We start from the raw sequence: 115,343 nt of genomic DNA on the forward strand, positions 1-115,343 counted from the left end.
AAGAAAGTTACCGAGAAAATAATGACTGAGTTTTCGGATTTGAATCTATGCCCAATTAACAACCGTCAGGGAATTGTAATTGATGGTGAAGATTCAAAGGTTATTTGCAAAGACTAATTTGAAAATTCCAGTTTGCCGATGCTAAAAGGTTAAAACAGAATATCGCGGAGACGATGGACTATACGATTTATTAAAATATATTATCTATGCGAGTTTCTACATAATTGTGATTAAAACGGGTATGGATTTCTATGGGTATAAGCGCTTTCCGAAACTATACGAATCGTATTCTGCACCGTGGTATACAGAAGCATTACTGTATATCGCTGCCTCGCTTTTCGTGATTGTCGTATGTTTTGTGCTCAGAGTAATCATTGGACGAAAGATGAAGAAGAGGTGAGCTATATGTTTATGCTGTTTGAGTTTATGTTTCCGATTATCTTCGTAATGGTTTTTGGCATGATCATCTTCCAGTTTGTGACAGGAATCGGAACATGGCATAAAAACAATCAGTCACCGCGTTTGTCGGTGAGTGCAACCATCGTCGCAAAGCGTGAAAATATCACACATCATAGCCATGCAAATGCGGGTGACCTGTCTGGAACTCATGGCTACCATTCGACTTCAAGTACCAGCTACTATGTCACGTTTCAGGTAGAGAGCGGTGACCGGATGGAACTGTCGGTTTCTGGCAGAGAATATGGAATGCTGGCGGAAGGCGACATTGGGAAACTTACGTTTCAGGGAACGAGATATCTGTCATTTGAGCGCGTGTGATTCTGGAGGTGATAGTGTGAAAGGAAGTAGACGAGGAGGTGATTTTAAGAAAAAGTTTATGTCAATTCAAGTTAACGAATCCAGAATTAATGTCGCGATGGTCTTCTAATAATGAAGAACCAATGTCACATTATTTAAATAATTCATGTTACCGAGCACTTTGGAAATGCCCTGATTGTGGTGGCGAATATATAAGTTCTATTCGAGATATGGCAACGGGAAACGTGGATTGTGTGTATTGTTCAATGAAAGAAGTTCTTCCGGGTGTTAATTCCTTTGCCGTATTGCATCCGGATTTAATGAATGAGTGGAACCATTTGGATAACTATTTGTTATGTGATCCTGATCAGATTTTGGATAATTGCATAACACCTGTTTGTTGGACATGCCCAGTGTGTGCACACGATTATAAGTGCTCACCAAAGCAACGGATTCTTTATCAAAAACGAAACATGGATGCTTGTACTTTCTGTAAAGGTTTGCGAAGAAAGGAACGGCATTATATTTGACTAAGAGAAGGTCACTTTACATCCCTCAAAATGGGTAAAGCGACCTTTAACATCAATTATGCGACGGGGGACAGCTCGGCTTCTGGAACAAACAAGACGGCAGAAACAGAGCAGGCCACACAGGCTGTTACGCAGGCAGCTTCTCAGCAGACCAACACGGAATCCTATATCCTCAATACCAATACAAAGAAATTTCATCGGCCGTCCTGTTCATCGGTCAAACAGATGAAGGAGAGCAATAAAAAATCCTCATCAGAGAGTAGGGATGCGCTGATTGCTGCAGGTTATGATCCGTGTAAAAAATGCAATCCGTAAAAATGTGTCAGATATTTAAAAAATATGGAAGAGGAAGGTTGTAGTTCTATATTGCAATACTTCTTCTTTGCGCATATTGGATATGCTGTTGAGGGCGACTGTTGCACGCAGAAGATAAGTTGCGCCGGTCTGCGATAATGTGCTGTTTGTATAAGGAAAAGGACAAGGAGTTATGATGAATTTTAGTGGGATATTGATTGGTGTGCTTACCTTTTTTCTGATTGGATTGTTCCATCCTATTGTTATATATGCGGAGTATTACTTTGGAAGCCGCTGTTGGCCGGTATTTTTGCTGGTGGGCATTTTGTGTATGATTCTATCCGTAAGAATGCAGGAAATACTTTGGTCGGTTTCCCTGGGTGTCTTGGGCGTCAGTTGCTTTTGGAGCATTAAGGAACTGAAAGAACAGGAAAAAAGAGTGGAAAAAGGATGGTTCCCGAAGCGGAAGGTGGATAAGCACTAAAGAAGAAAGCGGGGAGATGAGAAGATGGCGGTATGGAGATTACAGGTGAATACTGGAGGAGCGAACGTTGCGGATTATTGCTTGCAAAACCATGTTGCAGCACTTTGGGCTGGCAAGGTACTTGCTATGGAGCGTTTACGAAATGAGAGATAGAGCGTATGGAAATAATCTATACGTTGTCAACGCACCATAGCGTTTACTATACGTTCTATTTTTTTCCTTTTTAAGAAAAGTGATTAAAAAACTATTGACAATTTGTTACTGGGAGAGATAGAGAGTGCGTTTTGATGAACTTTTTGAAATGAGAAAACTGACAGGAATAAAATTAAAGGACTACATCAGTGGCAATGGATTCTCTAAGGTATCGTTCTGCAAAAAGGCAGAAATTTCTCGACCTACTTTAGATAAAATTTTAAATGGCGAGATAGATAGTAAAAGCTCATTCGATAAGCATTTGAATAAAATTTTTACCAGTTTGGGCATTGGCCCGGATACTTTGATGGAATTTTCAACGAAAACGCAAAGCGTAGATGCGATGTACTCGCAAAATGCTCTGATAAATTATCAAATGAATGATAAGGCAAAGATGGAGTATGATCTGTTGCAGGATATTTTAAACCTTTGCAGTGTTTATTATTAGAGGCAGAAGGCTATGAGTGAACAAACTACAGCAGCCAACTTAGACGAAGTTATTGAGACACAGATGAAGCAGAGTGAGAGTGCTTGAACTAGGAAAACCGATGGCATAGACTATAAGCAGTCGAGGTCATCGGTTTTTACTTGGCAAATATGAATTTTGAACTTTATTTTAGCAAAATACTATTTTCACTTTACACGGAAATAAAGTACGAAATTAGCCTTTTTTACCTAAAAAATTTTTTTACTTTTCTTACTTTTTACTCTTTTTCTCTCAGCTGCACCTTATTCCTTGCGCTTCGCCGCCGTTCATCCTCCAGCGCCGCATAATGCTTCTTCGTCGTATTGACATCACTGTGTCCCAAAACATCCGCGACGAGGTAAATATCGCCGGTTTCACGGTACAGATTCGTGCCGTAGGTGCTGCGGAGCTTATGTGGCGTGATCTTTTTTAGCGGTGTGACGAGCTGTGCGTATTTTTTGACCATTTTTTCCACGCTGCGTACGTTAATGCGCTTACGCTGCATGGAGAGGAAGAGTGCTTCTTCGCTGCCTTCCTCTGGGACAATATGTTCACGCTCGCTGAGATAGTCCTGAAGCGCATATTCTACCTCGGCACCAAAATATACGATGACTTCCTTTCCGCCTTTTCGATGAATCCTAAGACCACCGTTTCGGAAATCAACATCGTTGATATTCAGTCCGACACATTCTGATACACGAAGCCCCGTACCAAGCAGAAGCGTCATCATCGCCAGATCTCGCAGCTTGGTCTTTGCATGGTAGGCTTTCTGTTTTTCAGTCAGACATTCTCCATCCTCAACCTCATCCAGGAAACGCGCCACCTCGTCAACATCAAGGCGTATAATTTCTTTTTCATGAATCTTGGGAAGCTGCAGAAGAGAAGCGGGGTTATTCTGAATCCGTTCGGTCCGGTAAAAGTAGTTGTAAAAGCTCTTAACCGTCGAAACTTTCCGCATGATACCCCGCTCTGTATTCATCAGATCCTCACGTTTTTCGGTCGAATAACATTTCAGATACTCCATATATTCTTCCAGATCCATCAATTTGATTTCATCCAGAAGAGAGAGCGGCAAATCGCGCAGCTTCTTTGATTTAAGCTCTGGATTTGCTTGTTTCAAGAAATCAAAAAATGTCTTTAAATCATAGGCATACGCAAGCCGGGTGCGCGCTGATGTACGAGGTTCAATGCCGCGGAAGAAATCGGTACAGAACGATGGCAGCTCTTTCAGAATGCCTCGGATTCGTTTTGTGTTTTCGATGTCTTCCTGTTCGTGGTAGGAGAGTGCAGCCATATCACAATTCCTCCTTTGGTGATGATGAAAGGTCCGAATGTATCAAATTTTTCAGGTGTCGATCGGTCCGTTCCGGCCATCCGGGATTGTTTCCATCAATAATCGCATGGAAAAATCGATCCTTTACCCCCGGTGAATCATGGTTGAGTTTCCTTGTTAATTGTTTCACATACTCGCGTTTTGTTTTTCCATCTACGGGACATGGATTTTTACAGACAGGAAGATGATATTTGTTTTTAAATCCGATCACATCGGCTTCCTGGACATATATCAGCGGGCGGATCAGCGTCAATCCCGTTTTGTCCAAATGGGTTTTCGGCGAGAAGGAATAGAAACGCCCCTCATAAATCAAGGATAAAAGCATGGTTTCGATCAGATCGTCACGGTGATGTGCATAGGCGATTTTATTACAGCCAAGTTTCAGAGCCGCTTCATTTAAAGCGCCTTTTCGCATCTTGGCACAGAGCGCACATGGATTAGATTCCTGACGGGTTTCAAAGAGAATCTTGCCGATTTCCGTCGGAACGACCGTGTAGGGCACGTTTAATTCATCACAAAGCTCCTGAACCGGTTTTAAATCAAATGCAGCCGCATCCGATGAAAGCGTCGGCGACAACCGGTTCGAAACCTCCGGAGAAAGTGCCTGAAAGCCCAGATCAACTGTAATAGCACAAAGTTCAAATGGTTCCGGGTAAAACCGGCGAAGCCCCTGTAAAGCATATAAAAGTGTCAGGCTGTCTTTACCGCCAGAAATACCGATAGCTATTTTATCGCCGGATTGAATCAGACGATAGTCATCAACCGCCTGGCGGGTTAAACTTAGAAGACGTTGAAGTTTCATGAGAACATCCTTTCAAATATAACGAATGAATAGTTTAGCAAATAGATTAAGTGCATATGCATATTTATATTTCAAACTATTCGATAAAGTAGGCTTTCACGAATAGTTATGTCCATCTCCCTATCATACCATGTTTCCCTTTATTTGTAAATAAATCTTTTTACGAATTATTCAATATCGTATTTCAGCATAAAAACAAACCTAAACACAAAATGGATGGATGCCGCCTTTGCCATTTACCAGCAAACACTCCAGCAAAAAACAAAGGCAACATCCATCCAGCTCAAAATCCCTTATGACTAATTCATATTCATTTTATTCTTTATTCACTTCTTAATCCAAAAACGCCCGGTAATACGGCCAGACCGCATGGACCTTTCCGACCGTTACATTGCGTGCACTGCCGGATTCATGTACGCCCAGTATGGTTCTGTCTGCGTTCCAGCCTAAAAACATTACAACGTGCGAATCACCGCCAAGCTGGACAAGCAAGTCGCCCGGCTGAAGCTCTGCGCTGTTGATCGCCCGTCCTGTCCGCACAATCTCGTAGGTGCTGGCGGCACCCATTCTATTGCCAAGCGCGGTCCAGTATACCCAGTTGACCCATCCAGAACAGTCAAGCCCTGACAAAATCCGTCCCTTGTAATCCGGGCTTGTCACGCTGGCAAAATGATTGCCGGAAAGTCCTGCTGTACTCGGTTTTCCTCCATAATAATATGGAATCTTGCCAACGGAATTGAGCGCGCATGTGATAACGGCACGCCGCTCCGGTGATAAATCCTCTGGAAGTAAATCCAGGTAAGACGCAATTTCTGCCGGTGTCAGCGGATTCCCGAGTGCAAACTCTGAACTGGCAAGCCCGTACATTCCCTGCCAATCCTGAGCAGCGAGTGTCTGGGCGGCTGTCTGTTTTTCTTCCGTCCAACCCTGCCAGTTCCCGACAGCCTGATTTCCCGTTCCATCGAGTGCAAACAGATTATGCTTCTCTTTCAGACCGGTTGTCTTAACGGTAATAGTCAGATCAACGTGTCCCGGGCAATATTTTCCGTTTTCATTTAATGTAACTGCCGCAGCGCTCTCCGCACTGAACGTCGCCTCTGACGGGGACGCAACCGCTTTTGATTCGGCTGCCTGCTCCTGTGTGGAAGCCCCCGGTCCCTGTGCCGGTTTGACATAATTATTTGCTGTGGATGCCGCCTCGCTCTCCGTTAACGGCTCTTCTGCCGCTGTCTGACTGTCTCCTGCGCCCTGGGCATCTAAAGCCTCCGAGGATGCCTCTCCTGCTGCACTGCCGCTCTCCACATCGTCATCTGCTGTTTCCTCTGTTACCGGCTCGTCCGGCAGTTCTGTACAGCCCTCACAGTAATACACATTGCTAATGCTCACGTGGTACTGGTGGGAACTGGTCCAGAGCTGATTGATATAGGTATTGAACAGATCTGTATTTTTCCAGTCAAGGCTGTATGTATATACATTTGCCATAGACAAAATATCGGTCGCATTGGATGCCAGGGACGTCGGCTTTCCGTCTCCGTCGCATATCTGGAAACGGATATTTTTCCAAGTTGGAACTACCCAGCTCGCCGGGTCCTGCGCGTTATGCTCTGGATTGGAGGGATCATAGCTGCCGAGTACCTGTGCAGCTGGCAGCCCCATTTTCTGGGAAGCCGTAAGCGGTGTCGTCTGGATCCACCCGTAGATCTCCGATATCCACTGTGCATCCCGCGTTCCAAGCGCTTCGTACATCTTCGCGCCCCAGGTATCTTCTGTCCCCATACTCCGGAATCGTTTTGCAAGTTTATACCATGGAAGAGACTCAAATGCCGCCAATGGATCAGACAGATCAACAGCGCTCTCTTCCGTCCGGAGCGTCATCAGGTTATACTCCGTTTCCGACGGAACATATTCTTCCGAGTCTGCTCCCAGACCATTTAAAAATCGGGATGCCATGTGAATCGGGTGTACCATTTTCTTCATCAGACGGTCGCAGAAGGATTCGTCTGTATCATTTTGTGTCTCCTGGTCTAAAATCCCATCTGCAATCACAACTTTATCAGCAGGCACACCGACTGATAAATCCACCTCCGGGCGCACTGTTTCGGCAATCCCGCACAATAAAATACCCGATGCCGCCATGAGCGCCGTTCGGATTATATAAGAATGTTTTTCTTTCATCATCATTTTCTTCATGTATCTACATTCAAAATCTTAAGTAACTATTTTGTTTTTATACCCCAACGCAATCTCATCTTCAAAGCATCCAGGCGCAAAAAACCGGTGCGTCCTTTCTGATTCTTCACCAGAAATTCAAACACACCGGTTTTAATTATACTTTTATGCGTTCTCGTTTACCTTAAGAAATTCTTGTTTCTTTTTGGCGAATTCCTTAATAATTTCTACGGCACCGTCGACGCCTACGACACTGCTGTTGATGCAGAGGTTATAGCTCTTGGAGCTGCCCCAGCGTTTGCTGGAATAATAGTTATAATAACCAGAACGCTGCTTATCGGTCTTGATCATCACATCTTTTGCCTTATCGCGGGTAATATTGTGACGTTTCATCAATTCCTGAATCTTCACTTCCTCATCTGCACAGATGAAAACAGACACTACGTTCGGATAATCTGCCAGCGCATAGTCCGCACACCGTCCTACAATGACACAGGATTCTTCATCTGCCAGTTTCTTGATCGTGTCAAACTGTGCCAGGAAAATCTTGTGGTTGATCGGCATATCCATATAAGCCGATGTATTATAACCCATTGAATAGGTGTCCATTACCAGTGAATATAAGAAGCTGTTGGTTGGTTTCTCATCATGCGTCTTAAAAAGCTCTTCACAGAGACCGCTGTTCTTCGCTGCCAGTGCAAGAAGCTCTTTATCATAGCACTTGATTCCCAATGATTCCGCCAGTTTTCGTCCAATCGCTCTTCCGGAGCTGCCGCATTCGCGACCGATTGTAATTACTAAATTTCTTTTCATGTCTCCCTCAACTCCTTTCAAGTTCTGCCTTTATTATAACACAAGCTATCTGAAAAGTCATCATTTTTTCGGAATAAAAGGTATTTCTTAGCGACACAGAAATAAACTATCTGAAAAGAATGTGTATACGAATCAGAACGATCTTACTATTCACGTTACTTTTACTTTCCAGCTTTTTTCCGCAGCTTCTCCAGCAGTTCTTCAAAATACGCTGGCAGCGGCGCAGAAAACTCCACATACTCCCCGGTCCGCGGATGGATAAAGCCTAAGACTCCCGCATGCAGGGTCTGCCCTTCCAGTGAAAATGGCTGCCGCGCCGGACCGTACACCTCATCGCCCAGAAGTGGATGACCGATGCTTGCCATATGGACGCGGATCTGGTGTGTGCGTCCCGTCTCCAGGCGACACTCGATAAATGTATACGCCCCGAAGCGTTCCAGTACGCGGTAATGCGTGATCGCATCGCGCCCCTGTTTGGAGTGGATGCTCATTTTCTTGCGATCCGTCGGATGACGCCCGATCGGTGCATGGACAGTGCCCTCATCCTCGCGCAGATTGCCAAATACGATGGCATAATACACGCGGGTGATCGAATGCACCTTGAGCTGTTCTGCAAGTGAATTGTGGGCGAAATCATTCTTGCACACCACCAGCACACCGGTCGTGTTCATATCGATCCGGTGGACGATCCCAGGGCGCATGACTCCGTTGATGCCGGAGAGCTGATCCTTGCAATGGTACATCAGCGCATTGACCAGAGTCCCCGTATAATGCCCTGCCGCCGGATGGACAACCATCCCCTTCGGCTTATTGACTAAAATTATATCCGAATCTTCATACAAAATGTCCAACGGGATATTTTCCGCCTCGATCGCCGCCTCCTGCGGTTTTGGAACTTCAAAGGCGATAGTTTCCCCACCATTTACCTTGAAACTGCTTTTAACCGCTTTTCCGTCTGCTGTAACGCTGCTCTCTTTCAGAAGTTTCTGCAAAAAGGAACGGGACAGATCCGGGCAGGCGTCCGCCAGAAATTTATCGATGCGGGTTCCAGCCGCCTCTTCTGGAACCAGATATTCCTGCATCATCGCCCCGACTCCTTTTTCGCACCTTTAAAAGAAAGAAATTCCAGTTCCTCATCCGAATAGAAGAAGAAAAACAGAAGGATCAGCGAGAAAGTCGCGATCACCACATAGCAGTCTGCCACATTAAAAATCGGGAAATCAATCAGCTTAAAATACAGGAAATCCACCACATATTTCTGTGTCAGACGGTCGATCATATTGCCAACTGCGCCTGATACGAGCAGAAACAAGCTGCACATCAGCGGCAGATACCGTCTCCCTGCCGGCATCCGGTAAACCGCCCACAACACTGCCAGAATGACTGCCGCTGCAATCAGGAAGAAGAATCCCTGCCGTCCCTGCAGCATTCCAAAAGCAGCGCCGCGGTTTTCAGAATAATAAAATTCAAACACACCCTTAATGAGCACAAATGGCTTCTGCCCTTTCAGATGGACAACTGCCAGATGTTTTGTAAACTGATCCAGTCCGATGCTGACTCCCAGCCCGATAAAAAAGATAAAGAACTGTCGTAATTTCGTGTTCATGCACCTGATTCCTTTCCTGCTATTATACCAGCACCTGATCGAGTGCCTGTTTCATCTCGTCCTCGGTTACCGTGCGATCCACGTAGGCGTCGCCGATGGAATGAATAAGAATAAATTTGATGATGCCGGAATCCATCTTCTTGTCGTTCTTGGACGCTGCCACAATCGCATCTTTTTCAAGCCCGGATACCTGCGTACCGATATGGAATTCTCCCAGTGCTTCTTTGAAGCGGTTTGTTTCCTCCGGTTTGATCATGCCGCGGTTTTCCGACAGTTTCATCGCTGCCAGCGAGCCGAGTGCCACGCATTCACCGTGCAGAAGTTCAAAGTTTTTCAGCTTCTCGATCGCGTGTCCCAGCGTATGACCAAAGTTTAAAAGCATACGGTCGCCTTTTTCGGTCGGATCCTTCTCTACCACAGCACGCTTGATCTCATTGCTCCAGGTCACTGTCTTGCGGAGTGCCTCCGGCTTTCTCGCCCAGATATCTGCCGCATTTTCAAGCAGCCACTCATAATATGCCGCATCCTTGATCAGACCATGTTTGATAACCTCGCCCATACCGGCGGAAAACTGGTTGTCCGGAAGCGTCTGAAGCGTATTGATATTGGTAAATACCAGCTTCGGCATATGAAACGCGCCAACCATATTTTTGTACGCGTCAAAATCAACGCCCGTCTTGCCGCCAATGCTGCTGTCCACCTGGGAAAGAAGCGTCGTCGGAATCTGCATGAAGGCAACGCCGCGCAGATAGGTCGCCGCCGCGAATCCGCAGAGATCGCCCACAACTCCGCCGCCGAGTGCTGCCAGCATATCGTTGCGGTCAAAATGGTTCAAAATCAAGGTCTCATATAAATCCCGGACGGTGTCGAGGTTTTTGTGCTCCTCGCCCGCCGGAAATACGAACGAAATTACCGTCTTGCAGCACGGCGCCAGAAGTTCTTTTACCTCATTCAGATATAATTTTTCTACGTTCGAATCCGTCACGATGCAGAGACGGCGGTTTGAAATGGAGAGTTTTTCGATTTCACCCGGAAGTGCCGAAAAATCTTCGGTCATCACAATATCATAGATCGGCTTCTCGTCCAGGTGAACGGTTACGCGATTCATTTTCTCATTCTTTACAGCTGTCATTTGTTTTCAGTCCTTTCTTTTTTACACATATTTATCCGCATAAACATACAGACGTCCCTTTTTCGACAATCCCCCGCTCCCGGCAAAGCGGAATTTTCCCATGCCGCGCACAGATACAATCTCGCCCTCTTTAAGCTGCACCGCCGGGGAAGTCACCTGTTTCCCGTCAATAAACACCTTTTCGCCCTCAATGAGCGGCAGTATCTTCGTGCGGGAGGATGAAAATACCATCGCGATCACACTGTCAAGACGCGGTGATGCAACGCTTCCACTCACGCGCTCCATCTTCGGTGTGATCGGCTCCGTCGCGTCCGCCTTGCGGCAGATCACGGAGGTGTGGCGCACCATCGTGAGTTCCTGGCAGAGATAATCCACCATCTTTTCCTGGCAGAAGACGCAGCAGCCATTTTCCTTCATCAGAATATCCCCGATGCAGCTGCGCTCAATCCCCAGGTTCATGAGCGCCCCGAGATAATCCCGGTGCGTCAGCGCCTCACTGTAGCGCAGGTTTGCCGGAATGACCTCCAACACGGCGATCGGAAGTCCAAACTCCTCATCGTCATACGAAGCCAGAAAACAAAGAAGTTTGCGCTCTGCGCCCTCAAAGCCGCCCGTCAGGCAAGTCCGCACCGGCGGCAGCGTCTTCTCGATCGAGTGAAAGATCGTCTGTTCATTTAACGACAAAAAGCCGGTACTTGTCTGTATATCGCGCTGATAACAGAGTCCGGCCAGTTCTATCATTCTCTTTTTTAAAAGCTGTTCTTCTTTTTCCTGCAGCATCGCGTGTTTCTACTCCTGTTCGAAAGTGCTTATATAAAGTGTGCTCCTGCCCGAAAGGCCTGTATACAATCAGAAATCACACAAATTTCCGATTGTATAATAAATACTCCCAGGTTCAGATATATAGCGAACCTGGGAGTATATCAGTATCAGAAGTGGAGATTCATCCCGGAAACATTCATGGAACCGTCTGCTAAGAGTTCGGGAAAGTCGCCGGACAGCTCAACCGATGACGGTGTCGCAATAAAAATGTAATTGGAAATCTTCTGGAGATTTCCATCCATCGAATAGGTCGCGCCACAGGTAAAATCAATGATACGCTGTGCAACCTCCATGTGGATTCCTTCCATATTTAAAACAACAGCTTTTCCAGCCAGCAGGTAATCGCAAATCTCTCTCGTATCCTCCATGGAAGTAGGTTTGATCAGAGATACTTCCATGCTGCGGCGCATCTGCACTACCTTGTTGTTAGAGGAACGTGGCAGAAAACGCGGCTTAGATTCCTCCTCGTGGCGGTAATCATCCATCTCTTCGTCCCTCTTGCCGAAAGAACGCTTCTTAATCACCGGTTTTTCTTCTTCGTAATCTTCCTCATCGAAGTAATCGTCATCATTCTCTGTGAGACGCATTGTATCCATTAATTTGTTCAGAATACTCATAACCCTATTTCTCTCCTATCTTTGCCCTGGTTCCAAAAATGCCCGTACCGACTCTTACCATAGTTGCACCTTCTTCAATCGCTGTCTGATAGTCTCCGGTCATTCCCATCGAAAGGACATTCATAGTAACATTATCAATGTTTTTCCGTTTCATGTCAACATATAATTCATATAATTTTTTAAAAACACCACGATTTTCTTCCGAATTCTCTACAAATGGTGCAATCGTCATAAGTCCCTGTATGTGGACATGCGGGTACTTTGCAATTTCGCGTGCCGCTTCCTCGACTTCTTCCGGGGCAAAACCAAATTTGGACTCTTCTCCGGCGACATTGACCTCCAGAAGAATAGAAACGTCCAGATCACGTTTGACCGCTTCTTTTTCGATCTGCTCTGCCAGTCCCACCGTATCGACGGAGTGAATCAAAACTGCCTTGTCAATTACCTGACGGACTTTATTTTTCTGTAAATGTCCAATCATATGCCAACGGATATCAGACGGCAGCTGCGGTTCCTTCTCCAGAATCTCCTGCACCTTGTTTTCGCCGAAATCTCTGGCGCCGGCATCATATGCCTCTTGAAGCATCGGCACCGGTTTTGTCTTACTGACCGCGATCAGCGTGACATCCTCCACCTTCCGTCCACTCCGCTCGCAGGCGTTCCGTATATTCTGACGTACTTCTTCTAACTGTTCCTGAACCATATGTGATACACCTTCCTTATCTCTATATTTTGGAAATATCATTACTGATATACGATCTGACCATCCGATACGGTACTGGCATCCAACACGATATGGTCATAAACCGATAATCCATATTTGGTTCCTTTTTCTACAATGTAATATTCACCGCTATTTGCAAGTTCTTTCACCTGCTTGAACACCGCGTATCCCTTATTAATATTGTAAGCACCTGTCAGCTTTGCCGTCGGTCCTACCTGGAAGCGCTCGTTTGAATCCGGCTTCACCAGATAATCGCCGCTCTTTAACAGCCCATCGTCGCTCTTCTCGACATAATAATACTCATCGGTCGAGCTGTAAATCTCCGGCGTGACAAATTCAATCGACGCCTTTCCGCCTTCGCCGTAAACTTCTTTATTGAAGCCAACCTCATCTTCAGTAGCGTTGCCGCCCGTTGTCATATAATCAACTGGAATGGTATAAAATTCCTTCTCCATCACCGATGATACCGGAATTTTAAGTCCCTGCGTTTCCTCGCTGGAGATCTCGAAGGTCATAAAACGCTCGGATTCAAACTGGATCATGTAACGGTCCAGATCCAGGCGTCCATACAGATTGCCATCGGAACCGGTAAACATCGAATAATTTCCCCGGAATTTCATATCACTTCCCAACGGCTCGATCGTCAGTGTATCTTGATCGGCAAACTGCTCTTTATCCTTGTCATCCATCTGAAACACGATACTCCAGTTCTCCGATGTGATGATCTTGTACACCGGCGTGCCCGCCTCGATCAGCTCCCCAGCTCGTCCCACCTGCCGCGTATATTGACTCCGGTCAAACGAATCCGCCGTCACCTCCTCCGGCGCGACTCCCTCAAAAGAATCGGTCACATAGGAAATAATACCCGGCTGGGGCGTCGATATCTGTTTGTAATTGATCCCCTGTGCCTGAAGCTGTGCATCCATATCGCCCAGCGCATTGAAATTCATATACTCTGCAACCGAAGCCTGCAAAGAATATTTGGCGTCGTAGACGCTTTCAAAGCGCTGATCGTTGTAGGATAAACAGAACGAACTGAGTTGTTTCTTCAAATCAGCCAGATTTTCTGCTGACAGGGACACCCCAGAGGACTGATTTTCTTCCAAAAATTTCCCCAGCTCGCCGGTCTCATCTAGCGAATAGACGCGCGATCCAGCGCCTGCCCGCTTTCCCTCGCGCACATAATAGTTGACGTACCCGGTCTGCGGTGCATTTTCCACTGTCTCATCCCGAAACAGGATTCCGTTGTATTCTTTATTATTTACAATACTTCCCTCGACGACCTCATAAAACTGGACGTGATCCCGCCTGAGATATGTGTAGACACTGAAAGAAAGATAGACGAAAATCATGGCAAAAATGATCATGCCTACATTGATATTCAATGGCTTTCTGTAGCGTACAATTTTCTTGTTTTTGGCCATGCAACTCTATCCTCCCTTTTCCCGATGTACTTTTCTGGCAGCTGTTTCTGCAGTTTCACAGTTACCAGACAAAAATCCACGCAAATTTGTCTCCGGCCATGGACTTTTGCAATATTCTGTATAGCCCAACGTACAGCCTTTATTATACGAGTGAATTGTCCAAATTTCAAGATCAATTCATCCCGTCAATTATACAGAATCATCCATAATCTGCAGATGCCAGAAGGAGCGGCAGGGAGTATCGCCCGCATTCCGCATCGTGTGATAGAGATTCGGCTTGATATAGATCGAATCGCCCGGTCCTAAGAGATAAACCGTTCCATCCAGATTGACCTCCATCTTGCCTTCCAGAATGACTCCGACCTCCGCGTATGGATGCAGCCCCCAGGACGGCGGTGTATCTTTTGTCTCTGGATCATAGGTTGAAAACTCATAAATACCGCGTTTCTTTCCAAAATCCAGACGGCGGATTTGAAGCTTGTACTCATCATATTCATATAACTGCTGCTCCTCCTGGCGAATCAGGGTTCTCTCCTCGCCGGAAGGACTGAGCAGATCCCGGATCGAAATACCAAGCGCCACGCAGATGCGCTGCAAATTGTTCAGCGTCGGGCTTGCCTGGTTCCGCTCCAGATTGCTCAGATATCCCACTGACAGATCGGTAAACTGGGACAGCTTCTGGATCGTGATAGATTTACTCTTGCGAATCTCCTTGATCCGCTGTCCAATATTCTCCACTTCTTCAAATTCCATGCAATCCCTCCGAACGTTTTATTTTTACGGTTCTGCTATTTTTCATTATGCGTTCCGTTTTTTCCATGCCGCCTCGATCTGATCGAGCGCCTGTGCAATCACACTGCGCGAACTGCCCAGATTAAAGCGCATAAATCCAGATCCCTGTTCACCCGAATGCGTGCCCGGATCCAGCCATACCTTCGCTTCATTCGAGAAGAATGCCATCAATTCATCATCCGTCATCCCCAGTTCACGGCAATCCAGCCATGCCAGATACGTTCCCTCCGGTTCTACCAGTTGAATCTGCGGCACACGGTTTTTACAGAAATCGCGCACCAGTGCCAGATTGCCAGCCAGATAGCCGATAAGCTGATCCAGCCATTCCCCGCCGCCTTCATACGCTGCACGGCAGGCGAACAATCCCAGACGGTTCATATTTTCCTGACCAACATCCAGCAGCTCCGACCGGAATTTACGCCGCATCTCCGGATCCGGGATAAAGAGGTTTGATGTCGCCATGCCAGCCAGATTGAAGGTCTTGCTCGGCGCTGTACACATCATCGAATGAAGGCATGCTTCCTCTGAAATCGACGCATACGGAGTCTGCTCATGCCCCTGCCATACAAAATCGCCATGGATCTCGTCGCTGATCACGTATACATGGTGGCGCAGGCAGATGTCAGCCAGTGCGGTCAGCTCTTCCCTCGTCCAGACACGGCCAACCGGATTGTGCGGATTGCATAAAATCATCAGTTTGACATGCTCATCCAGCACCTTCTGCTCCAACTCTTCCAGATCCATCTCATAATGTCCATCTTTTAAAACCAGCGGATTCTCCACCAGCGTCCGCTTATTGCGGAGGATCGCCCGGCTGAATGGATGGTAGACCGGCGGCTGGATCAACACCGCATCGCCCTCCTGGGTAAAAGCCCGCACTGCGATCGAGAGTGCAAACACGATACCTGGCGTGCAGGTCATCCACTCCGGCTGCAGAGTCAGATGATGGCGTTTCTGATACCACGCTGCCACCGCATCAAAGTACGACTCATCTGCCCGGCTGTAACCGAAAATCCCGTGATCTACTGCCTTTTTCAGCGCTTCAACCACGCTGTCCGGCGATCGAAAATCCATATCCGCCACCCAGAGCGGCAGAATATCATCCGCTTTCCCATTTTCTTTCTTAAAATCATGCTTGATCGACCAAGTATGGGTCCGATCGATCGGTGTATCAAAATCGTACTGCATAGAAAATCCACCTTTCTGTTATATATCGTTAAAATTTTCCAAATTCAGCCATAATTTTAAAAAAATTCTAACTAATATTTTACACCAGTCGGCGATCAATGTCTACAATTACTCCCTCAATTAGCCAAAAAACTAAGAAGCTGACGAGGACAGGGCGGTCTGGCTTTCAGCTTATCAAATTGTACGCATTTTGAGCACAGATGTCCGAATGAAGCAGATGTAAGTCCGCATCAGGCGAGCATCTGTAGCGAAAGCAAGCGAACAATGATAAGTCTGAGAAGCCAGGCTGTCCTGTCCCCGTCAGCTTCGACGCCTTCACGAATCTATTTAATTTACTTTACCATATGACAAGCCACAAAATGCCCCGGCGTCACTTCCCGGAGTTCCGGCAGCTTCGCCCTGCACTCCTCCGTCGCATACGGACATCTCTCGGCAAAACGGCAGCAGTCCTTCGGGTTGATCGGGCTTGGAATCTCGCCCTTAACCATGATACGCTTCTTCTCACGCACCAGCCTCGGATCCGCAACCGGAATCGAGGACAGAAGCACCTGCGTGTACGGATGCAGCGGATGTGCATACAGCTCTTCGGAATCGGCAAATTCAACCATCGTTCCCAGATACATAACGATAACACGGTCGGAAATGTATTTGACGACGCTCAAGTCATGTGCGATGAAGAGATAGGTCAGTCCCATTTCTTCCTGCAGTTCCTTTAACATATTTAAAACCTGCGCCTGGATTGAAACATCCAGTGCGGAGATTGGCTCGTCGCAGATCACAAACTCCGGTTCGACCGCTAATGCCCTGGCAATACCAATTCTCTGTTTCTGACCGCCGGAGAACTCATGCGGGAAACGGGACATATGGTCGCGGTTCAGACCGACGCGCTTCAGGATCGCCTCTACCTTCTGATCCACATCCTTGTCCGTCGCCAGTCCATGCAGTTTCATGCCGGAACCGATGATATCCTTGACCGTCATACGCGGGTTCAGGGAAGAATGCGGATTCTGGAAGATCATCTGCACATTCTTGCGGAATGCTTTTTCCTCTTCACGGGTGTATTTAAAAATATCTTTTCCTTTATAGGTGATCGTGCCTGCTGCCGGCTCATACAGCTTTACCAGGCACCGTCCCGTCGTGGACTTGCCGCATCCGCTCTCACCTACCAGTCCCAACGTTTCCCCTTTATAAATCGTAAAATGCACGTGATCAACTGCTTTCAGCACTTTTCCCCTGCCGACGTTGAAATACTGGCAGAGATCGGTGACCTGAAACAAGGGTGTGCTCCTATCAATTCGTTTTGCCATGGTGTCCCCTCCGTTTCTCTTCCGGCAGTGCCGCAACATTTTCCTCTTCTTCCTGTTTCTGCGCCTCAGTCAGCCCCTTCATGATATCCACCTTCGGCGCATACTCATGCTGCAGCCAGCATGCACAGGTATGTTCGTCTGAAAGCCTGTGAAATTCCGGCTGTTCTTCATAACAGACCTTCATCGCAAACTCACAGCGCGCTGCAAACGGGCATCCTTTCGGCGGTGCAAACAGATCCGGCGGTGTTCCGTCGATGGGCACCAGCTTCTGATTCTTGGAGGTATCCAGCGTAGCGATTGATTTGATAAGACCTGCCGTGTACGGATGTGCCGTCTCATAGAAGATCTCATCAACCGTTCCTTTTTCAGCCACCTTGCCGCCGTACATAACAAGCACGCGGTCGCACATCTTGGCGATAACTCCGAGATCGTGGGTAATCAAGATAATCGAGGTGTTCATCTTATCGCGCAGTTCCTTCAGAAGATCCAGGATCTGTGCCTCGATTGTTACATCCAGCGAGGTCGTCGGCTCATCCGCGATGATGATGCTTGGCTTGCCAACCAGCGCGATTGCGATCATGACACGCTGTTTCATACCGCCGGACAGCTCATGCGGATACTGTTTATAACGGCGCTCCGGCTCATTAATGCCGACCAGACGCAGGATCTCCAGCGCCCGTTCCCTGACTTCTGCCCGGGTCATCCCCTTCCGTCCGACAAAGACCTCCTCGATCTGTTTTCCAACCGTCATGGTCGGGTTTAACGAGGTCATCGGATCCTGAAAGATAAATCCAATCTCCACACCGCGGATTTTCCGCATCTCGCGGTCTGTCTTGGTGATGATCTCCTCGCCTTTATATTTGATCGAACCGCCCTCAAAAAATCCCGGCGGCTCCGGGTTGAGCTTTAAAATGCACTGGGAGGTAACACTCTTGCCACATCCGCTCTCGCCTACGATTCCAAGAATCTCGCCTTCGCGTACATTAAAACTAACATCCCGGACGGATTTTACCACGCCGCCGTATGTATGGAACGAAAAGGTCAGATTTTTGATTTTCAATATATTTTTAGCCATTGTCTCCTACCTCCTATTCCGTTCCTCTCAGTCTCGGGTCAAATGCATCCCGCAGACCGTTTCCGAGCTGGTTGAGCGCCAGTACAGTTGTACAGATAAAGAATGCCGGCACGTACAGCATATGCGGCGCTGCCGTCATCATACGGGTTCCCTCTTTTGCCAGAACGCCCCAGCTTGCCTGCGGCGGGGAAATGCCGAGACCGATATAACTCAAGAACGCCTCCTGGAAGATGGCGCTCGGGATTGCCATTGTCAGGTTTGTGATCAGAAGACCCATGATATTCGGGATGATCTCACGCACGATGATTGTGAACGCCGACTCGCCCATGACGCGGGCTGCCAGTACGAAATCCTGCTCTTTCAAGCGGTATACTTCGCCTCTGGTGAAACGGCAGGTTCCCGTCCATCCAACAATAACCATTGCAATGATTAAGCTCTTAACGCCGGAACCTAATACTACCATAACCAAAATACAGACGATCAGGGATGGAATACCATAAATAACATCAATGATACGCATGACGATCATATCAAACTTGCCGCCATAATAGCCGCAGAAACCGCCCAGCACTGTACCAATTACAGTATTTAAAAGGGCTGCCAGAAGACCGATCGTCAAAGAAACACGCGCGCCCATCCAGACACGTACCCAGAGGTCACGCCCCAGAGAGTCGGTTCCCAGCCAATGAGCTGCTGAAATCCCCTTGCTCATCGAGTAGGCATCCTGCTGGTCAAATCCGTAGTGGCTGAACATCGGTGCAAAGATCGCTAACAGTCCATATGCAATCAACAGAATCAGACTGAAATATGCCGCCTTATTTGTCCGGATTCGTCTCCACGCCTCCTGCCAGAAGGTCAGGCTTGGCCGGGAGATCGATTCCATTTTTTCAATATTTTTACCTACCATCTCAAACTTGTCGCGGGTAATCGCGCGTCCATCTGTCAAGTTTTCGGATGTACCCGCTGCTGCGCCGGAATTCTCAGAAGGCAGCACATTTCCATCTTTCATTTTCATCTCACCCATACTGCCACCTACTTTCCACCGATCCGCACTCTCGGATCGATCACGCCATACAGAATATCAACTACCATGTTGCAGAATACCAGGAATGTGCCGTAAAACGCCGTCATGCCTAGGATCAGGGAGTAATCGTTGTTCTGCACACTCTCAACATAATATTTACCCATGCCGGGGATAGCAAACAGGGACTCGATAACGAATGTACCGGTCAGAACGGCTGCTACCGTCGGACCAAGGATTGTGACAACCGGCATGATCGCGTTCCGGATCTGATGCTTCCAGGTCACACGGAACTTCGAAATGCCCTTCGAGCGCGCTGTCTTGATATAATCCTGCTGGACTACCTCCAGCATACTCGCACGCATGATACGCGAGACGGACGCCATCGTGTAGAATCCCAGTCCGATCGACGGCAGGATCGTGTAGGCGAAGCCCTTGTACTGCGCGATCGGGAACAACCCCCATTTGACTGCAAAGAAATGCTGCAGCAGCGCGCCCATGATAAAATCCGGGACACTTGTACCAAATACAGCTACAATCACAAAGATTAAATCAATTTTATTGCCACGGTTTAATGCAGAGATAATACCAAATACAAGACCAAAGGAAATCGCAAAACATAATGCGCGGATACCAAGGTCTGCCGAATACGGAAATGCACCTGCTAACAGGTCATTGACGGTACGGCTCGGATATTTGGTAGAAAAACCGAAATTTCCATGAATCAGATTATTCAGATATGTCAGATACTGCTGGAGTAAGGGTTTATCGAATCCGTAGTAGGCACTTAAATTGGCCTTTGCGGTTGCTGACATTTTCGGATCATTGAACGGTCCGCCCGGCATCAGCCTTGCCAGGAAAAATACAACGGATACGAGAACAAACACAGTCACAATGGATATTCCCACCCGCTTCAGTATATATTTTTTCATAGGTTCACGCTCCTTTAACTACGGGAACATCCCAAATCCGGTTGTTCCGGCCGCCGGTTACGGCTCATTCATCCGCCAGGCAGCCACCGGATATGTACTGCGCTTCAGAAATCCAGCCGCTTTGCCGGATCCTGAAGCGCAGGTGCTTCAATCATCTTCTAAGGTTTTTCAATATGTTTTGGATAGATGATGGATTAGTTTGTGATGTCCACATACATATAGTCATAGTTCAGTCCAACAAAGTATGCGCCCAGATTCTGTACACGGTCAGATACCATATACGGAACCTCTCTTAACTGAAGCGCTACCAGTGCGCCGTCTTCCAGGAGTGTCTTCTCTGCATTGAACAGATTGTCCATACGCTCTTTACCGGAAGTTGTCTTGGAAGCGTCGATGTACTTATCGTATTCATCACTGTGGTAATTTAAGTAGTTGTAGCCGGAGGTGCTGTACCAGAGCTCCAGGTAGCTGTACGGGTCAGAGTAATCCGGTGCCCAGCCGCTCATGATGATATCGTACTCATCACTGTCCGGAACCAGGAGTGCGTTTTTCGTTGCGTACGGAACCATGTTGATATCTACGTTGATACCCAGGTTGTTCTTCCACTGGTTTGCAACAACCTCTGCCTCTTTCTTCGCTGTGTCAGAATCGGATACAACCAGTTTCAGGGAAATATCAGAAGCACTGGAAAGACCTAATTCAGATAATGCCGTATCCAGATACTCTTTTGCCTTATCCATATCACCCTGAAGTGGGAATGCCTCTAACGGATACTCGGTGCCGTACTCGCCGTCCACGCCGCGAACCTGCGGAAGCACATATCTCTGGTTAGCCTGATATAAGCCATTGTGGGTCAGAAGAATGTATTCTTCACGGTTGACTGCGTAGTTCATCGCCAGACGCAGGTTCTTGTTTGCCAGATATTTATTCCGGTGATTCAGTGCCGCATAATCGTCTGCGCCGTTGTAGTAGGACTGTGTCTTGCCCTCATACTGCGCTGCCAGCTCGGTTGGAACCTCTGCCAGATCCAGCTCGCCTGCATCGAACATCGAAACAGCAGTAGTCTGATCGGCTACGGTCAGAATCTCAACGCCGTCCAGACTGATCTTTTCATTGTCATAGTAATCCGGGTTCTTCGTCAGTTCTACCTTGCCGTTACTGTATTCACTTACAACGAACGGTCCATTGTAAACCTGTTTGTCGGCACTTCCGCCGAACTCATTGCCATATTTCTCAACCAGGTCTTCACGTACCGGCATGAATGCACTCATGCTTGTCATGCTGACAAAGTAATCAGCCGGATTTTCAAGCGTAATCTCCAGGGTAAAGTCATCCAGTGCCTTGACTCCCAGTTCATCCACCGGAAGTTCACCCTCACTGACCTTGGCGCCGTTCTTTAAAACAGCACCCAGATAGCTGGCAGGGCAGGCTGCTGCCGGATCGCAGAGACGCTTCATACCGTACTCATAATCCTTAGCCGTAACAGTCTGTCCATCACTCCACTTTGTATCCTGACGGAGTTTGAAAGTATATACGAGACCATCATCGCTGACTTCATAGCTCTCAGCGGTTGCCGGCTGAAGCTCACCCTGTACATTGCGGTACAGACCATCATAGATATGATAGGAGACGGTCGCGTCTGCTACAGAGTTTGTCTTATCAGGGTCAATCGTCGCGATATCCGCCGTGTTGGAATAACGGAAAATCTTTTCGCCCGCTGCTGCGCTCTGGGAACTGTCACTTCCCGATTCCGCTGCCTTCGTATCATCCACCGAAGCGCTCGGAGTGGAACAGCCCGCTACACTCGCTGCCATCAGTGCAGCTAATCCCAGTGCAAGTAGTTTGTTTTTTCTCATAATATTCCTCCTTGTCCTTTTTTATTAAAGCTCAATCAGTTCCTTTGTGGCGCTGATCAGGTTTTCATTGCCTGTCTCCGTGATGAGAAGCTGATCCTCAATGCGGATACCGCCCCATCCTGGAATATAGATACCCGGTTCCACGGTCATGACATTATTGGCATGCACGATATTTTTAGAAACAGGGCTCATAAATGGAATCTCATGGACAAACATGCCGACGCCGTGTCCGATTCCTGTGTAGTGATATGGAAAATACTCGCTCCCCTCGATGATCTTCGTAGATTCATAATATGCATCCGATGCCGAAACACCGTCTTTTAAGAATCCTTCCACCGCGGCAACCATCTGCTGCTCAATCCTGTATACTTCCTTCTGCTTCGGCGTTGCGCGTCCGACTACCAGGGTACGCGTCATATCAGATAAATAACCGTGATACTGGCATCCATAATCCATCAGGACCAGATCGCCGTACTCAATCGCTTTCTGAGACGGGATTCCATGAAGCAGGGATGTTCTCGCACCGGAGATGAGGATATTGCCATATGGCTGTGTATCCGCGCCCTCCAGAACCATATAGAGGCTTAAACGCGCCGCCAGCTCTTTCTCGGTAATGCCGACCCGGATATCCTTCTGAATCTTCTCATATGCCCTTGAAGCAATGTCACAGGAGATACGCAGGCACTCAATCTCTTCCGGCTTCTTGATGGAGCGGAACTCCTCGATGATACCGTCCGCCGGTACCAGCTCTGCTTTTACCTCCGACTGGAGGTTCTGGTACTGTTCAACGGTCAGGTGGGCTGCTTCAAAGCCGATCGTCTTTGCCCCAACCTTTTCCGCTGCGTAGGCAAGTGCCTTTCCGATGGAACCGTAGGTGTCTCTCCAGTTCAAAATCGTGTAATCCGGGCATTCATAGGAAACCTGCTCGGTGTAGCGCGGATCTGTCAGAAAGAATTTTTCCTGCTCCGTGATAAAAAGCCAGGAATCTTCGCCGGTATAATGGCTGACATACTTTACATTGACCGGACGACTGATGAACATGCCATCCAGGTGCTCTTTCTGCATATACGCAAGTAACTGTTCCATGCTTACTCTCCTCCCATCACTGATTCTATTTCCTCTATCGTTCTGGGGATGGATGCTGTCAGATTCTCACAGCTATCCTCCGTTACCAGGCAGTTATCCTCGAGGCGGAAGCCGATGCCCCATTCCTCGCAGTAGATGCCGATATCCACGCAGAAAACCATACCCGGCTCTACGATATCGACATCGACCAGATCATGTGTGTCCCAGCCAACATGGTGGGCGCCGCCGTGCCAGATATATCTGCCGACATCCTCATACCGGTCACATAAGCCGATCGCTTTGAGCTGTTCGAAATTGTATTCCCTCGCCAGCCGGTCCACGTCTGCCATCTTCATTCCCGGCCGGATGATAGAGAACATGTGCTGCGAAGTCCGGTATGCACATGTGTAAAGAAGTCGCTGCCGTTCGGAAAACTTTCCGTTGCACGGCCAGCCGCGCGATACATCATTGAAGAGGTGGTCGTACTGGGCGCCTACGTCGTTGAGAATCATATCGCCGTCCTTCGCCTGCCCTGTGTACTCATAATAGTGAATACAGAAATTATTGGCTCCCGCGGAAATGATACTCGGAAATGCCGGTGCAAGGCATCCGTGCTGCGCCAGTGCGTAGTCGAATTCGGCTTTATACTGGTATTCGTACATTCCCGGCTTTGATGCCTTCATCATCGCCAGAATGCCGTCCCTTGTAATCTTGACTGCCTCCCGCATCGCCTCGATCTCACACGGCTGCTTGATGGTGCGCTGGCGGCGTATCTGACGGGAAATATCCGTGAGTGTGGCTGCCGGGTACCACTTTCTAAGTTTCCGTGCCATCCGGATACTCTCGGTATCTGCATCCTCCGGATCGTGCCGGTACAGATCCATCGCAATCCGCTCAAACCGTCCGCTCCGCATCAGAAGTTTCAGACGGTTTTCCCACTCGCCGCTCGATGCGATCTGCGCGGCCCCGGATCGCGCCTTGGCCTCCTCCGGTGTGAACCGTTTCCCGGTCCACCGCTCGGCCAGCATATCCGGCGGAAGTATGTAAAGTGTTTCCTGTACCTCTTCTCCGTCCTTCTCTGCCATCAGGACTGTGTGTTCCTGCCCGATGCCGGTCAGATAGAGAAAACTCCGATCGGCATAAAACGGATAATTTTCATCGGCTGTTTTTCGGATGGAAGAACCGGAAAACAGGAGAAGCAGGGTGTGATCCGGAAGGCTGTCATACAGCCGCTGTCGGTTCCCCTGGTAGAATTCTGCATTCATAGTATTTTCCTTCCTGTCTTTTAAATGATTTCCGCATACTTTTGTATCTGTCTCACAAATAGACGCATCGGAATCTTTTGTCTCCCGACACGTGTCATTATACCGTATAAATCGAAATTTTACAATTATTTTTCAGTATATTTTGTAATTTTTTTATCCAATACAAAAAATTTCATATGCATGATAGGAAATACTTATAATTTTGAAAAAAATGTAAAAGCATATCTATTTTTTCCCAAAGGTGGTACCTGCAAAAGAAGCATTTCAATGAAAATGTGGAAAGATGGTTTTGAGCCCAAACTAGAAAATTAGGAAAAAAAAGAGACCATCCAATTCTCCTTTTTCAGATGAATCGGACAGTCTCCTGTCTCCGCCCTGCGCTGACAGCTGCGGTTTCGTTCATTTTGAATCTCTTATAAAGATACTACAACACTTTCTTTCGCGCACTCTGGAAGATCGGCTGCATTCATGGATATGCTTAAAACGAATTTTACATGATATTTCTCACTGATGGTCTCCAGCGTCTTGTAGGTCTCTTCAATATCCGCTCCCTCGAGGCAGGCAAGTTTCAGGAAGCTGTCAAGATACATCTGCTCCAGATCGTGATCCTGGCAGATAATACCACAAATAAATCCGATAAATCCATCGCTGGTATCAATCGGATATTCCTGTACATTGATAAGGCGAATCTGGTTATTCAACTCATACATATGTTTGGAACTCTTATCCAGATAGACAACGGAACCCTTGGCTTCTTTGACAGCCGTGTTCGCCATATCGAGTAAATATTTAGTTTTTCCTTTTCCCTTTGCTCCTGCGATGATCTGAACCATAACAATCTCCTCCTTGAGTTTATTTAAGTTGTATGTAAAATCTTTTATTGTATAAATAATTATAGTATAAATTTATAAATATTGCAATCACTTATTTGAAATTTTAGTCAAAATTTCCGTCATATTGTCATAAAGTGACGGACGATTTGCAGATTTTAGCACAACCGATATATATTCCTTGCCATCGTCCCCATCGCTCGCCATGATCAGGCAGTAGCCAGCCGCCTGTGTGGTGCCGGTTTTGCCGCCTAAGACAGTCACTCCCTCCGGTGCCTCGCGGTCTCCCTTCAGATACCAGTTGCCAACCTTCCAGACCTGCTGTTTTGCGGCTCCATTTGCATCGGTATAATCAGCTGTATAAGACTGCGCGTTGATGATCTCACAAAACAGCGGCAGTTTAAGCGCCTCGTTGAAAATCAGGTAGAGATCATATGCCGTTGTATAGTGGTCGGTGCTGTGCAGACCATTTGCATTGACAAAATGCGTGTGGGTCGCACCGAGTTCCTTCGCTTTCGCATTCATCTTCTCCACAAACGCATCCGTGCTTCCGGCGATATGATCCGCAATCGCATTGGCTGCATCGTTGCCGGACGGAATCATCAGTCCGTATAAGAGCTGCTCCAGCGTAAAGGTATCGCCCGGCTTGATGCCTGCCATCGAAGCGCCTGCCTCGCGGATCACGACGTCATCATTTGCCGTCACCGCATCGGAAAGATTGCCTTCCTCGATCGCGATGATCGCCGTCATTACCTTCGTGATGCTCGCCGGGTACATCTGGTCATAGATGTTCTTACCATATATAACGCTGGAGTCGGTCACATCAAACAATGCGCCCGCCTGCGCCGTCACCGCATCATCTGGAGCAATATCGCCGTCTGCAGATTCCGGTACGCAGAGAGAAGAGGCAAAAAAGGGCGCCAGCCCGGCACCTGCCGCTGGCGTCATCTGCGCTTCCCGTTCTTGAAATGAATATGCCTGTTCCAGACCGCGGGCACCACAGCCGATCAGCATGCTGATACCGCAAAGCATCAGTGCGCCCGCAAGTCCGATTGTCTGTTTTCTCATTTGTACATCTCCCGCCATTCCATATCGCCGCGGTCAAGCGCCTTAACGAGAAGCTCTGCCGTCGCCAGGTTTGTCGCCATCGGGATATTGTGAATATCACAGAGGCGGACAACATCATTAACATCTGGCTCATGCGGCTTCGGCGCCAACGGATCGCGCAGGAAAATCAGCAGATCGATCTGATTGTGTTCGATCTGTGCGCCGAGCTGCTGGGAACCTCCCAGATGACCCGGCAGATATTTATGGAGGGTCAGATTTGTAACCTCCTCAATCAGGCGGCCTGTCGTTCCTGTCGCATAGAGTTCATGCTTGCTCAGGATGCCGCGATATGCGATACAGAAGTTCTGCATCAGTTTTTTCTTCGCATCATGTGCGATTAACCCGATATACATCTATACCTGCCTCCTTAATGATTCCTATTTTTCATAACCATAAAATTCAATTTCCATGCAGCTTCACTGTCCATGCATGTACTTACTGAACGGTTACGTTATTTCGTTGCAATCCAACATTGAGAACAACTCCCATTCCGATAAACATACTGAGCAACGAACTAAGTCCGGAGCTTATGAAAGGAAGCGGAAGACCCGTGTTCGGGAAGATTCCCGTGGCTACCGCAATGTTGGCAAAACTCTGGAACGCCAGAAGCGCCGCCATGCCCGATGCAATCAGACGTCCAGCTGTGTCCTTCGCGCGCGCTGCAATCCAGAGGCACTCATACACCAGCAGCGCATAGAGGGCAATGACCGCCACGCCGCCGACAAACCCAAGCTCCTCTCCGATAACAGCGAAGATAAAGTCCGTCTGTTCCTCCGAGAGGAAATTTCCATTCTTGACGGAGCTTAATGTGTTGTTAAAAAGCCCCTTGCCGCGCAGCTGCCCGGAGCCGATCGCCATCATGGAGTTATCCTGCTGACGGTTCAGATCCGTAAATTCACTGCTGCTGTGGAAAATCTTTCCCATGATACGCTGTGCCTGGTATTTCTGGAGAAACGGGATGAATCCCTGCAGCGACAGATAGATAAGCGCCGCAAATCCAGGTACCCCGACCGCCACCGCACCGGCAATCCATTTGTAACTGATACCGGCTACATAAACCATGCACAGAATCATGAAGCAGATGACGATGGTGGTGGAAAGGTTCGGCTGTAAATATACCATGCCGACCGGAAGGACACAGATAAGCGCCGTCATCCCCAATGTCTTTGGCTCATTGATTTTATCCCGGTTTCTGGAAAGAAAATTCGCCAGGATTAGGATCAGACCGATCTTTACAAACTCGGACGGCTGGATCTGAATCCCGCCGATCCGCAGCCAGCGGGTCGCGCCCTTGGTGGTACGTCCAAACAAAAGAACTGCCGCCAGCATTCCGGCACAGACCACATAGATAAGCGTGGTAAATCGGAAATACTGATGGTAATCAATCAAAGACAGAACCAGACAGATAATCAGGGATACAACCACTCCGATAATCTGTTTTATCACAGAGGAACGGTCCTGATTGCTGGCGCTCCCGACAACCAAAATGCCGAGAACACTCAGCAGAATCATATAAATGAGGGCTCGAAAGTTGTAATTTCTAAATTGGTAATCGAATATCATGCTGTAAATGGCTCCTTAAAGTAAGAACCGGCACCGACGCACAGACCGCCGGGAATACCTCCGCCGGCTGTTCTGAGGATGTCCTCAGAATCCGGAGTGTCACATCCCCCGGATCAATCTCCAGATAACGTGACACGCTCCTCAGGAAATCTGCGCGAATCAGATCCAGAAGTTCCGGCGAACAGCCCGCCCGATCGGCAGTCAGAAGGTGTTTTAAACGCTTTCTGGCTATCTCGCCGGAATTCTTTTTCGTAAACAGTTCTGCAATCAGAATCATAGCGTCCCCTCCTATGCACGTTTGAGGAAGCCGGATATCCGGGACCAGAAGCCCGGAGACGCATCAAGCTGTATAAATGGTACCGATTCTCCAAGTATTCGTTTGCATATGTTTAAATATGCCTGCCCGGCATATCCATTCATGCCGACCAGCGGTTCGCCCTGATTCGTGGATATAACGATATCCTCATCGTCCGGGACTGTGCCAATCACAGGGACAGACAGAATATCCATCACATCATCCACCGACATCATATCGCCCCGGCGCACCATATCGCTCCGGATCCGGTTGATGATCAGGTCCATACGCCCGACCCCGGATGCTTCTAAAAGTCCGATGATCCGGTCAGCATCCCTTATCGCGGATACCTCCGGTGTCGTGACAATCAGCGCCCGGTCCGCCCCGGCGATCGCATTGCGAAAGCCCTGCTCAATCCCGGCGGGACAGTCAAGCAGTATGTAATCAAACTCTTCTCTTAAGTCTTCTACTAATTTTATCATCTGCCCCGGACTCACGGACGACTTGTCCCGCGTCTGGGCGGAAGGTAATAAGAACAGGTCAGGATATCTTTTGTCTCGAATCAGCGCCTGCTTCATCCGGCAGTTTCCCTCGATCACATCGACCAGATTGTAGATAATCCGGTTTTCCAGTCCCATGACGACATCCAAGTTTCTCAGACCGATATCGGTGTCGATGAGAACCACCCGTTTGCCAAGCATGGCAAGCCCGGTGCCGACGTTCGCTGAGGTTGTCGTTTTGCCGACGCCTCCTTTTCCGGAAGTAATAACGATAACTTCGCTCATAGGAACATCCTCCTGTATTCTGTTTTACCATTTTATTCTACTCTAAAAAGTAGAATAATTCCAGTCTTAAATCCATTAAATACGCTAAATAAAATGAAAATAATCTAAAAAACTTTTTTTGACCGATTCTACGTCAATGTTTCCACCGGATACCGATGCAATCATCGGTCCGCGCCCCATCTTTTTACCCTGGCTGCGCGTTTTGGCTGTCAGATCAGCAATCCGAAGGTGCATCGGCGACATCTCCAGCGCGGTGATCACCGCGTCCTCACTTCCCGCCGCCCCAGCATGGGCGGAACCCGCCAGCGTGCCGAGGACGACGATATTGCCCCGTGCGCTGACACGCGCGCCGCGCTCCACATCCCCGATGATCACGATGCTCGCATCGGATTCCAGCAGATCGCCCCGGGATAAATTACCCTTATAAAATTGTCCCGTCCGGGCAGTCAGCTCCATCAGCCGCTCGGTCAGCGCCTTTTCACAGCGGGCGATGCGGTTAGCGTCAGTATCCAGCAGACAGAGAATCTCTATCTGGGAATTGGCGGTAATCGCATCCGTCACCTGCAGTTCCTCGATTGGGGTCAGTTCTCTCCCCTCCAGGGTCAGCGTCATCTGGGCGGATCCCCAGAATTTTTCACTTTCTTTAAACTTTTTCCCTACATCCTCCAGTAACTGTTCAAAGGGGGTGTCCGGATTCAGAATTACCGTCATACCGGACTTACATCCCTTTATTACTACGGAACTTTTCATAGTTCCATCACCTCTTAATCTCCATTGATTCGTTCATTGGACGCATCCAATGCTCCTGAATTCAGGATATCATCCAGACTCGCATAGCCATAGAAGTAACGATATACGTGTTTTGCCACCATCGCCGCATTCGAAGAAGAATATCCATTCGGGATACTGACCGTCACCGAAATTTCCGGATTCTCATACGGTGCAAACGAAATAAAGAACGCGTGGTTGCCCCGTTTCTGGGACTCCTGCGCCGTACCGGTCTTACCGGCCACGTGTACGTCCAGACCATCAAACACGCGCTTGGTCGAACTGTTGGTAACTACCTGGCGCATACCTTGTTGGACTGCATCCCAGGTGCTTGTCTGGAAATCAAGGGTTGACGCCACAGCCGGCGAATAATCCTTGACCAGATTACCCTGGGAATCCGTCTCCTTATCAATCAGGCTCAGATCATAGACCGTGCCGCGGTTGGCAAGCGCCGTCACATAGCGGGCAAGCTGCACGCTCGCAAACTGGTGCGTACCCTGTCCCATACTGGAACGCTCCGGATCGGTATCACTGATAGACGGCGTCGCCTCCGAGATTTCAATGCCCGAAGTCCGGTTCAAACCGAACATGGTCGCGTATTTTTTCAGCGTCTCCAGACCTTTCTCCGGTTTGTAGCTTCCATCTGTCTCTGTGGACAGGCGGTGCGCCACCTCCGAGAAGAAATAGTTACAGGAATTTTCGATGCCTCCCACGACATTTAGCGGTCCGTGGAAGCCCGGATATTTCCAGCATCGGATCGGATTGCTGACTTCCTCATAAATACCGGTACAGTTAATCATATCAGAAAGCGTGATTGCCCCCTCTTCCAGACCTGCAATCGCCGTGATCGGCTTAAAGGTGGAGCCTGGTGCTTTCAGCGTCTGCGTCGCATTGTTTCGCAGCGGCAGCGACTGATCGGCATTTAGCTGGGCAAAATAGGTGCTGTCCGAAATCCGGTTGTTGTCATAGCTTGGATAAGATACCAGTGCCAGCACCTCGCCAGTCTTCGCGCTCGTCACGACACAGCTCGCCGTACACGGGTCAAGTGCCAGCTGCGCCGGTGTGATCTCAATATTGCGGATCTTATTCATCAGGAACTGGTACGCATATTCTTCCCCGCTGACACGCAGCAGGTTGACCTCATTCTCATCGTATGCAAGCACATTCTGGGAATAGAGCGCCATGCAGAGCTCGCGCCCGGTCACAACATTGTTATTGATTAAATACTGATAAATCAGTTTCTCGAATGCCGGATCCTGTTCCAGATCGCGGAAACAGTCGTCCAGCAGTGCCGTGAAGACATCGTCCGCATTCGAATACCGGCTCTGGATGTCCAGCTTCGTCGTATCGATCCAGTTGTTGGCAATTCCATAATATAAGTATTCCCGCAGACTGATCGTACCGTTCTTCCACGCCTGATACATGTCACTGGACGTATCGATCGCATCACGCTGGACAATCGCCTTGTTGCTGGAAGAAAGATACGAATAGATATACTGCATATATGCCTGCATTTCCTCTGACAGCGCGTTCATCGGCGTTGCATTTTCAGACTGCAGTTCGCCCCGCAGTTCCTGTTCAATCCGCACGCGTGAGCTTTCGTACTTCTGATAAATCTGCTGTTCCACATCGGATGCCTCTTCGGAAGCGAAATTGTCAATCGAGAGGACGTTGTTGTTGATCAGCTGGAAGTATGCCTTCTTGATCGGTATCTTAATACTGGAAGAATCGATATAAGCGATATCTTTCTCATCCTGGTTGACAATCGTCTTTAACAAGACGCCCGCCAGCTGCTTCTCCAGAATGTGGTAAATACCCTTCTGAAGGTTCAGATCGAGGGTCAGCCAGATATCGTTGCCTGCCACCGGTGCGACTTCCCCGGTCACGCTTAGGATTCTTCCGACGTTATCTACATATGCCGTCTGGGAACCTTTCTTACCCTTTAATTCCAGCTCCATCGAGGATTCGATACCGGTACGGCCTACGACATCATTTAACTCATAGTCATCGTTGACCGCCTTTAACTCCTCCAGACGTTCGCTCGTTACTTTTCCCGTATATCCAATGATCGGCGCAAAGTAGAGGCTTTCATTGTACACACGGATCGTCGATTCCTGTATATTGACGCCCACCAGATCGGCTGCGTGCTCTAAAATGTCTGCAACGGTCTCATCGCTGATATCCGTCGCGATCGTTGTCGATTCGTACTTCTGGAACGCGGTAAAACGCATCGTGCAGCGGATACCGACGATCTGCAGCGCCACCTCATCCGAAACATCGATCGGATTGCCGTCTTTGTCAAGCGGGCGCCCGTCCCGGTTCTTATCGTCACCGAGTGTCAGGTGGTACTCCTTTTTCATCCGCTCCAGCAGATCTGGCGCTGAAATGTCGGACGGGTATTTACCATCTGAATCGTCCATCTCATCCACATTTTTAAGACCATAATAATCACGCAGGAATCGCTTGCGTCCGGACTGTGTCTCGGAGGTATACACGACATTTCCATCGTGATCGAGCGTAAGCTCTAAACTGGTCTGTGCGCTCTCACCGTGTTTATTCAAGATCGATACCAGATCGTAGAGCATCGTGTTCCACTGTGCATCCGTCTTGTACGCACCGGTATCCTGTATGGTAACGTCGTATGCCAGTTCGTTGTACGCCAGCACATTGCCGTTCCGATCGTAGATATTACCCCGCGTGCTGGCAGTCTTTATGACTTTTTCCGTCATCGCTGTATATGCATCCTGATACTCTTCGCCCTTGATGATCTGCAGGTTGAACAACCGCATCACCAATGCGGACGACATCAGGCAGAACACAACCGCCAGGACAAAAAGCCGGGAGGTAATCACTTTTTTGAACCATTCTCGCAGATATTCTTTCAGGTCATCAAACAATGTTCGAATCTCTCCTTTGTTCCCATTCTTTCAGTTTCCGGTTGATAAAAAGGAAAAACCGGTATACGACAAGCGTCGTAACCGTGGTAAATATGATCTCCGGGATAATGATGGAGACCAGATAATGCCCAAAATTCAGACGATTCCGTATCAGGAACCGGAATACATAGATGTACAGGTTATAGATTAAATCACTTGCCAGGCTCAAAAGCAGCGGCAGCGTGATGTAGTCTTCATAATAATACTTGTTGCAGATTCCACTGACATACCCCAGATTGATGAAAAACAGTGTATAAAAGCCAAATGGTCCACTGTAAAACAGATCCATAAAAAGACCTGCCACCAGCCCGTAAAACATCCCCCGCTCGCGCCCCTCGATGAAGCTGCACACAAACACCACAATCAGCAGCAGGTTCGGAGCCGAAGATAAGAAGGCGATCTGTGGGAACACGCAGATCTGGATCGTGAATGCCAGAATCAGCATGACAAGGTTAATCAGCAGCTTCCGCATTATTATCGCCTCCATCCCCATTTTTCAGCTGGGTGATTACCAGTACCTCCTGCAGGTTATCAAAATCTGCAACCGGAATGATTGTACCGGATTTGGTTACGTTGTTGGCATCGGTCGTCAGCCCGGAGGCATAACCGATGAGAATGCCCGGCAGGAAAATATCACTGATGTTGGAGGTCACGATCTTGTCGCCCTCCTGGATATCTGCCTCTTTCTTGATATGGTCAAGTCCCAGCCGTCCATCCTGGTAAAGCGTCAGGTTGCCGGATACATTACAGGTATCGCCGGTCCGCAGGGACATGCCGCTGACGTTGCTGTCATCATCGATGATCGCGCGGACAGTTGCATAGTTTGCCCCGACATCGGTTACAATACCGACCAGTCCGCCGCCTGCCATGACGTTCATATCTTCCTGGATGCCATCGTCCGCTCCCTTGTCGATCCGGAATACCTGAAACCAGTTTCCAGAGTCCTTTGCAATGACACGGGCGGCTATTTTTTTATACTGCATATATTCCTGATCAAGCTGATACAGCTCTCTGAGACGGTCTAACTCGTAAAGCTCCGACTGCAAGCGGTTGTTCTCTTCCACCATCTGATCCAGACGCATCTGGAGATTTTTGTTCTCCTCCTGCGCCTCCCGCAGGGAGGAAAAATTTTCAAGCGCATTGTAGAGACCTGTGCCAATCGCGTTGACGCCTGACTGCAGCGGTACCAGAACAAAACCGACACCCGTCCGAAGCGGCATCAGAAAGCTTGATTTGATAGACGTTGCTGTAATCAGCACAAGACAGAAGGCTGACATACCTGCCAGAATATACTTGCTGTTTTTCATAATGATAGTATTCCCCGTTCTTTGAAACTAAAATAGGCTTGTTCGCCGATAATCACATGATCCAAAAGCCGGATTCCCAGCATAGCGCCCGCCTCTTGAATCCGGACGGTCGTCCGCCGATCCTCCGCACTGGGGGTAGGATCCCCGCTCGGATGATTATGTACTAAAACGATGCTGGCTGCATGATAGCGCAGCGCCTCGATAAATATCTCCCTCGGAGACGCCGGAGAGTGATTGAAGGTTCCCCGAAACAGCAGGATATCCCGAATCAGCCTCTGCTTCGTATTGAGGATCATCAGGTGCATCTCTTCCTGCTCTTTGTGACGCATTTCCTCCATATAAAAGGCGGCGATCGCCTCCGGCGCCGTAAACGCAGGTGCTTCTGAAAGCGTCAAGGTGCGCCAGATCCGCTGTGACAGTTCTCCCACACACAAAAGTTCGATTCCCTTGACCCTGCCGATTCCTTTCTGCTCCATCAGTTCTGGAAGAGTCAGATGCAAAAGCCCTAAAATTCCCGGCGGCTGCGCCTGCGCCAGAATCCGGGTTGCCAGGGAAAGTGCCGACTCCTGCCGGTTTCCGGTCCGGATAAGGATCGCTAAAAGCTCGGCGTCCGTCAGTGCCCCAACTCCCTCCCTCTCACATTTTTCGTAGGGGCGGTCTTTTTCAGGGATATCTTTCATGGTAAGACGCCATCCACCGGCCGGTTCAGAACTTTTTACTGGTTTCTCTGTTTCTTTTTTCATTGATTGTCCTCCTGCGTGCCTCTCCTCTGCATACAGAAAGCCATTCCCACCAGGCGGGATTCTTTGATTAAATCAGACGATATGCGATCAGTGCAATGACAACGCCGATGATGCTCGCCATCGTCACCCGGATTGACAGACCAAACGTGATAACCAGGATTCCTAAATCAAGAACAACCGGGTCCATCAGACCGAAGGATTGTCCGTAATTCAGCCACGACAGTCCCCTGACGCCGGATGCCATATTTCCGATAAATCCACCTAACACAATCCCTGTCATCAGGAGCAGCAGAAGAATCCAGAAATTTTTTGCTCGATTCATGATACCGAATACCGTCCCTTTCTATAATCTTTATTATCTTAGCACAAACTGCCGGAATGTGTATAGACAGTCCGGCAGATTTTTTTTTAAAGTTTTCTTAAAATTAATTACAAAATCATTCAAAAAACGTCATTTCTAGTCGATTTTGAGCTGCTCAGGTTTTACTATGCCCGCATCCAGAAGCTTCTGCAGGGACATTAAAATGCCTAACTTCGCATGGTACCAGGTCAGTCCGCCCTGGAAGAATACGCTGTACGGCGGTTTGATCGGACCATCCGCGGAAAGTTCTATCGAGGATCCCTGGATAAAGGCACCTGCTGCCATAATAACCTGGGAATCATACCCCGGCATATCCCACGGTTCCGGCGATACATAGCTGTCAACCGGCGCCGCCGCCTGAATGCCCTGGCAGAACGCAATAACACCCTCCGGTTTTCCAAACGTAATCGCCTGAATGATATCATAGCGCGGCTCCGTGCTGTTCGGAACCACATCAAAGCCCAGGCGCTCATAGACGTTTGCCGCAAAGATAGCTCCCTTTAATGCGCCGGATACAACGGTCGGTGCCAGGAAAAGTCCCTGGAAGAAGGACTGGTTGACGCCAAGACTCGCGCCGACCTCACGTCCGAGTCCCGGAGAACCAAGGCGGTACGCTGCATTTTCGATGCACTGTTTGGTTCCGGCGATATAGCCGCCGATCGGCGCCAGTCCGCCGCCCGGGTTTTTAATCAGGGAACCGACTACCATGTCCGCACCGAGATCGCTCGGTTCGATCCGCTCAACGAATTCGCCATAGCAGTTGTCTACCATACAGATCACTTCCGGTTTGATGGATTTAACAAATGCAATCAGTTCACCGATCTGCTCTGCCGAGAGGGTTGGACGGGATGCGTATCCCTTGGAACGCTGGATGGTTACCAGTTTTGTCTTCTCGTTGATCGCCGCGCGGATGCCGTCGTAATCGAAGGTTCCGTCCGGCAGCAGGTCAACCTGACGGTATGAAATGCCGTACTCCCGCAGGGAACCGTTGGACTCGCGGATGCCGATCACTTCCTCCAGAGTATCATACGGTTTTCCCACCGGCGAAAGCAGCTCGTCGCCCGGGCGCAGGTTTCCGGCTAATGCCGTGTAGAGCGCGTGCGTTCCGCACACGATCTGCGGGCGCACCAGCGCGTCCTCAGTGTGGAATACATCCGCATATACCTGTTCCAGCGTCTCACGTCCGAGGTCGTTGTAACCATATCCGGTTGTACCGGAAAAATGAATATCGCTGACGCGGTTTTTCTGCATCGCAGCGATTACCTTTAACTGATTGTACTCTGCATTGCCATCGATCTCTGTGAAACGGTCTTCCAGAGCCGCTTCGATTCTGGCTCCATATTTAAGCACTTCTTTCGAAATGCCGAGGTCGCCATACATTTTCTCTAACTCCATGGTGCTTCCTTTCCTGTTGTCGGTTATTCTATAATTCTTTTTTGGTTTCTTATACTTTGGAGTGTTCCATCCATCTTATGAATCACACTCCATAATACCCGCTTCCGCCGCTAATTCCTGCAGAATATGTTCCAGCACGCGTTCTCGGTCATTATCAAATTCCGGCAAATATAAGAAACGCACGTCGCGTTCCCGCCGGAACCAGGTAAGCTGACGTTTCGCAAAATGGCGCGTATCGCGTTTCAGGATATTGACCGCTGTCTCCAACGACATTTCGCCATTTAAATATGCCAGAATTTCTTTATATCCAAGTCCCTGCATCGCCACTGAATCACGCCTGCAGCCCATCGCCTGCAGCTGCCTCACTTCCTCGACCAATCCCTCTTCCATCATCTCATCGATCCGCTTCTCGATCCGCTCATAGAGAACTGTCCGATCGGTATTTAATACATAATAGAAGAAATGGTACGGTGAAATCTTTGCCCGCTCCGCCTCATTGTGGGCAGAAATCTTCTCGCCCGTCTGCTCATAATATTCCAGCGCGCGGATCACACGTTTTACATTGTTTGCGTGGATCGCCTCCGCCGATTCTGGATCGACCGCCCGCAGGCGCTCATGCAGGACTTCCGCCCCCTGTTCGGCTGCCAGGCGTTCCATCTCCTCCCGAAACTGCGTATTTTCGTCGATCTGGGTGAAATCAATATCATTGAGCAGTGCCTGAATATAAAAGCCGGTTCCACCTGCCACGATCGGAATTTTTCCGCGGCTGTAAATATCTTCCGCCGCCGCGCGGGCAAGCGCCTGAAACCGCACGACATTGAAATCCTCAGTCGGCTCTAAAATATCGATCAGATGGTGCGGCACACCGTCCATCTCCTCCAGGCGTATCTTTGCCGTACCGATATCCATGTGGCGGTACACCTGCATCGAATCCGCGCTGATGATCTCGCCGCCGATCCGCCTGGCAAGCTGAATGGACAGTGCCGTTTTTCCGACTGCTGTCGGTCCGGTCAGGACAATCAGGGGCTTTTTTTCAGCCGCTTGTTCCAGATTTCCCATAAGACTTTCTCTCCTTTTAATGGGTTATACAATCCGTTTGAATTTCTTCTCCAACTCATATTTGCTCATCGATATGATCGTTGGGCGTCCATGTGGGCACGCATACGGATTTTTGAGTTCCAGAAGCTCATCGATCAGCTTGTCCGCTTCGGCAAATGATAATGTGTGATTGCCCTTGACCGCCGCCTTACACGACATCGTCGCCACACGCTCATTGATGAGATCCGGGGTTCCGCTTCCATTGCCCTCCGCCAGATCGTCGATCATCTCCATCAGAAGCTCGCGTTTTGCGACGGAAAAGAGGTTCGCCGGAACGGCACGCACCGCGTACTCCTTGCCGCCAAACGGCTCAATCTCAAATCCGATCGAAGTAAAATGTTCCATATACTGCTCTAATTTGAGCTGCTCACTGCTGTTGAGACTCAAAATGATCGGCGGATCGATCATCTGGGAGGTGTACTCCCTCTTTTGAAGGGATGCCATCGTCCGCTCATAGAGGATTTTCTCATGCGCCGCATGCTGATCAATGATGTACAGATTATCATGATACTCCACCAGCCAGTATGTGTCAAACAGCTGTCCGATCAGGCGGTGGTTCGCACGCGCCGGTTTGGTCAGGAGTTTATCTTCAAACAGATCCATCTGACGGGGCTTTTCAGATGGGGCGGACTGGGTCACTCCCGTTGAAACAGATGCAGGAGATACAGTTTGCCCCGCTGAAGCTGAGACGGATTCGCTGGAAGGCGCTGACGTGGTCGGCTCTGGCAGATCTGACTCTGTATTAATTGAAACATTTTCAACTCTGCCGGTTGTGTCGGTTCTTCCAAACACTTCATCGAACCGCCCCGTTCCTGACACAGCCACATTTGATCCGCTGCCGTTTTCAGCCCCATATCCCGGCATATCTTCCGAGACCGACATCATTTCTGCCTGCGACGCCCCCAGACGTTTCGTCTCAAACGGTTCCGGATGTTCCTCACGGATACGGACCGGTTTTAAGGACGGACGGCTGCCCTGGCTGCTTTCCATCTTTCTGGTTGGAAGCTCCGGCAGCACTCCCTTTTCCAGCCCCGGAATCTTCAGCTCTTTCTCTGCATCCTTCTCATTCTCCAGCGAAACCGCCGGAATCAGTTCCCGGTTAGCGAGTGCCATCGCGATCGTATGGTAGACCGTCCGGTAGATCTGTTCGCCGTCCCTGAAACGGATCTCCATCTTCGCCGGATGGACGTTGACGTCAATATACGACGGATCGATCGTAAATTGCAGCATCGTAAATGGATACTTGTGCTGCATCATGAACGGTTTATATGCGTCCTCGATCGCCTTTCCGATGATACTGCTCTTGATATAGCGTCCGTTGATGAAATAATTTTCATACGTGCGGTTGCCGCGCGCGATCAGCGGCTTACCGATGAAGCCGCCTACCCGGATCGGATCAGCTCCGGCATCCACCTCAATCAGGTTTGCCGTGATCTCGCGTCCAAAGACCGCATAAATTATATCTTTTAAGTTATGATTTCCAGAGGTATGGAGACGGCTCTGGTTGTTATTGATGAAACGGATGGAGATTTCCGGATGCGACAGGGCAATCTTTTCGACTAAATCTGCCACATGGGATCCTTCTGTCGCCGGCGTTTTTAAAAACTTCCGGCGTACCGGTGTATTGTAGAACAGATCTCTGGCGATAAAGGTCGTACCTTCCGGCGCACCGACCTCCTCCAGTCCCAGTTCCTCGCCGCCCTCGATGCGGTAACGGGAACCACTGATCGAATCGTTTGTTTTCGTGATCAGTTCCACCTTCGCCACCGACGCGATCGACGCCAGCGCCTCGCCGCGGAACCCTAACGATGCCACCTGAAACAAATCCGACGCCGTCCGGATCTTGCTGGTCGCATGGCGCTTAAATGCCAGTGGGATCTCCTCGCGCACAATGCCGCTTCCGTTATCCGTCACCCGGATCGTCTGCAGACCGCCGCCCTGAATCTCCACCGTGATCGCCGTCGCCTTCGAATCGATCGCATTCTCCAAAAGCTCCTTGACAACCGACGCCGGCCGTTCAATGACCTCGCCGGCTGCAATCTGATTGATTGTATTGGAATCCAAGACCTGAATCGCAGCCATCTATCTCCTCCACATCCTTCCTAAACTCTTTTTTACTGGTGCATCCACCGGTTTTTCAGCTTCGCCTGCAGCTTATCTAATGTATTGAGCGCATCCAGCGGAGACATCCGGTTTACTTCCAATTCCATGATCTCCTTGATGATATCGTCCTCATTGACCGTGTCAAAGATCGACATCTGCTGCAGATCTACCTCGTCCGGTTTTGCCACCTTTTTGCGCGTCTGGGTTCCCGGACCATTTTCTGCAATCTCCTTCGCACGCGCTGTAATGTCGGCATCGCTCAACTCTTCCACCAGTTCTTTTGCCCGATCGATGACCGGAGCCGGAACGCCTGCAAGCTTCGCCACCTGGATGCCGTAGCTCTTATCGGCGCCACCCTTCACGATTTTACGCAGGAAGACGATATCGTCGCCCTGTTCCTTGACCGCGATACAGTAGTTGTTGACGCCGCTTAAGGTTCCTTCCAGCTCTGTCAGTTCATGGTAATGTGTCGCAAACAGCGTCTTAGCACCCAGAATCTTCGTATTACTAATATACTCCACAACCGCCCAGGCGATCGAAAGGCCGTCAAAGGTACTCGTACCGCGCCCGATCTCATCGAGAATCAGAAGGCTGTTTTTCGTCGCATTCCGCAGGATATTCGCAACCTCGGTCATCTCCACCATGAAGGTACTCTGACCAGATGCCAGATCATCCGAGGCGCCCACACGGGTAAAAATACGGTCGCAGAGACCGATATCCGCCTCATCCGCCGGGACGAAGCTTCCGATCTGCGCCATCAGCGTGATCAGCGCCGTCTGACGCATATAAGTCGACTTACCAGCCATGTTCGGACCGGTAATGATCGAAATCCGGTTCTTTCCGTTGTCTAAATATGTGTCATTGGCGACAAACATCTCGCCGCCCATCATGCGCTCTACGACCGGATGACGTCCGTTTTTGATGCGGATGATGCCCTTTTCGTTGATATGAGGTTTCACGTAATTGTAACGCGTCGCCACCACCGACAGAGACGCCAGCACATCCGTCATCGCGATCGCACGGGCGGTACTCTGAATCCGGTTTACCTCGCCCGCGATCTGGTCGCGCACCTGGCAGAACAGATCATATTCCAGAGAAACCAGCTTGTCCTCGGCGCCGAGAATGATATCTTCCAGCTCTTTCAGCCGGTCGGTCGTATAGCGCTCTGCGTTTGTCAGGGTCTGTTTACGGATGAAATAATCCGGCACCAGATCCTTAAAGGAATTAGTCACCTCAAAATAGTAGCCAAATACCTTATTGAACTTGACTTTCAGGTTTTTGATGCCTGTCTTTTCGCGCTCGCTCTGCTCTAACTGTGCCAGCCAGTCTTTTCCTTCTGTCTTTGCATGACGCAGACGGTCTGCCTCCTCATGGTAGCCTTCCTTGATGATGCCGCCCTCGCGCACCGTGATCGGCGGCTCTTCCACGATCGCCTTGTCAATCAGTTCCTTCAAATCTACCAGCGGATCCAGAGCGCCTTCCAGGTTTTTAAGCAGCTCGCCTGAAAACTCCTTCAAAATCTGTTTGATATACGGAAGCATCGCCAGTGAATTGCCAAACGCGATGAGATCGCGCGGATTTGCCGTCCGGTAACTGATGCGTCCGATCAGACGTTCGAGATCGTAGATCGGATTCAGATATTCGCACAGCTCCTCGCGGCTGATATAGTTCATGTTCAGCTCTTCGATCGCATTCTGGCGGCGCAGGATCTCCTCTCGGCTGATGAGCGGCTGCTCCACAAGTGTCCGCAGCATACGAGCGCCCATCGCCGTTTTCGTCTTATCAAGCACCCAGAGAAGTGTGCCTCGCTTCTGCTTTTCCCGGAGCGTCTCAGTAAGCTCCAGGTTCCGGCGCGTGGACGTATCCAGCATCATAAACTGTCCGGTCGTATAGACAGTCAGGCGCGTCAGGTGTTCCAGTGTATTTTTCTGCGTCTCATACAGATACTGCAGGACAGCGCCCGCCGCGATCGCGCCCGTCTCATAGTCCGCCAGTCCCAACGCTTCCAGGTGCTTTACATGAAAATGTTCCCGCAGGATTCTCCGGCAGGAATCATCAGAAAAGAACCGATTTTCAAGTGCTGAGATCACGGCATTTAACCGTACTTTCAAGTCCTCTAAATCGATTCCTGACATGTAAAAAGCCTCGTTGCAGATAAGCTCCGACGGCGAAAATTTATAAATTTCATCTAACAGACTGCGCTCGTTGCGAACCTCCGTCACAAGATAGTCGCCCGTGCTGACATCAACCGTCGAAACGCCGAATACACCGTCTATGTATACAATTCCCATCAGATAATTGTTTTTTGATTCCTCCAGAACCTGTGAATTTGTCAGGGTTCCCGGCGTCACCACCCGGATTACCTCCCGCTTCACAAGTCCCTTTGCCTGTTTCGGATCCTCCATCTGCTCTGCGATGGCGACCTTATAGCCTTTCTGGACGAGACGGCTCAAATAACCCTCTACGGCATGATAAGGAACGCCGCACATAGGCGCGCGCTCCTCCAGTCCGCAGTCTTTTCCAGTCAGGGTAAGTTCCAGTTCTTTCGAAACAGTCTGGGCATCCTCAAAAAACATCTCATAGAAATCGCCAAGACGATAAAACAGAATACAGTCCGGATACTGTTTTTTCGTCTCCAGATAATGAGTCATCATTGGTGAAAGTGCCACAATTTACCTCTCTTCATCGCGATCCGCCCGTTTTCCGGCACTTCACTCATCTGAATGCCAGACCGGACAGACCGCTGTCGTTTTATTTTAGTTGAATTTCGGATCCGTCGGATCCCAGGTCTGCTGATCGGAGATCGGTACCAGCTCCGGCTTATCAAATGGAGATGCTACATTGGCATCCTCGTATACCTGTACAGTCGTTCCCAGATGGCAGTTATCATATACCCACTTGGAGTTTCTACAGTTCAGGCGTACACAGCCTAAAGAACGGGAAACACCCAGACCATTATAGCCGACGGTCAGAAGGTTATTCTCATTCGGGGTTGCGTATGTAATCGAATGAAACAGGAATCCCTGTGTGATACGGGTTGCATACTGGGTGTAAGTATCATTTACCATCAGTCTCCAGCGATATTTCTCCGGTGTCTTGAAAGTTCCAATCGGCGTATCATCACCGACGGAGGTCAGCATCGCTTTCACCGGAATAATATATCCGTTATTGCCGTCTTTTGCATAAACCGTCAGGCAGTTCAGTGTCTTATTTACCTTCAGGAGATAATCGGACTGCTTGCCAATCAGGCTGTCTACGTCCTGAACCAGACGACCGCAGGAGTCAAAGTAGAACTTGTAACCATCGATATACTGCCAGCCGGTCTTTGCGTAGCCATTTTCAAAATAATAACGTACAAAGTCATCGGAAAGCCAGCCGTTATATACGCTTCCGTCCTCATTGAACATAACCGTTGCATTTTCTGCTACGCTCAGTCTGCTGGAAGCAGCTGATTTGTAGCGCGGTGCTGCACTCTGCGGACCTGCGCTTCCCTTCGGAACTAATACGACTTCAATCGAAAGGATCTTCTCGCCGATATCCACGGTACCAGCCACTTCGCCATTCTTCGCATATCCCATCTTGCCCTGACCGCTGGATGTAACGCTATAGTAAACATCGTACATCTTCTCAGCCTGACCGGAAAGCTGAATCTGGATCGCCTCTACCCAGCTTCCAGAACCAACCACACCGGTCTGGATGCCGTCATGGTACCACCACAGATAACCGCCTGTGTTGGTATATGCACGGTAGGACACGCCGCCGATCCCCTCAAAGTTTTTCAAATCCATCGCAAATGCAGAAATATCGCCTTCCGCATTATACAGATAATTGACGCCGACATGAAGTGCCGTGTTCTCATCCTGCTGCCCGGTTCCCTGGTTGAACTGCTCTGCCGATGTTGACGAACCGGTGTTTGGCATACCGACTGTACCGTTTGCAATGTCATCTGCCGGTCCTGCATATGCGACAGAAGCGCTTCCTGCCAGCATGCAGGCTGACAGCAGAACCGTCAATCCTTTATAATGCTTTTTCATAAATTTATCCTCCTTAATCTACCAGGGATCCCATATAGTAAAATCCCTTGGATTCCTTCAGATATACTTTAACAATTTTACCAATCAGCTCTTTTCCACCTGGGAAATGAACGATTGTGTTATTGGACATACGTCCGGTTACCAGTCCCTCCACGTGACTGTCCGGTTCCTCCACCAGAACCTCCTGCACCGTATGGACATCTCGTCCACAGACCTGTGCGGAAATCGCCTGTACCTCTGCGAGCAGACGGTCGAAACGTTCTTTGACAACTTCTTCTGGAACCTGATTTTCCATCGCTGCCGCCGGAGTTCCGGTGCGCTTCGAATAAATAAAGGTAAATGCGCTGTCGTAGCGGACTTTCCGCACAACCTCCAGTGTCTCCTCGAAATCTTCCTCCGTCTCTCCCGGAAATCCAACGATGATATCCGTCGTCAGGGAAATATCCGGTACCGCCTTGCGGATGCGCTCTGCCAGTTCCAGATACTGCTCCTTCGTGTAATGGCGGTTCATCTTCTTTAGGATCTCGCTGCTGCCCGACTGAAGCGGCAGATGCAGATGGCGGCAGATCTTCTTGGAAGATGCCATCACTTCGATCAGCTCATCCGACAGATCCTTCGGATGGGAGGTCATGAAACGGATCCGTTTAAGCCCCTCAATCCGCTCTACCCGGCGCAGAAGTTCTGCAAAGGTAATTGGAGATTCCAGGTTCTTTCCGTAGGAATTGACATTCTGCCCTAACAGCATGATCTCCACGACGCCGTTCTTAACCAGCTCTTCAATCTCACGGATGATGTCCTCCGGCGCACGGCTGCGCTCGCGTCCGCGCACATACGGGACGATGCAATAGCTGCAGAAATTGTTGCAGCCAAACATGATATTAACGCCAGACTTAAATGTATATTTGCGCTCCGACGGCAGATCCTCAACGATCTTATCAGTTCCTTTCCAGATATCGATGACCATCTTCCCCGTCTCAAAGCGCTGTTCCAGCAGCTCTGCCAGTTTATATACATTGTGCGTACCGAAAATCAAGTCCACAAAGCGGTAGCTCTTCTTTAATTTCTCTACAACCTCCGGCTCCTGCATCATGCAGCCGCAAAGTGCGATCATCATGTGCGGATTCTTTTTCTTGAGGCTGTGAAGATACCCTAAACGTCCATACACGCGCAGGTTCGCATTTTCACGGACTGTACATGTATTGTAGAGGACGAAATCCGATTCCTCACTGGTTCCTTCCACAAATCCTGCTTCCAGCAGAATACCGAGAAGCTTTTCTGAATCGTGTGCATTCATCTGACATCCAAACGTCGAGATAAAGCAGGTCAGCGGACGCCCCAGTTTGTCCGAAATCTCCTGTACCTTCTGGCGGCAGAGTGCCATATAATACTGCTGGCGATCCGGTTCCTGCTGCGGTATACCACCCACCGGAATCTGACATTTGTCAGACACAAACACGCCTGCTGCGGATTCGGACGAATCGTTTGTATGTAAATCCATAAATTGTATTGCTCCTTACTATTCTTTCATTATCCTAATAATCCTAATATTTCATACATTAGATAATATTACTATATGGTGCTCATTTTCGCAAGTCCCATTCCTGCCAGAATCCTTTCCAGTTTCTTACAAAATATTCCGGTTCATGTATCTGGAAGCAAAAACAGAGTTTACCACACGGCTGCTCTATTCCTGTATGCCTTTGATATGTTTCTGCTTCGCGCGAGTGCGCCAGACATTACAAAACTTTAATTGTCTGCTCCGGTGTCACAATATATGCCATTTTTTTATCGTGCTTTTCGGTTTCAAATGCCGGAAACAACTGGAATCCATAGCAGAGTCCCACCGCCATATGGTCCGGTTCTGCCGCAAAAAAGCGGTCATAATACCCCGCCCCATAACCGATGCGGTTTCCGTCCTTGGAAAACCCCACGCCAGGCGTGATCACCAGCGCTTTCGGCGCATCTGCCTCCTGACATCCGTCCGCCGGTTCCGGGATGCCATATGCTCCCGCCACAAGCTGGCTCCGATCTGTGACATAGAAAAAACGCATCTCACGCCCAAACACCCGCGGCAGCGCTACCTGGCAGCCGCGCTTTAACAGCTCGTCAATCAAATATTCCGTACTTGCCTCACCGCGCACACTCGTATAAGCATACACTGCCGTCCCGGCTGATGGAAAGAGGGGATGGAGACGTTCTAACAACGCCTCATCCCATCGTTGTTTTTCTTCTGGCAGCAGAGTCCGGCGTTTTTGAAGGACATATGCGCGAATCTCCTGTTTTGATATCTGCGATCCAGATGAATGAATAACCATCTCTTCTACCCTTCAATTAATTCTTCGTATCCGTAACGCCGCCGTATTTCTTACCCAGATCCGTAATAGAACCGTCTTTCTCTTTAATCAGTATCGAATTTAACTGTCCTCGCATATTTCCACGGATTGACTCAATGTACTCCTTCCGAAGCGCTGCCTGCTCTTTTTTCTCTTCTTCGGTCAATCCAACTGCCTGGCTCTTATGATATAACGTATTAATACGGTCAATTCTTTCCTGTTTCATCTATCATTTCTCCTCTTATAATGCTTGTTTCTTCGCAGCTACAGGCAGACATCCTTACTATAAAGCCTAAAGCCGCTGAACCATTCTCTCTCACAATTTAATTTTGGGGATAGCATACTTCGCGATAATTGCCTCTGCCGTCTTCATCCCATCCATCGCCGCCGAGGTAATGCCGCCCGCATATCCAGCGCCTTCGCCGCATGGGTAGATGCCCGCGATCGTGCTGCTCTCCATCGTCGCGTGGTCACGCGGAATCCGCAGCGGCGAGGAGGTCCGGCTCTCTACTCCGGCAAAAACCGCATCCTCGCGGTCAAAGCCATGAATCACATGTCCAAAATGTTCCATTCCCTCTAACATCGCTGCCGAAAGCGCTTCCGGCAGCACCTCCCGCAGATTTCCAAATGCAAACTGTCCTTCAAACTGTGGTGTCACTGCTCCAAATCCCGTTGAAATCCGGTTTTCCCGGAAATCTCCATAAAGCTGTACCGGGATTTTTCCGCCGCCGCAGCGGTATGCCGCTTCCTCCAGCTGACGCTGAAACGTCACGCCGCCAAGTGTGCCCGGCTGTGGAAAATCCTCCGGTGTAACGGTCACAATCAGGGCGCTGTTTGCGTTTGCACCGGCACGATCATGGTTGCTCATGCCGTTGATTGCCAGCCGTCCCGGCTCTGAGGATGCATCCACAACAAAGCCGCCCGGACACATACAGAAAGAATACACGCCCCTGCCTCCGGAGGTCTGTGCCGTCAGCTTATAGCTGGCAGCCCCCAGATTCCCGGCTTCTTCCCGTCCGTACTGGCTTAAGTTGATCTGCGTCTGTGGGTGCTGGATCCGCAGTCCCACCGCAAATGCCTTTGCCTGCATGTCGAGCGGTTTCTCTGCCAGCATCGCAAACGTATCGCGGGCGCTATGCCCGATCGCCAGCACCAGTGCCGATGCTGGAATCTCCTCCACCGTCCGTCCTGCCTCCGACGTGCCTTTACGGGCACTGACGCGGATGGAACACAAATGACCATTCTGTGTCTCAAAGTCCTCCAGACGGCAGCCAAACCGTACCTCACCGCCCAGACTCTCTATCTCACTTCGAATATTCTTTACCACCGTCCGCAGAACATCCGTTCCAACGTGCGGCTTGTTCACATAGGTAATCGCCGGATCCGCGCCCGCCTGCGCCAAGATTTTCAGCACTTCCTTATTCCGCCCAGACGGATCCTTGACCAGCGTATTCAGCTTTCCATCTGAAAACGTACCGGCACCGCCCTCGCCGAACTGCACATTGCACTCCGGATCCAGCGTTCCATCTGTCCAATAGCGTGCAACCGCCTTTGCACGGCTGTCCGCATCCAGCCCCCGTTCCAGAATAAGCGGGCGATATCCGGCACGCGCCAACATCAGACCACAAAACATACCTGCCGGACCAAAGCCCACGATTACCGGTCGTTCCCGAAGCGGCTCTATTCCCGGATCGGGCAGGCGGTACGCCTCTTCCTTTCGGATCTGCACATTTACACTGCGCGCACGTTTGACAATCGCCGCCTCTTTCCCTGCCACTGCAACATCTAATGCATATAAATAGTACAGATCTGGCTTTTTGCGCGCATCCAGAGACTGGCGCACCAGCTCCACCGACTGTATCTGATCTGCCGATACTCCCATCATTTTGGCAGTTTTCTTGCGAAGATCCGCCTCACTGTGGCTGACCGGCAGTTTTACCTGATTTACTCGTATCATTTATCTGACTCCCTTCCAGCACATTTTCCAGCTGCTGCACCGCTGCTCCACGCCCACTGGAGATTATAACCGCCGCAGATGCCATCGACATCCAGAATCTCCCCGGCAAAATATAACCCTTTTACCTTCTTCGATTCCATCGTCTGTGCGTCAACCTCCCGCACATCGACGCCGCCGCAGCAGATCTGTGCCTGTTCAAAGGAATTTGTACCGTTCACGCTGACCTCAAACCGGCAGAGCAGATCCCCCAGCGTCTGAATCTGTGCCTCTGTCAGGCTGCCAACCGTCCGATCTGGCCGGATTCCTGCCTGTTTTAAAAACAGAGCTGCCAGTTTTTTATGTATCCAGCCGGAAAAAAAGTCCTCCACCTGCCGTTCTTTCAGGCGCTCACTCCGCTCTTTTAATATCCGACGTGTCTCCGTTTCCGGGCATTCCGGATAAAAATTGAGTACCGCCCGTACATCCCGTCCCTCATCGAGCGCGCGCGCCGCAAAGCGGCTGACCTGGAAAACCGGAATCCCCGAAATACCATAATCCGTAAGCTGCACCTCGCCCTTGTCCTCCGCCAGCTTTCTGCCATCGCTGTAGAGTATCACAGAGGCATCCGCGCGTACTCCGGCGAGCTGTTTAAAGAACTTTTCCGGGCAACGAAGCTGAACCAGTGCCGGAAGCGGCTTGATGATATGGTGTCCCAGCCGTTTCGCCAGCTTATATCCGCTTCCATCCGAACCTGTACCCGGTGCCGCCTTGCTGCCGCACGCCAGAATCAGCGTCTCGCCCGAAAAGCTCCCCTGGGACGTCTTCACTTCAAACCGGTGTTTCGCATCTTCGCGCGGCGTGATCGAGAAAACTTCACATTCCGTCACCACCTGAACCGACTCCCGCGCAAGTCCCAGACGGAGTGCATCTAAAACAGCGCTTGCCTGCCCGGAATATGGGTACAGATATCCGTCCCGCTCCCGCGTCAAAACGCCGAGATCCTCAAAATATTCCAGTGTCATCGGAAGCGTAAACGCCCCAAGCGCCTTCCATGGAAAATCCGGCTGACCACTGCGGTAGCAGAACGGCTCCTGCAAACGGTTTGAAAGGTTACAGCGTCCATTGCCGGTAGACAGGATCTTCTTGCCGACCCGGTCTTTATGTTCCAGCAGAACCACCTGAGCGCCCTCCCTGGCAGCAAAAATGGCAGCCGTCATTCCGGCTGCTCCCGCTCCCACTATGATTACTTTATTCTGACTCATCCCTATTTCCCTTCCTGACCGTTTGCTTCGTACCGTTCATACGCGGACTTTCTTCTTTGTTTTTTGACTGTATTATAATCACATCTAACTGCTGAAAGACTCCAGATAGTGAAACACATCCGTCATTGTGTCGAACCAGACTCCTTCCAGCAGTTTTTCCTGTTCTTCCACGGAAAATTCTGAGAGCGGCATATGGGTCTGGAAACAGACTTCTCCGCTTGTTCCGTCAAAGATAAGCAGCATCCCATCCTCCGCCGTCAGACAATAGCCGGATTGTTTCTCCGCCACTTCCGGTTCCGGGTTCAGAACCGCATTATTCTCCGGCATCCGCTCTGACTCATACACGCGCCCCGGTACCGGTTCCGCCCGCCGTGGACGGTACCACCAGAGCCCTGCCGCCAGAAGCAGAAGCATTGCAAAACAAAAAAGCGCCGCAAACAGTATTCCCTGATATTTTCTCATAATAAGGATACCTCCTGTTGTGTATCCTTATTATTCACTTTTTTCTAAATTTTAATCATAACTAAATTTCTAACCCTACATCAGATGCAGCTTCCGGCAGATGCGTGTGAGTTTCCGTCCCATCGGCATCGAATACATCTCATCTTCCTCGATACAGTGCAGCTTGATAAGAAGCACGCCATATACCGCGACCGCAACAAGCACCGCCAGCAGCGTTCCCAGCACATTGCTGTGGATCACCAGCGTAACCCCACGGTACACGCCATATGCCGCCGCGCCCATAAATGCTGCGCTGATCGCCGGCAGCAGGAAGGTCTTGACCATCTCCTGGCGGTAACCGAGTGTGTTGCGGATCGCGATCGCATTTAAAATGCACATAAAGAGCGCAAATAAAATACTTGCAAATACCATACTATAGATACCCATATTGAAGATCATCAGCATAATATACAGCGCAATCACGTGTAATGCCAACGAAATCAAGGCGTTCCGCACCGGAACATTCATCCGGTTAAGTCCCTGTAAGATTGCATTGGTAACCGTCGAAAGCGACAGGAAGATAACGGCTGAAGCGCCAATCATCATCATACGGATCGCTTCCGCATTGTTGCCGCCCCGGAATAACAGGTTATTGACCGGTGCTGAAAGTACCGTCAGCCCCACCGCCGACGGAATCGCAATCAGCATAGCAAACCGGATCGCAAGGGCTGTCTTTTCAATCGCCGCCTTTCGGTCCTTACGCGCTATTGCACCGGACAGCGAAGGAATCAGCGACGAGGACAGTGAGTTCGCCATCGCAAGCGGGACGTGTACCAGCAGCATATATTTGTTGTTGTAGATACCCCAGAGGGCTAAAAACTCTTTGCCGCGTCCCAGCGACTCCATGCCGTGCGCCATGATACCGTTGTCAATAACCGAGTTAATATTGTAAACACCCGAGCTTACGATAACCGGAATAACGGTAAAGAAGAAGATTCTCGAAATCTGACGGTAGGAATCCACACTACCGCTCCGATCCTTGGCAATCCGCCGTTTTGCCGTCGGACGGTAGAGTAAAAACAATACCAGCACAAATAACAGGGCTGCAAACGCGCCGCTTCCTGTGCCGATCGTACCGCCTGCCGCGCCAAATGCCTGTGCATATCCATCTTTTCCATATACTTTCGCTGTATCCAGTCCCACCTTGAAAAGGACGCTGGCGGCCACCACACTGATAATCGCGTTGACCACCTGCTCCAGGATCTGGGAGATCGCCGTCGGAATCATCGTTCCATGTCCCTGGAAATAACCGCGCAGCACGCCCAGATACGCCATGATCCAGATCGTTGGCGCAAGTGTGCGGAGTGCATACACGCAGAACGGCGTGTTAAACAAGGTCGTTGCAAAAAAGCCTGCAAAATTCCAGGTAATAAAGCATGCCAGACCACCTACGACCGTCGCATAGACAAGCGCCGCCCGCAGAACACGGTTCATATTGCGGTACTGCCCTTTCGCAAGGCGGGCCGCTACCATCTTCGACACCGCCAGAGGCAGACTGTACGATGAAAGGATCAGCATGATATTATATACGTTGAATGCCGTCGAATAATATCCCATGCCCTCATCGCCGATGATATTCGTCATCGGGACGCGGTACAGAATACCGATCAGACGCACAATGATACCGGCAACTGCCAGGATCGTACCCTGAATGACAAAATTTTCTTTTCTCACCGGAACCGCTTCCGGCTTCCGGCTGCTTCCTGACCGGTTACGGCTTCTGCCCGCACTTTCCCGGCTGCCTCCAGCTGCTTCTTCTCTACGTCCTGCCGTGCGCTGCCGGCTGATTATCTCTCTTTCTGTCTCTTCCCGCATTCCGGGTTTTCTTCTACTCCGTCTGTTCTCCATAGAATTCCGCCTTATCCATACGGTCATTCGGAAGGATGCAGACCCAGGTCTTGCCCGGATTCAGCTTGATTTCCTGACCGTCCATATCGTAATACTTTGTGACGCCGTAAGCGCCGTCTTTTTCCCAACGAATCAGAATGCCGTGTCCATTTGTAAAATAATACCCCGTCGCCGGTGTATGGACATCAATATCCAGATATTCCGTCGGTTTATAATATTTCCACAAACAGTATTGGAAAATAATATTTTTAACCGCTATCTGTCCTTCATCTCCCATATGCGGACCGCCATACTGATACCGGTAGTACAGCCCGTCCTCCGGGTGATACTCAAACCAGGGATTGCTTAACTGATAACCTGGCACTACTTTGGCCGCTGCGATACCATCCTCAAAGCACACCGGCGCACTCTCCGGCGCAAAAGTATAATGCCCCTCATAGCTCTCCGGGTACGCATCCGCATAACCGCTCGCCTCGATCGCCTGGCGCAGCTTTGGTCCCGATGCATAGGCATTGTGCGGGGTCTTCCGATCCTTGGTCCGGAAATACGCAGATGTCCCATTGCCTTTGATTCCATCTAAATGTTCCATCTGCTCCAGATACGGAAGTGCAAACGTATTTTGCCCATAATGTGCATAGACCGCCTCAAATTCCCTTGCAAAAAAAGTATAGTATGGGCGGCAGCTCCGGACGGAACCGATCCGGTCCAGATCGTCATAGTCCTCTATCAGTGCCATATAGCGGTTCATGCTGCCTTCCACCGGTGCCTCATAGACCACTCCGGCATGGTTGATGCCATACTGCGGAAGCGCCGCCTTGTCATTGCTCATCATGATTGCGAGCGGACGGCGGTTCGCCTTTGCGACATCCGTCCATTCCCCGGTCAGATAACTCTGTATCTTCCCGTCTTTTTCGCAGCGTTCCTCCGGCTCTGCTTCCGGCTGCGTTTCGGCCTCCGTCTCTGTATTTAAGGACAGCTCACGTGTCTCCTCCTGTGTCTCTGCTACCGTTACCGATATTTCTTTGTGAGCCGAACAGCCTGACAGCCAGCAGACTGCCATCAGAGTCAGTGCCAGTGCCCTTATTTTCCAACTGCTTTTTTTCATTCCGTACTTCCCCCATCACATCCCCATATGCCTCATTTCCCGAATGGGCTCTCCCCTTTCCCTCCGGTTCTTTTCCCTGCTTTTAGCGCGTATACCCTTTGCCAGCCAGGATTTCCTCCTGTTTTTTCTCCATCACAAGACGTTCGTCATCTTCCATATGATCGTAACCGCACAGGTGCAGCATACTGTGTGCCACTAGGAACGCCAGTTCGCGCTCCTTAGAATGACCGTATTTCTCTGCCTGCTCGTCTACCTTATCGATCGAGATCACGATATCGCCCAGAAGAAGTTCGCCCGTCTCCGGGTTAAAATAGTCCTCTGACTGCTCTTCCAACCGTTCAAAATCGGACGGCACATCGTAATCACCCATCGGAAAAGAGAGGACGTCGGTTGCCCGGTCAATTCCTCGGAATTCCTTATTAATACGATGAATCTCCTCATCATTTGTCAGGACTACATTGACCTCCGCCTCATACGGGCATTTTTCATAATCGAGCGCCGCAACCACGATCTCCTCGATGATCGGCCGGTAATCTATCTCCCACTCCCGCTCTGCTTCATATTCGATCTGGATTGTCATCTGTTCTTTCTTCCTCCATCTTTCCGGTCACGCGTCCCGGAACTATTTCTCCGGAAACCGCGGGACGCATCCGCATCTTTTTTCTCATACGCATCGTATGCCTCTACGATCTTCTGTACCAGCGGATGGCGGACTACATCGCTGCTGGTCAGATAGCAGAAACCAATATCGTCAATTTTCTTGAGTACATGAATCGCCGTATCCAGTCCGGACGCAGCTCCGGCAGGCAGATCCTTTTGCGACTGGTCGCCCGTCACGATCACCTTGGAACCAAAGCCGATACGTGTCAGGAACATCTTCATCTGTGCCGGGGTCGTATTCTGCGCCTCATCGAGAATGATGAACGCATTATCCAGGGTACGACCACGCATGTACGCAAGCGGCGCCACCTCAATCAAGCCCTTCTCAGAATTGTGCAGGTAACTTTCTGCCCCCATAATCTGATACAGCGCATCGTAAAGCGGACGCAGGTACGGATCGATCTTGCTCTGCAGATCGCCCGGCAGAAAACCCAGTTTTTCCCCCGCCTCGATCGCCGGACGCGTCAGGATGATCCGGCTTACCTCGCCACTCTTAAATGCCTGTATCGCCATCGACATCGCCAGATACGTTTTTCCGGTACCCGCCGGACCGATGCCAAATACAATCATCTTCTTGCGGATCAGGTCCACGTACTGTTTCTGTCCCATCGTCTTCGGTTTGACCGGCTTGCCCGTGATCGTCCGGCAGATGATATCCTTATCGATCTCGAGAATCTGATCATCCTTCTCCGTGAAGGACAGCGACAGGGCGTAATCAACATTCTGCTCGGTAACGGTATTGCCGCGCTTGGAAAGCTCTAACAGATTGTTGAACACACTCTTCGCCTGCCGGATCGTCTGCTCCGGACCGATGATTTTCAGCGCGCCGTCGCGTGTGATCATCGTCACGTGCAGCGTCCGCTCAATCTTTTTCAGATACGCGTCAAACTGTCCGCATACATTCCGCTCATGTTCCATCGGAATATCAATCATTGTCTCTATTATGCTCATTCCTTTGCTGTTCTCCTTGTGTCACAACTTGAATCGGCTCCTCCGTCTGAAGCCGTACCTCAAAATGGCAGACTCCGCCATTTATTAGTATTCTACCATCACTTGCCATAATATGTACACCTTTTTCGATCAATTTTTCTTCCGTCTCCTTTTGAAATGCCGCTGACAGCGCCGCAAGCTCTGGTTCTGTATACCTTTTTTCGCAGACAGACGTCTCCCGGTACTCACTCCACCCGACAGAAAGCGGCAGATAAAAATCAAGCGGGAGCCGCAATTTCCGGTACTCCGTCCGGATCGTCCAGGCAGGTTTCATCCGCCTGCTTCGTCTGAAAAAGCCCCATTGCTCCGCCATATCGAATGTATGTTCTATCATATCATAAAATTCTGGAATTTTCCAGTAAAATGTGTGTGTTCCTGCTTCCAAAGCAATTCCGTATCGTTTCTTTCCCGTTTCCGTCCGCATTTCCCTCCAGAGCGGAAGCTCCTTTCTCCCGACCCGCTCCCGGATCCCATATATATCCGCATCCGCCCGCACCCGGTAAGAGGAAATTTCTTCGCCTCCATCATCTGTGATCGGCACCGTTCCCGACACCAGAAGCTGCCCCTTTTCCACCGTATCTCCCGCCTGCACAAGCGGGATTCCGCTCCGGACGACTACCGACGTGATCCGCGCGTCGGATGCCGCCGCCAGATCGCACGCCTCGCCGGACTCCACTTCCTGACGGACCGGAACCTCGCTCTCCCGCAGGCGGATGAAAAGGCGCGTCCCATGCAGGCGCACCGACACCCAGGTGATATCTTCAAATGACTCCCGCAGTTCTTCCTCCAGCCTCGCACAGGAAATCCGCTTCTTGGGAATTCCCTCTTCAATCTGCAGCGTCTGGAGGTAATGATTCAGCTCACTTTCGGTATAACGCCGGTTTCCACTCCAGTCGATCTCCCAGACAAATTGTGCCAGAAACAATAATAACAGAAAAAAAAGGACGAAGCTGACCGCCCACCCTTTCCGTTTCCGGTTCCGCCAGAGAAACACCGGCAGTCCACGCTTTTCAACGATATGCAGACGGACTCCCGCTTTTCTTGCCAGTGGCGCACACCGCTTAAAATCGCGGATTTCCATATAAAACAGCAGATTTTCCTGCTCTTTTTTTACCTGCCAGACATTTAAACCTGCCAGCGTACAGAGATTCAGGAATCTCTCCGGGGAGGTGCCGCGCATGTTAAGCCGCACTATCCCATGTAGAAGGTGTCTTACCTTCGCCATACTCATTCCTCACAGCACCCCAAATTCGACAGACACAATCTGCCCCGTGACCCGCAGATTGTCGCGGTCATAATACTCAATCGAAAGCCCTTTCCCCTTGATAGTAAGCCGGATGTTCTTTCCCGTCAGCCGCAGCATTTCGTCGGAAAAAAAGAGAATGCTCCTGTAATTTTCTACCACAGCCGCCCGACTGCCGGTAAAATACAGAAGCATCTCTCCGAGAACGACGTCCTCCGGCAGATGAAGTGCCGAAACGATCGCTTTTTTCTGTCTGCCAAACAAGCGCCTACCGCCTATTTCATTGTTATTATCTAATATATGTAGGAAAGCAGAAACTATGCCGTTTACTATTTTCCCGTCAAACCCACTATCATTTCCAGCATCCGCGGCACACAGTAAATCAACGGCAATGCATACCGCAGGGAAACCACCGGTCCCAGCAGAAGTGTTCCCCAGCAGCCTAGCAGAAGCATCAGCGGAATGATCTCATACGCCCGGTGCTTCCAGACTGCAAATCCTGCCGCAAACAGCATCAGCCAGAACGGAAATGCCTGATTGAGAAGCACCGACAGCACCGGAACCGACTGGAATGCCGGTGTCAGTGTCGCCTCCCTCAACCAGTCCGAAAGCGCCTGAAAATGGCTGTTACGCGTGATATGCAGGATATTTAAATTACCTTCCAAGTATGCCCCATCGTATAAAATATAGCTGATCCAGTACTGGCTGTCTCCCATATACCAGTACCCCCAGTTCCCCATCAGAAATGAATCCAGATAAATACCCGGATGGCGCTTCCCGATTTCCGCCCAGGTCCGCACGAAACGTCCCATATCTGCCTGCATCACTTCCGTATGGAATCCATTTTTCACTGGATCCGCATTGACACGGACATACTCACTGAGCGCCTGCGGGTCAATCAGCGTCTCGATATATTCCTTTTCCTCCGGCGTCAATTTCTCCGGAACTTCATGATACATGCGCGCCAGCTGCTGCATCGGCACGCACAGCATCTCCCTCGCATCGCCCTTTCCCACGCCGAACGCCGTTGGAATCGGACCGGATAAAACATACCATAAAGCTGCCACCAGCAGAGATGCCCCGATAAACCAGTTTCTGCGATACACTTTTTTTCGTAAAAACAGGCAGACTGCCAAAACAAAAAACAGGAACACATAGATTCCCTGATTTCGGAACAGGCACATGAAAAACACACTCACAAAAAAGAGCAGCCAATCACCCGACTTTCCCACTTCTTTCCGAGAACCTGTTCCGTTCGGATTTTTCTCTTTATCCAGCTCTCTTTCTTTATCCAAATCCTCTTTCTTCTGGCACATTCCCCGCCAAAAATGCTCCGGATCCTCCGCCAGACAACATGCCGTATCAAATGCCAGCAGGAAAAATGCGCCAAAGAGCACATCCTTCGTCGTGACAAAGGAAAAGACCGTCAGATACGGATTCAGGATCCAGAACGTCCACGAAGCGACGCAGATCCATCGCGGTGCCCGCCGCGCTTTCATCCGGCACAGACACAGGGAAAAGACCGCACTCATAAAAAACGACTGCGACAGCGCATACAGCGCCATCCCTGCCTGATAGGTATGGAACAGACGCCCCGCAATCTTCATGCAGAGTCCCAGATATAGCGTGTGAATTAATGGATGGTGAGTTGTCAGCGGCAGTTTTCCATAAAACTGAAGGAGCTGCGCGGACGCATCGTAAGAATAAATGCCCGGATAAACCGCCAGAAAAACCGGAAGATAGACGCACCAGGAGAGAAACATCCATTTCAGCCATGTCCCCAAATCCGAATTTTTCGCTGCGCGCTGTTTCGATTCCCGTCCCTGGCTTTCCACATCGCGGCTGCTTCCCTGGTCTTCGCAGTCTTTCCCCCTCCGTGCTTGCGTCCGTTTCTGGCAACTGTTCACAGGCAGGAATTTTCCGAACTGAAAATCCCGTATCTCAGGCCAGCCACGCCCCAAAGCATCCAGTCCCACACAAATCGCCCAGACCATCACCGTCATACACACCACCCAGCCCGCCAACTGTCCCAAAAACTGACCCGCCGTCCGGTAAATCAGCTCATTGCGGCTGTAACGGATTCCCAGAAGAATCATCAGCCCCATCAAAACACCCAGCACAAGGCTGACTGCTGCCAGGCGCCGATCCGCAATATATTGTTTCAATCCCTTTCCCCGTCTCTCATTTTCCTGCTTCTCTCTCATGCCCCTCACTCCATCATCCGCCACATCGCATTTCTTCTCTTTCTCCTATTGCACAAAAAAGTCCTGGTTCATATGAAAACCAGGACTTTTGCGTTACTTAATTGTATTTGCGTTTTCTAGCAGCTTCGGATTTCTTTTTACGACGAACGCTCGGTTTCTCGTAATGCTCTCTTTTCCGAATCTCCTGCTGGATACCAGCCTTAGCACAGTTTCTTTTGAATCTGCGTAAAGCGCTGTCCAGACTCTCGTTATCTTTAACGATTACATTTGACATAGCTCACACCTAACCTCCCTCCAGTTGTGTAATAAGTGCATATTAATACAACTGTATGGGTATTTTTTTAGCACTAAAAAGATTATATCATAAAAAAATGATACGTCAACAACATTTTACATTTTTTTATGATTTTTTTATTTTACTTGCTCTGCTACTACTTCTGCCGCTTTTTCAAGGGCTGCTGCAATACCAGACGGATTCTTTCCGCCAGCCTGTGCCATGTTCGGACGGCCACCGCCGCCGCCGCCGACAAGACCTGCGATTGCTTTGATTAAGTTTCCAGCATGTGCACCCTTCTTCATCGCACCGTCAGTTACAGAAGCCATCAGGCTTACCTTGCCATCCAGAGTAGATGCAATCAGAACAACGCCGTCGCCCAGCTTCTCTTTCAGCTGATCGCCCAGATTACGCAGACCGTTCATATCTACATCCTTAACCTCAACTGCCAGCAGCTTCACGCCGTTTACATCCTGTACCTGGTTCATAACATCGCCCAGAGAGTCGTTCGCCAGCTTACTTTTTAACTTCTCGTTCTCTGCGTGCAGAGTCTTGATCTCCTCTAACATGGACTCAATCTTGCTGCTCAGTGCCGCCGGAGTGGTCTTTGCCAGTTTCGCCGCCTCATGCAGCTCATTCTCTACCTCTTTGTAGTGGTTCATCAAACCGGTGGAGGTCAGCGCCTCGATACGGCGGACGCCTGCTGCAATACCAGCCTCAGAGAGAATCTTGAAGGATGCAATTGTGCCTGTGTTGGATACGTGTGTACCGCCGCAAAGCTCGGTGGAGAAATCTCCCATCTTGACAACACGGACTTTCTCGCCGTACTTCTCTCCAAACAGTGCCATCGCGCCCGTCTTCTTTGCCTCATCCAAGGACATAACATCGGTTACAACCGGCAGGGATGCTGCAATCTCATCATTTACAATCTTTTCAACCTTCTCTATCTCCTCTGGAGTCATCGCAGAGAAATGAGTAAAGTCGAAACGCAGACGGTCACGGGTTACCAGGGAACCAGCCTGCTCTACATGGCTACCAAGTACGGTACGCAGCGCTTTATGAAGCAGATGGGTTGCGGAATGGTTGCGGGAAGTCAGTTCACGGTTTTCCTTGTCAACCGACATGGTTACTTTTTCTCCCACCTCGAACATACCCTTTACTACAACACCGACATGACCGATCTTGCCACCCTGTAAATGAATGGTATCTTTTACTTCAAACACAGAGCCGTCCGGAGCGGTAATCTGACCGAAGTCACCCTCCTGACCACCCATGGTTCCGTAGAACGGAGTTTCCTTGGTAATAATTGTACCAGTCTGACCGTCAGTCAGTGCCTCTACAATCTCATCCTCGGTCGTCAGAACGGAAATCTCGGATTCCGCTGTCAGACGATCATAGCCGATAAACTCAGTTGTAATAGCCGGATCGATGGACTGATATACCGTAACATCCGCGCCCATATAGTTAGTCGTCTTTCTCGCCGCTCTCGCCTGTTCTTTCTGGCGTTTCATCGCTGCGTTGAAGCCGTCCTCATCGATACCGAGACTCTTCTCCTCGAGAATCTCACGGGTTAAATCGATCGGGAATCCATACGTATCGTAGAGCTTGAATGCGTTGTCGCCGGACAGCACTTTCTCGCCCTTCTTGTTCATATCTTCTTCCATATCAGCAAGGATCGCAAGACCCTGATCAATGGTTCTGTTGAACTTATCCTCTTCCTCCGAAAGAACCTTGAAAATCATCGCGCTCTTCTCTTCCAGTTCCGGATAACCATCCTTGGAAAGGTCGATAACGGTGCGGGACAGAGCTGCTAAGAACTCACCCTCGATGCCAAGTTTTTTGCCATGGCGTGCTGCACGGCGCAAAAGGCGGCGCAGAACATATCCGCGTCCCTCGTTGGATGGCATAATGCCATCGGAAATCATGAAGGTGCAGGACTTGATATGATCCGCTACAATACGCAGAGAAATATCGGTCTCATGATCTTTCTGATATTCGGTATGTGCCAGCTCGCAGACACGGTCTAACAGAGCTTTGTTGGTATCAACCGTAAACAGGGAATCTACATCCTGTACGATCACTGCCAGACGCTCCAGACCCATTCCGGTATCAATGTTCTTGTGCTCCAGCTCGGTGTAGTTGCCGTGACCGTCGTTGTTAAACTGGGAGAATACATTGTTCCATACCTCCATGTAACGGTCACACTCGCAGCCTACCGTGCATCCCGGTTTGCCGCAGCCGTATTTCTCACCGCGGTCATAGTAAATCTCAGAACACGGACCGCACGGACCAGCGCCATGCTCCCAGAAGTTATCCTCTCTGCCAAAGCGGAAAATACGCTCTGCCGGAATACCCATCTCTTTGTTCCAGATATCAAATGCCTCGTCATCGCTCTCGAACACAGACGGATAGAGGCGATCCGGATCAAGTCCGACAACCTCGGTTAAAAATTCCCAGGACCAGTGAATCGCTTCCTCTTTGAAATAATCACCGAAGGAGAAGTTGCCAAGCATCTCAAAAAAGGTACCATGACGGGCAGTCTTACCGATATTCTCGATATCGCCGGTACGAATACATTTCTGACAGGTACATACTCTTGTTCTCGGCGGAATCTCCTGACCCGTAAAATATGGCTTTAACGGAGCCATACCAGAGTTGATAAGCAGAAGGCTGTTATCATTATGCGGAACCAGAGAGAAACTCTTCATTGCCAGATGTCCCTTGCTCTCAAAAAAGTCTAAGAACATCTTTCTAAGTTCGTTCACACCGTATTTTTTCACGTTGCTTCCTCCTATAGTTACTTCTATTTAAGTAAAATTTTCCTCATTCTTTATATCCTATCATAGGAATTTACATTTCGCAAGAGGTTTATCGGTACAAAAAGTGTGTAAAAATGGGACCCTTACCGCAATTCTATATGCCGCAAAAGTCCCATTTTCTAATTTTTTTCACTACTCTGCCGGAAGATACGATTCATACAAATCCAAAAGCTCATACGCCCGATCCCGCGTCGAATTTGCCAGCGACGCCGTGTACTCGACATTTTCCATCGTGCCGCCCTTGTAGCGCTCCGCCGCCTGTTTCGCCGCCGTATCACGTTCCCGGATCCATCTGCGTTCCAGACCACGCAGCGTGTCTGTCTCCTCGTCTGGAAGCACCGCCATGATTGCCTGATAAATCTGATTTAATTCGGCATCCCAGAGCCGGTACTCATACGCGACCGCCTCCCGCATCGCGTCGGTCGTATTCGCACTTCCCGAATTTTCCAGGTTTTGAATCGTATTCTCGATCTCGCCCAGCCGGTTCCGGTAATCTTCCGCTGTCCGGTCCGAGCCTGCACCTGTCCCGGAGGACGCGCCTCGCGCAGGAGATACAATTCCATTTTCAACCGGGGACGCAACCGCCCCTGTATTCACAGAATGATCCGACTCATCGCCCGCGCTCTGCTTCTCTGCCGCCTTAGCAGCCGCCCGATTATCTGCACGTTTTTCCTTTTGTTCACCTAAAGACTGGACAGAAACATCTCCTTCCGCCTGCATACAGGCTCTATCTTCTGTCCCCACGCTTTCCGCATGCGCCATTTTTTTAGAAGATGGCTCCGGCGCATCCTCCGCCAGACCATTTTCCGCTGCTTCCGCCGCAAATGGTTCCGCCTCATACATCGCCTCCGGTCCGACCGTCAGGCTTCTCTCACTTCCCGCCTGCTCCCGGATATAACGCCGCGTTGCCGCCGTCGTCACAATCCCCAGCACCAGAATCAAACCGAGGGCAGCGATCATTCCTTTATTTTTCAAATTACTCTCAACCGCCTTTGCTATTCCTGTTCACTTGATAATTTTAAAATAGCACATTTAATACGGTTTGAAAATAGATGATCGAAAGATGTAAACATATCGTAAGGGTTGTTATAGTAACTACTCACATGTAGGAATTTTCTGAACTGAAAATTCCGTACAATACAGTTCCGGATGCAGATTTTGCCGATTTGGAATGCGAAGCATCGGTAAAATCCTGTTACTGGTCACACATGTGTGAGCAGTAACGAGCTATACCCCCGGATCCACCATCAGCTCGTCCCCATCCGCCGCCGAAGTAGCCAAAAAGTCACATCTCTCATTCTCCGGATGCCCATTATGCCCCTTCACCCAGAAAAACGAAATCTGATGGGGTTCCTTGGCAGCGAGCAGGCGCTTCCATAGATCTACATTCTTAACCTCCTCATTTTTGCCGCGTTTCCAGCCCTTTTTGATCCAACCCTCGATCCAGTGCTGGTTAAAAGCGTTGACGAGATACTGGGAATCTGAATAGAGTTCAATCTCGCAGGGGCGGTTGAGCGCCTCGAGACCGGCGATGGCTGCCATCAGCTCCATACGGTTGTTCGTAGTTCGTTTGTAGCCGCCGGAAATCTCTTTCGTGTGCAGTTTTCCTGCCGGATCTACATAGTGAATGACGGTTCCAAATCCGCCCGGACCATCTGGATTGCCGCGGGCGGCGCCGTCTGTGTATATAGTTACTTTCAAGTCAGAAATCTCCTTTATGTCTATTATTGAAGCTTAGCGGTCCCACTTATCGCAGAGCGAGTTGATCTGGTCGGCAAAACGTGCTAAATCTTTGTTCGCCCCGCCCTCGTTATGCATAACAACACGGCGCAGGCGGTCGCAGGCTGCCAGCAGGCGGGCAAATACACCAGCCGCTTTCTTCGTTGCTTCGTTCACTGCCGGTTTCTGAATCGGAATACCCTTCGTAACAGTCACGAAGCATCCCTCTTTCAGGTCGTAGGAACTGCCGGAGAACGGAGCCATCGCATTGATGCCGTAAGTCTCCTTGACCGTCTCTGCAAATGCATCGCACACTGTGTCATCGCCGTGTACCACGAAGACCTGGGACGGTTTTTCCATAAAACTGCCAACCCACTCCAAAAGCCCGGTCTCGTCCGCATGGCCGCTGATGCCCTCGATCTTCTCGATCCGTGCTTTGACCTCGATCGACTCACCGAACAGCTTCACTTCCTCGCGTCCCTCAATAATGCTGCGTCCCAGTGTGCCGACTGCCTGATAGCCAGCAAACAAAATCGTACACTCCGGTCTCCAGAGGTTGTGTTTCAGATGATGGCGGATACGACCCGCATCACACATGCCGGCTGCCGAGATGATAACCTTCGGTTCCTCGTTGAAGTTGATTGCAACGGAATCGCTGCTGGTGATCGAGAGATGCAGACCCGGGAAAGAAATCGGATTGATGCCCTTTTTTACCAGCTCCTTCGTCTCTTCATTGTAGCAATCCATCATATTGTCCTTGAACACGCCGGTCGCTTCCACCGCCATCGGGCTGTCTAAGTAAACCGGAAATACGCCGTGCCCGGTTACAAGGTTCTTCTCCTTGATAATACGGATGTAATTCAACACTTCCTGCGTTCTGCCGACCGCAAATGCCGGGATCACGACATTGCCGCCCTTATCCAGCGTCTCCTGAATCACGCGGGCAAATTCTTCCACGTGATCGCCTGTATTCTTGTGGAACCGACCGCCGTAAGTACTCTCCATGACAACATAATCTGCCTGACGGATGTACTGCGGGCTGCGGATGAGCGGCTTGTTTTTGTTACCGATATCACCTGAAAATACAATCTTCTTGGAACAATCGTCTTCCTTCATCCAGATCTCGATCGAAGCCGAACCAAGCAGATGTCCCACATCGACAAACCGAATCTCCAGATTGTCATTCAGACGGATAATCTCATTGTAATTGCAGGGGACAAAGTGATGCAGTACCCCTTCTGCATCGTTCATCGTGTAAATCGGTGTCACCTCCGGTTTTCCGGCACGCATGGCTTTCCGGTTTTTCCACTCCGCTTCTGACTCCTGGATATGGGCGCAGTCTTTCAGCATGATATCACACAGATCGCAGGTCGCGCGCGTCGCCATAATCTGTCCGCGGAATCCCCTCGCATAGATAAGCGGAAGCAATCCCACATGATCAATATGGGCGTGCGTCACCAGCACATAGTCCACATCCGAATACGGAATCGGAAGTTCTGCATTTTCATACTTGTTGATCCCCTGTTCCATACCGCAGTCAATCAGAATATTCAGTCCGCTTGCCTCCAGGAAATGACAGCTGCCTGTAACCTCATGATCCGCACCGATAAATGTAAGCCTCATAAAATCAGCCCCCTGTTCTGTCGTTTATGTTTCCGCATACCCCTTGCGGAAAATGTTTTTGCTATTAGCTTCATTATAACTGATTTCTGACAATTTTGCAATTTCCCCGATAAAGTTTCGATAAAATTTTCATAAAATCACCTTATCTGTCCCACATTCCCATTCCAGACAACGCACCATTTTCCCAACAAGAGCCAGACCTATTCTATTATATAATAATACAGATCATCCCCCCATTGCTGTCATTGATGATTTTCTGCAGCGTATCCTGCAGCTTCACCTGGCAGTCCTCAGTGAGCTGGGAGATCTTGGCCTGAATCCCGTCATCGACGATCTGGGCGATTGATTTTCCAAAAATATTGGTTTCCCAGATGCCTTCCTCACCTTTTCCAGCATTCTCCCGGATGTATCGGATCAAATCCTCTGCCTGCTGTTCATTTCCCACAATCGGCGCGATCTCAGTCTCAATCTGCGCCTTGATGAGATTGATGGACGGCGCCTGCGCTTTCATTTTGACTCCATATTTATTGCCGTGGCGCACCACCTGCGGCTCATCGAGGACGATCTCCCCGCGTTCCGGCGTGACAACCCCATAGCCCTTCTTGCGCGCCTGCGTGAGCGCCACGGATGCCTTTTCATACTCGCTCTGCATCGACGCCAACCGCTTCAAGGTCTGCATCAGCTGGTACTCGCCCTCGATCGGCATTCCCACATACTCGCTGAGGATCTGATAATAATGCCCGTCGTCCAGCTCGACCACCGCCTGAACGCTGCCATCATCCATTTTCATTGATACAATCCGGATCCGGCGGATCGCTTCCCCGGTTTCCTCCGGCAGCGCCAACGCCACATCGCGCATATGTACCGTCCGATCCATCATCCCCCGGACTGCCTGTATGACCTCCGATTTAAGCCAATGGCTGTTTGGCAGAATCTCCAGCCATTTCGGAATCGAAAAATCGATCTCCGTGACCGGGAATTCCAGAAGCACCTGCCCCAGAATCTCCCGGATATCCTCGGCGCGCAGCTGTTCACAGTTGACTGGGAGCACCTGCACCTCGTATTTTTCGGTCATCCGGGCTGCCAGCGCCCGCGTCTCCTCCGAATACGGTTTCTGCGAGTTTAAAAGCACCAGAAACGGCTTTCCCAGTTTTTTCAGTTCCTGCACGGTCTTCTCTTCCGCCGGAACATAATTCTCCCGTTTCAACTCCCCGAAACTGCCGTCCGCCGTAACCACAAGCCCGATCGTCGAATGATCCGTGATGACCTTGCGCGTTCCCAGCTCGGCTGCCGCTGTAAATGGGATCTCCTCCTCATACCACGGCGTCCGCACCATGCGTTCTTTCTCGTTTTCAATATGACCGGCAGCGCCCTCCACCATGAAACCGACGCAGTCGATCAGGCGGACCCGCACCTCCACACCGTCCCCAAGCGAGAGCTTTGCCGCCTCTTTAGGGATAAATTTCGGTTCCGTTGTCATGATCGTTTTCCCCGCCGAAGACTGGGGAAGTTCATCCCGGGCACGCTCGCGGGCATGGACATCTTCCAGCCCCGGAAGGACGAGAAGTTCCATAAAGCGCTTAATAAAGGTCGATTTCCCTGTCCGAACCGGACCAACCACCCCAATATAGATCTCGCCGCCGGTTCGCGCCTGGATATCGCTGTATACATTAAAATGATCCATAAAAATACCCCCTTGGTCTGCTGATACAATGTATTCAGACCATAAGGGGGTTATGAATATTCCCATTTGGAAAGCTCCGGCTCACAGAACATTTTTATTCGCTCAGATAAGCCTTCTTCACTCTCTCATTATTCATCAGTTCTTTCGCATCACCGCTCAGAACGATATTGCCCGTCTCAAGCACATATGCTTTATTGGAAATGGAGAGCGCTTTTTTCGCATTCTGCTCGACCAGAAGAACGGTCACTCCGTCCTTGTTGATTTCCTGGATAATATCGAAAATCTCATTAACATAGAGTGGGGACAGACCCATCGACGGCTCGTCGAGGACGATCAGGCGCGGGTGGCTCATGAGGGCGCGTCCCATCGCAAGCATCTGCTGCTCGCCGCCGGACAAAGTTCCGGCAAGCTGGTTCTTGCGCTCTTTCAGACGCGGGAAACGCTTGTAAATCATTTCGATCGTATCTTCAATTTCCTTCTTGTCATTTCTCGTATACGCACCCATTTTCAGGTTCTGGAGAACCGTCAGGGAAGCGAACACACGGCGCCCCTCCGGCACGTGGGCGATTCCCATTGATACCAGCTTATAGCCCGGTACATGGGTAATATCCGTTCCCTCAAATGTGATATTGCCTGCCTTGGACGGCAGCAGACCCGTGATCGTGTGAAGCGTCGTCGTCTTTCCGGCTCCGTTGGCACCGATCAGCGCTACCACATCGCCCTGTTCTACCTCAAAGGAAATTCCCTTGAGTGCCTGTATCACACCATAATATACCTGTAAATCTTTTACTTCCAGCATTGACATACGAAACTTCCCCCTATTCTCCCAGATATGCTTTGATAACTTCTGGATTGCTGAGTACCTCACTGGTCGGTCCCTCTGCCAGCATATGACCGAAGTTTAAGACCGTCAGGCGCTCGCAGATACCGGAGACCAGCTTCATATCATGCTCAATGAGAAGTACGGTCATATCAAAATGATCGCGCACGAAACGGATCGTCTTCATCAGCTCTGCCGTCTCATTCGGGTTCATGCCGGCTGCCGGCTCGTCAAGAAGCAGAAGCTTCGGCTCGGTCGCCAGCGCTCTGGCGATCTCCAGCTTTCTCTGCTTGCCGTATGGGAGGTTCGATGCCTTATAATCAAACTCTTTGTCGAGGTCAAACACCTTCAAAAGCTCCATCGCGCGCTCATCCATCTCTTTCTCAACCTTGTAATAGGACGGAAGACGCAGAATGCCGCTCAGCGTAGAATATTTATGATGGTTGTGAAGACCAACCTTTACATTGTCAAGCACGCTCAGCTCCTTGAACAGACGGATATTCTGGAAAGTTCTCGCGATGCCTGCCTGATTGATCTGGATTGCCTTGTGACCGGTAATGTCCTTTCCATCCAGCAGAATCCGTCCGCCATCCGGCTTGTACACGCCCGTCAAAAGGTTGAAAATAGTCGTTTTACCAGCGCCGTTCGGTCCAATCAGGCCGTAGAGCTGTCCTTTTTCTATCGTGATGCTGAAATCATCGACCGCTTTCAGACCGCCAAAAGAAATACTTAAATTTTTTACATCCAGCATTGCCATGATTTACGCCTCCCCTTCTGTCTTCTTTTTCCGGAATGATGAAAAGATGCGCCCGCGGACCTCGATCGCCTTCGGACTGGAGGTCAAAAGCATCATTACAATCAGGACGACCGCGTAAATCAGCATACGGTAATTATTGAGGCTTCGAAGCATCTCCGGAAGCAGGGTTAAGATAACCGCCGCGATCATGGAACCACGGATATTTCCGATGCCGCCCAGAACCACAAATACAAGGATCATAATGGACATATTATAACCGAAGCTTTTCGGGGTCGCTGCCAGCGTCGCCAGGTTGTGTGCGTACAGAACGCCTGCCACACCGGCTAAGGAAGCAGAGATGGTAAATGCCATCAGTTTGTATTTTGTGATATTGATACCCACAGACTCTGCCGCAATACGGTTGTCGCGGATCGCCATGATCGCACGGCCTGTCCGGGAATTGATGATATTCAATACAATAAACAGGGTCAGGAGTACCAGGATAATGCCGATCGTAAAGGTCGCCGTCTTCGGTGTACCTGTGATACCCTGTGCACCCTTGATGATCACCTGACCGTCCGCTGCCAGCTTTAAGGAAGCTACGTCTTTCATGGAAACGTGGATTCCGTTTCCGTCGATGCCGACGTACAGAACATTGATAATATTTTTAACGATCTCACCGAATGCCAGCGTTACAATCGCCAGATAGTCTCCTTTCAGACGCAGAACCGGAATACCGATGAGGATACCAAATACCGCCGCTACCGCCGCACCGACAAAGAGCGCCAGAATGAAGCGTACCTGGTTGCTTGCGATCAGATTTTTCATGGCATGATTAAAAAATGCACCTGAAAACGCACCCGCACACATGAATCCGGCATGACCCAGACTCAGCTCGCCGAGGATACCAACCGTGAGGTTTAAGGAAACCGCCAAAATCGTATAGGTACAAAGTGGAACCAGAATACCCTTTAAAAGACTGTTTACATGGCCGCCTGCCATCATAATCTGAATCAGAATGTAACAGCCGATTACAATCGCATATGTGATCGCATTCTGAATCCGAATTTTATTTTTATATGCGTTCATTTTAAACACCTGCACTTTCTCTTGCTTATTGCAGTTCATGCACCATCTTGTTTTCACACGGCACTTTCCGTTTCAAAAGTCCCCGGCATGAACCATCGTATAATTTTCTCTATTATACTTTCTCCGTCATCTTCTTGCCGAGAATACCGGTCGGGCGGACCAGAAGCACGATAATCAGGACAGAGAATACGATCGCGTCAGAAAGCTGGGAGGAAATATACGCCTTGGCAAGGTTTTCAATGATACCAAGCAGGATACCGCCGATAAATGCGCCTGGGATCGAACCGATACCGCCAAATACCGCTGCCACGAATGCCTTGATGCCCGGCATGGAACCGGTGTACGGAGACAGGGACGGGTACGCCGAGCAGAGCAGCACGCCTGCTACTGCCGCCAGGGCGGAACCAATCGCAAAGGTTACGGAGATCGTGCGGTTTACATTGATACCCATCAAGGTTGCCGCACCGCGATCCTCAGAAACCGCCAGCATCGCCTGCCCCATTTTCGTCTTGTTGATAAATGTCATCAGGGCAGCCATAATCACGATACAGCTTAAAATCGTCACGATCGTGACACTGGAGATCGAAAGCTTGCCGCCAGCCAGCTTTAATGCCGGTACAGTAATAACTGATGTAAACTGTCTCGCATTGGAACCAAAAATCAGAAGCGCCACGTTCTGGAGCAGATAACTGACACCGATCGCGGTGATCAGAACTGCCAGCGGGGACGCGTCACGCAACGGTCTGTATGCAACTCGCTCGATCGTAACGCCCAGCACTGTACACACAACCACCGAAGCCAGAATACCCACAACCGGAGAACCGCCCATCGTTGTGACAATCGTAAACACTGTGAAACCGCCTACCATGATGATATCGCCGTGTGCGAAGTTCAGCATACGCGCGATGCCATAAACCATGGTGTAGCCCAGTGCAATGATCGCATAGACACTTCCCAGACTGATGCCATTGATTAAATAAGAAAGAAAACTCATATGTATACACCTACCTCTTTGTTTCTACGTTTTCGCATTTCCCTGTACACGCATTTCGCTGCACATGTTTACCTGTGACCGAATTTAGCAGAACAAACATGACCGTCTCGCAGTCCGCAGACAGCAAACACCCAGTCGTCGTCGCAGGCAAGCATGTGCAGTGAACCGTTTTAAAAAGAAAGCTGTTACTAAATGCCCGGCAGCCATCTGTGCCGCCGGACATCCAGTAACAGTCCCATCAGAGCTACATACATATAGCCGCAACGGTTCTGCAGTTTTTAAATTTTTAATTACTGCATCATCTCATATTTGCCGTCTTTGATCTCTACAGCTTTCGGCGCTTTCTGCGGCTCGCCTTCTGCCGTCCAGTGCATCTCTGTACCGGTCAGACCATCGATCTGGATCTCAGTCATAGCTGTTTTCAGTGCATCGCAGATATCGGAAGTGCTCATATCCGGTGTGATCTCTGCCTTCTCTGCAGCTGCCTTAATTGCATATACGCCGTCGTAAGCATCTGCTGCGAACTGAAGCGGGTCGATGCCGTAAGCATCACGGTAAGCAGTTACGAAGTCCTGGCTGGACTCCTCGTCTACGGAGAACGGAGTCAGAAGCATCAGACCTTCTGCTAAGGACTTATCAAAGCCATCAACGCTCAGGATACCGTCCATACCATCACAGCCGAAGAACTGCGGGTGGAAATCTTTATCGTTTGCCTGTTTCAGGATAACAGATGCCTCCTGATAGTAGATCGGCAGGAATACCAGATCAGCGCCGGACTCTTTTGCTTTATCAAGCTGTACGGAGAAATCGGTATTGTTATCAGATGTAAATGCCTCGCTGGCTACTACCTCCAGACCCTGATTCGGGGCCTCTGCTACGAAGGACTCGCGGATACCATCGGAGTACTCGCTGGAGCTGTCGTAGATGATAGCGATCTTGGTTGCCAGTTTGTGCTCGCCGATGTACTGAGCGGATGCACGTCCCTGATCCGGGTCAGAATAGCATACGCGGAATGCGTTGTCGCCGGAAATACTCTCAACAGCAGATCCGGACGGAGTCAGCTGGAACAGGTTATCTGCTGTTGTCTCTGCTACAACTGCGATACACGGCTTGGAAGTAACGGTACCAAGAAGCATCTGCATGTTCCAGTCTTTTAAGGTATTGTATGCGTTGATCGCCTTCTCCGGATCATTCTCATCATCCTGGAAGTTGAACGCTACCTGGTAACCATTGATACCGCCAGCCTCGTTGATCTCATTGATTGCCAGTTCAGTACCATTCTTTACAGCCTCGCCGTAAGCGCCAGCCGCGCCGGTGATCGGTCCGATGCCGCCGATTTTAAATACTTCGCCGTCAGCTCCCTCTGCGCCCTGTGCATCTTCTGCTGCTGATTCAGAAGTGCCCGCATTTCCAGAACCGCCGCAAGCGGTCATAGACATCGCCATCATAGCTGCAAGCCCAAGACTAACTACTCTTTTTTTCATAATATTCTCCTCCAATTCTATGCTGCAATGGAATACAACAACTATTTGAATGAGGCAATTATAAATTTTACCCCTCTAATTGTCAATACAAAAACCACTTAAAAAAGAGGGAATTTAGCGGATTTTCGTTTTTTTTCGCTAAATTCTCTCTTTTCCAGATCTCGTAGTTATATTAAGTATTCTTACAGGTTATAGCAAGCACTTTTATAAGCTTTTGTCCACCTGACACGGACACCTGCATTTTCCAGAAAAACATAGTAGATCTCATTGCTATTTTCCCGAATTTAATCACTCAAATTCAGAAAAACGGCTACCGCATGAATTATCCTTCCCACGGAAGATCGCTCGATTCGATCCGCGGATCGCGCATCATCAGATCCGCCAGCGCCTCTTTCGGAGATTTCCCGTCAAACAGCACCTGATTGACCTGGGAAACGATCGGCATATCGCAGCCGTATTTCTGCGCCAGCAGAAGACCGGCTTTCGCAGAATAAACGCCCTCGACAACCATCTGCACTTCCTTCATCGCCTCATCCATCGTATATCCCTTTCCAATCAGGATCCCCGCCCGGCGGTTGCGGCTGTGCATGCTCGCACAGGTTACGATCAAATCACCGATGCCGGATAATCCGTAGAAGGTCTGCTGTTTTCCGCCCATTGCAATACCCAGACGGGAAATCTCCGCAATTCCGCGGGTGATCAGCGCCGCCTTCGTGTTATCGCCGCATCCCAGCCCATCCGCTGTACCGGCTGCCAGCGCAATGACATTTTTAAGAGCCGCGCCAATTTCCACGCCCAGCATATCCGGGCTGGTGTAAACACGGAACACCGGGCTCATAAACACACTCTGCATGAACTCAGCAGTCTTTTTGCGGTGCGCCGCTGCCACACAGGTGGTCGGCAATCCCCGGCTCACCTCCTCGGCATGGCTCGGTCCGGAAAGGACGGCTACCTCCGCCAGTGGAAGTTCCTCCTCGATGACCTGTGACATCGTCATAAGACTCTGCTCCTCGATTCCCTTCGCCACATCCACGACAATCTGACCGTAACGCAGGTATTCCTTCATCTTCGCCGCCGTACTGCGGACATAGACGGACGGAACCGCCATAATCAGCATATCCTTCTCCGCCATCGCGGTGCGCAGATCAGCTGTCATCTGGATCGGATCCGGAAGTACAACCTCCGGCAGATTTTTGTGCCGTCTGGTGCGGCTCATTTCCTGGATCTCTGTATCAAATGCGGACCAGATTGTCACATCCTGCCCATTATTGTTCAGAAGCACCGCCAGGGCTGTGCCCCAGGTTCCGGCTCCGATAATTCCTACTGCTGCCATCCTGATACCTCCCGACCTGCTTTTCTCTCTTCTTCTCTCTACAGGTCAATGTTATTTGGAAATTTTTATACACTCCCATTACTTATGACGTTACCGTTCACGCATACGTGCCCAGTAACGGAATTTGCCGTGGCTTCGCATTTAAATACGGCAAATTCCTGCTGCCACCACGTTTTCTTACGGCACTTTCGGTTCCAAAAGTGCCTACCTGTGAACAATTACCTTATGGCAACTATGTAAAGTGTTGTTAAACTTCTCTCATGATTTCTTCGCGCCCAGTTTGTTTTCTGTGCCGGACAACAGACGCCCAATATTGCTCCGATGGCGCCAGATCGCCATACACATCAGAATCGCGCCCAGTGCATAGAACTGGATGCGGTTCGGCGTGCTTACCCGGTAGGAACCCATGCTCTCAAAGATCACAAGCTCTGCAAAAAAGGTGATCGACACAAGAATCGAACCAAGCGATACATAGCGGGTCAGGAACACCGTCACGGAGAAAATCACGAAACAGGTCAGCGTAATCCGCAGATCCATCGCTGTCATGATGCCCGCCATGCAGGCAATTCCCTTGCCGCCCTTGAATTTCAGGTAAAACGGGAAATTGTGACCGAGTGTGACTCCCAGACCCGCATACAATGCAAGAAGATCCACGTCCGCATTTCCCTTAAACAGCAGACGGCAGACTGCCATTGCAAACACCGCCTTGAAAAAGTCCCCTAAAAATACGATCGCGCCCGCTTTCTTTCCCATCACACGCAGGACGTTCGTAGAACCGGCATTTCCGCTGCCGTACTGGCGGATATCCATATGATTTGCCTTTCCATACAGATAGCCGGACTGGATCAGACCAAAGATATAGCCAATCACAATACAGATGAGACGTTCCATTATTGATCCTTCCCCTTTCTCTCGCGGATCAGGAATTTTAAGGAAGTTCCCTTGAATCCGAATGCGTCACGGATCTTGTTCTCGAGATACCGTGTATATGAGAAATGCATCAGTTCCTTATCATTGACAAACACAACGAATGTCGGCGGTTTGACCGCTACCTGTGTCATATAGTAGAGCTTTAAACGCTTGCCCTTGTCAGACGGCGGCTGCTGCAGTGCCACTGCCTCTGCCAGGATCTCATTGAGAACGCCGGTTGCAATACGCAGTGTCTGATTTTCGCGCACCATGTCGATCATCTCAAACAGCTTATTCATACGCTGTCCGGTCAGTGCGGATACGAACACGAACTCCGCATACGGAATAAAGGACAGAACGGTCTTAATCTTATTGGTGTACTCATAAATAGTCTTATCGGTCTTATCGATCGCATCCCATTTATTTACCACGATGATAATACCTTTTCCACGCTCATGTGCGATACCGGCAATCTTTGCATCCTGCTCGGTTACTCCCTCTTTCGCATCGATGACCATCAGAACCACATCAGCCCTCTCAACCGCCGTTACGGTACGGATGATGCTGTAGCGCTCCAGCTCCTCCTTGATCTTGCTCTTGCGGCGCAGACCTGCCGTATCGATAAAGACATATTCGGTACCGTTGCGGACAATCTCTGTATCGACTGCATCGCGGGTCGTACCGGCGATATCCGATACGATGACGCGGTTCTCGCCCAGAAGCTTATTTATAATAGAAGATTTACCTACGTTTGGTTTTCCGACAATCGCCACTCTCGGGCGGTCATCCTCTTCCTCGTCGCCGCTTCCCTCCGGGAAATGTGCCACGACTGCATCCAGCAGATCGCCCAGTCCCAGACGGGAGGCTGCCGAGATCGCTACCGGATCACCGATACCGAGGTTGTAGAACTCATAGACGTCATTGCCAAATTTCGCCGGATTGTCTACTTTATTGACCGCCAGAACAACCGGTTTTCTCGATTTACGCAGCATATCCGCCACCTTGGAATCCGAATCGGTCATGCCCTGACGCACATCTACGATAAACAGGATCACATCCGCCGTCGCGATCGCGATCTCCGCCTGCTCACGCATCTGGGACAGGATAATATCCTTCGTATCCGGCTCAATACCGCCAGTATCGATCAGGGTAAAAGAATGGTCTAACCAGGTACAGTCCGCGTAAATACGGTCACGCGTTACACCTGGAGTATCTTTTACAATCGAAATCATATCGCCCGCAAGGACGTTGAAAAGGGTGGATTTTCCCACGTTTGGACGTCCAACGACCGCCACCACCGGTTTCTTTTTCATATTTATGCCTCCATTTATTTTCATGCTCCGCAGCTGGTTTGTAAATCCACAGCTGCTATTTTTATTGTCCAGTTACTTGTTTCATTCATTGTGATGCATTTCACATCCAGACACTTTCTTTCTGTGTGTCCGAAAGCACGTTTTCCACTGTATTTCCAGCCATCACGTTTCTTTCTCATCCTCCAGATCTGAGTCTTCCTCTTCAAAACAAACGACTTCGTCTGGGGCAGCCTAATCCAGGTCTTCCGGCTCATATGCGTACACCTGTACGCCATCCAGATCTTCTTCCTGCCAGTTATCATCCATCTGAGCGGCAAATTCCTCCGGATCCGGCTCATACTCGCCATGCCTGGAGCTTTCCTCCTTCACAGGAGCCAGAATTGCTTCCACAAAATCACGTCCGCTTGATTTTACAATATCCACCGGAACTTGTAAAGCATTTTGTACATCCGTGCGGGTCAGATCATCCAGAAATGTCTCCTCGCCGCTTCGGAACATGGCGCTTGGAAGCAGCAGGCGGCTGCCAAGCGGCTGTTCCTTTAACTGTGCAATCAGATCCTTTGCCGTGATCAGCCCCGCCACCGTGATCCGCTCACCAAAGAAGTCATTGCGGATCGCATATACATGTACCTTTTTCCCCGGGAACTGGCGGCACACGCGCTCTACATACTGCTCAATATACGGGGCAGCCAGCCGTCCCGTTGCAATCGAAATCTCCTCCGGGCACACCTCGCCAGCCTCTCCCGGATGCAGCTGCTCCAGCGCCTCGGCTATCTCCTCCTCCATCAGGCGAATCATGCCGACCCCATTTTCCAGCTGGATATAGCCATCATAGCGATCCGCTTCCGGAAGTGGGCGTCCGGCGCCCATGTAAAACTCATCGCTGGCGTGAATGAAGTGAATACCGTGTTCCGCATAGATCTTCTTCTGCCATTTCTCTATCAAATCAATGGTATCGCCCAACTGCTCCGGTGTAAACGGCTCAAGCGGATACAGACCATCGCGGTACTTCGAGAGACCGACCGGCACGACCGAAACACTCTGCATCGCCGGAATGTATTTCGTCAGATCACGGATCGAACGGTCTAACTCCGCCCCGTCATTGACGCCCCGGCATAAAACGATCTGACCATTCATCGGGATATCCGCCTCATACAGGCGGTCGATTTTCTGGAGTGCCTCACCGGCAAAGCGGTTATGAAGCATCTTGCAGCGCAGCTCCGGATTTGTCGTCTGCACTGAAATATTGATCGGCGCCAGCTTAAACCGGATAATCCGCTCAATATCCTTATCCTTCATATTCGTCAGCGTGATATAGTTGCCCTGCAGGAACGAAAGTCTGGAATCATCGTCCTTAAAATACAGTGTCTCACGCATGCCCGGCGGCATCTGGTCGATGAAACAGAAGATGCACTTATTCCTGCAGGAACGATAATCGCTCATCAGACCATTTTCAAAGGTAATCCCCAGATCCTGATACTCATTTACGATATCCAGTTCCCACTCCTCTCCGTTCTTCTTGCGGACCAGCAGCGTAATCTCCTCACTGTTTATCTTATATTCATAATCAAAAATATCCTCTATCTCATCTCCATCGATCGTCAGAAGGACGTCCCCCGGTTCCAGCTCCATTTCCTCCGCAATTGAGCCCGGATCGACCGATTTTATCAGATGACCTTTTTTCATTTATAAAATCCTCATTTCAAATATTTTTAAACCCTAAGAATCCAGTATTATATTAACAGTAATCAGCTTTTTTGTAAAGTTGTGCTTCTGATTCGCAGATGTGGATTTTTGGGGAAGCAAGCCAAATATTTGATTTTTTTTGTAATTTTCTCATTTGCTATTGACGTTTCTTATCGTAAAATGGTATAAAATAGTTGTATTATGTCCTGCAAATGGCAGACAAACTTGTACGCTCTGCCCGCATGCATCGAAGGACCTACACTGTTTGGAGGTATAATCATGTCGAATGACTACGTGTTTAATGACACGCTTCCGGTTGCGCCGCTTAAAATTGCCGCACTGGAGAGCTGCCGGGATCTGGCTGAGAAAGTCAACTCCCACATTATCAATTTCCGCCGCAACGATATTGAAGTCCTGAAAAAACGTCAGGAAAATTTACAGTACCGCGGCTATGATGCTGATTCCTACATGCTTGACTGCGCGTGCCCGCGTTTCGGAAGCGGTGAAGCAAAAGGCATCGTCAATGAGTCTGTCCGTGGTACCGATATTTACGCCATGGTCGATGTAACCAACTACAGCCTGACCTACAAAATGAGCGGATTTACCAATCATATGTCCCCGGACGACCATTATCAGGATTTAAAACGTATCATCGGCGCATCCATTGCTACCGCACATCGTGTCAATGTTATCATGCCGTTCTTATATGAAGGACGCCAGCACAAGCGCAGCGGTCGTGAATCCCTTGACTGCGCGATGATGCTCGAAGAACTGATTCAGATGGGCGTAAGCAACATCATTACCTTCGATGCACATGACCCGCGTGTACAGAACTCCATTCCGTTAAGCGGTTTTGATAATTTCATGCCGACCTACCAGTTTATCAAGGCATTACTGAACCATGACAAAACCTTAAAGATCGACAAGGACAACCTGATGGTTATCAGCCCGGACGAGGGCGCTATGTCCCGCGCCGTATATCTGGCAAACAACCTGGGTGTTGACATGGGTATGTTCTACAAACGCCGCGATTACTCCCGTGTTGTCAATGGACGTAACCCGATCGTTGCCCATGAGTTCTTAGGTTCTTCCGTTGAAGGAAAGACCGTTCTCATCATCGATGACATGATCTCCTCCGGCGAGAGCATGCTGGACACCTGCCGCGCCCTCAAAGAGCGCAAGGCAAAACGCGTCGTTGTATGCGCTACCTTCGGTCTGTTCACCAACGGACTTGAGAAATTCGACGAATTTTTCGCAAAAGGTTACCTCGACTGCGTCGTAACCACCAACTTAAACTACCACACGCCGGAACTTCTTAAACGTGACTGGTATGTAGAAGCTGATATGAGCAAGTTTATCGCTGCAATCATCAACTCCCTGAACCATAACGTATCTCTGGAGAACGCACTGACACCGACGGCGAAGATCCAGAAGCTGATTAAGCGGTATAACGAGGGACAGATGTAATGAGAATTGACGGCTGATAAACCGCTGGAAATTTCAAAAAACTCCTGCATACACAGATGAATGTTCATTCTGTGTATGCAGGAGCTTTTTCTAATTAATCTACTCAAACCGCGATTTGCAATTCAATCCATCCCCATCACAAATTCACCTTCTCCCAACCTCTCTCCAAATACCCATTCATCTTCCGTTTCAGTTCCTGATTCTCCTCCGCCTCCAACAGCGGATCTTTATCCATTAATTTCTTCACTTCATCCGAAACTGCCTTCAATATATCTGCATCTGCAAATATATCCGCTAAATGGAATTCGAGATCGCCGCTCTGGCGGACGCCGAAGAGGTCTCCGGGACCGCGCAGTTTTAAGTCTTCGGAGGCGATGTAGAAGCCGTCATTTGACTTATTGAGAATATCCAGCCGCTTTCCGGCGTCTTCCTCGCCGGAGGCGTTGACCATGATGCAGTAGGACTGATCTTTTCCTCGACCGACGCGCCCGCGGAGCTGATGGAGCTGCGCCAGACCGAAACGCTCGGCATTTTCGATCATCATAACGGTGGCATTCGGGACATTGATTCCGACCTCGATGACCGTGGTGGATACCAGCACATGAATCTCATTTGCCGCAAATGCTTCCATGATCGCATTTTTTTCTTTTCCCTTCATCTTTCCGTGCAGATATTCCACCCGGATCGACGGGGACAGGGCGCGGCGCAGCTCTTCGGTATAATCGATGACGTTCTCTGCCTCCAGCATCTCGCTCGGCTCGACCATCGGGCAGATGACGTATGCCTGACGGCCGGCGCGGACTTCATTTTCGATGAAACGGTAGGCATTCGGGCGAAATTCACGGTTCACGACACAGTTCTTGATCGGCTGCCGGTTTGCCGGAAGTTCATCGATGATGGAAATATCAAGATCCCCATATAAAATAATCGCCAGCGTCCGCGGGATCGGCGTCGCACTCATGACAAGCACATGCGGCTCGCCGCCTTTTTTGCTCAGCATTTCCCGCTGCGCCACTCCAAAACGGTGCTGTTCATCCGTGATTACCAATGCCAGATTGTCGTACACCACTTTTTCCTGAATCAGCGCGTGGGTTCCAATCACGATATCTGCCTCATGATTTTCAATCGACTCTCTGGCAAGCCGTTTTTCCTTTGCTGTCATCGAACCGGTCAGAAGCACCGGACGATATGTGATTCCCAGCGACGCAAACAATTCGGTCATCGACTCGTAATGCTGGCGCGCCAGTACCTCCGTCGGCACCATCAGCGCCCCCTGATATCCATTTGCCGCCGCCTGCAGCAACGCCAGAATCGCCACAATCGTCTTACCCGAACCAACGTCGCCCTGAATCAATCGGGTCATGATATGCCCGCCGGACAAATCGGCGTACACCTCCCGGATTACCTTTTTCTGTGCCCCGGTCAGAGCATATGGGAGGCGCTCTTCCACCGACGCCATTTCCCCAGAAAACGTAAATGGATATGCGCTCTTTTTATCTTCTTTTTTGTCTTTGAGCAGGCGCACTGACATTAGGAACATGAAAAATTCATCAAACACAAGACGTTTCCGGGAAAACATCAGTTCTTCCCGGTTTGCCGGAAAATGGATGTGCTCCAGCGCATAGTTGATTTCCGCCAATCCGTACTTTTCCCGCAGACCAGCCGGCAGATATTCCCGTTCCATCTGGCGCATCGTGAGGGCTTCCGTGACTGCCTTTGCGATCGTCTTATTGCCAAGTCCCTTCGTCTGTCCGTAAACCGGCTGCATAGACGACACGACTTTCGCATACTGTTCCGGGCGGTAGATCTCCGGCTGCTCCATCGTAAGTCTTCCCCGTTTTTTTACCACACGGCCACGGAAAATAAAGCGTTCCCCCGCCTTGAGCGTCCCGCGCAGATAGGGCATATTGTACCATGCCAGCGCCAGTGTGCCTCCGCTGTCCCGCAATCCAGCCGTCGTAACCTGCAGGCGCGCTCCATACCGCACCACATCCGCCGTTTTTGCCAGGATTCCGCCGACTGCCGCGATCGTATCTTCCTTCAGTTCCGCGATCGGCTGCGGTTCCTTAAACTCATCATAAGCACGCGGATAATAATGGAGCAGTTCTTCCACCGTTTCCACGCCTATTTTTTGAAATAGCTTTGCCGTCTTTTCACCGATGCCCTTGACAGCGGTTATATTCTGCTGTTCCATTTATCTCCTCCTGCTTTTCAGAATATTCTCCGGAAAATCAGCCACGCGGACAGTTACCGGACAAAAAATCCGGGAATACATTAGAATGAAAGAGAGGCAGGACGCAGGGATCTCTCCCCTGACCTGCCTCATTTCATACTTATGAATTATTTTGTTTTATACGTCAAATGTTTTATCTGCGCCATCACATAGAAAATTCATTTCCTCATTATCTGCATTTTCTCAGCCAATAATGCAGCTTCATTTAACGCATTTCAATCACTTTAAACGACCTAAATCTACTCTACCGAAATCATATAATAGTAAATCGGCTGCCCGCCATTCTGGCATTCAAATTCGCAGGATGTAAATTCTTTGCGGGCTTTCTCACAGAATGCCTCTGCGTCCTCTTCCGTGACATCCTCACCATAATAGATCGTCACAAGCTCAGACTCATCATCTACCATCTTACGAAGTGACTCCATCGCGGTCTCCTCGATATTCTTGCCAACTGCCAGCATGCCGCTGTCGCCGATCCCCATGATATCGCCCTCTGCGATCTCCATACCATCGATCGATGTATTGCGGACTGCGTAGGTAATCTGACCGGTCTTAACGTGGCTCATCTCCTCGGTCATCTGTTCCATATTTTCTTCCGCCGTCAGATCCGGAGCAAAATTAATCAGCGCCGTGATACCCTGCGGAACCGTCTTGGACGGAACTACATATACCTTGGTATCTTCTGACAGGCTCTTTGCCTGCTCTGCCGCCAGAATAATATTTTTATTGTTCGGCAGAATGTAAACTGTCTCGGCATGGACTTTTTCGATTGCTTCCAGCATATCCTCCGTACTCGGATTCATCGTTTGTCCGCCCTCGATGATATAGTCAGCGCCGATGCCCTTGAAAATCTCAGAAAGACCTTCTCCGACCGATACGGCGATAAATCCATATTTCTTGCGTGGTTCTTCCTTCTTCTCTTTGGCTTCTTCTTCTGCCTTCTGCTGTGCCGCCAGACGTTCGGAATCTTTGATCAGTTTCTCCTGATGTTCCTCGCGCATATTGTCAATCTTGATGCGGGACAGGGAACCGTAGGTCAGTGCTTTCTGAATCGCCAGACCTGGATCGTTTGTATGAACGTGAATCTTGACAATATCATCATCTGCCACAACTACCAGGGAGTCGCCGATCGTGCTCAGATAATCTTTCAGTTCCTGCTCTATCGTCTCATCCGCCGGTTTTTCTGCATTGATAATAAATTCCGTACAATAACCAAAACGGATATCCGCTGCCTGCGTGCTTCCGGCGCCTGTTGCTGTTTTTGCCGCTCCATTTCCCGATACAGACGGAGTAACTGCCGCGTCGATATCCACGACTTTTCCTTTTAAGCCCTCAATACAGCCCTTGATAACCTGAATCAGACCCTGTCCGCCAGAATCCACTACACCTGCCTCTTTCAGAACCGGAAGCATCTCCGGTGTCTGGCTTAAAACATATTCGCCGTACTCCAATACTTTCTCTGAAAATTCAAGTACGTCATCGGTCTGCGGTGCCAGTTCTGCCGCTTTATCCGCCATTCCCTTGGCAACAGTCAGAATCGTACCTTCCTTCGGCTTCATAACTGCCTTATAAGCTGTCTCCGTCGCACGGTTAAATGCGTCTGAGAGAACACTCGTCGTAATGACATCTACCGTCTTAATCTCTTTCGTAAATCCGCGGAAGAGCTGTGAAAGGATAACGCCGGAATTGCCTCGTGCGCCACGCAGGGAACCGGAGGAAATCGCTCTCGCCAGCGCCTCCATCGTCGGATTTTCAACGGCTGCCACTTCTCTGGCGGCTGACAGAATCGTCATCGTCATGTTCGTACCGGTATCTCCATCTGGAACAGGAAATACGTTCAGCTCATTGATCCATTCCTTGTTGGCCTCCAGGCCCTTTGCTCCAGCCAGAAATGCATTCTTTAACATCCCGGCATCTATATAATTCATGCCCACAGGGTTTGTTCCTCCTTAATCTATCACTCTTACGCCTTCAACATAAATGCTGATTTTCTCAACCTTCATGCCAGTAAACTCTTCTACTTTATATTTTACACTCTCGATCAGGTTGTCCGCAACGGTAGAGATGCTGACCCCATATGCCACGATTACGTGGAAATCGATGCTGAGTGCATTGTCCTTGATGGCTACGTTGATGCCGTGTGTCAGGCTTTCTCTTTTAAGCAGTCTTACCAGACCATCTTTCATACTGACAGCCGCCATGCCAACGATACCGAAGCATTCTACTGCTGTCGTTCCGGCGTACATTGCAATTACTTCCGGATCGATCTGGATCGAACCCATTTTATTGTCGATGCGTCCTTTCATATTGACAGCCTCCGTTTCTTTACTTGTTTTTGTTTGATTCGAATTCTATGCCATGATTTTTTACGGGCTGGACATGCGGAGCCGGAGCGGCTCCTGTGTCGGCGCGTGGGATGAGTACTTCACGGGCTGGACATGCGGAGCCTGAACGGCTCCTGTGTCGGCGCGTGGGATGAAATATATGCGTCTCTCTACCCCGTCATGCAGCTCGATTCCGCTTCGCTCCATCTCGCTCACGGGCTTCGCCCTATGGATAAAAATGTCTGAAATACGGCTTATGTGCAAGCACAACACCGTTTTTCAGCCTTTTTTATCCGCATGACTCATGGCTTACGCGTATATTATACACCACCCACGTTAAAAAGGAAATAGAAAATAGACATCTGTCGAAAACTTTTTTTATTTTTTTTGGTTTTTCACTTGCATATTTTCCTATTTTCTGCTATTATACCTTTGTTATGGATTTTAATAGGAAGTCCAATGATCGGTTAAGGAGGTGCTACGATGGCTAAGTGTGCAATCTGCGAGAAAGCTGCTCATTTTGGTAATGCAGTGAGTCATTCACATAGAAGATCTAACAAAATGTGGAAAGCTAACGTTAAGTCTGTTAAGGTTAAAACTAATGGCGGAGCTCAGAAGATGTATGTATGTACTTCTTGCTTAAGATCCGGTTTAGTTGAAAGAGCCTAAATCGAGTTTAACTGGCCTCAGGTGTCTGCCTGAGGCTTTTTTCTTGTCCTTAGCATAATGAACGACAACAAATGTTGGAAATATGCTTTTTGAGCACATTCCAACATTTTATATAAAACCTTTCCTTCAAAACACCTTAAAACAAGTTCAGCAGCGTTCCATACAGCTTCTCATTTCCCATCACCACCAGCGCCAGTTCTTCTTTTGCCTCGCTGAGCTGATAAAAAAGATGTCTCACATCGCGCTCCGTCGAGCGCAGATATCCCATTTCATCATAATAATAGCGCCCATCCAGCCGATGCACCATGCGATCGACTTCTCGCGTATGGCGAGATTGTATTTCTACGGCAGAATCGGATTGCTTTTCCAGTTTTTCCTGCCAATCGGATTCCTGGCACTCATATCCCTGACGGATGTAATCATTCAGCAAATTAGCTGCTTCTGACTCATCGTTGGCATAAACCACCGCGACATGGGGATAGTGCCGCATTCCGCGTCCGTGCGGCAGGTGCATCATATTTTGTATAAAATAGGAAAGTTCTGCATTCGCACGGATCCGATTCGTCAGGTGGAATGTCTGGATTCCCGGCTGCTCCCCCAAGAGCTTTATTGCACCCAGATCCAATTCTTCCGGCGAAATCATATCCTCACAGTTACTGGAAAAAATAACCGGACGTGTTTTGCCGATCTCCAGCAAAATTTCCAATGTATTGGGCGACAGAAGGTGTGCCTCATCTACTAAGATCGCGCTGTATGCTTCAATCCTGATTTCCGCTCCCGTTTGAACACTATCCTCCGCCAGGTACTCCACCCGCCGCAGCCGCTCATGCAGCACCTTCCACTCTTTTCCCGCTTCACCGCAGTGGATCATGCACACCCGCTGCCGCCCGGAGAGTTTCATCGCAATATCATATAAAAGCAGCGTTTTTCCCGTCCCCGGAAGCCCGGTAAACCAGAAATATCCCGTCCGGTCTGCCCGGATTTTCTTTAAAATCTGGCGTTCAATATCCCTCTGCTGGTATGTCAGGAAATATTCTTTCTTTAAGAACCGTCCCGGCTCTGTGAGCGGCGAAATCAGGTACAGCTCCGCCTGAAACAAGTCTTCGATATTGCCTGGATAATCAGCACTCTCCTGTTGCAAATCCCAGCAGAGCTGTTCCCAGTCCGCCTCCACAATGCGGTCATGATTCGTCAGACGCACCAGGCGGTTCTGGCTGCTAATATAAGTGTACGAACGAATCGGCTTTCCCAGCGCCGCCAGATAATACCGGTTTTGTATGAGCTGCTTGCGGATCGCCTCATCCGACACCTGTCCGCTCTTTAATTCAAGGTTTAAAATTTGTTCTTCCTTGATCTGAAGCAGATCAAACTCTTTTCCCAGTCTCGGAATCTGAAAGGAATAGAAAAAACGCAGTGCGTACACCGCCTGTATATGTCTCTCCAACTCCGAAACCAGCGCTTTCATGCTGTCCAGCTCCCATTCCCGTATTTTCAGAAACACATCCCGCCCTGAAAGCTGTCGTTCCAGCTTTTGAAGGTATTCCGTATTCTGATTTCGGGTAATCGTGTAAATAGAGATTGCTTTCATACCTGTACCGCCTGCGTTCCTTTTCGCCCTTTCCAAACTTTATAGATCCTTCTTTTTGCCGCAGCACTCCATGAGCGCTGCCAGCACCTTATCCATCTGCAGTGGTTTTGCCAGATGCACATTCATCCCAGCTGCCAAGCACTGCCTGGCATCCTCTTCAAAGGCATTTGCCGTCATGGCAAGAATCGGAATCTGCCTTGCATCCGCCCGCGGAATCGCCCGGATCGCGCGTGTCGCAGCCAGACCATCCATCACTGGCATCATCACATCCATGAGAATCGCATCGAACGTCCCCGGAGGTGCCGCCTCAAAGCAGTCTACTGCCTTCTTCCCGTTCTTCACAATCGTGACATGGGCACCCGCATCGGTCAGAAGTGTTTCCGCGATGTCTGCATTCAACTCATTATCCTCCGCCAAAAGCAGCTTCAAACCGTGAATATCTCCTGACGGCACTGCTTCCTTAACCGGGAACTCCTCCGGCGGCGGTGCAATCTCAAATGGAATTTCCACCACAAACGTCGATCCAATGCCGACCTCACTCGTCACCTCGATGTTTCCGTGCATCTGTTCAATCAGCCCTTTGACGATCGTCATGCCAAGCCCAGTTCCCTGGTAAACACTACGCGCATCATTTTTCTCCTGTGCAAACGGGTCAAAGATGTGATCCAGAAATTCCTGGCTCATGCCAACTCCCGTGTCCGAGATCGTCCACCTATAGACGCACCAGCCGTCCCGTACATCCTGCGCCTCCACCCTGGTACTGATTTTTCCGCCCGGACGATTGTATTTGATGCAGTTTCCATAAATATTCAGGAAAATCTGGCGCAGATGGAGCTGGCTGCCATAAATATACGGATACGGAATCTCCGCTTTTCCTTTATCATACTCCCATTGAATGCCCGCATCTACCGCGCGCTCGATGATGATGCTCACGATATCGTGCGTCATCTCTGCCAATGAAATATAATCATGTGCCAGAATGATCTTTCCCTCTTCCAGCTTGCTCATCTGCAGCACATCATTGATGAGGGACAGCAGATGCCCCGCCGCCACCTGCATTTTCCGGTGATTTTCCATCAGCATCTCCTTATCATCAAAATGTGCCTCATCGATTTTCAAAAGACCGATAATACCATTGAGCGGTGTCCGGATATCGTGACTCATGCGGCTTAAGAAATCTGTTTTCGCCCGGTTTGCCGTCCGCATTTCATCAAATGCCGCCTGCAGGCGCGCGTGCTCCTGTTCATCCCGCGCGTGCATCTGCGACGTATCCTGCAGAAGAATGATCGCATGAACCACCGGCATCTCACAAGAAAGCTCCGTATCAAACACGATCGTCTGCGTCATCAGAACTGTTTTCTGTACCCAGCAGATCGTGCCATCTTCCTCCTGGATACAGTATTCCACGGAAATATGTTTCTCCCCTGCCTCAAACCGCTTCAACAGCTTAGCCGGATCATCTGCCAGACGATAGCTTCCCAAGGTCTCCTGGGTGACCATCTTCATATATTCACTGCAATAATCACGGTAAGAACACGGCAGCGGATAGTCCATAAATAGCTCCCGGCATTCCTCGTCTTTTCCATTCAAGACAACACTCTTCTCCAGAATATCCTTTGTCAAATTAACTGTATATATCATATCCGACAGATCCAGGAGTGCATCCACATAGCTGTCATTTTCCAGAATCGACTGTTTGAGCTGTTCATAATAAAGCGTCAGCTGTTCCTTCGCATCTGCCCGCCCTTCTGAACTTTTCCGGATCGTCTCAAATGCCAACAGGAAATGATGCAGCTTTCCTTCCTCATCCCAATCTACCGGGATCAGCGTCAGGCGGCTGTAGAGTCCCTGACCGTTCGTGTCATACTGCAATTCGAGTAGATCTCCCTCCGCCTGCAGCTTCCCGGAAAGCTCTGAAACCTGCAGGCTCTGGCGGATGTTGGCGCGGTCAGCACGAGCCACCCGTTCCGCTACTATCTGCTCCGCCGCACCGGAATAGCTTCCGTCTGACGCCAGAAAGAAATCAGCACTGGCACGGAGTGCCCGGTAGGTATCCATGTGCGCGTCGCAGTAGAGACAATCCGAAAAGTTTCTCCCGTACCGGTTTAAAAGCTTGAGCAGGTGGAAATCCAGCCGTTTTTCCGCTGCCGCTTCCTCGCGCTTTACATGGTTTTTGTTGATATACATATTTTTATCGGCAAAACTGAAAAGCTCCCGCATCGTGCTGCCCGGAAAATCACTGGCAAGTGCATACCCGACCGCATAGCTGAGCGGCATATCCGGATATCCCTTTGACTCCTCTGTCATCGCCTCCCGCACATGGGTGAGGCATTCCCGCATGGCCTCCTCATCCAGACCATGCGTAACGGCAATAAATTCATCGCCGCCGTCCCGCCCTACGAACTGTTCCGCAGGCATGGACGCGCGCAGGCAGACGGCGAACCGCCTGATGTAGGCATCCCCCGCCTCATGCCCCATGCTGTTGTTGATTCGGCGGAGATTATTCAGGTCAAAACTGCATACTCCCACATTCTCTGCCGCCGGTTCCGGATCATCCAGCAATTCTTCGCATTTATTCTTATTGGGAAGTCCGGTCGCCTTGTCCAAATACACCTTTTTCTGCAGCGCACGGTTCATCGCCGCAAAGCGCACCGCCTTGATAAATTCATATCCAATCAGAAGCATCAGAACAATAATATCAATCGTGATATATTTTTCAATTACCGTCAGCGAGGATGCCTTCCTCTGGGAATACGCCTCCGCCAGTCCCGTCGCCTCATCACAGATTTCAAAGAACCGCTCGCTCTTATCAATGATCTCTGTATTCTCATAGCCGACTTCTCGGACACGCAGGATTTCATAGTGAAGCGCGGCAAAGTACTCCTCCAACTCCTGCATCTTACTCTGAAACGCCCCGTCATCAAGGCGCACCAGCCCCAGTTCGCCATTGCCATTTCGCAGACCGTCGACGAAGGCCTCAATATCCTGAATCATACCATCCTCCGGCTGACCGGAAATTTCCAATTTAATGATACGCTGTGTCTTTCCGCGCACCAGTCCCGCATAATTGACCACACGCGCCGTTCCCTGAATACTGGAGACAATTCCCATCATCACGATAATCAGTGCCGCCAGCACAACCGCCAGCACGCCGATGCAGATCTGTATTATGTTTGAAGTCTTTTTCTTCTTACTCTTATTCGCATTCTCGGAATCCACCGCTCCGTCCTCCCGCAAAAACCCTGGCACGCCCTTTTCCCTGCACCTGCCATCTTGTTATTTTACATCTTATATCCCAGAAAGCATCCATCCTCATGCGACTCAATCCGCCCGACCGCCTGCAGATACGAATAAATAATCACCGTCCCGGCAAACTTCATCCCGCGCTTTTTGAGATCTGCCGACACTGCATCTGAGAGCGGCGAGCTGACCTTGCCTGTCTCATGAATCACCGCGTCTCCTGTCCAGTGAGTCAGATACGCGTCAAAACTCCCATATTCATTCTGAATTTCCCGGAATATCCGTGCATTCGTGACAGCGGCATGAATTTTCAGCCGGTTATGTACAATTCCCGGGGCGGTCCGGAGTGCTTCCTCCTTCGCCTCGTCGTAACCGCACACCTTGTCCAAGTCAAATTCATCGAACGCGGCGCGGAATGCCTCCCGCTTATTGAGGATGCACTCCCATGAAAGCCCCGCCTGAAAGGATTCAAGGATCAGCATCTCAAAGAGCTTCGCATCATCCCGAACTAACTTTCCCCACTCCTCGTCATGGTAACGGATATACAATTCATTCTTTGGATTCGCCCAGCGGCAGCGGTGTTTTCCATCGTGCCATTCCATGTTTTTCTCCCTTCGCCTACATAAGCGGCGCCAGAATCCGCAGTGCCTTCCCCGCAAACCGCCGGATAAACGGATACTTCCGGCAGTTTTCCAGAGTAATCCGCTCGCTCTTTGCAAGTGTTTTCTGGAAATCTTCTTCCACATCCATCACAACCGCATTGCGGAAGAAATAGGACGCGCACTCAAAATGCAGATACAGGCTTCTGAAATCAAGGTTGATCGTTCCGACCACCGCCTTCTCATCGTCGCTCGTAAACATCTTCGCATGGATAAAGCCCGGCGTGTATTCATAGATCTGAACACCAGCCCGCAGAAGCTCCGCGTAGTAGCTGCGCGCCAGCAGGTACGCATATAACTTATCCGGTATATGCGGCATGATAATAATGACCTCCACGCCGCGCTTTGCCGCAAACTTGAGCGCCGCCAGCGTCGTATCGTCGAGAATCAGATACGGAGTCGTGATGTGCACATACCGGCGTGAACGCCCTAAAATATCGAGGTACACCGACTCGCCGACATTTTCCCCGTCGAGCGGGCTGTCCGCATATGGCATCACAAAGCCGCCATAGTCCATGCCCTCCGGCATATGAAATGTCTCCGGACACAGAAAACGGCGATATTCTTCCGCATCCCGTTCCGTCACATCCCAGAGCTGCAAAAACATCATTGTAAAACTGTCTACAGCTTTTCCCTTGAGCATGACCGCCGTGTCCTTCCAATGTCCGAAGCGCACCCGCTGGTTAATATATTCATCTGCCAGGTTCACGCCCCCGGTAAACGCGGTATGACCATCGATCACACAGATTTTCCGGTGATCGCGGTTATTCTGGTAACTCGAGAGAGCCGGACGCACCGGCGCAAAAATCTTGCACTGGATACCTTTCTCCTGCATCGCTTTCTCATAGCCGTGCGGCAACGTGAAGAGATTTCCCATGCCGTCATACATAAACCGGACTTCCACGCCCTCGGCGACCTTCGTCTCTAACACCTGTAAAATCGCATCCCACATCACTCCGTGTTCTACGATAAAATATTCCATAAATATAAAATGTTCCGCTTTTTTGAGTTCTTCCAATAATACTGGAAACATATCATCTCCCAGTGGGAAATAGCGTACCCCCGTATTTTCATACGCCGGGAAACGTCCGTACTGGTTCATATAGCGGACGAGATTGCCGCCGCTGGCGCTGATGCTCTCATAGTGTGCCAGCACCTCCGGATCCTGTAAAAGGTACGGACGAAGTTTTGTCCCAACCTCCTCGATCCGCCGGTTAATGCGGCGCGTGCCCGGCTGCAGCGTCAAAAACAGATAAAACAGCGTTCCAAACACCGGAAATATCAATATCGGCACTACCCAGGACAACTTGATCGTGCTGTTTCCCTCATCGCTGATAATATAGATCAAAACCAGCGCACTGAGCATCGCAGATCCACCGTACATATAGATCAGGTACTCTCTAAACCAGTCAAACCCGGCAAAGAGCACAAGAATCTGTATCAGCAGAAACAGCGTTCCCAGCGTGGTACGCCCGAAAATCAGACGCAGCAGTTTTTTCAATTTTTTAAGTATTTTCTCCATTTTCTACCAGTCCATTTCTCTGCCTCATTCATCAGGCACCTGCCGTATCATTGAAAACTACAGTGCCATCTCTCATAGTATGGCAGATTTTTGCAAATAAAACAAGAGGTCAGCCGGAGACTGACACAGATTTATGTGTCATCCCGACTGACCTGTCGTTGTAAGCGCTCATTTTAACAACCGCATTGAAACATCTCACGGATACCCGGCATAAAGCTGTTATATCGCCATTCTTGGCATTTTAGTCCTCCAGCGCCTGACGGATATCCTCGATGATATCATCCACATTCTCAATTCCGACACTCAAACGGATCAGGCTTGGATCAACGCCTGCCTCCCTGAGCTGCTCATCGGAGAGCTGACGGTGAGTATGGCTTGCCGGATGCAGAACGCAGGTTCTCGCATCGGCAACATGGGTTACGATGGCTGCCAGTTTCAGCTTATCCATGAACTCGCCAGCTGCCTGACGACCGCCCTTTAAGCCGAAAGAAATAACGCCGCATGTACCGTTCGGCATATATTTCTGCGCCAGTGCATGGTATTTATCATTTTCAAGTCCCGGATAATTCACCCAGGCCACATCTTCACGGCTCTGTAAATACTCGGCGACCTTCTGTGCATTCTCACAGTGGCGCGGCACACGCAGATGCAGTGTCTCCAGACCGATATTCAATAAGAAGGAATTCTGCGGGGACGGGATGGAACCGAGATCACGCATTACCTGTGCGGTTGCCTTGGTGATATAAGCCGCCTTACCGAATTTCTTCGTGTAAATAATGCCGTGGTAAGACTCATCCGGCGTCGTCAGACCCGGGAATTTATCTGCATGTGCCTCCCAGTCAAAGTTGCCACTGTCCACGATGCAGCCGCCGACGGTCATCGCATGTCCATCCATATATTTTGTAGTAGAATGCGTTACAATATCTGCGCCCCACTCGAACGGACGGCAGTTGATCGGGGTTGCAAAGGTATTATCTACAATAAATGGAATACCATTTCTGTGTGCAATCCGGGCAAATTTTTCCAGATCCAGCACTACCAGAGCCGGGTTTGCAATCGACTCACCGAAGATACACTTTGTGTTCGGGCGGATCGCCTTCTCGATCTCCTCTTCCGGCGCATCCGGGTCAACTAACGTAACATCGACGCCCATTTTTTTCATCGTAACGACAAACAGGTTTGATGTGCCGCCGTATACGGTTGCCGAGCAGACCAGATGATCGCCCGCGCCGCAGATATTAAATACCGCATAAAAGTTTGCCGCCTGTCCGGAGGATGTCAGCATTGCTGCCGCGCCGCCCTCCAGCTCACGGATCTTATCTGCGACTGCATCATTGGTCGGGTTTGCCAGACGGGTATAAAAATATCCGTTTTCCTCCAGATCGAAGAGTCTTCCCATCTGCTCACTGGTTGAATACTTAAAGGTCGTGCTCTGGTAGATCGGCAGAATTCTCGGCTCGCCATTTTTCGGCTGCCATCCGCCCTGGATGCACGTTGTTTCCATTGAACGTTTCATTTTTCTTCTCCTTCATATGTTTATTTTTAAATAATTATATAGTAATTGAGCCTATTTTTTAGTACGGCTCTTTTACATCACCATATCAAACAGCGAAAGCTGATTGCTCTCCGGCAGCCCCGTCAGAATTCCCAGCTCTGCCATCAGATCGCACACCGTTTTCGTAACCTTGGTACGGTTGATAAAGTCCTCTTTCGACAAGAACTTTCCGTCCTCCGCCGCAAAAACAATCGCGTCTGCCGCTTTCTCTCCGAGTCCGTCGATACTGCTTAACGACGGCATCAGCTTTCCGTCTATGATCTGGAAATTGCGGGCTTTTGCCCGGTAAATATCGATCGGCATGAACTCAAATCCGCGCGCGTACATTTCCTGTACGATACGCATATCGCGCAGCGTGTCCTGCTCTTTCTTGGAAAGAGAATCCGACCGGCTCTTGTATTCCGCCAGATGATACTCCAGCTTATCGCGCCCCTGGCACATCAGCTTGTAGGTAAATCCACTCGCACGGATGCTGAAATATGCCGCATAGTACGCCAGCGGGTAAAATACCTTACAGTACGCCACACGCCACGCCATCATAACGTAAGCCGCCGCGTGCGCCTTCGGGAACATATACTTGATTTTCAGGCAGGAATCGATATACCACTGCGGCACATCGTGAGCTTTCATCTCCTCGATCCACTCCGGTTTCAGTCCTTTTCCTTTTCGGACAGACTCCATGATAGTGAAGGAGAGTCCCTCTTCGAGTCCTTTCTGAATCAGATAAATCATAATATCGTCTCGACAACAAATCGCCGTCTGAATCGTCGCCTGTCCGCTCAGGATAAGGTCTTTCGCGTTTCCTAACCATACATCCGTACCGTGGGACAGACCGGAAATCCGCACCAAATCCGAAAAATATTTCGGTTTGGCATCGATCAACATCTGCATCGCGAAGTCTGTACCAAACTCCGGAATGCCAAGCGCCCCGAGCTTACAGCCGCCGAGATCCTCCGGCGTGACACCGAGCGCCTCCGTGTTCTGGAAGAGACTCATGACCTCCTTCGAATCCAGTGGAATATCCTTAACCGGGTCGAGTCCCGTCAAATCCTGCAGCATACGAATCATGGTCGGATCATCGTGTCCGAGAATATCGAGTTTCAACAAGTTGTGGTCGATCGAGTGGTAATCGAAATGCGTCGTGACGGTACGTGTCGTCATATCGTCCGCCGGGTGCTGCACCGGTGTAAACGTGTCAATCTCCTCTCCGAGGGGCAATACGATGATACCGCCCGGATGCTGTCCGGTGGTACGCCGCACGCCGACGCAGCCGGACACGATGCGCTCAATCTCGCACCGGCGCTTACGGATTCCTTTATCCTCATAATAATGCGCCACAAAACCATACGCTGTCTTATCTGCCAGCGTACCGATCGTCCCCGCACGGAAGGTCTGTCCTTTTCCAAAGATGACCTCCGTGTAGCTGTGCGCCCGGCTCTGATATTCACCGGAAAAGTTTAAGTCGATATCCGGCTCCTTATCACCCTTGAATCCCAGGAACGTCTCAAACGGAATGTCGAACCCGTCTTTTTTCAGCGGTTTGCCGCACTTTGGACATATCTTATCCGGCATATCACAGCCCGCCATACCCGAAAACTTTTTTACATCTTCTGAATCAAAATCGTAATAATGGCAACTCGGACAATAGTAGTGCGGACTCAGCGGATTTACCTCCGTGATACCAGACATCGTCGCCGCCAGTGAGGAACCAACGGATCCTCGCGAACCAACCAGATATCCATCCTCATTCGACTTCCAAACCAGTTTCTGCGCGATGATATACATAACGGCAAATCCATTGGAAATGATCGAGTGAAGTTCCCGCTCCAACCGATCGACTACCATCTTCGGCAGCTTATCGCCGTACATATCATGTGCACGGTTGTAGCAGATGGTACGCAGCGTATCATCCGAATTCGGAATAACCGGCGGACACTTGTCCGGGCGTACCGGGGAAATGCGCTCACACATCGCCGCGATCTTGCGCGTGTTTGTGATAACGATCTCCTCCGCCTTATCGCTGCCTAAATATTCAAATTCCCTCAGCATTTCCTCGGTAGTCCGCAAATACAGCGGTGCCTGATCGTCTGCATCCTTAAAGCCCTTGCTCGCCATGATGATACGGCGGTAGACCTCATCCTCCGGATCGAGGAAATGGACATCGCAGGTCGCGCAGACCGGCTTGTTCCACTGTTCGCCAAGTTCAATCACTTTGCGGTTCAGATCCTGCAGATCCTCCCAGGTGTTGACCGAACTTTTCTCATCCCGCAGCATAAATGCGTTGTTTCCAAGCGGCTGCACTTCCAGATAATCGTAGAAATTTGCAATTTTTCCCAGTTCTTCCTCCGGAATCCCGCGCAGGATCGCCTGAAACAGCTCTCCCGCCTCGCACGCCGACCCAAGAATCAGCCCCTCGCGGTGGCTCGCCAGCAGACTCTTCGGAATCCGCGGACGTTTTGCAAAATACGTCAGGTTCGACTGGGAAATCAACCGGTACAGGTTGATTCGCCCGACATCATTCTTCGCCAAAATAATAATATGGTAGGTCGGCATCTTCCGGATCATTTCCGGTGTCATTTTGCTGAGTTCGTTGAGCTGCGTCAGGTTTTCGATATCACGAGCCTTTAACATCTCGATGAACTTGACAAAAATCTCTGCCGTCGCCCCCGCATCATCGACCGCCCGGTGATGGTTTTCGAGGGAAATTTTAAGCTCTTTCGCTACTGTGTCGAGCTTGAAGCGGTTCAGGTTCGGCAGCAGGACACGCGCCAGCGAAACCGTATCGAGAACGGTCGGCTGGAATGTGATTCCCTGCCGTCTCGCGTTTTCTTTGATGAAACTGATATCAAACGACGCGTTGTGCGCGACCATGACCGCACCCTCGCAGAATGCCAGAAACTCCGGCAGAACCTCTTCGATCGTCGGCGCGCTGATTACCATGCCGTCGTTGATGCTTGTCAGCTGTTCAATGTCATAGGGGATTGGCACTTCCGGGTTGACAAATGTGCTGAATTTGTCCACAATCTTTCCATCCGTCACACGCACCGCGCCGATCTCGATGATGCGGTTCTTGATCGGGCTGAAGCCGGTCGTCTCGATATCGAATACAACGCAGGTGTGATCTAACGTCTGTCCTTTCTCATTCTCCGCCAGTTCCTTCATATCATCGACGAGATAGCCCTCAACACCATAGAGGATCTTGAAGTTTTCGCCCTTATCGACCGCATGGTTCGCATCCGGAAACGCCTGCACACAGCCGTGGTCGGTGACAGCGATCGCGTCCATGCCCCACTGTTTGGCACGTTTGATGATATCCTTGACCTCGGAAACACCGTCCATATCGCTCATCTTTGTGTGACAGTGCAGCTCCACGCGCTTGACCGGACTGTTGTCCATCCGCTTGCTGGTGAAATCTTCGCATTTCTTGATGCCGGAAACCGAACCGATCGTCAGCTCGCCATCAAATTTATCAATGTTGGCAACACCCTTGATGCGGACAAACTGTCCCGCCTTGGTCGCCGTCTTCAAATCATCCAGCGTATCCTCCCGTGCAAAGATCTTGACGCCGATTGTATCTGTAAAATCCGTTACCGAAAACATAAACAGTGTGTTGCCGCTGCGAAGCTCCCTTAGCTCGCAAGTCAGGATCTTTCCGCGGATGACAACCTGCCCAACCTCGCCTTCCAACTCCTCGATCGGGCTCGCCTCCTCATCGAAATCGCGCCCAAACAGCACATCCGGATTGTCGGATTTCTTCATATAGCCCGAACGGCGGTACTCGCCGCCCTTGCCAGATCCAGCATTTGCGCTGCCTGCCTGGTTTCTGCCTCCTGCCGGATTCCCCCCGGCTTTCTGCTTACCAACCGGTTTTAAAACAGTCTTTCCCTCGTCAAATGGCAGATCGACACCTCCAGAGGCAGGTTCTGCCCCCGACGGTTCCATATACGCCTCATTGGCACCTGCTGCTCCGGCAGCCGCGCCGCTTCCGCCTGCCGCCTGCGGCTTCATGTAGATGATCTCCGGCTCAGTATTCTTCTTCTCAACCGGACGGTAGGAAGTCTTCACAACCATCGGCACATTGCAGCGCTCGGTGAAGATTTTCTCCAGAATCCGCACCAGTTCCGGTGCCTTATCGCGCACGATCATCGTGTCCTCCAGCGACAGCTTCAGGTATCCTTCTTCTTCAAAATCCATCTCCGCCTTACGGAACATATTATAAAGAAGGATACTGTAATTTTTCAGCTCCATCAAAATGCTGTCCCGGTATACATTCATGAGTTTTTCCGGCGTGTACTGGCTGGACAGATGGTATTTCTCCAAAATCTTGATCGTCACCCGTTTGCCCGGAAACAACTGCTCCTTGATGCCTTTTTCCAGATCGTAGATACTCTGCTTGTGCATCAGGCGCGGGCTGTCGATGTATACGCGGATCACGCTCCGGTCACGGTTCGTCGAGATCTTCTCGATCCCGACCATTTCAAGCAGTCCCCGCACATTTTCCGCAATATGTAAATCTGGAAATACCTCCAGAAATGTTTTCATTCTATCATTCCTTTGCTTTTTTATCTTCCACCATCCGGTCAAGCTCCGCTTTGAGCGCCGGTAAAAGTTCACTCTCCGGCAGTTTTTTCACAATCTCGCCCTTGCGTATCAGAAGTCCTTCGCCGATACCGCCGGCTACCCCGAGATCGGCTTCCTTCGCCTCGCCCGGTCCGTTGACCACGCAGCCCATGACGGCAACCTTGATATCCAGCGGATATCCCTGTACCAGCGTCTCCACCTGGTTTGCCAGACCGATGAGGTCGATCTGCGTGCGTCCGCAGGTCGGACATGAAACAACTTCCACTCCTCCCCGACGAAGGCCCAGCGTCTTCAAAATCAGCTTTGCCGACTTGATCTCCTCCAGCGGGCTGCCTGTCAGGGACACGCGGATCGTATCACCGATTCCCTGACTCAAAATCAGTCCCAGACCGACCGCTGACTTGATATTGCCCGCAATTACAGTTCCCGCCTCTGTGATACCGACATGCAGCGGATAATGAGTCTTTTTTGCAATTAGTTCATGTGCTTTTACACACATCATAACATCCGAAGATTTGATGCTGATAACCAGATTGTCATAACCCATCTGCTCAATCAGGGCAACCTTATCCAGCGCACTCTCAACGAGTCCTTCCGCTGTCACGCCGCCATATTTCTCTACCAATGGCTTTTCCAAAGAACCGCTGTTGACGCCGACACGAATCGGCACGCCATACTCTTTTGCCTTGTCAACCACCGCCTGGATCCGCTCTCTGGAACCGATATTTCCCGGATTGATACGGATTTTGTCCGCGCCGCACTCGATCGCCGCGATCGCGAGACGATAGTCAAAATGAATATCCGCCACCAATGGAATATGTATCTGGCGTTTAATCTCCGTCAGGGCAGCAGCCGCCTCCATTGTCGGCACTGCCACACGGATAATATCGCAGCCCGCGTGCTCCAGCGCCAGAATCTGCTCGACGGTCGCCTTCACATCCTCTGTTTTCGTATTACACATCGACTGGATCAGAATCGGATTGCCGCCGCCGATCTGTCGTTTTCCAATCTGCACCACTTTCGTCTCGTCCCGGTATCCCATATCGTTCCTCCCAAACCATTCTTCTCCGACACAAAATTTCCGGCCTTTTTCGAGCGAATCTTTCATGCCTTTGAATCAAATGAATTAGTAACTGTTCAGTACCTTCACAGTCACGCGCAAAAATCCATCAAAAATTGCCTACGGCAATGGGATTTTTGCCTGCTGGCCCATGTTTTCGTACGGTCAGCGCAGTAAATGCGCAGACCTACTGAACAGTTACATGAATTATTACAATAAATTTCTAATATCATTAAACAATACAAATAACATCAGCGTCATCAACGCCGCCATGCCCGCCATATGGACCATGCCCTCTTTTTCCGGATCAACCGGCTTGCCGCGCAGCATCTCCAGAATGATAAATACAAGCCGTCCGCCGTCCAGCGCTGGAACCGGAAGCAGGTTCATGACACCCAGATTGGCGCTGAGCAGAATACACATATTGGCCAGATTGACAAGCACAATCATAAGTCCGTAGCTCTGGCTCTCCTTGACCGTCGTGCCGATCATCGACACAATCCGCACCGGACCCGCGATATCGTTCGAGCTGACCTGCCGCTTCAGAATCATGCCAAGGCTGCTGAACGTCACACGGATCCAATAGCGCACTTCATAGAAGCTATACTGCGCCGTCTGAATCACGGACGCCGGTTTCTGGTAAACACCACCGCTGATTCCAATAAGATAGCGTCCCGCTTCCTCAGAATAGCGCGGAACCATCTGCGTCGTGTAGGATTTCCCATCCCGCACATACTCCACCGTGACACTCTTTCCCGGATGAAACTGCAGATACGTCTGCACATCGCGGTACAGATAGGTGCGCGTACCATTTAAGCGCTCGATCGTATCGCCCGCCTGCAGCCCCGCCTCCTGTGCCGGATAGCCGTCCTCAACACTGACAACCGACGCCGCATCAAATCCCACACAGCTAATCACGAAAAAGGCGCAAAACCATGCCAGAATGAAGTTGAATACAGGTCCTGCCACCACGACTTTAAAACGTGTCCAGGCAGAAACCGCATTAAAATAAGTCCCCGTTGCACCCGGAGGCAACAGGAGCCGATCCGTTTTTCCATCTGTCAGACTCTGGTTCTGATCGCAGGAACTCCCTTTTTCCGTCTCATCCGGCGCATCATACCCTTCATCTTCCCCCAGCATCATACAAGAACCGCCAAACGGAAGCAGCTTCAGCGAGTACCGCGTCCCGCCTTTCACAAAACTGAAAAGTCTAGGACCCATGCCGAGCGAAAACTCAACGACGCAGATTCCGCCCCGTTTTGCCAATAAAAAATGTCCAAATTCGTGAAACAGCACGATCAGGCTGAATACAATCAGCGCCGCCAGCAAACTTACCAATCTACCACCTGCTCTCTATAAAATCATAGGTTTCCTGTTCTGCTGCCAGAATCTCTTCGACCGTCGGATTCTCTTTCACGGTGTGGTGTTCCATCGCCGCCTCAATCATATCAGTGATGGTCAGATATCCGATCTCGCGATCGAGGAATTTCTGAACTGCCCGCTCATTTGCCGCGTTGAACACGGTCGGAAGCGTGCCGCCGCGCCGTCCGGCTTTGTATGCCAGGGAAAGTCCGTGGAAATTCTCAAAATCCGGCGCTTCAAAGGTAATCTGTGCCAGCTTTGCAAAATCCAGCCGGTCGCCCGCCAGGAAGCGGCGTTCCGGATAATACAGCGCATACTGGATCGGAAGCTTCATATCCGGCGTGCCGAGCTGCGCTATCACCGCGCCGTCCTCGTATTCTACCATTGAATGAATCACACTCTGCGGCTGCACAACCACCTGCACCTGATCCATCTCCACGCCAAAGAGCCATCTTGCCTCCATAACTTCCAGACCTTTGTTTACCATCGTGGAACTGTCGATCGTGATCTTGCGCCCCATCGTCCAGTTCGGATGTTTCAGCGCATCTTCGACCTGAACACCTTTCATCTGCTCTCTCGTCCATCCGCGGAACGGTCCGCCAGACGCTGTCAGGAGAATCTTGTGGATCTTATTTCCCGTCTCACCGTTCAAACTCTGGAAAATCGCGCTGTGCTCGCTGTCCACCGGCAGAATGCGGACATGCTTCTCCTTTGCCAGCGACATAATGATATGCCCGGCCGTTACCAGGGTCTCTTTGTTTGCAAGTGCAATATCTTTTCCAGCATTCATCGCTGCGATCGTCGGGCGGATACCGATCATTCCGACTACCGCTGTCACCACAATCTCCGCACCCAGCTCCGTTGCCACTGCGAGAAGTCCATCCATGCCGCTCTCGACACGGATATCCAGATCGCGCACACGGTCTTTCAGTTCTTTTGCTTTTTCCTCGTTCCAGACCGCCGCGATCTTCGGAGAAAACTCCCGGATCTGTTTCTCCAGAAGATCAATATTGCTTCCAGCCGCCAGAGCCGTTACTTCTATATCTTTATTCGCCCGGACCACTTCCAATGTCTGTGTTCCGATCGATCCGGTTGATCCAAGTATCGCAATTTTTTTCATTTCTTATTCTCCTGTTTCTGTATTTTCATACATGCTTTCGTTTTATCGTAAAAACGTCAGTGCAAAATAAATCGCCGGTGCCGTAAAAATCATGCTGTCGAACCGATCCAGCACGCCGCCGTGTCCCGGAATCAGGTTTCCGTAATCCTTGACATTGTGGTTCCGCTTGATCGCCGACGCCGCCAGATCCCCGATCTGGGAAATGACCGCCGCAATCGCACACGCCACCGCGCATGCCACCATCGGATTGCTGACCTCGTCCATCTTCGCACCGAAGAAATACGCATAAATGCAGCCTAACAGAGCCGATCCGACCACACCGCCGACGGCGCCCTCGATCGATTTTTTCGGGCTTAAAACCGGTGCCAGACGGTGTTTTCCAAGGAGCATTCCCGCGCAGTATGCGCAGGTGTCACAGCCCCAGGAGCTTAAAAAGATCAGCCAGACAAGGTATTTTCCGTCCGCCATTGCCCGCACCTGATACAGGTAGGAAAGCATAATTCCCAGATAAAAAATGCCGAAAAATGCTACTGTAATCTGCTCGGTCCCATATTTCGGAAACGTGAACACGTAAATGCTCATCAGCACCATCAGGGCTGCAATCGCAAGCAGCGTCACATAATGCTGCCCTTCAAACCACACCAGCCCATAATATCCCAGACACGCCAGATACCCGGCGATGCCCGGCGCTTTTTTCTCAATCCCCATAACCCGGTAAAGCTCAAACATACCGATCAGGGAGATCGCGGCGGTCACACAGTACAGAAGGACACCGCCCTTTGTAACCAGTAAAATCGCGAGTGCTACAAGCACAATCCCGCTTATCAGCCTCGTTCTGAACATGGCAACTCCTCCTTATGCCTTGACTCCGCCAAAGCGTCTGTCTCTTTGATTGAACTGCTCAATTGCCTTTATAAGCTCGTCGCGGTTGAAATCCGGCCACAGGCAGTCCGTGATATAAATCTCACTGTAGGCAAGCTGCCACAGCAGATAATTGGACAGGCGGATCTCGCCGCTGGTGCGGATCAGAAGATCCGGATCCGGGATACCCGCCGTATCTAAATAGGACGCAACGGTCTGCTCTGTCACGTCCTCCGGCACCAGCTTTCCGTCCTGACAGTCCATCATCATATGGCGCACCGCGCGCGTGATCTCATCTCTGCCGCCGTAGTTGACTGCGATCACAAAGGTCATGCCCGTGTTTGCCGCCGTCTCGTCTTCCAGGCGGTTGATGCCCTCGATGATATCGCTGTCAAAGCGCGTGCGGTCGCCGATCATTTTGACTCTTACATTATTTTTCTTGGCAATCTTTAAAAGCCGTTTCAGATAAAAACGGAAGAGCTGCATCAGCGCCCCTACTTCTTCAGCAGAACGCTTCCAGTTTTCCGTTGAAAAACCATATACCGTCAGATAACGGATTCCCAGTCTCGCTGCATCCTCAACCGTCTGTTCAACCGTCACACACCCCTGTTTATGACCTACGGTTCTCGGAAGACCTCTCTTCTTCGCCCATCTGCCGTTGCCATCCAGAATGAGGGCGACATGCTGCGGAATTACCATGTTTTCGATGTCCCTTTCCATCCAGTTTTCCTCCATAATATTCCCTTAATAGCCAGAAAACAGGACCAGCCGGCCATCCGCATCTGCAATGCCGGCCAGCCCTGCTTGAGGCAGCCTGATTTTTACATTTAAACTCTATTGTATTTTTATACAGTCATGATCTCAGCTGTTTTTTCTTCTACTGCTTTATCAACCTTTGCGATCATCTTGTCAGTCAGCTTCTGGATCTGATCCTCGCCATCTGCCAGCTCATCCTCGGTGATCTCGCCGCCTTTTTCCAGCTTCTTTAACAGGTCGTTTGCATCACGGCGGATATTGCGGACTGCAACCTTCGCGCCCTCGCCCTTTTTCTTAACATCCTTTGCCAGATCTTTACGGCGTTCCTCAGTAAGCTCCGGGAAAATCAGGCGTACTGCACTTCCATCGTTGTTCGGGTTGATACCCAGATCGGAAGTCAGGATCGCTTTCTCGATGTCCTTAATGAGCTTCTTCTCCCACGGCTGGATCAGAATCATACGCGGCTCCGGTACAGAGATATTTGCCACCTGCTGTAACGGGGTCGGTGCGCCGTAGTAATCTACTTTGATTTTGTCCAGTACATGCGGGTTCGCACGTCCAGCACGAATGGATGTATACTCATTCAGCAGTGCGTCATAGGACTTATTCATCTTCTCTTCGTAAACTTTTAATCTCTCCTGCATAAAATCCTCCTAGTTATGCGGTAACCACTGTACCGTTAATTTTTCCGCGCATTGCATTTACAATTCCGTCTTTTTCATTCAGGCTGAATACTGCCATCGGAACGTGATTTTCCATACACATGATGGAAGCTGTGAGGTCTACGACCGCCAGCTGCTTGTCGATCACCTCCTGAATCGTGATCGTATCATACTTCTTTGCATCCGGGTTGATCTTCGGATCGCTGTCATAGACGCCGTCGATCGCCTTGGCCAGAAGAATGCAGTCTGCATCCATCTCAATCGCACGCAGCGCTACGCCGGTATCAGTTGAGAAATACGGATGACCTGTACCACCTGCAAAAAATACGACCATACCCTTTGAGAAATATTTATTGGCTCTGTCCTTTGAAAACAGCTTCGTCATGGAACCGCACTCAAATGGTGTCAGAATCTGTGTCATCATACCCTCGCTCCGGAAGATCTCCGACACGTAAATACAGTTCATGACCGTTGCCAGCATTCCGATCTGATCCGCCTTGGTCCGATCGATTGCATTGCTCTGGCGGCCTCTCCAGAAGTTTCCGCCGCCGATCACGATACCTACTTCGATTCCGTCATCGACCGCCGTCTTAACCTGTCTGGCTACTTCCTTGACCGTTGCTTCATCAAACCCGGTTTTCTTGTCGCCTGCCAGCGCTTCTCCGCTCAGCTTCAGTAATACCCGCTTTAATTCCATAATTCGGTTCTCCCTGTCTATATGTACGTTCTGATGTACATTTTATCTGTGATGACCGTAAAAAGCTGCGTCACCTTATCAAAGATATTCTACCACAAAAAATCCGAATGTGCGATAGAATTTTCGTAAATCCTGTGCATCCTTTCATCATTTTCCCCAAACGCCTTTCTGTATACGGATTCTTCGCCCTGTTTTTCATTTTTTCTCAAATTTTAGCGCCCGTTTTACTTTTTTTCTATTTCACCTTTTCCCGCCGTTCTCATTCTGCCCCCAGTTTCTCATTATTTATCTGCACTTATCCTCTGCAATCTTTTTCTGTGCATTATTTAACAGCCTTCCTAGGTGCAATCCATGTATGTGCATTGTTTTATTGGATATGCATTTTATAACATTGCAAATTTGAATCATTATATTGTTTGATAAAAATCAATTTCCAGCTACAATAGTTATATCAGTTGTAATTATTTATTATCTCTGAAATAACAATAACGCATGATTCTTTCGGATCGGGGAGGCACTTGAAAAATATGACAGCAATCGATCAAAAACAAATTAACAAGCAGCAGACAAACCGTTATGAAAAATATTACCGTCAGATAGGTCTCAACATCGCTTATTACCGCAAACTCCGTGGCATGAGCCAGATGGCTTTAGCAGAGGCGACCGATTTAAGCCGGACTCATATATCTAACATCGAGGCACCGAACATGAAAACGAGTCTTTCCTTAGAGAGTCTCTTTGATATTGCAGGTGTTCTGCAGGTTGCACCGCGCGCCCTGCTTGATTTCCGTGATGAGAAACCGCAGGATTTTCATGAATAAATCATGATAGAGCACGTAGATTCATGAACTTCTTTAAAGCATGACATTTTAGGGTTCCAAAGATAAATTGGAACCCTTTTTGTGGTATTCAAAAGTAAAAAATCAAAATTATGGTGAGCATTTTCCACCTATTTATTCGTCTTCCGGTTAATAAACTCCGTCCTCGTCTTCGAGTAGATAAATTTCTGACTCGCATACAGGCTGTAATAACCAGAGAAACTAAAGCTGACTGCAATCACCAGCACGAAAAACGGCATCGCCTCATAGCCAAAAAGCTCAAAGCCCAGCAGAAGCGTTGAGATCGGGCAGTTTGTGACTCCCACGAAGAGTCCCAGCATACCGCAGGCGGTCATAAGACCGACCGGCTGTCCAAAGAGAAATGCAAAGAAACTGCCAAACGCCGCGCCGATCGTCAGGGTCGGCACGATCTCGCCTCCCTTGAAGCCTGCCTCCAGCGTAACCGTCGTAAAGAGAATTTTCATCAGGAAATCCCATGGAAGTCCCTCGCCCTCGAAACATTTTTCAATCAGGGAGACGCCGCTTCCGTTGTAGCGGGTCGAACCGGTCAGAAGCGTCAAAACAATCACAATCGCCGCGCCGGATAGAATCCGCCAGACCGGCGATGGAAGATATTTTTTGTAGAGATGTTCCGTTGTGTGAAGCGTGATGCAGAAAAGCTCCGACACCAGCGCGCAGCCAGCCGCCAGACCGACAGCCACGATCGCTGTTTCAATACTCCACGCAGGAACCGCACCAATCGCAAACTGCTCCGGCATCAGTCCCCAGAACCTCGCCAGCGCCGCCGCCGTAAAGGCAGAAAAGACACATGGAACCAGCGCTGCATAGTACATAACGCCGATGCTGATAACCTCCATCGAAAAGATCGCCGCCGCCATCGGTGTGCCAAACAAGGCGGCAAACACACCGCTCATGCCGCACATGACCGCAATTTTCTTATCTTTCTCATCAAATTTCAGCCATTTTCCGATCTGGGTTCCGATGCTTCCTCCCATCTGCAGCGCCGCGCCCTCCCGTCCGGCAGAACCACCGCCCAGGTGCGTCAGAAGTGTTCCTGCAAAGACTGCCGGGGCAGTCGCAAAACTGATCTCTGTGTTCGAATAGATCGATTCGATCACCATATTTGTGCCCCGGTTATTACTCTCTCCCAGCACATGGTAAACACCCAGAACCAGAAGACCGGTAAGCGGCAGCAGAAAGACCATCCACGGGTGGCTTTGAAAGAATGCCGACACCCATAGGACACATTTTCCAAATGCCGTGCCGATGCAGCCGCTCACAATTCCAATCACAATCGCGCCTTCCACCCATTTTATAAAATAGGAAATATTTTTTAACACCGGCTCATATTTCTCCCGCTTCATTTCAACTCTCCCCTGTCTGCTCTATCCACACTGCTTTTCATTTCCATCTTAGACATCATAGATATTTTTGGATTTTACCAGCTTCGGACGGTAGCCTGCTTCCTTGAGTGCTTCCACTATCTTATTCTTGTGATCCGTACCAAACGCCTCAACGGTGATCCGCAGCTCCACTGCTGCGTTGCGGTTGATGCTGACAAACTGGTTGTGCTCCAGTTTGATGACATTGCCCTGCTCCGCTGCCATCAGATTTGCAACCTTTGCAAGCTCTCCTGGCTTATCCGGCAGCAGTACCGATACGGTAAATACGCGGTCTCTCTGGATCAGACCATGCTGTACGATGGATGCCATTGTGATCACGTCCATGTTGCCGCCGCTCAGGATGGATACGACTTTTTTCTTCTTCACATTCAGGTGTTTCAAAGCAGCCACAGTCAGAAGACCGGAGTTCTCAACGATCATCTTGTGGTTTTCTACCATATCAAGGAATGCCACGATCAGCTCGGAATCCCCGATGGTGATGATATCATCCACATTGATCTGGATGTACGGGAACAGCAGATCGCCCGGGCGTTTAACGGCAGTACCATCCGCGATTGTGTTGACGCTCGGGAGAGTCACTACCTTTCCTTCTTTCAGGGATTCCTGCATACAATTTGCGCCTGCCGGTTCTACACCGATCACTTTGATCTTCGGATTCAGCAGTTTTGCCAGCGTTGCAACACCGGTACAGAGTCCGCCGCCGCCAATCGGAACCAGAATATAATCAACGGTCGGAAGCTCTTTGATGATCTCCATCGCGATGGTTCCCTGACCGGTGGCTACGTCCAGATCGTTGAACGGATGGATAAAGGTATATCCGTGCTCCGCTGCCAGCTCATTTGCATATGCCAGCGCCTCATCGAATACATCGCCGTGAAGAACCACCTCTGCGCCATAGCTTCTGGTACGGTTTACCTTCATGAGCGGCGTGGTCGTCGGCATAACAACCGTTGCCTTGCAGCCAGCCAGTTTTGCCGCGTATGCAACGCCCTGTGCATGGTTTCCAGCCGATGCGGTGATCAGACCGCGCTGTTTCTCCTCATCGCTCAGGGTGCTGATCTTATAAAATGCACCTCTTACCTTGTAAGCACCTGTATACTGCATATTTTCCGGTTTTAAATATACTTTATTGCCGGTCAAATTCGAAAAATATTCACTGTAAACCAGTTTTGTCTCGGAAATAACCTTGCTGACAACCTCGGTTGCTTCTTCGAATTTCTCCAGTGTCAGTCCCTGCGGCTCAGCCTGTGCTGCCTCTGCTGTCTCTTCCTTTATTGTCTCACTCATTGTCTTTCCTCCATTTATCCGTATTTCTCAGAATGCGCCCTGCTTTTGTCGGTTCTCTGACCAGACAGTCTGCCGGGTGTGTCCTGTTTATCTGAATCTACGGCTTAAGCAGATTTGTTCTCCGCCAAACCAGTTTCAGCCGTGGCATGCTCAGCTATTTTTAGCTCTATTCATTCTCTGTCAATGCTTCATTTCTCTTAAACAGTGCATTGACGAAATCATTCGCATCGAATTTCTGTAAATCGTCGATCTTTTCGCCGATTCCGACGTATTTAACCGGAATACCAAGCTCGGACTGGATCGCAACCGCGATACCGCCCTTTGCCGTGCCATCCAGCTTCGTCAGAATGATGCCGGTGATATCCGCCACCTCCATAAACTGTTTTGCCTGTGCAAGCGCGTTCTGACCGGTCGTTCCGTCAAGGACAACCAACGTCTCACGGTAGGCGTCCGGATATTCTTTGTCGATGATCCGGTTGATCTTCTTTAACTCTTCCATCAGGTTTTTCTTGTTGTGCAGACGACCTGCCGTGTCGCAGATCAGCACATCGGCATTTCTTGATTTTGCCGCCGCGATCGCATCGTAGATAACAGCTGCCGGATCAGAACCTTCCTGCTGGGCGATCAGCTCAACGCCCGCGCGTCCTGCCCACTCCGTCAGCTGCTCAATCGCTGCCGCACGGAATGTATCCGCCGCCGCCAGAATGACCTTCTTGCCCTGATCCTTTAACTGGCCCGCCAGCTTGCCGACCGAGGTCGTCTTCCCGACGCCGTTGACGCCGATCACCAGCACAACCGACTTGCGGTTTTCAAATTCGTAGGCATTTTCGCCCAGATCCATCTGTTCCTTGATGCTGGCAATCAGAAGATCCTTGCACTCTGCCGGATCCTTGATGTGGTTTTCTTTTACCTTTTTCCGGAGATCCTCGACGATCGCCATCGTCGTCTGGATACCTAGATCGCCCATGATAAGCGTCTCTTCGATCTCCTCATAGAAATCATCATCGATCGCGGAAAAACCGCTGAATACGGAATCAATTCCGCTTACAATGGAATCTCTCGTTTTCGTCAGCCCTTCTACCAGACGGCTGAAAAAACCCTTTTTCTTATCTCCCATGGCTGCGCCTCCTTTTCTATTTCTGAACTCTTTTTTGCAATTATAATTCTGCTTTTTCCTCTTCCCGCTCCATCTGCGCCTCGATCAGGCTGACCGATACCAGCGTGGACACACCTTTTTCCTGCATCGTGATACCGTACAGGCGGTCTGCCGACACCATCGTGCCTCTTCGGTGGGTGATGACGATAAACTGCGTGTAGCGCGTCAGCTTATGCAGGTACCCGGCAAACCGGTCTACGTTGGAATCGTCAAGTGCCGCCTCAATCTCATCAAGCAGGCAGAATGGCGACGGTTTTAAGTTCTGAATTGCAAAAAGCAGTGCGATCGCCGTCAATGCTTTCTCTCCACCGGAGAGCTGCATCATATTCTGCAGTTTTTTGCCCGGCGGCTGTGAAATAATCTGGATGCCTGCCTCCAGAATATCTTCTTCCTGCGACAGCTCCAGCGTACCCGTTCCGCCTCCAAATAATTCCTTAAATACTTTATCAAACTCGCGGCGGATCTCACCAAATTTTTCCCGGAACTGACGCCGCATTCCTTCATCGAGCTCCTCGATAATTTTTTCCAGCGCTGCCTGTGCCGCTACCAGATCTTCATGCTGGTTTTTCATAAATTCGTAGCGGCCGGATATCTCCTTGTAGTCCTCGATCGCGTTGACATTGACATTCCCAAGGGCGCGGATCTCCATCTTTTTCTCATTGATCGACCGCTTCATTTCTGGAATCGAGGTCAACGCTTCCTTCCGCAGCTCTTCCGCGCGCGAATACGTAAGCTCATACTCACTCCACATATAATCGACCTGCGACTCCAGGCGCTCATTCAGGCGTTCTCTCTGATTCTGGAGACGGAAGTTCTCTCGGTCTAAAAGCTGGAGACGTTCGTTCAGCTCTTCCTTTTTATCAAAGAAAGTTTTCTGCCGCCCCGCCTTTTCTTCCTTCTCACGCTGCTTGTTCTGGATTACCAGTTCCATCTGCGTCCGCTTGTCCCCGGACGCCTGTATCTCGGCTTCCAGCGCTGCAATCTCGCGCTCTCTGGCAGCGATCGTCTCGCTGCTGTCCGCGTGACCGCCGGAAAGTTTCTCTTTCTCTGCCCGGAGACGTTCCTGCTCCTGCAATACACGGCGCAGATTTTCCTCGATAAACGCGCCTTTCTGCTCCGCCTGGGAATGCCCAAGCTGTATCTCCGAAAGGGCTGCCGCCGCTTCCCCACGCTGCTTTTTCGCCGTCTCAAGACCCGTCTGCTGCTCTTCCACGTACTGGTTCTTCTCATTGCTTAGCGTTTCAAGCTTCGTCTCTTCGGTCTGCAGCTCCCGCAGCGCCCCGCGCAGATCGCCTACCTGCAGTTCGAGTTCCTGATTTTCCGAAGACAGATCCTGCGAGGAATCTGCAATCTCCTGCCGTCTCGCCTCTAACTGGCAGATCGTCAGTTCCAACGTATTCTGCTGGATCTGCATCTGCTGGCGCCTCTCCTGGACGGATGCCAGTGTTCTCTTCGCTTCCGTCAGCCTGCGCCCCGTCTCTGCCAGCTCCTTCTGTACCGCCTCTACCTGTTCCAATGCCTTTTTGCAGGCAGCTTCCAGTTCTTCGATCTCACGGCGGCGTCCCAGCAGATTGCTGCTGTTCTTGAATGCACCACCGGTCATCGAACCGCCAGGGCTTAAAAGCTCGCCGTCCAGCGTCACGATCCGGAGAGAATGCCGATATTTCTTTGCCAGCGCAATCGCATGATCGATCTGATCCACCACGACCACGCGTCCCAGCAGATAGGACACCAGCCCGCTGTATTTCTCATCCGCAGAGACCAGTTCGCTTGCCAGTCCAAGAACACCCATTTCTTTCAGCGCCCCCGGCTGTCCAAAACTCTGGCGGCGTTCCATGCTGGTCAGCGGCAGAAACGTCGCACGGCCATACCGGTTCTTTTTCAGGTGTTCAATCAGGCGTTTCGCCGTCTCCTCGGAATCCGTCACAATGTTCTGGATGCTGCCGCCAAGTGCCGTCTCGATCGCCGTCTCATATTTCTTCGTCGTGCTGATCAGATCCGCCACAACGCCGTGAATACCCGGAACGCAGTTCCTGACTTCCATCACGCGGCGGATACTGCCGCCGTAGCCCTCGTAGCGCTCCGCCAGATTCCGCATCGATTCCAGCTTTGTCCGGTTCGTGTGGTAATCCTGCTGAAGGCTCGAAAGTTTCTGGTTCAGGCGGCGTTCCTGTTCTTCCTCCGTGCGCGTCTGCTCCTGCAGCTCTTTTTCCTGCGCCGAAAACGCTTCCAGACATTCCCGCACCTTCCCTAATTTGGCTTCTTCTTCTTTTTTCTGCTCTTCCTGAACCGACTCATCGCTCTTGAATTTCAAAAGCTTCTGCGTCACTTCCGCCCGGCGCACATCCGCCTGCTCCAGCATCGTCTCATAGCGCTGACGGCGGGCGGCAAGTTCCGCTTTCTGGTTCAGAGCGTCCATGATCTCGGCTTTTGCTGTCTCGATCAAAGTTTCCGTCCGGCTGACCGCCTCGTCCATCGAACGGACTGCTGCCTCCGCTTCCTGCTGTTTTGCCTCGATCATCTGCACCGATGCATTTAGTGCCTGTTTTTCAGACTCATATTCCGCCTGTTCTTCCTCTTTCTGATGCATTTCGCCGTCGATCGACGCCATCCGGCTGCGGATATGTTCTTCGTTCATCTGCTCCGTCCGGATCTGCTCTCTGAGAACCCCGATCCGTCCGGTCTTCTCCTGGCGTTCCAGATCTTCCCGGCTGCACGCCTCACGATCCGCGGCAATCGCCGCATCCAGCGCATCCAGCTCGGTTCCGAGCAATTCGTACTCCGATTTCAGTGTCTCCGATTCCGCCCGCACACTCTCCTGATCGCCGGTCAGAATCATCTCCTTCTGCTCCACTTCCCGGATCTGGCGCTTCAATTCCTCCGATTCTGCCAAAAACAGGTTGGCGTCCAGACAGCGCAGCTCTTCCCGCAGACGCAGATACTCCTTCGCCTCCTCCGACTGCCGTTCCAGTGGTCCTACCTGTTTTTCCAGCTCGGACAAAATATCCGTCACGCGGATCAGGTTCTGCTTTTCATCTTCCAGCTTCTTCTGTGCGATCGCCTTGCGCCGCTTGAATTTCACGATTCCAGCCGCCTCGTCAAACAGCTCGCGCCGTTCCTCCGGTCGCCCGCTTAAAATCTGATCAATCTGTCCCTGTCCGATGATGGAATATCCCTCTTTACCGATACCCGTATCATAAAAGAGCTCGTTGATATCTTTTAGACGGCAGCTCGTTCCATTAATCTTATATTCACTCTCACCAGAACGGTAAAGACGTCTTGAAACCGTGACTTCGTCGTACTCAATCGGAAGTTTGTGATCGGCATTATCCAGTGTGATCGCCACGTAGGCAAATCCCTGCGGTTTTCGAAGCTCCGTACCAGCAAAAATAACGTCCTGCATCGTGCCGCCGCGCAGCTGCCTGCTTCTCTGCTCACCGAGCACCCAGCGCACTGCATCGGCGACATTGCTCTTGCCGCTGCCGTTCGGTCCGACGATGCCCGTGATTCCGTTGTGGAACTCAAACAGAATTTTATTGGCAAATGACTTAAAACCCTGTATTTCAATACTCTTTAAATACATACCTACTCCTGCGGTTTTCTGATAGTGAGGATCCCACGGTACGCCGCACGCTGTTCCGCTGATTTTTTCGTCCGTCCGATGCCGCGCCCGATCTCCTGACCGTCCAGCATCGCGGACACTTCGAAGCTCTTGTTGTGATCCGGTCCTTCTTCTTTCAGAAGAACGTATGTAAGTGTCTCGTCCGTATGTCCCTGCACAATCTCCTGCAAGATAGTCTTGCTATCATAAAAGAGCTTTTTGTGTTCCATATCGTTGAGAATAAATCGATGAATAAACTCTTTTGCATTAGCAAAACCACCGTCCAGATAAATCGCACCGATCAGTGCCTCCATCGCATCCGACACCACCGAATCGCGCCCCCGTCCGCCGGTCGCATCCTCGCCTTTTCCAAGCAGCAAAAATCCACCCAGATCGATCTCCTGTGCGCAGAATGCAAGGGTCGGCTCGCAGACCAGACTCGCACGTGTCTTTGTCATATCGCCCTCCGGCATCTCCGGAAACGTGCGGAACAGGAAATCACTCGATACCACTTCCAGCACCGCGTCGCCTAAAAATTCAAGACGCTCGTTGCATCCCAGTTTTCCAAGATGGTGCTCATTGGCATACGAACTGTGTATCATCGCATGTTCCAGAAGCTTCTTGTCCTGAAACGAATAGCCAATCCGTTTTTCCAATTTATTTAATGTATACTCCATATATTTCTCTCTTTCCAGCCTGTCCTGCTGCTGACTGATTCCGGCAATCATTGCTATTTGTGTCTGTGAGCCAGAGTCAAACATCCGTTCTTTTTGGAAAGGAGCTGTCGCGATCCTGCCCTTCGGCAGCCCGCCCAGCCCCTTTGCCTGACAGACTTCTCTATAACTTTTTAACAAACATTGAATTAGTTCAGTGCGTTCTTGATCTGCTCTACTGCATCGCCCACAGATACAATCTTTTCTGCCTCCTCAGTCGGAATTTCGATATCAAACGCCTCCTCGATTCCCATGATAATCTGAAAAATATCCAGCGAATCTGCGCCCAGATCATCCACAAACGTCGTATTTAACGTAATTTCATCTGCTTCAACATTCAGTACCTCCGCGATAATGTTCTGTAATTTTTCAAATTCCATAATTTTCTTCCTTTCTATGAACTTATTTTAAAATATTTAGAATTCTAGATTGATTAAAAACATATCGTTTTTTCGCTACATTTTATAATTTCACGAAAGTTTCACAGACTTTCCTTGATCTTTTCATTAATCGCCTGCTCTTTAAAGGTCACACACTGAAGAATCGAATTGCACACCTCGATGCGCTTGGAATTTCCGTGCGTCTTGACAACCAGCCCCTTCAATCCCAGAAGCGGTGCGCCGCCGTACTGGCTCGCATCGAATGCTTTGAGCGTCGTCTTTAACGCCGGTTTTACAAGCAATGCGCCGATCTTTGAGCGCAGGCTCGTCATCATGCCCTGTTTTACCATGGAAATCAGGGTTGCACCAACACCTTCATAGAGTTTCAGGATGACATTTCCGACAAATGCCTCAGAAACGATGACATCCGCGCCGCCGTGCGGAATCTCGCGTGCCTCGATGCTGCCGATGAAATTGATGTCCTTACATTCTTTTAAGAGCGGGAATGTCTCTTTCACCAGCGCATTGCCCTTCTCTTCCTCCGCACCGATGTTGACGATCGCCACACGCGGATTCTTGATGCCAACCACGTGTTCCATGTAGATGGAGCCCATCTTTGCAAACTGTACCAGATGGGACGGTCTTGCATCGACATTGGCGCCGCAGTCGATCAGCAGGGATACGCCCTTTTCTGTCGGAATCAATGGAGCCAGTGGCGGACGTTCAACGCCCTTGATTCTGCCGACGATCACCTGTCCGCCGACCATAATCGCGCCGGAACTGCCCGCGGAACAAAATGCATCCGCCTCACCCCTGCGGACCATATTCATGCCGACCACGATGGACGAATCTTTCTTCGTGCGGATCGCATTGACCGGCGGTTCCTCCGTCTCGATGACCTCAGTCGCATTGACAACCTCGATCTGTTCTTTCTTATATGTATGCTTTTTTAATTCTTCTGATACGACTTCTTCCTTGCCGATCAGGAAAATCTGAATATCTTCCCTCGACTGGGCTGCCATCACGGCACCTGCCACGATCTCACCCGGTGCGTTGTCGCCCCCCATGGCATCTACTGCTATCTTAACCATTGCGTGTTCTCCTTCTATAATTTATAGCGATACACATACCAAACCTGTCTTCCGCCACTGCGGCATATGTGGTCCGAACGAATCGCTCTTTCATCGTCACGCTGCAGCTGTCCCGCTTTTTATTGTCCACAGCCACATTACATCAATCTTTACTATACTAGAGATCAATCTATAAATCAATAAGATTTGAACCAATTTTCCATTGCATGCATCTGATTGGCAGCATCCTTCCTGCCGATATCATACGTCTCCTGCAATTTTTCAACACTATGTTCGGTTCTGCCGATTGGAAGCGCCACGCTCGGACGGATAACAAAAATTTTTCCCTCTTGTTCGAGGCGATCGATCCATTCCACCGTCTTATTATAGAAATAATAGCGGCTGCGAAGCGCCCTCACGAACGCCGGATATTTGTGATATGCCGCCTCCGGCAGCCAGAAATTGCCCGGTTTCTTGCGGTAGCCCGCCGGACGGGTCAGCACAACGACGCATTTTTTATACCCCATCTTAGCGAAGGCACGCAACGGAATGCTGTCCGTGCAGCCGCCGTCCAGAAGCTTCATTCCACCAACCTCGACCATATGGGACACATACGGAAGGGATGCCGTCGCACGGAAATATTCGACATCTTTGAACATATCTTTAATCTCCAGATACTCTGCTTTCCCTGTCTCCACATTGCTGCATGCCACATAAAACCGTGTATTTCCCCGGTCAAATGCCTCGTAATCATACGGATCCAGCCGTTCCGGTATATCATGGAAGCAGAACTGCTCGTCCACCAGATTTCCCGTCCGCAGCCAGTTTTTAAAGCTCATAAAACGCTTGTCATTGCAGTATTTTTTATAATAACGGATGCTCCGCTCCTTCTGCCCCGACACAAACGAAGCCCCATGCACTGCCCCCGCCGAGACGCCGATCATGCCGTCAAATGAAATATCATGATCCAAAAACACATCCAGGACGCCCGCTGTGTAAATACCGCGCATCCCGCCGCCCTCCAGAACGAGACCGGTCTTTTTTTCTTTTTTTAACTCTGTCATATATCATCAAACTCCTATTAAATATCTTATATACTATAAAACAAGATCGAACAGATAGCAAATACGATTTTTCTATCTAATTCCATATTTTTTAGTATAACGTTACTGTTCACATATACGTGCCCAGTAACGGAATTTGCCGTGGCTTCGCATTTAAATACGGCAAATTCCTGCTGCCACCACGTTTTCTTACGGCACTTTCGGTTCCAAAAGTGCCCACCCGGGAACAATAACAGTATAACACCTCGGCAGAAAAAGGGAAAGGGGGACGTGCGCCGCCTATGCACACGTTCCCCTTTCTCTTTTTCTTCGATATCCCTATTATTTTATTTCTGCATCGCGTCCATCCGCGCCTGCACATACTCCTCCAGCATCTTCGTCGTTCCCTCAATTCCCAGCCGGCTGCTGTTGATCGAAAGGTCATAATTTCTGGAATCTCCCCAGCGTCCGCGGCTGTAACAGTTGTGGTAGGATTTCCGCCGCCAGTCCTTCGTCTTTACCAGACGTTTCGCCTCGTCCTCTGAAAGTCCATGCAGCTGCTCAATTCTCTTCACCCGTGTTTCCTCATCGCCCAGCACAAAGATCGTGATCAGTCCGTCATATTCCTTTAAAACCGTCTCCGCACACCGTCCAACTACCACAAACGATTCCCCTGAATCGGCCTTGTCTTTCAGGTAACTGAACTGCATCTGCGCCAGATTGTTCTCCAGAGAGCTTGAAAATCCGCTGACATTGCGCGCCAGAAAACGGTTTAGCGGCTTCTCGTCGTATTTTTCCAGCACACGAGGATCCACACCCTTTTCCTTGGCAATACTGTCCAGCATCCTATGATCATAAATCGGAAGTTCAAAATGCTCTGCCAGCGCTTCCGCTATCTTGTGTCCACCGCTGCCAAACTGTCTGCTGACCGAGATGATCA

The 115,343-nt window shown here is 50.0% G+C and carries 97 protein-coding genes and 1 pseudogene (1 of these 98 running past the window's edge); 8 read left to right on the plus strand and 90 right to left on the minus strand.

All coding sequences use genetic code 11. The features are described 5' to 3' along the window. The 5 genes and pseudogenes from DW720_RS10395 to DW720_RS10425 form a co-directional block, all read left to right on the plus strand. Positions 1-117: pseudogene (locus DW720_RS10395) on the plus strand (peptidase S51); the annotation flags it as partial. 288 nt (positions 118-405) lie between these two features. Continuing rightward, on the plus strand, positions 406-777 hold the full coding sequence (locus DW720_RS10405) for a DUF2500 domain-containing protein (RefSeq protein WP_106999873.1): 372 nt from the start codon (positions 406-408) through the stop codon (positions 775-777). Between the two features lie 539 nt (positions 778-1,316). Next, positions 1,317-1,601 (plus strand): Ada metal-binding domain-containing protein, encoded by a 285-nt coding sequence (locus DW720_RS10415; RefSeq protein ID WP_118749597.1) that lies wholly within the window; start codon positions 1,317-1,319, stop codon positions 1,599-1,601. Between the two features lie 175 nt (positions 1,602-1,776). Next, positions 1,777-2,064: a DUF4491 family protein gene (locus DW720_RS10420; RefSeq protein WP_117795386.1), complete on the plus strand. Its 288-nt coding sequence runs from the start codon at positions 1,777-1,779 to the stop codon at positions 2,062-2,064. A gap of 277 nt (positions 2,065-2,341) precedes the next feature. Further along, the gene (locus DW720_RS10425; RefSeq protein ID WP_118293712.1) at positions 2,342-2,704 is read left to right on the plus strand and encodes a helix-turn-helix transcriptional regulator; all 363 of its coding nucleotides are present in this window, start codon (positions 2,342-2,344) and stop codon (positions 2,702-2,704) included. 256 nt (positions 2,705-2,960) lie between these two features. Here DW720_RS10425 and DW720_RS10430 read toward each other — a convergent pair whose 3' ends face one another. The 65 genes from DW720_RS10430 to DW720_RS10750 form a co-directional block, all read right to left on the minus strand. After that, positions 2,961-4,016, minus strand: a complete 1,056-nt coding sequence (locus DW720_RS10430; RefSeq protein WP_118749598.1) for a tyrosine-type recombinase/integrase — start codon at positions 4,014-4,016, stop codon at positions 2,961-2,963. A 1-nt stretch (position 4,017) separates the two neighbouring features. After that, entirely contained in the window at positions 4,018-4,857 is an 840-nt protein-coding gene (locus DW720_RS10435; RefSeq protein WP_118749599.1) for a tRNA 2-thiocytidine biosynthesis TtcA family protein, read from the minus strand. 333 nt (positions 4,858-5,190) lie between these two features. Beyond that, a complete protein-coding gene (locus DW720_RS10440) occupies positions 5,191-7,047 on the minus strand; it encodes an NlpC/P60 family protein (protein WP_118749600.1) in 1,857 nt (618 codons plus the stop codon). Positions 7,048-7,191: 144 nt separating this feature from the next. Continuing rightward, a complete protein-coding gene (locus DW720_RS10445; protein WP_118637307.1) occupies positions 7,192-7,839 on the minus strand; it encodes a cytidylate kinase-like family protein in 648 nt (215 codons plus the stop codon). Between the two features lie 161 nt (positions 7,840-8,000). Continuing rightward, positions 8,001-8,924: an RluA family pseudouridine synthase gene (locus DW720_RS10450; RefSeq protein ID WP_118467668.1), complete on the minus strand. Its 924-nt coding sequence runs from the start codon at positions 8,922-8,924 to the stop codon at positions 8,001-8,003. Beyond that, a complete protein-coding gene (gene lspA / locus DW720_RS10455; protein WP_117795372.1) occupies positions 8,921-9,445 on the minus strand; it encodes a signal peptidase II in 525 nt (174 codons plus the stop codon). The genes DW720_RS10450 and lspA overlap by 4 nt, the downstream gene beginning before the upstream one ends. A gap of 22 nt (positions 9,446-9,467) precedes the next feature. Beyond that, entirely contained in the window at positions 9,468-10,577 is a 1,110-nt protein-coding gene (gene aroB / locus DW720_RS10460) for a 3-dehydroquinate synthase (protein ID WP_118749601.1), read from the minus strand. Positions 10,578-10,598: 21 nt separating this feature from the next. Next, a complete protein-coding gene (locus tag DW720_RS10465) occupies positions 10,599-11,357 on the minus strand; it encodes a YlmH/Sll1252 family protein (RefSeq protein WP_243099726.1) in 759 nt (252 codons plus the stop codon). A 149-nt stretch (positions 11,358-11,506) separates the two neighbouring features. Next, entirely contained in the window at positions 11,507-12,016 is a 510-nt protein-coding gene (locus tag DW720_RS10470) for a cell division protein SepF (protein ID WP_022358650.1), read from the minus strand. 4 nt (positions 12,017-12,020) lie between these two features. Beyond that, on the minus strand, positions 12,021-12,719 hold the full coding sequence (locus DW720_RS10475) for a YggS family pyridoxal phosphate-dependent enzyme (protein ID WP_106999861.1): 699 nt from the start codon (positions 12,717-12,719) through the stop codon (positions 12,021-12,023). A 41-nt stretch (positions 12,720-12,760) separates the two neighbouring features. Then, the gene (locus DW720_RS10480) at positions 12,761-14,164 is read right to left on the minus strand and encodes an HlyD family efflux transporter periplasmic adaptor subunit (protein WP_118749602.1); all 1,404 of its coding nucleotides are present in this window, start codon (positions 14,162-14,164) and stop codon (positions 12,761-12,763) included. A gap of 189 nt (positions 14,165-14,353) precedes the next feature. Next, positions 14,354-14,917 (minus strand): cupin domain-containing protein, encoded by a 564-nt coding sequence (locus tag DW720_RS10485; protein ID WP_117795366.1) that lies wholly within the window; start codon positions 14,915-14,917, stop codon positions 14,354-14,356. A gap of 45 nt (positions 14,918-14,962) precedes the next feature. Then, the gene (locus DW720_RS10490) at positions 14,963-16,144 is read right to left on the minus strand and encodes a MalY/PatB family protein (RefSeq protein ID WP_117795364.1); all 1,182 of its coding nucleotides are present in this window, start codon (positions 16,142-16,144) and stop codon (positions 14,963-14,965) included. 332 nt (positions 16,145-16,476) lie between these two features. After that, positions 16,477-17,451 (minus strand): oligopeptide/dipeptide ABC transporter ATP-binding protein, encoded by a 975-nt coding sequence (locus DW720_RS10495; protein ID WP_118650713.1) that lies wholly within the window; start codon positions 17,449-17,451, stop codon positions 16,477-16,479. Then, entirely contained in the window at positions 17,435-18,526 is a 1,092-nt protein-coding gene (locus tag DW720_RS10500) for an ABC transporter ATP-binding protein (RefSeq protein WP_118749603.1), read from the minus strand. Before DW720_RS10500 ends, DW720_RS10495 begins: the two co-directional genes overlap by 17 nt. A 13-nt stretch (positions 18,527-18,539) precedes the next feature. Beyond that, on the minus strand, positions 18,540-19,550 hold the full coding sequence (locus DW720_RS10505) for an ABC transporter permease (protein WP_243032140.1): 1,011 nt from the start codon (positions 19,548-19,550) through the stop codon (positions 18,540-18,542). 8 nt (positions 19,551-19,558) lie between these two features. Beyond that, positions 19,559-20,479, minus strand: a complete 921-nt coding sequence (locus DW720_RS10510; protein WP_117795360.1) for an ABC transporter permease — start codon at positions 20,477-20,479, stop codon at positions 19,559-19,561. Between the two features lie 194 nt (positions 20,480-20,673). Then, entirely contained in the window at positions 20,674-22,335 is a 1,662-nt protein-coding gene (locus DW720_RS10515; RefSeq protein WP_106999856.1) for a peptide ABC transporter substrate-binding protein, read from the minus strand. 24 nt (positions 22,336-22,359) lie between these two features. Beyond that, on the minus strand, positions 22,360-23,421 hold the full coding sequence (locus DW720_RS10520) for a Xaa-Pro peptidase family protein (protein WP_117795358.1): 1,062 nt from the start codon (positions 23,419-23,421) through the stop codon (positions 22,360-22,362). Between the two features lie 2 nt (positions 23,422-23,423). Further along, a complete protein-coding gene (locus tag DW720_RS10525; protein ID WP_118749604.1) occupies positions 23,424-24,665 on the minus strand; it encodes an aminopeptidase P N-terminal domain-containing protein in 1,242 nt (413 codons plus the stop codon). A gap of 413 nt (positions 24,666-25,078) precedes the next feature. Continuing rightward, on the minus strand, positions 25,079-25,498 hold the full coding sequence (locus DW720_RS10530; RefSeq protein ID WP_022359521.1) for a hypothetical protein: 420 nt from the start codon (positions 25,496-25,498) through the stop codon (positions 25,079-25,081). Between the two features lie 87 nt (positions 25,499-25,585). Then, the gene (locus tag DW720_RS10535; protein WP_182436541.1) at positions 25,586-26,563 is read right to left on the minus strand and encodes a serine hydrolase; all 978 of its coding nucleotides are present in this window, start codon (positions 26,561-26,563) and stop codon (positions 25,586-25,588) included. Continuing rightward, positions 26,560-26,955 (minus strand): methylglyoxal synthase, encoded by a 396-nt coding sequence (locus DW720_RS10540; RefSeq protein ID WP_022359519.1) that lies wholly within the window; start codon positions 26,953-26,955, stop codon positions 26,560-26,562. The genes DW720_RS10535 and DW720_RS10540 overlap by 4 nt, the downstream gene beginning before the upstream one ends. 82 nt (positions 26,956-27,037) lie before the next feature. Then, positions 27,038-28,114 (minus strand): FtsW/RodA/SpoVE family cell cycle protein, encoded by a 1,077-nt coding sequence (locus DW720_RS10545; protein ID WP_338108838.1) that lies wholly within the window; start codon positions 28,112-28,114, stop codon positions 27,038-27,040. Positions 28,115-28,142: 28 nt separating this feature from the next. Further along, positions 28,143-28,442, minus strand: a complete 300-nt coding sequence (locus DW720_RS10550; RefSeq protein ID WP_022359516.1) for a cell division topological specificity factor MinE — start codon at positions 28,440-28,442, stop codon at positions 28,143-28,145. A gap of 11 nt (positions 28,443-28,453) precedes the next feature. After that, entirely contained in the window at positions 28,454-29,245 is a 792-nt protein-coding gene (gene minD, locus DW720_RS10555) for a septum site-determining protein MinD (protein WP_022359515.1), read from the minus strand. Between the two features lie 84 nt (positions 29,246-29,329). Beyond that, positions 29,330-29,995: a septum site-determining protein MinC gene (locus DW720_RS10560; protein ID WP_117795354.1), complete on the minus strand. Its 666-nt coding sequence runs from the start codon at positions 29,993-29,995 to the stop codon at positions 29,330-29,332. Positions 29,996-30,009: 14 nt separating this feature from the next. Continuing rightward, a complete protein-coding gene (locus DW720_RS10565; protein WP_118749605.1) occupies positions 30,010-32,910 on the minus strand; it encodes a penicillin-binding transpeptidase domain-containing protein in 2,901 nt (966 codons plus the stop codon). Continuing rightward, complete coding sequence (mreD, locus tag DW720_RS10570; RefSeq protein ID WP_022359512.1) at positions 32,903-33,421, minus strand: rod shape-determining protein MreD; 519 nt, start codon at positions 33,419-33,421, stop codon at positions 32,903-32,905. The genes DW720_RS10565 and mreD overlap by 8 nt, the downstream gene beginning before the upstream one ends. After that, positions 33,402-34,256, minus strand: coding sequence for a rod shape-determining protein MreC (mreC, locus tag DW720_RS10575; RefSeq protein WP_106999850.1), 855 nt, complete (start codon positions 34,254-34,256; stop codon positions 33,402-33,404). Before mreC ends, mreD begins: the two co-directional genes overlap by 20 nt. Continuing rightward, the gene (radC, locus tag DW720_RS10580) at positions 34,253-34,999 is read right to left on the minus strand and encodes a DNA repair protein RadC (protein ID WP_117795350.1); all 747 of its coding nucleotides are present in this window, start codon (positions 34,997-34,999) and stop codon (positions 34,253-34,255) included. Before radC ends, mreC begins: the two co-directional genes overlap by 4 nt. Before the next feature lie 67 nt (positions 35,000-35,066). Continuing rightward, positions 35,067-35,321: a DUF4321 domain-containing protein gene (locus DW720_RS10585; protein ID WP_106999848.1), complete on the minus strand. Its 255-nt coding sequence runs from the start codon at positions 35,319-35,321 to the stop codon at positions 35,067-35,069. A 135-nt stretch (positions 35,322-35,456) separates the two neighbouring features. Beyond that, complete coding sequence (locus tag DW720_RS10590; RefSeq protein ID WP_118749606.1) at positions 35,457-36,755, minus strand: methionine gamma-lyase family protein; 1,299 nt, start codon at positions 36,753-36,755, stop codon at positions 35,457-35,459. A gap of 75 nt (positions 36,756-36,830) precedes the next feature. After that, positions 36,831-37,814, minus strand: coding sequence for a tRNA (adenosine(37)-N6)-dimethylallyltransferase MiaA (gene miaA / locus DW720_RS10595; protein ID WP_106999846.1), 984 nt, complete (start codon positions 37,812-37,814; stop codon positions 36,831-36,833). A 24-nt stretch (positions 37,815-37,838) separates the two neighbouring features. Then, on the minus strand, positions 37,839-39,935 hold the full coding sequence (gene mutL, locus DW720_RS10600) for a DNA mismatch repair endonuclease MutL (protein WP_118749607.1): 2,097 nt from the start codon (positions 39,933-39,935) through the stop codon (positions 37,839-37,841). A 32-nt stretch (positions 39,936-39,967) separates the two neighbouring features. Next, positions 39,968-42,610: a DNA mismatch repair protein MutS gene (gene mutS / locus DW720_RS10605; RefSeq protein WP_118749608.1), complete on the minus strand. Its 2,643-nt coding sequence runs from the start codon at positions 42,608-42,610 to the stop codon at positions 39,968-39,970. A 102-nt stretch (positions 42,611-42,712) separates the two neighbouring features. Continuing rightward, positions 42,713-43,990: a L,D-transpeptidase family protein gene (locus tag DW720_RS10610; protein WP_118749609.1), complete on the minus strand. Its 1,278-nt coding sequence runs from the start codon at positions 43,988-43,990 to the stop codon at positions 42,713-42,715. A 13-nt stretch (positions 43,991-44,003) separates the two neighbouring features. Further along, complete coding sequence (miaB, locus tag DW720_RS10615) at positions 44,004-45,371, minus strand: tRNA (N6-isopentenyl adenosine(37)-C2)-methylthiotransferase MiaB (protein ID WP_243017797.1); 1,368 nt, start codon at positions 45,369-45,371, stop codon at positions 44,004-44,006. Between the two features lie 355 nt (positions 45,372-45,726). Next, positions 45,727-46,305: a 5-formyltetrahydrofolate cyclo-ligase gene (locus DW720_RS10620; protein WP_118749610.1), complete on the minus strand. Its 579-nt coding sequence runs from the start codon at positions 46,303-46,305 to the stop codon at positions 45,727-45,729. Between the two features lie 16 nt (positions 46,306-46,321). Next, positions 46,322-46,549, minus strand: a complete 228-nt coding sequence (locus DW720_RS10625) for a DUF896 domain-containing protein (RefSeq protein ID WP_022359502.1) — start codon at positions 46,547-46,549, stop codon at positions 46,322-46,324. Positions 46,550-46,639: 90 nt separating this feature from the next. Further along, complete coding sequence (locus DW720_RS10630) at positions 46,640-48,280, minus strand: FAD-dependent protein (RefSeq protein WP_118523338.1); 1,641 nt, start codon at positions 48,278-48,280, stop codon at positions 46,640-46,642. After that, positions 48,277-49,521, minus strand: a complete 1,245-nt coding sequence (locus tag DW720_RS10635; protein ID WP_118749611.1) for an NAD(P)/FAD-dependent oxidoreductase — start codon at positions 49,519-49,521, stop codon at positions 48,277-48,279. Before DW720_RS10635 ends, DW720_RS10630 begins: the two co-directional genes overlap by 4 nt. A gap of 84 nt (positions 49,522-49,605) precedes the next feature. Beyond that, positions 49,606-49,983 carry a hypothetical protein gene (locus DW720_RS10640; RefSeq protein ID WP_106999838.1) on the minus strand — a complete coding sequence of 126 codons (378 nt, stop codon included), beginning with the start codon at positions 49,981-49,983 and terminating at the stop codon, positions 49,606-49,608. A 75-nt stretch (positions 49,984-50,058) separates the two neighbouring features. Beyond that, positions 50,059-51,870, minus strand: coding sequence for a polysaccharide biosynthesis protein (locus tag DW720_RS10645; RefSeq protein WP_227589503.1), 1,812 nt, complete (start codon positions 51,868-51,870; stop codon positions 50,059-50,061). After that, on the minus strand, positions 51,851-52,975 hold the full coding sequence (locus DW720_RS10650; protein WP_118749612.1) for a DUF3048 domain-containing protein: 1,125 nt from the start codon (positions 52,973-52,975) through the stop codon (positions 51,851-51,853). The genes DW720_RS10645 and DW720_RS10650 overlap by 20 nt, the downstream gene beginning before the upstream one ends. A gap of 82 nt (positions 52,976-53,057) precedes the next feature. Further along, positions 53,058-53,555, minus strand: coding sequence for an rRNA maturation RNase YbeY (gene ybeY, locus DW720_RS10655; protein ID WP_022359625.1), 498 nt, complete (start codon positions 53,553-53,555; stop codon positions 53,058-53,060). After that, complete coding sequence (locus tag DW720_RS10660; RefSeq protein WP_243017788.1) at positions 53,552-54,586, minus strand: PhoH family protein; 1,035 nt, start codon at positions 54,584-54,586, stop codon at positions 53,552-53,554. The genes ybeY and DW720_RS10660 overlap by 4 nt, the downstream gene beginning before the upstream one ends. Beyond that, complete coding sequence (locus tag DW720_RS10665; RefSeq protein ID WP_182431287.1) at positions 54,561-55,850, minus strand: sporulation protein YqfD; 1,290 nt, start codon at positions 55,848-55,850, stop codon at positions 54,561-54,563. The genes DW720_RS10660 and DW720_RS10665 overlap by 26 nt, the downstream gene beginning before the upstream one ends. Before the next feature lie 9 nt (positions 55,851-55,859). After that, positions 55,860-56,132, minus strand: a complete 273-nt coding sequence (locus tag DW720_RS10670; protein ID WP_106999834.1) for a YabP/YqfC family sporulation protein — start codon at positions 56,130-56,132, stop codon at positions 55,860-55,862. A 65-nt stretch (positions 56,133-56,197) separates the two neighbouring features. Continuing rightward, positions 56,198-58,072: a DUF6020 family protein gene (locus DW720_RS10675; RefSeq protein WP_118684386.1), complete on the minus strand. Its 1,875-nt coding sequence runs from the start codon at positions 58,070-58,072 to the stop codon at positions 56,198-56,200. 97 nt (positions 58,073-58,169) lie between these two features. After that, positions 58,170-58,346, minus strand: a complete 177-nt coding sequence (gene rpsU / locus DW720_RS10680; RefSeq protein ID WP_003504099.1) for a 30S ribosomal protein S21 — start codon at positions 58,344-58,346, stop codon at positions 58,170-58,172. Between the two features lie 137 nt (positions 58,347-58,483). Next, positions 58,484-61,093 carry an alanine--tRNA ligase gene (gene alaS, locus DW720_RS10685; protein ID WP_227589512.1) on the minus strand — a complete coding sequence of 870 codons (2,610 nt, stop codon included), beginning with the start codon at positions 61,091-61,093 and terminating at the stop codon, positions 58,484-58,486. A 204-nt stretch (positions 61,094-61,297) separates the two neighbouring features. Further along, positions 61,298-62,140 carry a lysozyme inhibitor LprI family protein gene (locus DW720_RS10690; RefSeq protein ID WP_118749613.1) on the minus strand — a complete coding sequence of 281 codons (843 nt, stop codon included), beginning with the start codon at positions 62,138-62,140 and terminating at the stop codon, positions 61,298-61,300. A gap of 252 nt (positions 62,141-62,392) precedes the next feature. Then, on the minus strand, positions 62,393-62,866 hold the full coding sequence (gene rnhA, locus DW720_RS10695; protein WP_022359619.1) for a ribonuclease HI: 474 nt from the start codon (positions 62,864-62,866) through the stop codon (positions 62,393-62,395). A gap of 33 nt (positions 62,867-62,899) precedes the next feature. Beyond that, complete coding sequence (locus DW720_RS10700) at positions 62,900-64,507, minus strand: MBL fold metallo-hydrolase (RefSeq protein ID WP_106999831.1); 1,608 nt, start codon at positions 64,505-64,507, stop codon at positions 62,900-62,902. 208 nt (positions 64,508-64,715) lie between these two features. Further along, on the minus strand, positions 64,716-66,191 hold the full coding sequence (gene spoIVA, locus DW720_RS10705) for a stage IV sporulation protein A (RefSeq protein ID WP_106999830.1): 1,476 nt from the start codon (positions 66,189-66,191) through the stop codon (positions 64,716-64,718). A gap of 94 nt (positions 66,192-66,285) precedes the next feature. Further along, the gene (locus DW720_RS10710; protein WP_022359704.1) at positions 66,286-66,996 is read right to left on the minus strand and encodes an ABC transporter ATP-binding protein; all 711 of its coding nucleotides are present in this window, start codon (positions 66,994-66,996) and stop codon (positions 66,286-66,288) included. Positions 66,997-67,009: 13 nt separating this feature from the next. Next, complete coding sequence (locus tag DW720_RS10715; RefSeq protein WP_022359705.1) at positions 67,010-67,768, minus strand: ABC transporter ATP-binding protein; 759 nt, start codon at positions 67,766-67,768, stop codon at positions 67,010-67,012. A 3-nt stretch (positions 67,769-67,771) separates the two neighbouring features. Continuing rightward, positions 67,772-68,836: a branched-chain amino acid ABC transporter permease gene (locus tag DW720_RS10720; RefSeq protein ID WP_106999829.1), complete on the minus strand. Its 1,065-nt coding sequence runs from the start codon at positions 68,834-68,836 to the stop codon at positions 67,772-67,774. 112 nt (positions 68,837-68,948) lie between these two features. Next, the gene (locus tag DW720_RS10725) at positions 68,949-69,830 is read right to left on the minus strand and encodes a branched-chain amino acid ABC transporter permease (protein WP_022359707.1); all 882 of its coding nucleotides are present in this window, start codon (positions 69,828-69,830) and stop codon (positions 68,949-68,951) included. A 290-nt stretch (positions 69,831-70,120) separates the two neighbouring features. Further along, complete coding sequence (locus DW720_RS10730; RefSeq protein WP_118628861.1) at positions 70,121-71,314, minus strand: ABC transporter substrate-binding protein; 1,194 nt, start codon at positions 71,312-71,314, stop codon at positions 70,121-70,123. 322 nt (positions 71,315-71,636) lie between these two features. Then, complete coding sequence (locus DW720_RS10735) at positions 71,637-72,647, minus strand: NAD(P)H-dependent glycerol-3-phosphate dehydrogenase (RefSeq protein ID WP_118742521.1); 1,011 nt, start codon at positions 72,645-72,647, stop codon at positions 71,637-71,639. A gap of 258 nt (positions 72,648-72,905) precedes the next feature. Continuing rightward, entirely contained in the window at positions 72,906-73,538 is a 633-nt protein-coding gene (gene plsY, locus DW720_RS10740) for a glycerol-3-phosphate 1-O-acyltransferase PlsY (RefSeq protein ID WP_022359710.1), read from the minus strand. Next, positions 73,538-74,869 (minus strand): ribosome biogenesis GTPase Der, encoded by a 1,332-nt coding sequence (gene der / locus DW720_RS10745; protein WP_118293679.1) that lies wholly within the window; start codon positions 74,867-74,869, stop codon positions 73,538-73,540. Before der ends, plsY begins: the two co-directional genes overlap by 1 nt. A 231-nt stretch (positions 74,870-75,100) precedes the next feature. Then, positions 75,101-76,555: a DUF512 domain-containing protein gene (locus DW720_RS10750; RefSeq protein ID WP_118467626.1), complete on the minus strand. Its 1,455-nt coding sequence runs from the start codon at positions 76,553-76,555 to the stop codon at positions 75,101-75,103. A gap of 279 nt (positions 76,556-76,834) precedes the next feature. Here DW720_RS10750 and DW720_RS10755 point away from each other — a divergent pair, with 279 nt between their 5' ends. Then, a complete protein-coding gene (locus DW720_RS10755) occupies positions 76,835-78,022 on the plus strand; it encodes a ribose-phosphate pyrophosphokinase (RefSeq protein WP_022359714.1) in 1,188 nt (395 codons plus the stop codon). A 136-nt stretch (positions 78,023-78,158) separates the two neighbouring features. Here the strand turns inward: DW720_RS10755 and recG are convergent, their stop codons facing one another. The 3 genes from recG to DW720_RS10770 form a co-directional block, all read right to left on the minus strand. Further along, on the minus strand, positions 78,159-80,216 hold the full coding sequence (gene recG / locus DW720_RS10760; RefSeq protein ID WP_118742520.1) for an ATP-dependent DNA helicase RecG: 2,058 nt from the start codon (positions 80,214-80,216) through the stop codon (positions 78,159-78,161). Between the two features lie 278 nt (positions 80,217-80,494). Continuing rightward, positions 80,495-82,189, minus strand: a complete 1,695-nt coding sequence (locus DW720_RS10765; RefSeq protein WP_118749614.1) for a DAK2 domain-containing protein — start codon at positions 82,187-82,189, stop codon at positions 80,495-80,497. A gap of 15 nt (positions 82,190-82,204) precedes the next feature. Then, the gene (locus tag DW720_RS10770) at positions 82,205-82,561 is read right to left on the minus strand and encodes an Asp23/Gls24 family envelope stress response protein (protein ID WP_022359718.1); all 357 of its coding nucleotides are present in this window, start codon (positions 82,559-82,561) and stop codon (positions 82,205-82,207) included. A gap of 501 nt (positions 82,562-83,062) precedes the next feature. Between DW720_RS10770 and rpmB the strand changes: the two genes are divergently transcribed. Next, entirely contained in the window at positions 83,063-83,248 is a 186-nt protein-coding gene (gene rpmB / locus DW720_RS10775) for a 50S ribosomal protein L28 (RefSeq protein WP_003504147.1), read from the plus strand. A 136-nt stretch (positions 83,249-83,384) separates the two neighbouring features. Here the strand turns inward: rpmB and DW720_RS10780 are convergent, their stop codons facing one another. The 13 genes from DW720_RS10780 to pyrH all read right to left on the minus strand — a co-directional run bounded on the left by DW720_RS10780 (position 83,385) and on the right by pyrH (position 102,911). Next, the gene (locus DW720_RS10780; RefSeq protein WP_118742518.1) at positions 83,385-84,836 is read right to left on the minus strand and encodes an AAA family ATPase; all 1,452 of its coding nucleotides are present in this window, start codon (positions 84,834-84,836) and stop codon (positions 83,385-83,387) included. Between the two features lie 39 nt (positions 84,837-84,875). Next, on the minus strand, positions 84,876-88,055 hold the full coding sequence (locus DW720_RS10785) for an ATP-binding protein (protein ID WP_243023710.1): 3,180 nt from the start codon (positions 88,053-88,055) through the stop codon (positions 84,876-84,878). A 62-nt stretch (positions 88,056-88,117) separates the two neighbouring features. Then, positions 88,118-88,678 carry a DNA-3-methyladenine glycosylase I gene (locus DW720_RS10790; RefSeq protein WP_118742517.1) on the minus strand — a complete coding sequence of 187 codons (561 nt, stop codon included), beginning with the start codon at positions 88,676-88,678 and terminating at the stop codon, positions 88,118-88,120. A 16-nt stretch (positions 88,679-88,694) separates the two neighbouring features. Beyond that, positions 88,695-90,257, minus strand: a complete 1,563-nt coding sequence (cls, locus tag DW720_RS10795) for a cardiolipin synthase (protein WP_022360469.1) — start codon at positions 90,255-90,257, stop codon at positions 88,695-88,697. A 241-nt stretch (positions 90,258-90,498) separates the two neighbouring features. Beyond that, on the minus strand, positions 90,499-91,773 hold the full coding sequence (locus tag DW720_RS10800; RefSeq protein WP_117795288.1) for an aminotransferase class I/II-fold pyridoxal phosphate-dependent enzyme: 1,275 nt from the start codon (positions 91,771-91,773) through the stop codon (positions 90,499-90,501). A 72-nt stretch (positions 91,774-91,845) separates the two neighbouring features. Continuing rightward, entirely contained in the window at positions 91,846-96,354 is a 4,509-nt protein-coding gene (locus tag DW720_RS10805; protein WP_118742516.1) for a PolC-type DNA polymerase III, read from the minus strand. Positions 96,355-96,358: 4 nt separating this feature from the next. Continuing rightward, the gene (gene ispG, locus DW720_RS10810) at positions 96,359-97,435 is read right to left on the minus strand and encodes a flavodoxin-dependent (E)-4-hydroxy-3-methylbut-2-enyl-diphosphate synthase (RefSeq protein WP_106999778.1); all 1,077 of its coding nucleotides are present in this window, start codon (positions 97,433-97,435) and stop codon (positions 96,359-96,361) included. 228 nt (positions 97,436-97,663) lie between these two features. Continuing rightward, positions 97,664-98,791: an RIP metalloprotease RseP gene (gene rseP / locus DW720_RS10815; RefSeq protein WP_106999777.1), complete on the minus strand. Its 1,128-nt coding sequence runs from the start codon at positions 98,789-98,791 to the stop codon at positions 97,664-97,666. A 1-nt stretch (position 98,792) separates the two neighbouring features. Beyond that, positions 98,793-99,935, minus strand: a complete 1,143-nt coding sequence (locus DW720_RS10820) for a 1-deoxy-D-xylulose-5-phosphate reductoisomerase (protein ID WP_022360463.1) — start codon at positions 99,933-99,935, stop codon at positions 98,793-98,795. A gap of 42 nt (positions 99,936-99,977) precedes the next feature. After that, positions 99,978-100,778 carry a phosphatidate cytidylyltransferase gene (locus DW720_RS10825; RefSeq protein WP_106999776.1) on the minus strand — a complete coding sequence of 267 codons (801 nt, stop codon included), beginning with the start codon at positions 100,776-100,778 and terminating at the stop codon, positions 99,978-99,980. Positions 100,779-100,790: 12 nt separating this feature from the next. Beyond that, positions 100,791-101,516 carry an isoprenyl transferase gene (locus tag DW720_RS10830; RefSeq protein ID WP_106999775.1) on the minus strand — a complete coding sequence of 242 codons (726 nt, stop codon included), beginning with the start codon at positions 101,514-101,516 and terminating at the stop codon, positions 100,791-100,793. Positions 101,517-101,641: 125 nt separating this feature from the next. Further along, positions 101,642-102,196 (minus strand): ribosome recycling factor, encoded by a 555-nt coding sequence (frr, locus tag DW720_RS10835; protein WP_022360460.1) that lies wholly within the window; start codon positions 102,194-102,196, stop codon positions 101,642-101,644. A gap of 13 nt (positions 102,197-102,209) precedes the next feature. After that, positions 102,210-102,911 carry a UMP kinase gene (gene pyrH / locus DW720_RS10840; protein WP_106999774.1) on the minus strand — a complete coding sequence of 234 codons (702 nt, stop codon included), beginning with the start codon at positions 102,909-102,911 and terminating at the stop codon, positions 102,210-102,212. A 527-nt stretch (positions 102,912-103,438) separates the two neighbouring features. Here pyrH and DW720_RS10845 point away from each other — a divergent pair. Next, entirely contained in the window at positions 103,439-103,732 is a 294-nt protein-coding gene (locus DW720_RS10845) for a helix-turn-helix transcriptional regulator (RefSeq protein ID WP_022360458.1), read from the plus strand. Positions 103,733-103,860: 128 nt separating this feature from the next. Here the strand turns inward: DW720_RS10845 and DW720_RS10850 are convergent, their stop codons facing one another. From DW720_RS10850 to DW720_RS10890, 9 genes are all read right to left on the minus strand, one after another. Then, on the minus strand, positions 103,861-105,114 hold the full coding sequence (locus DW720_RS10850) for a chloride channel protein (protein WP_118467603.1): 1,254 nt from the start codon (positions 105,112-105,114) through the stop codon (positions 103,861-103,863). Between the two features lie 48 nt (positions 105,115-105,162). Beyond that, positions 105,163-106,440 carry a threonine ammonia-lyase gene (gene ilvA / locus DW720_RS10855; RefSeq protein WP_118742514.1) on the minus strand — a complete coding sequence of 426 codons (1,278 nt, stop codon included), beginning with the start codon at positions 106,438-106,440 and terminating at the stop codon, positions 105,163-105,165. Positions 106,441-106,606: 166 nt separating this feature from the next. After that, positions 106,607-107,557 (minus strand): signal recognition particle-docking protein FtsY, encoded by a 951-nt coding sequence (ftsY, locus tag DW720_RS10860; protein WP_106999771.1) that lies wholly within the window; start codon positions 107,555-107,557, stop codon positions 106,607-106,609. 40 nt (positions 107,558-107,597) lie between these two features. Next, a complete protein-coding gene (gene smc, locus DW720_RS10865; protein ID WP_118742513.1) occupies positions 107,598-111,179 on the minus strand; it encodes a chromosome segregation protein SMC in 3,582 nt (1,193 codons plus the stop codon). A gap of 2 nt (positions 111,180-111,181) precedes the next feature. Then, positions 111,182-111,874, minus strand: coding sequence for a ribonuclease III (rnc, locus tag DW720_RS10870; protein ID WP_107000387.1), 693 nt, complete (start codon positions 111,872-111,874; stop codon positions 111,182-111,184). Positions 111,875-112,059: 185 nt separating this feature from the next. Next, positions 112,060-112,290 carry an acyl carrier protein gene (gene acpP / locus DW720_RS10875; RefSeq protein WP_106999769.1) on the minus strand — a complete coding sequence of 77 codons (231 nt, stop codon included), beginning with the start codon at positions 112,288-112,290 and terminating at the stop codon, positions 112,060-112,062. Positions 112,291-112,391: 101 nt separating this feature from the next. Next, on the minus strand, positions 112,392-113,381 hold the full coding sequence (plsX, locus tag DW720_RS10880) for a phosphate acyltransferase PlsX (protein WP_118749615.1): 990 nt from the start codon (positions 113,379-113,381) through the stop codon (positions 112,392-112,394). A 176-nt stretch (positions 113,382-113,557) separates the two neighbouring features. Continuing rightward, on the minus strand, positions 113,558-114,424 hold the full coding sequence (locus DW720_RS10885; RefSeq protein ID WP_118749616.1) for a patatin family protein: 867 nt from the start codon (positions 114,422-114,424) through the stop codon (positions 113,558-113,560). Between the two features lie 326 nt (positions 114,425-114,750). Continuing rightward, positions 114,751-115,343: the 3' portion of a cytidylate kinase-like family protein gene (locus DW720_RS10890; protein ID WP_118293659.1), read on the minus strand. It continues 22 nt past the right edge of the window; the window shows 593 of its 615 coding nt (coding positions 23-615); the start codon falls outside the window, past its right edge — the gene reads right to left on this strand; the stop codon is at positions 114,751-114,753.

This window comes from Clostridium sp. AM27-28, assembly GCF_003480955.1.
GTDB classification, from domain to species: domain Bacteria; phylum Bacillota; class Clostridia; order Lachnospirales; family Lachnospiraceae; genus Otoolea; species Otoolea fessa.

What these genes read in the sequence shown, in the direction of transcription:
- DW720_RS10750 (WP_118467626.1), bottom strand. Translation starts at nt 76,555, where the DNA reads ATGAAAAAAGGTCATCTGATAAAATCGGTCGATCCGGGCTCAATTGCG.
- DW720_RS10475 (WP_106999861.1), bottom strand. Translation starts at nt 12,719, where the DNA reads ATGGTTCAGGAACAGTTAGAAGAAGTACGTCAGAATATACGGAACGCC.
- DW720_RS10770 (WP_022359718.1), bottom strand. Translation starts at nt 82,561, where the DNA reads ATGAAAGGACGCATCGACAATAAAATGGGTTCGATCCAGATCGATCCG.
- mreD (WP_022359512.1), bottom strand. Translation starts at nt 33,421, where the DNA reads ATGCGGAAGCTGCTGATTAACCTTGTCATGCTGATTCTGGCATTCACG.
- ispG (WP_106999778.1), bottom strand. Translation starts at nt 97,435, where the DNA reads ATGGGATACCGGGACGAGACGAAAGTGGTGCAGATTGGAAAACGACAG.
- DW720_RS10850 (WP_118467603.1), bottom strand. Translation starts at nt 105,114, where the DNA reads ATGAAGCGGGAGAAATATGAGCCGGTGTTAAAAAATATTTCCTATTTT.
- DW720_RS10585 (WP_106999848.1), bottom strand. Translation starts at nt 35,321, where the DNA reads ATGAATCGAGCAAAAAATTTCTGGATTCTTCTGCTGCTCCTGATGACA.
- DW720_RS10755 (WP_022359714.1), top strand. Translation starts at nt 76,835, where the DNA reads ATGTCGAATGACTACGTGTTTAATGACACGCTTCCGGTTGCGCCGCTT.
- DW720_RS10625 (WP_022359502.1), bottom strand. Translation starts at nt 46,549, where the DNA reads ATGAAACAGGAAAGAATTGACCGTATTAATACGTTATATCATAAGAGC.
- rpmB (WP_003504147.1), top strand. Translation starts at nt 83,063, where the DNA reads ATGGCTAAGTGTGCAATCTGCGAGAAAGCTGCTCATTTTGGTAATGCA.
- radC (WP_117795350.1), bottom strand. Translation starts at nt 34,999, where the DNA reads ATGAAAAAAGAAACAGAGAAACCAGTAAAAAGTTCTGAACCGGCCGGT.
- mutS (WP_118749608.1), bottom strand. Translation starts at nt 42,610, where the DNA reads ATGATGACTCATTATCTGGAGACGAAAAAACAGTATCCGGACTGTATT.
- DW720_RS10780 (WP_118742518.1), bottom strand. Translation starts at nt 84,836, where the DNA reads ATGAAAGCAATCTCTATTTACACGATTACCCGAAATCAGAATACGGAA.
- DW720_RS10510 (WP_117795360.1), bottom strand. Translation starts at nt 20,479, where the DNA reads ATGAAAAAATATATACTGAAGCGGGTGGGAATATCCATTGTGACTGTG.
- smc (WP_118742513.1), bottom strand. Translation starts at nt 111,179, where the DNA reads ATGTATTTAAAGAGTATTGAAATACAGGGTTTTAAGTCATTTGCCAAT.
- DW720_RS10645 (WP_227589503.1), bottom strand. Translation starts at nt 51,870, where the DNA reads ATGGAGAACAGACGGAGTAGAAGAAAACCCGGAATGCGGGAAGAGACA.
- DW720_RS10495 (WP_118650713.1), bottom strand. Translation starts at nt 17,451, where the DNA reads ATGGCAAAACGAATTGATAGGAGCACACCCTTGTTTCAGGTCACCGAT.
- mutL (WP_118749607.1), bottom strand. Translation starts at nt 39,935, where the DNA reads ATGGCTGCGATTCAGGTCTTGGATTCCAATACAATCAATCAGATTGCA.
- rpsU (WP_003504099.1), bottom strand. Translation starts at nt 58,346, where the DNA reads ATGTCAAATGTAATCGTTAAAGATAACGAGAGTCTGGACAGCGCTTTA.
- DW720_RS10480 (WP_118749602.1), bottom strand. Translation starts at nt 14,164, where the DNA reads ATGGCCAAAAACAAGAAAATTGTACGCTACAGAAAGCCATTGAATATC.
- DW720_RS10610 (WP_118749609.1), bottom strand. Translation starts at nt 43,990, where the DNA reads ATGAAAAAGCATTATAAAGGATTGACGGTTCTGCTGTCAGCCTGCATG.
- alaS (WP_227589512.1), bottom strand. Translation starts at nt 61,093, where the DNA reads ATGTTCTTAGACTTTTTTGAGAGCAAGGGACATCTGGCAATGAAGAGT.
- DW720_RS10675 (WP_118684386.1), bottom strand. Translation starts at nt 58,072, where the DNA reads ATGAGAGAGAAGCAGGAAAATGAGAGACGGGGAAAGGGATTGAAACAA.
- DW720_RS10540 (WP_022359519.1), bottom strand. Translation starts at nt 26,955, where the DNA reads ATGTATATCGGGTTAATCGCACATGATGCGAAGAAAAAACTGATGCAG.
- spoIVA (WP_106999830.1), bottom strand. Translation starts at nt 66,191, where the DNA reads ATGGATCATTTTAATGTATACAGCGATATCCAGGCGCGAACCGGCGGC.
- DW720_RS10430 (WP_118749598.1), bottom strand. Translation starts at nt 4,016, where the DNA reads ATGGCTGCACTCTCCTACCACGAACAGGAAGACATCGAAAACACAAAA.
- DW720_RS10470 (WP_022358650.1), bottom strand. Translation starts at nt 12,016, where the DNA reads ATGAGTATTCTGAACAAATTAATGGATACAATGCGTCTCACAGAGAAT.
- aroB (WP_118749601.1), bottom strand. Translation starts at nt 10,577, where the DNA reads ATGACAGCTGTAAAGAATGAGAAAATGAATCGCGTAACCGTTCACCTG.
- DW720_RS10545 (WP_338108838.1), bottom strand. Translation starts at nt 28,114, where the DNA reads ATGATTCTGCTGAGTGTTCTCGGCATTTTGGTTGTCGGGAGCGCCAGC.
- DW720_RS10730 (WP_118628861.1), bottom strand. Translation starts at nt 71,314, where the DNA reads ATGAAAAAAAGAGTAGTTAGTCTTGGGCTTGCAGCTATGATGGCGATG.
- DW720_RS10450 (WP_118467668.1), bottom strand. Translation starts at nt 8,924, where the DNA reads ATGATGCAGGAATATCTGGTTCCAGAAGAGGCGGCTGGAACCCGCATC.
- DW720_RS10700 (WP_106999831.1), bottom strand. Translation starts at nt 64,507, where the DNA reads ATGAGGCTTACATTTATCGGTGCGGATCATGAGGTTACAGGCAGCTGT.
- der (WP_118293679.1), bottom strand. Translation starts at nt 74,869, where the DNA reads ATGAAAAAGAAACCGGTGGTGGCGGTCGTTGGACGTCCAAACGTGGGA.
- miaB (WP_243017797.1), bottom strand. Translation starts at nt 45,371, where the DNA reads ATGGCACTCTGCCGCCAGAAGGTACAGGAGATTTCGGACAAACTGGGG.
- DW720_RS10805 (WP_118742516.1), bottom strand. Translation starts at nt 96,354, where the DNA reads ATGAAAACATTTCTGGAGGTATTTCCAGATTTACATATTGCGGAAAAT.
- DW720_RS10650 (WP_118749612.1), bottom strand. Translation starts at nt 52,975, where the DNA reads ATGAAAAAAAGCAGTTGGAAAATAAGGGCACTGGCACTGACTCTGATG.
- plsY (WP_022359710.1), bottom strand. Translation starts at nt 73,538, where the DNA reads ATGGAACGTCTCATCTGTATTGTGATTGGCTATATCTTTGGTCTGATC.
- DW720_RS10800 (WP_117795288.1), bottom strand. Translation starts at nt 91,773, where the DNA reads ATGAAACGTTCAATGGAAACAACGTGCATCCAGGGCGGATGGCAGCCG.
- DW720_RS10535 (WP_182436541.1), bottom strand. Translation starts at nt 26,563, where the DNA reads ATGAGAAAACAGACAATCGGACTTGCGGGCGCACTGATGCTTTGCGGT.
- DW720_RS10530 (WP_022359521.1), bottom strand. Translation starts at nt 25,498, where the DNA reads ATGGTTCAGATCATCGCAGGAGCAAAGGGAAAAGGAAAAACTAAATAT.
- cls (WP_022360469.1), bottom strand. Translation starts at nt 90,257, where the DNA reads ATGGAGAAAATACTTAAAAAATTGAAAAAACTGCTGCGTCTGATTTTC.
- frr (WP_022360460.1), bottom strand. Translation starts at nt 102,196, where the DNA reads ATGCAGGAGAGATTAAAAGTTTACGAAGAGAAGATGAATAAGTCCTAT.
- DW720_RS10560 (WP_117795354.1), bottom strand. Translation starts at nt 29,995, where the DNA reads ATGAAAAGTTCCGTAGTAATAAAGGGATGTAAGTCCGGTATGACGGTA.
- DW720_RS10635 (WP_118749611.1), bottom strand. Translation starts at nt 49,521, where the DNA reads ATGAGTCAGAATAAAGTAATCATAGTGGGAGCGGGAGCAGCCGGAATG.
- DW720_RS10820 (WP_022360463.1), bottom strand. Translation starts at nt 99,935, where the DNA reads ATGAAAAAAATTGCGATACTTGGATCAACCGGATCGATCGGAACACAG.
- DW720_RS10435 (WP_118749599.1), bottom strand. Translation starts at nt 4,857, where the DNA reads ATGAAACTTCAACGTCTTCTAAGTTTAACCCGCCAGGCGGTTGATGAC.
- DW720_RS10550 (WP_022359516.1), bottom strand. Translation starts at nt 28,442, where the DNA reads ATGATTCTGATTGCAGAACTGTTTACGAAAAAGAATTCCGGCGAGATA.
- DW720_RS10485 (WP_117795366.1), bottom strand. Translation starts at nt 14,917, where the DNA reads ATGGAATTTGAAGAAGTGGAGAATATTGGACAGCGGATCAAGGAGATT.
- DW720_RS10440 (WP_118749600.1), bottom strand. Translation starts at nt 7,047, where the DNA reads ATGAAGAAAATGATGATGAAAGAAAAACATTCTTATATAATCCGAACG.
- DW720_RS10640 (WP_106999838.1), bottom strand. Translation starts at nt 49,983, where the DNA reads ATGAGAAAATATCAGGGAATACTGTTTGCGGCGCTTTTTTGTTTTGCA.
- DW720_RS10885 (WP_118749616.1), bottom strand. Translation starts at nt 114,424, where the DNA reads ATGACAGAGTTAAAAAAAGAAAAAAAGACCGGTCTCGTTCTGGAGGGC.
- DW720_RS10415 (WP_118749597.1), top strand. Translation starts at nt 1,317, where the DNA reads ATGGGTAAAGCGACCTTTAACATCAATTATGCGACGGGGGACAGCTCG.
- DW720_RS10520 (WP_117795358.1), bottom strand. Translation starts at nt 23,421, where the DNA reads ATGGAACAGTTACTTGCGTATATGCAGAAAGAGCACCTGGATGGCATG.
- DW720_RS10405 (WP_106999873.1), top strand. Translation starts at nt 406, where the DNA reads ATGTTTATGCTGTTTGAGTTTATGTTTCCGATTATCTTCGTAATGGTT.
- ilvA (WP_118742514.1), bottom strand. Translation starts at nt 106,440, where the DNA reads ATGAGTGAGACAATAAAGGAAGAGACAGCAGAGGCAGCACAGGCTGAG.
- DW720_RS10525 (WP_118749604.1), bottom strand. Translation starts at nt 24,665, where the DNA reads ATGAATGCAGAATTCTACCAGGGGAACCGACAGCGGCTGTATGACAGC.
- DW720_RS10825 (WP_106999776.1), bottom strand. Translation starts at nt 100,778, where the DNA reads ATGTTCAGAACGAGGCTGATAAGCGGGATTGTGCTTGTAGCACTCGCG.
- DW720_RS10710 (WP_022359704.1), bottom strand. Translation starts at nt 66,996, where the DNA reads ATGTCAATGCTGGAAGTAAAAGATTTACAGGTATATTATGGTGTGATA.
- rnc (WP_107000387.1), bottom strand. Translation starts at nt 111,874, where the DNA reads ATGGAGTATACATTAAATAAATTGGAAAAACGGATTGGCTATTCGTTT.
- DW720_RS10505 (WP_243032140.1), bottom strand. Translation starts at nt 19,550, where the DNA reads ATGGGTGAGATGAAAATGAAAGATGGAAATGTGCTGCCTTCTGAGAAT.
- minD (WP_022359515.1), bottom strand. Translation starts at nt 29,245, where the DNA reads ATGAGCGAAGTTATCGTTATTACTTCCGGAAAAGGAGGCGTCGGCAAA.
- DW720_RS10490 (WP_117795364.1), bottom strand. Translation starts at nt 16,144, where the DNA reads ATGCAGTACGATTTTGATACACCGATCGATCGGACCCATACTTGGTCG.
- DW720_RS10725 (WP_022359707.1), bottom strand. Translation starts at nt 69,830, where the DNA reads ATGAGTTTTCTTTCTTATTTAATCAATGGCATCAGTCTGGGAAGTGTC.
- DW720_RS10735 (WP_118742521.1), bottom strand. Translation starts at nt 72,647, where the DNA reads ATGGCAGCAGTAGGAATTATCGGAGCCGGAACCTGGGGCACAGCCCTG.
- DW720_RS10445 (WP_118637307.1), bottom strand. Translation starts at nt 7,839, where the DNA reads ATGAAAAGAAATTTAGTAATTACAATCGGTCGCGAATGCGGCAGCTCC.
- DW720_RS10590 (WP_118749606.1), bottom strand. Translation starts at nt 36,755, where the DNA reads ATGGAGTTAGAGAAAATGTATGGCGACCTCGGCATTTCGAAAGAAGTG.
- lspA (WP_117795372.1), bottom strand. Translation starts at nt 9,445, where the DNA reads ATGAACACGAAATTACGACAGTTCTTTATCTTTTTTATCGGGCTGGGA.
- DW720_RS10660 (WP_243017788.1), bottom strand. Translation starts at nt 54,586, where the DNA reads ATGAGCATAATAGAGACAATGATTGATATTCCGATGGAACATGAGCGG.
- ftsY (WP_106999771.1), bottom strand. Translation starts at nt 107,557, where the DNA reads ATGGGAGATAAGAAAAAGGGTTTTTTCAGCCGTCTGGTAGAAGGGCTG.
- mreC (WP_106999850.1), bottom strand. Translation starts at nt 34,256, where the DNA reads ATGAAAAACAGCAAGTATATTCTGGCAGGTATGTCAGCCTTCTGTCTT.
- plsX (WP_118749615.1), bottom strand. Translation starts at nt 113,381, where the DNA reads ATGGTTAAGATAGCAGTAGATGCCATGGGGGGCGACAACGCACCGGGT.
- DW720_RS10845 (WP_022360458.1), top strand. Translation starts at nt 103,439, where the DNA reads ATGACAGCAATCGATCAAAAACAAATTAACAAGCAGCAGACAAACCGT.
- DW720_RS10420 (WP_117795386.1), top strand. Translation starts at nt 1,777, where the DNA reads ATGAATTTTAGTGGGATATTGATTGGTGTGCTTACCTTTTTTCTGATT.
- DW720_RS10790 (WP_118742517.1), bottom strand. Translation starts at nt 88,678, where the DNA reads ATGGAATGGCACGATGGAAAACACCGCTGCCGCTGGGCGAATCCAAAG.
- DW720_RS10665 (WP_182431287.1), bottom strand. Translation starts at nt 55,850, where the DNA reads ATGGCGAAGGTAAGACACCTTCTACATGGGATAGTGCGGCTTAACATG.
- DW720_RS10465 (WP_243099726.1), bottom strand. Translation starts at nt 11,357, where the DNA reads ATGCTGCAGGAAAAAGAAGAACAGCTTTTAAAAAAGAGAATGATAGAA.
- ybeY (WP_022359625.1), bottom strand. Translation starts at nt 53,555, where the DNA reads ATGACAATCCAGATCGAATATGAAGCAGAGCGGGAGTGGGAGATAGAT.
- DW720_RS10720 (WP_106999829.1), bottom strand. Translation starts at nt 68,836, where the DNA reads ATGAACGCATATAAAAATAAAATTCGGATTCAGAATGCGATCACATAT.
- DW720_RS10620 (WP_118749610.1), bottom strand. Translation starts at nt 46,305, where the DNA reads ATGGTTATTCATTCATCTGGATCGCAGATATCAAAACAGGAGATTCGC.
- acpP (WP_106999769.1), bottom strand. Translation starts at nt 112,290, where the DNA reads ATGGAATTTGAAAAATTACAGAACATTATCGCGGAGGTACTGAATGTT.
- recG (WP_118742520.1), bottom strand. Translation starts at nt 80,216, where the DNA reads ATGGAACAGCAGAATATAACCGCTGTCAAGGGCATCGGTGAAAAGACG.
- pyrH (WP_106999774.1), bottom strand. Translation starts at nt 102,911, where the DNA reads ATGGAATTAAAGCGGGTATTACTGAAGCTGAGCGGAGAAGCGCTGGCA.
- DW720_RS10630 (WP_118523338.1), bottom strand. Translation starts at nt 48,280, where the DNA reads ATGATACGAGTAAATCAGGTAAAACTGCCGGTCAGCCACAGTGAGGCG.
- DW720_RS10500 (WP_118749603.1), bottom strand. Translation starts at nt 18,526, where the DNA reads ATGGCTAAAAATATATTGAAAATCAAAAATCTGACCTTTTCGTTCCAT.
- miaA (WP_106999846.1), bottom strand. Translation starts at nt 37,814, where the DNA reads ATGGGAAATCTGGAACAAGCGGCTGAAAAAAAGCCCCTGATTGTCCTG.
- DW720_RS10515 (WP_106999856.1), bottom strand. Translation starts at nt 22,335, where the DNA reads ATGAGAAAAAACAAACTACTTGCACTGGGATTAGCTGCACTGATGGCA.
- DW720_RS10830 (WP_106999775.1), bottom strand. Translation starts at nt 101,516, where the DNA reads ATGGAAAGGGACATCGAAAACATGGTAATTCCGCAGCATGTCGCCCTC.
- DW720_RS10715 (WP_022359705.1), bottom strand. Translation starts at nt 67,768, where the DNA reads ATGGCAATGCTGGATGTAAAAAATTTAAGTATTTCTTTTGGCGGTCTG.